Source organism: Coraliomargarita sinensis (assembly GCF_003185655.1).
GTDB lineage: Bacteria > Verrucomicrobiota > Verrucomicrobiia > Opitutales > Coraliomargaritaceae > Coraliomargarita_B > Coraliomargarita_B sinensis.
In genome coordinates this window covers 57672-173014 of the sequence record NZ_QHJQ01000009.1, presented here as the reverse complement: position 1 = coordinate 173014, position 115343 = coordinate 57672, and the positions used below count along the sequence as shown (strand labels likewise).

Below are 115343 nucleotides of genomic sequence, written 5' to 3'. Positions count from 1 at the left end.
ATCATTGACAGCCGGGAGAACGATGTGCCCTTCACCGCGACTTACAACGTAGTAGGCACGGAAAACTATGAGGGCGACGATGCCATTAAGGTTGTTGCCAGCAGCGAGGACCATCCGTCGGTCGACCCCTGGGAGCAGACCTTATACATCCTCAACGACTTCTCTGCGGGGCTCTACCAACTGGGTGGCGTGAATCCGGAATCAGGTGCCGAAACGAATTACACTGCCGGCCCTTTTCAAATAACCAGTGCCGCAAAGTGGCCCTTGCTCTTAAATAATTTCACGCCCGGCGTGGCTGTCGATGCCGATTACACCCATAGTTTTTACGGTGCGGTCGACAACACGATTACTCACAGGATCAGTTCCTTTACCTTGCCCGGAGATAGCGAGCCGAGCACGGCGATCGAGGTGACTTCAGTTTTCACTGCGACGGTATCCGTTAGGGTGGTTTTCTTTACCTATAATTACAACGTCACCTCGACGACGGTGGACAAGTATGTCGATGGGGTGGGCTTGGTCTCGAAAGTATCCGACGTGATCATCGAAGGTGTAGGAGGCGCGCAGGAAGTCGATCCCATTAGCGTGAGTGTTACGTTGACTGCTTATTCGCAACCTTAGTCAATTCGCCCACCCAGCGGCGATGTGGTCCCGATAAGGTGATGTTTTCCAGATCATTGAATCTGATCCAAAAGTGATCGTCCGGCAGCGCCTTCGGTGCGCTGACGACAAAGATGGGTTCCTTGATGCGGCGATGCGTGATGGAACGCGTCTTTATGGCAAGTGGTTTGGTTTTGGGCGTGGGCAGGTGTAAATCCTTCAGTTTCGGCAGTTCATATTGCCCGGCAAGCTGCCCCGCACTTTCCGGGATGCGATGGAGGAGGATCGCGTTGCCTTCCAGGGCCCAGGCGCGCTCGACTGTGATGCGTTTCGTGGCTTTGCGCTGAATTTTCGGTATCTGATCGAGTTCCGCACTGGTGCGTCCCAGGCAAAAACCGGCCACTGGGCAGATGGTGCAGAGCGGCTTGCGCTTCAGGCAAATTGTCGCGCCGAGTTCCATCATGGCCTGGTTGTGGTCGCCGGGATTCTCCTCTGCCACCACATCCTCCGCGAGCGCGGTGAAAGCTTTGACTGCCTCGCCATTGCTTTTGAACGTTCGGGTGTCACAGGTCAGACGGGCGAGGATGCGCACAACATTACCATCGACCACTGCCACCGGTTCATGGAAGGCGATCGAGGCAATGGCGGCCGAAGTGTAGGGGCCGATGCCGGGGAGCGCCTGCCAGGCTTCACGGGCTCTGGGCTTCGGGCTGGCAGCGACGTATGCCTTGGCCAGCTTGTGCAGGTTGCGGGCGCGACTGTAGTAGCCGAGCCCTTCCCAATGCTTGAGCACATCTTCTTCGGAGGCTGCGGCCAGAGTTTTGAAGTCCGGGAAGCGATGCATCCACCGATCAAAGTAAGGCAGCATAGTTTTGATCTGCGTTTGCTGGGCCATCAGCTCGGAAACCACCGTGCGGTACACGGAAGGCTTTTTCCGCCAGGGCAGGGGGCGTTGGGCCTGAGCATACCACTCGGCAAGTGAGCTTTGAAATTCCTTCTGTTGCTGGATGAGCGACATCGTGTGGAAACTAGCGCGGCGTCGCGGGAATTCACGATTATTCTTCAGATTCCGAACCGATTACACCATGGGCACGAAGCGCACGGGTAAATCATCCTGCTGTTCGATTTTGCCTTTGGATTTTCTTAAAATCACAAGGTGCTGCCGATATCCGCCGACTGGTAAAATCATACGTCCGCCTTCCCGAAGTTGTCCGGTAAGTGCTTCCGGCACAGTCGCCGGAGCGCAGGTAACGAGTATGACGTCGTAGGGCGCGTGCTCCGCCCATCCTTGATTGCCGTTGCCGTGCCGTACTTTGACTGAGTGGTATCCTTCTTCCTTCAAGACGGCTGAGGCGTGTTCGGCGAGTCCCCGAATCGTTTCCACGGAATAGACCTGAGCCCCAAGCTCCGCGAGGATCGCGGCCTGGTAGCCGGAACCGGTTCCGATCTCGAGGATTTTTTCACCGGGCCGGACATTCATTTTTTCGGTCATATAGGCCACGATGTAGGGCTGCGAGATGGTTTGGTCATAACCGATGGGCAAGGGATGGTTCCCGTAGCTGTCCCCGCGCCGAAACTTATCCGGGATGAACAAATGACGCCTGACGCGCCCCATCGCTTTCAAAACCCGTCTATCGCGAATGCCCATCGCGCGCACCTGTTCGACCATCGACTGGCGATCACTTTCCGGCATTTGTATTTGTGGCAGGGATTTTGCCTATTCGGAAATCCGGACGAATTCGGAGATGCAGTCCTTGAAGGTCTGCATGCGTATAGGCTTGGCAATAAAGGCGGCCATGCCCGTCTTCAGGCATTCTTCTTTTGCATCGGGGCTGACGTGAGCGGTGAGCCCGATAATTGGGGTTTCACGGTTTTCGGAATCCGACTCGCGGATTGCCTGTGTGGCATCGAATCCGTTCATTACGGGCATACTCAAATCCATCAGAATTAAGTCGTATTTCTCTTTCCGGGACATTTCGACAGCGGCTTCGCCGTGCTCGGCGAGGTCGACCTTGAGTCTCCATCGCGTCAACATGGTTTGAGCGACAAGAGCATTGCTGGAGCTGTCTTCAACGAGAAGAACTTTCCCGGTCGAGGGGGCTTCGGCTTGCTGCGTTCCGGGCGTCTTCTCTCCGGAATTTGCTGCGGGTTCAACTTTCTGCAACGGGCAGCGGAAACGAAAGCAGGAACCGACGCCGGGCTGACTTTCCGCGGTGAGCGAACCGCCCGAGATGTCCGCGATCTTGCGGCAAATTGCCAGCCCCAAACCAATGCCTTCATAGCGGCGGGTATGCGATGAGTCCACTTGGGTGAAAGCGTCGAAAAGCTTTTCCAGGACAGCTTCTTCGATTCCGATGCCGCTGTCTTCGACTTCGAAAAGTGCCTCGATTGTTCCGTCACCCAGATCACGCTGGCCGATGCGGAGGTGGATGCTTCCCTCGTGCGTGTATTTACAGGCATTGGTCAACAATTCACCGACGATTCGCCGAATGTGGTCGCAGTCGCCGGCGACCATGGTTCCGGCCGGAATGGCGTCGTAACCATCTGTCCCGTTTTCAAATTCAATCGTCTGCTTCGGGCACTGCTTCCGGCTTCTTTTTAATGCCAATTGGCTGCACTCCAGAAGATCAAAAGGCAGGGTCTGGTATGTTTTTGAGCCGTCCTGTAACTGGGAAAAGAAGAGGATGTCTTCGATGAGGGCGAGTAACTGCTCGCTGGAGCGATTGATTTGCTGGAGCGAATCGAGGCTTTCCGGGTCGTCGATCTGCTCCTGCAGCAGACTTGTGTGGCCCATGATCGGATTGAGCGGGGTGCGTAACTCATGGCTCATGACGGAGAGGAATTCGTCTTTGGCCCGGTTGGCATTCTCCGCGGCACGTTTGGCAATGAGCAGATCCTCGGTGGCACGTTTACGCTCGGTCTCGGCACGAATGCTGTGCAGGGCGAAACGCAGGTCCTCGGCCACTTCCCGGAAAAGATCGATTTCCTCTTCGTCCTGGATCGCCGCCTGACTGGTCATGAGTGCGATGTATCCAAAATGATTGGCGTAGCTGAACTCCACGCCGAGCAGTGCGCAGTCTTCCAGTCCCTCCATAACGGGAAAATCGGGGCACTGTTCGATGGGCTTAGCGGCGAGAATGAGCCCGTCTTTTGTCTTTGTGTTTTCAATACACTTTGGGAGCTGTCCCGCTTGCAGGAAAGCTTTCAATTTCCCGGCGTCCTTCAGTTCGGGTGCATCGTGGTAGTGTGTGGGTTTGCCATTCTCGTCGAGCAAGGCGATCCAGGCATGCTCGAACTCGCGGTCCTCGATCAGGATCTCGCAAATCTTACGGATGAGTTGATCGATATCCGGCGTGCCGACGATTGCTTTGTTGATTCGTCGTATCGCCCGCAGCATGGCATTCAGCATGAGCAGTTTATGCTCGTTCTGTTTCCGGTCGGTGATGTCTCGGGAAAAGCAGATCGCCCGGTCTTCCATATGACGTACCCCGTCGACGCGAATGATTTTTTTGGAACCATCTTTGCAACGGATCACGCGGTCACGAGTGGCATAATTATCGGTAAAGATTTCTCCGAAAACCGCGGCGGTGCCTTCCTTGCTGTCGGTCGCATCGATCTCGAAAATGCTCATCTTTTGCAATTCTTCGAAAGAGTAACCGGTGAGCTTTTCCGTCGCCTCATTGACCTCAAGGTACTTGCCCTTTCGATCAATGACCGCAATTGAGATCGGCGAGTTTTTGACGTAGAGTTCATACTGCGTCTGACTGCGCTCGTATTTCGACAAGGCCTCGGCGACTTGGTATGACCAGGATCGGCAGAGCAGCCAAAGCAACGCGGTCGTGACCACGATATAGGCCAGCCCCTTTAGCGCCTCGATTGCAATAATTGTACTGGATTCCGCTACTTCCTGCGACAACCAAAGGGTTGATAGTATGATCCAGGCCGATCCCACCACGAAGTAGATGAATACGATTCGATTCGCCGTGAGTTTGGTTTTCAATATTTCGGAAATCCGGCGTGGCATGTTGTGAGGGCGGACAATTGGGATGGGCTATCTCGTCGGTACGGCCTGAGGTGAAAGGTGAATGGAAGCCTATGCGTTGTTAACCGCATAGCTCTCGACAAACTATTCAAGAGGCAGTTTGTGGCAAGGGTAAAGCCGCTTGGATACAATGCAATTGCATTCACATTACATCGCAGAAGGGGCTCTTGGACGCTGGCTGGATTGCGGTGTGGTGTGCGATTGTGCTTCAATTGCAGGAGCGGCTGTGCTAGCCGTTTTCACACATGCCGAAAAAGCGACAGAAAAAGGCCGAAGACGAAGGTCCCAAAGCCAAGACCATGTACACCATCAAGCTCGAGGAAGAGCAGATGGATAAGCTGGCGGACTACTTGGAGGAGGGGTATCAAGGGCCCTGGTTCCACTATGACGTGGCCTACTCGCTTTTTGCCTTCAAGGGGGAGAAGGTGAACGTTGTCGGCTACCAGAGTGGTAAGCTGGTCGTCTCCGGGAAAAAGACCGAAGAATTCGTGCAGAACATTCTGGAGCCCGAGATTACCGGCGACCCGCGGCTCGGCTATGACGAGGTGCACCATCCGGAATGGTTCGAGCTTCATGCCGGTTGTGATGAGAGCGGTAAGGGCGATCTCTTCGGCCCGCTGATTACGGCCTGCGTCATCGCTGATGGCGACATGGTCCGGCAATGGATCGAGCTCGGCGTCGCCGATAGTAAAAAACTGTCCGACAGCAGCATCCTGAAATTGGACAAGGAAATTCGCAAGACAAAGGGCGTCGTGATTAAGACGGCCTTCGCCCGGATGCCGAAATACAACGAGCTCTACTACAAGTTTGATAAGAATCTGAACAAGCTGTTGGCCTGGTATCACAGCAAATCCCTGATTGGGGCTCTTAATGAGCGCCCGGCTCCCTGGGGGCTGCTCGACCAGTTTACCAAGCAAAAGCTGGTCGACGCCTATGTGAAGGACCGGAAGGACTTTAAACTGATCAGCCGGACGAAGGCTGAATCCGACCCGGTTGTCGCGGCTGCCTCAATCGTGGCCCGGGCCGTTTATGTACGTGAGATGAAACGGCTTTCGGATGAGGCGGGTGAAGTGCTCATCAAAGGTGCCAGTGGTAAGGTGCTTGAACAGGCGAAGAAGATCGTGGAAGAAAAAGGTGCGGATGCGCTGAAGAATTTTGCCAAGATGCACTTTAAGACGGCCTACGAAGCGCAGGGCCTGGAGCCTCCGGCGAAGCCCAGTTGGTATAAGTATTGATCGATATTTTCTGCTGGTTTTGAGGGGTCGATCAAATTATCCTGACAGGGTAGCATGAAGGAAGTCGTATTAACCAAGCCGCCTTATATGAATGCGTCCGAGCAACGGATTGCGGACATGCATACGGTGCTTAACATCATCAATATCCTGATCGGTGAGTTGTCGCTGACCGAAACGGAGGTTCCGGAACTTTCCGAGCGCTCGAAGGAGCTTGATGCCGAACTGCATGCTATCGCCCGGGCTATCAAGGAGGGAGGCGAACTGGCCAGGATTATGCCGCGCATCCGGGATTCGGAGGCGGCTGTGCTAGCTCATTTGCGTGAGGCTTTGGAACAGGAAGAGAGTGCGTCGTCGAGGGCCGAAATCAAAGCTTCGATCAGCAACCTTGAGTCCATCTTTGCCATCTTCAAAAAACGCCTCAATGAACTCGAATTTCGGATGGATGACCCCGACGTCTGGGGGCAAATTGCTCCCGATGTTTTCCGTCAACAGTTTGAAGATGTCTTCGCCGCGATTGCTAAAAATTCCAAAGGAGACTATGGGATCCACTTCAACCTGAATCAGAAAGGGCAGGGCGATTATTATATCGACCTGAAAGTGGAGGCCCAGCTCGATGGCGGGCAGCTCTGGATGCCACTACGTTTGATTGATGTCCTCCGCGATTTAACGGCCAACGCCCGTAAATACACGGAACCCGGTGGTCAAGTTGCCTTGGTGGTCAATCAGGATGAAAGCGGAATCCGGGCTGTGGTCGAAGACAGCGGCTGTGGCATTCCGGATGACGAAATCGAGAAGGTAACCGAGTTCGGCTATCGAGCGAGTAATGTACGCAAACGCCCGACCCTGGGGGGAGGTTTCGGGCTGACCAAGGCCGCCTGGCTGGTGACGACTTGGGGCGGGCGCCTGACCATACGATCCGAAGTGGATCAGGGCACGACCATCAAATTGTTCATTCCCAATAAGCCAATGCCATCGAATCCGCCGGTTTTTAAGCTGTAATGGAATTGAATGACCTGCAGCAACATGATGCCGAACAGCTTACCGAGCGAGAGTGGCTCATCGGCATCGACGAAGCGGGTCGGGGGGCCTTGGCCGGCCCGGTGGTGGCGGGGGCCTGTGTGCTGGGGCAATCCTTTTTCCGTTCAGCCGAGGCGGTTGCGCTTTCGGCTGAGGTGAATGACTCGAAGCAGTTGAGCGCCGGGGCCCGTGAAAGCTATTTTGGGCAAATCAAAGCCCTGCAGCGGGCCGGCCTGCTCGATTTTACGGTGGCCTCGGCTTCGGTTGCAGAGATCGCCGAGCGGAACATTCTAGGTGCGACCCGGCTGGCCATGCAGCGGGCGGTGGAGGCCCTGGTCGGCAGGACCAGCTCATGGAAGCTCCCGGAAGCCGCTGCGGATGGTCCGCTCTTTGCCGGCGAGGCCACGGTACAGCTCATTGTGGACGGGCGCCCGCTCAAGCCATTTCCTTATGCCCATCGCGGGATTGTTAAGGGCGACGGCAAATCGCTTAGCATCGCCATGGCCAGTATTGCCGCCAAGGTCAGCCGGGACCGCGAGCTGGTGCGTCTGGCCACGGACTATCCGGACTACGGTTTTGACGGGCACAAGGGCTATGCCACCCGGAGTCATCGCCAAGCAATTTTGACACACGGCGCGAGTCCTGTTCATCGTGAACTTTTCCTGCGAAAAATCCTGATGCCCAAGGCCTCTGCTTGACAGCGGTCGTCAGCTCCCGGCATAGCGGCTGCGGCGGCCTTTGGGGCCCGCTGCATTTTTTGTAAATAAGTGTTGACTGACTATGGCACGAGGCGCACTTTCGCGGGCTTTCTATTTTTCAACCGCTCACCTGCGTTTGATTACGCGCTCTTTACATCTCCTTTTCAATTGTGCGAAATGCCCTTGTAGCTCAGTGGTAGAGCGCATCCTTGGTAAGGATGAGGTCGGCGGTTCAATCCCGCTCGAGGGCTCCATTTTACATCACAAATAACAAACAAATAACCAATCTCTCAATAACAACTAACATCCATCATGGCTAAGGAAACATTCGAAAGAACAAAGCCGCACGTTAACGTCGGCACCATCGGTCACATTGACCACGGTAAGACAACTACAACTACTGCGATCCTCAAGGTTCAAGCGGACAAAGGTCTCGCTGAATTCAAGTCCTACGCGGACATCGCTAAGGGCGGCACGGTTCGTGACGAAACCAAGACTGTAACGATTGCAGTCGCACACGTCGAATACGAGACCGAGAACCGTCACTACGCACACGTTGACTGCCCGGGCCACGCCGACTTCGTCAAGAACATGATCACCGGTGCCGCTCAAATGGACGGCGCGATTCTGGTTGTTTCCGCTGCTGACGGCCCCATGCCGCAGACCCGTGAGCACATCCTTCTTGCCCGTCAGGTTGGTGTTCCCACCATCGTTGTCTGGCTGAACAAGGTTGACCTGCTCGACGACGAAGAGCTCCTCGAGCTCGTTGAGATGGAAGTTCGTGACCTCCTTTCCAAGTACGAGTATCCCGGCGATGACATCACAATCGTTCGTGGTTCCGCAACCGCTGCCCTCGAAGGCAAGCCGGAAGGTGTTGAAGCGATCGGCAAGCTGATGGATGCGATCGACAAGGACATTGCCGAGCCGGAGCGCGACATCGACAAGCCGCTTCTCATGTCTGTTGAAGACGTCTTCTCCATTACCGGACGTGGTACCGTTGCGACCGGTCGTATTGAGCGTGGTATTGTCAAGGTTGGCGAAGAAATCGAAATCGTCGGTATGAAGGACACTCAGAAGACCACCGTTACCGGTGTTGAGATGTTCCGTAAGCAACTCGATCAGGGTATGGCCGGTGACAACGTCGGTCTTCTCCTTCGTGGTATCGAGCGTGAAGCCATCGAGCGCGGTCAAGTGATTGCCAAGCCCGGCTCCATCACACCGCACACTTCCGCCAAAGCCGAGCTTTACGTCCTGTCCAAGGAAGAAGGCGGCCGCCACACTCCATTCTTCGACGGTTACCGTCCGCAGTTCTTCTTCGGCACCGCCGACGTGACTGGCATCATCAAGTGCCCGGAAGGCGTCGAGATGGTTATGCCCGGCGACAACCTTACCGTCGACATCGAGCTTGGTAAGAACGTCGCGATGGAAGCTGGTCAACGTTTCGCGATCCGCGAAGGTGGCCGCACCATCGGTGCCGGTCGTATCACCGAGGTGACCAAGTAATCCCGGTCAGACCGTTTCCCTCCAGTTTTGCCGAGGGCTCTGAAATGGAGCCCTCGGCTTCGCTGTCTTAATAGTTACTATACATAATTTCTTAGGAGAGTAGTTCAATTGGTAGAGCAACGGTCTCCAAAACCGTAAGTTGTGGGTTCGAGTCCCTCCTCTCCTGCCATTTTATAAATTTCATGAAAAACCCGTTCACCAGCATTCGTCTCTTCTACAAGGAGATGATGGCCGAGCTCAAAAAGGCGTCCTGGCCTTCCAAGACCGAATTACGCGATTCCACGTTCGTAGTGTTGATCGCGACTGCGATTCTCGGCTCTTTTATCGCGCTCACTGACTTTTCGCTGATGAACGGCGTCGAACTATTGACTTCCTGGGTCCGATAGCGCGCATCGCGGCCTGTCGTCCTTTCACGTTTTAACGATCCCTAAACAAAAATGTCGGAAACTTCCACCATCACCGGTCCGCGCTGGTATGCTGTTCAAACGCTCTCCAACCAAGAGCAAAAGGCTAAGAAATACCTCGATAAATTCATCGCCATCGAGGAGATGGAAGATTTTGTTTTCGACGTTCTCATGCCCACCGAGACCGTGACCGAGGTCAAGAACGGCAAGAAAACGACCAAAACCCGCAAATTTTATCCCGGCTACGTTTTCGTCAACATGCGTCTTTATGATGATGACGGCAAGCTGCTGCAGAAGCCCTGGTATTTTGTGCGTGAAGCACAGGGCGTGATTAACTTTGTTGGCGGTGACCGGCCGACACCCCTCAAAAAGAGCGAAATCGACCGCATTATCAACCAGGTCGAGGAAGCTGAGGGTAAAGAAAAGCCGAAAATCGAATACGAGGTCGGCGAAATGGTCAAAGTCAACGACGGGCCTTTTGCCAATCTTGTGGGCAAGATCGAGGAGATCGACCCCGATCGCGGCAAGCTCAAGGTTTCCGTCTCTATTTTCGGGCGTTACACGCCTGTTGAACTTGAATACTGGCAAGTCCAGAGAACTGAAGAAAGCTAATCCGTCATGTCTAAGAAAGTAACAGGAGAAATCCGTTTGCAACTCCCTGCAGGCGCGGCCAATCCGGCTCCCCCCGTGGGTCCGGCACTGGGTGCGCAAGGTGTTAACATCATGGGCTTCTGTAAGGAGTTCAATGCCAAGACCAAGGACCAGGCCGGTATGATTCTGCCGACTGTCATCACAGTCTATGCAGACCGTTCCTTCACCTTTATCCTGAAGTCGCCGCCCGCCGCCATTCTTTTGAAGAAGGCTGCCGGTATCGCCAAGGGATCCGGCGTGCCGAACAAGGAAAAAGTCGGCACTGTCACTCGCAAGCAGGTACTCGAAATCTGCGAAACCAAGAAAAACGACCTCAATGCCAAGGACGAGGATGCCGCGTTCAACATAATCGCCGGCACCGCACGCTCCATGGGCCTCGAAGTCGTCGACTAATCTTTCGGAGCGCCATTCGGGGCTCCAAACGAACAACTAGAGATTAATATTATGGCCACCCAGCAAATCAAGGGAAGCAAACGCTACCGTTCGGCCGTCGAAATGACGGACCTGACGAAGACTTACTCGGTCGAAGAAGCGTCTGCGTTACTGAACAAACTACCGAAGGCGAAGTTCGACGAAACCGTCGAAATCTACGCCCACCTCACGGTCGATCCTCGTAAGAGCGACCAGATGGTCCGCGGGACCCTCTCGCTTCCGAATGGCAGCGGTAAGACGGTTCGCGTTATTGTCTTCACTGAAAATCCGGACGAAGCCAAAGAGGCAGGTGCCGACGAAGCCGGTCTCGACGACCTGATTGAAAAGGTCTCCGGCGGATGGACTGACTTTGATGTCGCCATCGCCACCACCAGTGCGATGAAGAGCGTTCGTAAGGTCGCTCGCGTGCTTGGTCCCCGTGGTTTGATGCCGAATCCGAAGTCCGGCACCGTCACCGATGACATCCCGGCAGGGATCAAGGAAGTCAAGGGCGGACGCGTCGAGTTCAAGATGGATAAGACGGCCAATGTCGCCATCGTTGTCGGTAAGCGCTCCTTCACTCCCGAGCAAATCACCGAAAACGCTGAAGCGGCGATCAAGGCCCTGACCGACGCCAAGCCTCAGTCCACAACCGGCAAGTTCCTCAAGAGCTTGACCCTCAGTGCCACCATGAGCCCCGGCATCTCAGTCGATGCGGCTCCGTATAACAAGAGCTAAGGAGGGACATACGACATGAGACCAGAAAAGAAATATCTCGTTGATGAGGTCAGCACGCACCTCGCAAAATCCGATTACGTTTATCTTGCGAACTACGAACGCATCACTGTCGATGAGACAGCCGAGCTCCGTGCCTCGCTGGCCGAGCACGACGCCGAGTTCCACGTGGTGAAGAATACTATCTTCGGCATCGCTGCCGGCGAGAAGGAGTACCCAGACGTAAGCGAGCACCTGAGCGGACCGACTGCGATCATCGTGGGCGGGAACAATCCCTCCGGTGTTGCCAAGGTTCTGAACAAGTTCTTCAAGGATAAAGAAAAGGTCGATCTCAAGGTCGGCATCTTTAACGACAAGACCCTGGACAAGCAGCAAATCGAAGCGCTTGCCAAGCTTCCGGGCCTCGAGTCGCTTCGCGCGCAGCTCCTTGGCCTGCTCACTCAGCCTGGCACCGGCCTCGTTCGCGTCCTCAACGCGGTTCCGCAAAACGTCGTCAATGTTCTGCAAGCCAAAGTGCGTGCGGAAAACGGCGAGTAATCGAAATCATCACATCACAACTTTTAGCCGTCGCCTGATCGCGGTGGCCGAAAAACCAAAAACCATAAAATACGGTTAGGAGGAATTCGCCTCTTAAATGTCCCCGACGCGGGGATGCTAACCCATTGAAAGGTATAACATCATGGCAGATATCACAAAAGACCAAGTCGTCGAGTGGCTCAGCGCACAATCCGTGCTCGAAGTCGCCGATCTCGTTAAAGAACTCGAAGAGAAGTGGGGCGTAAGCGCTGCTGCTCCTGTTGCTGTCGCTGCTGGCGGCGCACCTGCTGCTGGCGGTGGCGAAGAAGCTGCCGAGGAGAAGGACGAGTTTGACGTTATCCTCAAGGCTGCTGGCTCCAACAAGATTGGTGCCATTAAGGAAGTTCGCGCCATCACCGGCCTCGGACTCAAGGAAGCCAAGGAACTCGTCGAAGGCGCACCGAAGCCTGTTAAGGAAGGTGCCTCCAAGGACGAAGCTGAAGAGATCAAGAAGAAGCTCGAAGCTGCCGGCGCTGAAGTCGAATTGAAGTAATCACGGAACAACTCCGAATTATACTCAATCATACTACATTTACACAGTTAGGTGAGCTTGCCCAGCAACGGGCAAGCCTCGCCTAGCTGTTTTTGCTTTTCCGCCGTCTTCCGCGGCACACCAACTGAATTTACCATCATCATCACCGTTCAACGGACATAGCATCATGTCAAAACGCACAAATTTCGGTCAACTTAAGGAAGTTATCCAGCCACCCAACCTGATTGAGAATCAGGTGGACTCCTACAAGGAGTTCCTCCAGATGGACACCCCGACCAACCAGCGGAAAGCAGTTGGCCTGGAGGCGGTATTCTCTGAGGTCTTCCCGATCGAAAGTTACGACAGCCGTTGCCACCTCGAGTATGTCAACTACCGCGTTGAGCCACCACGTGAGACCGAGATCGAAGCGATCCGCGACGGTGTGACCTACTCCGTTTCCCTCTACGTGAAGCTTCGCCTCCGTGAGGAAGACCACATCAAGGACGAGGAAATTTACATGGGCGAGCTCCCGATGGTTTCCGAACGCGGTTCCTTTATCATCAACGGTGCTGAGCGTGTGATCGTCAGTCAGCTGCACCGTTCGCCCGGTATCGCGTTTGAAGAAAGCACGCATACCAGTGGCAAGATCCTCCACGCCTTCCGTATTATACCGGACCGCGGTACCTGGCTCGAAGTTCAGTTCGACCAGAACGACCTTCTCTATGTCTATCTCGACCGTCGTCGTCGCCGCCGCAAGTTCCTGCTGACCACTTTGCTCCGTGCCATGGGCTACGGCTCCGATGCGGAAATCCTCAACCTTTTCTACGATCTCGATGAGATCTCGGTGGCGGACGCCCTCAAGCGTGACTCCGTCTCCAACCTTGTTCTGACCGAAGACATCGTTGATGCCGACAAGGGTGTCGTGCTGGCACGTGCGTTCGAGCCATTGACCAAGACCATCGTTCGCAGCTTCGAAAAAGCCGGCCTCAAGAAGGTCGTCGCGATCGACACCACGGTGGATGACGGTGCGATTATCCGCTGCCTGAAAAAGGACCCGACTCAAAACGAAGAAGAGGCGCTCAAAGATATCTACAAGCGCCTCCGTCCCGGTGAGCCGCCCACAACAGCCAACGCCAAGGCTCTCCTCAAGCGTCTCTTCCAGGATCCGCGCCGCTACGACCTCGGTCGCGTCGGTCGCTATAAGCTGAACCAGAAGCTGAAGATGGAGACGGACCTCGACTTCCGCGTGGTCAACGCAGAGGACGTCGTCGAAGCCACCAAATATCTGTCCCGCCTCAAGCGCGGCGAGGGCACCTTGGATGATATCGACCACCTTGGCAGCCGCCGCGTTCGTACCGTCGGTGAGCTTCTTGCCAACCAGTGCCGCGTGGGCCTCGCCCGCACCGAGCGTCTGGTCAAAGAACGCATGACGCTCTACGATCAAAGTGTCGACTCGATCACGCCGCAGAAGCTGATCAACCCGAAGGCGCTGAGCACGGTAATCCGCGATTTCTTCGCCCGCAGTCAGCTCTCCCAGTTCATGGACCAAATCAATCCATTGGCGGAGCTGACCCACAAGCGTCGTCTCTCGGCTCTCGGGCCGGGTGGTTTGAATCGTGAGCGTGCCGGTTTCGAGGTGCGTGACGTGCACCCGTCCCACTACGGTCGTATCTGCCCGATTGAAACTCCGGAAGGTCCGAATATCGGTCTGATCAACTCGCTTTCGCTCTACTCGCGGATCAATGAGTTCGGCTTTATCGAAACACCGTACCGCAAGGTGACGGATGGTAAGGTTTCGGATGAGGTGGAATACCTCAACGCCGACCAGGAAGAGCCCTTCATGATCGCGCAGGCCAACTCCGAGATCGACAAGAACGGCAAGCTGAAAGGCCCACGCGTAACTTGCCGGAATCAGGATGAGGTGCTCGAGCTTTCCCCCAAGGAAGTCGATTACATGGACGTTTCGCCGAAGCAACTGGTTTCGGTGGCCGCAGGACTTATTCCGTTCCTCGAGCACGACGACGCCAACCGCGCGCTCATGGGCTCGAACATGCAACGCCAGGGTGTGCCGCTGCTTCAATCCGAAGCGCCTTTCGTCGGCACAGGTATTGAAGAGCGTGTCGCAATCGACTCCAAGACGGTCGAAATCGCCGACATCGACGGTATCATCGCCGAGGTTGACGCACGCCACATCGTGCTGACCAAGGACGGCGAAATGCCCGCCCGCACCAAGGGAGAACTCAAGACCGACCCGAAGAAGGACCTTTACGTATATCCGCTCCGCAAGTTCATGCGCTCGAATGCCGGTACTTGCTTCAACCAGAAGCCCATCGTCGCGAAGGGCCAACCGGTGAAGAAGGGCGATATTATTGCAGATGGCGCATCGACCGACGACGGCGATCTCGCTATCGGACGTAACATTCTCGTCGCCTTTATGCCGTGGAACGGCTACAACTTCGAGGACGCGATTTTGATCTCCGAGAAAATCGTCAAGGACGACATCTTTACTTCCATCCACATCGACGAGTTCGAAGTCACCGCGCGTGACACCAAGCTCGGGCCGGAAGAGATTACCCGTGACATTCCGAATGTCGGTGAAGAAGCCCTCAAGGATCTGAACCACGACGGTGTCATCCGCGTAGGTGCCGAGGTCAAGCCCGGCGATATCCTCGTCGGTAAGATCACTCCGAAGTCGGAAACCGAACTCGCGCCGGAAGAAAAACTTCTCCGTGCAATTTTCGGTGAGAAGGCCGCCGATGTTAAGGATACGTCCCTCGTGGTGCCCTCCGGTGTTCATGGTATTATCATGGATGTGAAGGTGTCCGCCCGCGTGGACGGTGAGCCGGAGCAAATGTCCGCATCCGACCGCCGTCGTCAGATCAAAAAGATCAACGAAGAATACCGCTCTCAGAGTGACAAACTTCGTGAAGACCTGACCGAGGCGCTCTCCAATATTCTACTGGGTGAGAAGATTCCGCTCGACGTGAAGAACGGCGAGACGGACGAAGTCATCATCCCGGCGAACCGCAAGATCACCAAGACCTTGCTTCGTCGCCTCGCTGCTGTCTCCAAGGATATCGAGATCGATCCGTCTCCGGTGAAGATCAAGATCATGGAGATCGTGAACAACTATCAGGGCAAGTTCGACGAGCTTGACTACGACCGCGAACGCAAGATCGAAGGTGTCGAGTCCGGCGAAGATGCGGATCAGGGTGTTGTCAAGAGCGTGAAGGTCTACATCGCCAAGAAGCGCAAGATGCAGGTGGGTGACAAGATGGCCGGCCGCCACGGTAATAAGGGTGTGGTCGCCAAGATTGTTCCGGAAGAGGACATGCCTCACCTGCCCGATGGCACACCGGTTGAAATCTGCCTCAACCCGCTCGGCGTTCCGTCCCGAATGAACGTCGGTCAGGTCCTTGAGACTCACCTCGGCTGGGCTTGTAAGAAGCTTGGTCTGAAAGTCGCGACTCCGGTCTTCGACGGTATCAGCGAGGCACGTGTCCGTGAATACCTTGAAGAAGCCGGACTGCCGTCCACAGGTAAGAGCGTTCTTTACGATGGCCGCACCGGCGAACAACTCCACCAGGAGGTCGTGGTCGGTTACATGTACATGCTGAAGCTCAACCACCTCGTGGCATCCAAGATCCATGCCCGTGCGGTGGGTCCATACTCGCTCATCACCCAGCAACCGCTCGGTGGTAAGGCACAGTATGGTGGCCAGCGCTTCGGTGAGATGGAGGTTTGGGCGCTCGAAGCTTATGGCGCCGCCTACACCCTGCAGGAACTCCTTACCGTCAAGTCCGACGACGTGGCGGGCCGGACCCGTATCTACGAGTCGCTGGTCAAGGGGGACAACAGCCTGCAGGCGGGTACGCCTCAGTCGTTCAACGTTTTGATGAAGGAAATCCAAAGCCTCTGTCTCGACGTTCGCCTTGGCACCGAAGGAAAGTTCGACCTCGACACTGCGATCGACGTTTAAGGCCCGCACATCCGCAACATTTCAAAAAAGGTTTACTCAATGAGCAACGAAGTAGCACGCGACGTCCTTGGCTATGAAGCCACCAAATCATTTGACCGTGTCGGTATTACCGTCGCCGCACCGGAGGCCATCCGCGAATGGTCCCGTGGTGAGGTGAAGAATCCGGAAACGATCAACTACCGTACATTCAAGCCGGAGCCGGGCGGTCTTTTCTGCCAACGCATCTTCGGCCCGGTGCGCGACTACGAATGCGCCTGTGGTAAATACAAGCGCATCAAATACAAGGGCGTGATCTGCGACCGCTGTGGTGTCGAAGTCACTGTCTCCCGCGTTCGCCGCGACCGTATGGGCCACATCGAGCTGGCTGTTCCGGTTTCCCACATCTGGTTCCTCAAGAGCATGCCGTCCCGTCTCGGGCTGCTGCTCGATATCACCGCACGTAATCTGGAGCGCGTCATTTACTACGAGAACTATCTGGTGATCGATCCGGGGAAGACGCCTCTGGAAGAGCGCCAGCTGCTCACCGAGCAGGAGTATCTACAGGCGCAGGACGAGTATGGTGAAGATTCCTTTGTCGCCCGCATGGGTGCCGAGGCGGTGCGCGATGCCCTCGCTCTGGTTGATCTCGAGTCCACCGTGGCCGAGCTCCACGAGCAAATGCACGCCACTCGCTCGAAGCAGATCAAGAAGAAGATTTCCAAGCGCTTGAAGACGATTCAGGGCTTCATGGAGTCCGGCACCCGTCCCGAGTGGATGGTGCTCGAAGTGCTTCCGGTTATTCCGCCGGATCTTCGTCCGCTGGTTCCGCTCGAAGGGGGCCGTTTCGCCACTTCCGACCTGAACGACCTCTATCGTCGCGTCATCAACCGGAACAACCGTCTGAAGAATCTTCTCTCCCTGAAGACTCCGGACGTCATTATTCACAATGAGAAGCGCATGCTTCAGGAAGCTGTGGACGCGCTCTTCGACAACGGCCGCCACGGCCGTGCTGTCACCGGCGCCGGCAATCGCCCGCTCAAGTCCCTCTCCGACATGCTCAAGGGCAAGCAGGGTCGTTTCCGTCAAAATCTTCTCGGTAAGCGGGTCGACTACTCCGGTCGTTCCGTCATCGTGACCGGTCCGGAGCTCAAGCTGCACCAGTGTGGCTTGCCCAAGAAGATGGCCCTCGTTCTCTTCGAGCCGTTCATCATCCGCCGCCTCAAGGAACTGGGCTTCGTCCACACTGTACGGGGAGCGCGTAAGATGATCGAGAAGCAGTCTCCGGAAGTCTGGGACATTCTTGAAGAAGTCACCAAGGGGCACCCGGTTCTGCTGAACCGCGCGCCGACGCTTCACCGTCTTTCCATCCAGGCTTTCGAGCCGGTTCTGATCGAAGGGGATGCCATCCGTGTCCACCCGCTGGTTTGCACCGCTTACAATGCGGACTTTGACGGCGACCAAATGGCGGTGCACGTACCGCTCTCGCTGGAAGCGGTCATGGAGGCCAAGACCCTCATGATGGCGACGCACAACATCTTCTCGCCTTCATCCGGCAAGCCGATTCTGACGCCTTCGCAGGACATCGTCCTCGGCTCCTACTTCCTCACGCTCGACCCGCCGGTCAAGCCCGAGGAAGGCAAGCGCTTGCCGCTGGTCGTCGATGCCGACGAACTCGACACCGCTGTGGCTGACGGCGCGCTTAACGTCCATGACCACATCAACTTCATCAATCCGGACTTCGGCAAGGAAGGCACGGTCTATGGTAAGTCGGACAAGAAAGTGATCCGCACCACGGTCGGTCGCGTGATTTTCAATACGATTTGGCCCAAGGAGCTTGGCTTCATCAACTTCCCTGTGCCGAAGGGCAAACTGGGGAATATCATTCTCGATACTTACAAGACTGTCGGTAAGGAACGCACTGTTCACACGCTCGACCGTCTCAAGGAGACCGGCTTCAAAATCGCCACCAAGGCGGGTGTCTCGATCGGTATTGACGACATGATCATCCCCGAGTCGAAGCCGGCGATTGTAAAGAATTCCCGTAAACGCATCGACGAAGTCGAAGGTCAATACAAGAAGGGTATCATCACCGAAGGTGAGCGTTACAATAAGATCATCGACATTTGGACCGGTTGCACCGACGACATCGCCAAGGCGGTGTTCGAAGAGTTGAAGAACAATGGCGGCAAACCAAGCGTCAACCCGGTCTATCTTATGATGGACTCCGGTGCCCGTGGTAATAAGCAGCAAGTTCGTCAGCTCTGTGGTACCCGTGGTCTCATGGCTAAGCCGTCCGGTGAAATTATCGAACGTCCGATTCTCTCCTCTTTCCGTGAGGGGCTTTCCGTTCTCGAATACTTCATCTCCACACACGGTGCCCGTAAGGGTCTGGCCGATACCGCGCTGAAGACAGCTGACGCCGGTTACCTGACCCGTAAGCTCTGTGACGTGGCCATGGACTGCATCGTTGAGCAAACCGACGACGGCAACCGCGACGGTGTCTGGAAATACGCTATCTACGAAGGTGACGACGAGATCGTTTCCCTCTACGACCGTATTGTGGGCCGCTGCTCGTCCAACGACATTAAGAATCCGCTCGATCCGGATGAGATTCTGGTCAAGAACGGTCAACTGATCACCGAGGAGATTGCCGCCAAGATCGAGGAAGTCGGTGTTGAGCGCGTCAAGGTGCTCTCCGCACTGACCACCCGCAACAAGGTCGGCATTACCGCACTTGAATACGGTATCAATCCGGCAACCAGCAGCATGGTGGAGCGCGGCTCCTCCGTTGGTATCATCGCGGCTCAGTCGATTGGTGAGCCCGGCACGCAGCTCACCATGCGTACTTTCCACATTGGTGGTATCGCATCCGGTGTTCTCAAGAATCCGGAAATTAAAGTCCGCACCGGTGGTAAGGTTGTCTACAAGGGCCTCCGCATCGTGCAGACGGCTGATGGTGCCAACATCGTTCTGAATAAGACCGGTTCCGTACAGATCCTGGACGATGACGATCGCGAGATCGAAACCTACAAGATCGTGGTTGGTTCCGTGCTCACACAGCCGGACGGTGGTTCCATCAAGAAGGGCGAAATCCTCGCCATGTGGGACCCGCACAATATTCCGATTCTCTCCGAGAAGGCCGGTAAGATTAAGTTCTCCGACATGATTCACGGGGTGACGATCAAGCGCGAGCTTGACGAGTCCACCGGCCGTATCGCTACGGTCGTGATCGAGCACAAGGAAGACCTCAACCCGCAAGTCGAGATTGTCGGCGAAAAGGGCAAGGTCATTGCCACTTATGCGATCCCGACCGGTGCCCAGGTCGCCGTCAACGAAGACGACGAGATCGCCCCCGGTACTATGCTCGCGAAAACTCCACGTCAGGCATCCAAGACACAGGACATTACCGGTGGTCTGCCACGTGTGGCCGAGCTTTTCGAAGCGCGCCGTCCGAAGGACGCCGCGGAAATGGCCAAAATCGACGGTGTGGTTTCGCTCGACGGTACGGTTCGCGGCAAGAAGAAGCTCCTTGTCACCGACCCTGAGACCGGCGATGAAGAAGCGCATCTCATCCCGCACGGCAAGCACCTCGTTGTACAAGTCGGTGACCTCGTGCACAAGGGGCAGAACCTCACCGAAGGTGGCGCCGATCCGCACGAAATTCTCGAAATTCTCGGGCCGCAGGCTGTTCAGGACTACCTCATTTCCGAGATTCAGAAGGTTTACCGTCTCCAGGGCGTTGAAATTAACGACAAGCACATCGAGGTCATCATCTCGCAAATGCTCAAGAAGATCCGCATCACCGATCCGGGTGACTCCGAGTTCTTCTGGGGTGAGCAGGTGGACCGCTATGCCTTCATGACTGCCAACGAGCACATCGAAGACGCTGGTGGTATGCCCGCCGAAGGTGAACCCGTGCTTCTCGGTATCACCAAGGCTTCCCTCGAGACCGAATCCTTCATCTCCGCCGCTTCCTTCCAGGAAACGACCCGCGTCCTGACCGACGCTTCGACCCTGGGCAAGGTAGACGAGCTCAAGGGCTTCAAGGAGAACGTCATCATGGGGCACCTCATTCCTGCGGGTACCGGTCTTCCGGCCTACCGCAAGCTCCGTATCGATACACTCGGTGCGGAAATGGAAAAGGTTTCCCTCGAAGAAGCGGCCGAGCGTGTCGAAGGCGTGGCCTTGCCACAGGCCGAGCTCAGCACCGAGGCTGAAGGTGCCGTGCCAAAGGCCGACGGTGTTGAAGGTGAAACCGAAAAGTCCGCCGAAAAGGCTGCCTCCGACGAGGAGGAAGCCGGATAAACCGACCCAACGTTTTATGCAAAAGCCCGCTCATTCGAGCGGGCTTTTTTATTTCGTAGGGGCTCTCGCTTGCGAAGCCCGCGATGGCGGGTAGAATCCCGAATCTTCGGAAACCACACCACGCTCGCGCCCCGAGGTGCACCCCTACGAAAATTTCCGTATTCCTATCGCCCGATTTGGAACGGGTCTTGGACGATTAAGCTTCCAAATGGCCGCCCGTCCTGGAAGTCTTCGGAATATAAACGAGTCGCACCCGATTCAATCGCAGCGGCCAGTATGAGAGAATCATAGTAGCGGTATTGTGTGTGCGCATGTAGGTCGCAGGCGTTTTGATAGAGCGACTGCGAGGGCATGACTTGACACTTTGGCCAGAGAACCAGTTCGATGAAATTCTTAAGGAAATGCGGGCTTACCGGTTTGGCAAAACGATGCAGCGCAACAGAGCTGAATTCCTGTAATACGTGCCAACTGATCGACCAGTTATGCTCTATTTCGATAAGTTCACGGGCACGTGCTTGTTTTTCGGGTGCAGTCTGGTCGAAGGCATAGACCAGTACGTTCGTATCCAGAAAATAATCAGCGCTCATTCATCTCCTCTCGTGTGAATTTTCCGCCTGCATTGTATTGTGACATCTCTTCAAAGACGGCATCGACGCGTTTTCGACGTGCATCCCGTTGGGCGAGATCATCGAGCCACTCCCGGAAAAGCGCGTTTAGTGTGGTCTTTCGTGAGCGCGCTTCTTCACGTGCCAGTTCGATCACACGTTCATCGGCACTGAATGTGACGTTTTTCATAACACGAATATCGTGTACACGAAAACCGTGGTCAAGTGGATTAGGCATCAATTTTACAAAGTCGCATCATGGACGGGCGGTCTTGCCATGACCGCCGTTCGCCAGACGGGATATAAAGACTGTCGAACGAAGAGGTGCTCTTAGCTGCGTGATATATCGCCGAACCTCAGTATCCGAGCGCCACAGCGCAAATTTGGCATTGAGGGCTAAATACCTCGCGAGCCTACACCAAGTGTACAGGAAAACGACAGGCTACCTTCGCCGCCCGCAGCACCGTTTGTGCGTGTAGCCAACCGGTCATGCCGGGTTCGCGGTGATAGCCTCCGCCGTAAACGACGACTGTCGGTGCCGCATACTCCTCGCATAGGCTGAGGACGAAATCGTCACGGGCCGTCATCTCTTCGTTGCTCAGGCGCATTTGACCGAAGCGATCCTCCGCATGACAGTCGGCTCCGCTGATCCAGAAGATCAGGTCGGGCTCGGTCTGGGCAAAGGCGGACGGGAGGGTGCCTCTTAAGGCTTCAAGATAATCTCTACCGTCGACCCAGCGGGGTAGAGGTACGTCTTGATCGCCAGGCTCTTTGGCTGCGGGATAATTTTTGCCTACGTGTATCGAATAAGTGAATACGACGGGATCGTTTCGGAAATAGGCATGGTTGGCGTTGCCCTGATGGGCGTCGGTGTCGACGATCAGAATCTGGTCGGGCTTGCGGCCGAGTGCGCGGAGGTGCTCGATCGCTATTGCGACATCATTGAGCACGCAAAAGCCCAAGCCGCGTCCGGGAAAGGCATGATGCGTGCCGCCGGCCAGGTTGGCGGCCATGCCGTCTTCCATAGCGGCCAGTGTCGCCGCCACGGTTCCGGCCGTCTCAAGCATCGAGCGCTCCAGCAGGCGCGGGCAAGCGGGCAGGCCCAAGCGGTTGCGGTCGTAGCGGAGCAGGCCGTGTGGCTGACCGCGTTCGTCGTCCTGGCTGACCGCATCGAGGTAAGCCGCATCATGCGCTCGTTCGATTACGGTGCGTTCCAGCCGCGGGATGGGGCAGACCTCGACGACATCCTTGACCAGAGCGTGCGCATCCGGGAACTTCTCCATAGGGAAGGGATGCCCCACGGGAAGCGGGAGAAAGTAGTCCGGATCGTAATAGCAGCGCACGAGAGTAGCATGCCGAAATCGTGGGACGATTCAAGCAGGCGGAGCATCTACGATCACAGTTAATGAATTAAGGATAAGGTTCCTATTAAACGACTGAGGATACTGTTAAAGTAGTCGGGGTGATTTATCCCCCGACCGAGCGTACTCGCGACTTCGAATCGACTTGCGAACGGAGCGTTCCTGTGCGCTCGGGCCTTTCTAGGTAGTCTGACAACACACTTGCATTCGGGTCGGGGGATGAATCACCCCGACTACGTTTCCTTCAGCAGCTTCTTCAAATACGGGTTCGGATAGCGCCGCTGGACGGTTACCGCGTAGAAGGTTTCGTGGATGTCGGGGATCTGGTAGAGCTCGACCAACTCGCCGGACTTGAGCTCGTCCTGGACCACCACCGGGGGCACCAGTGCGATCACGTCGGTTTCGCGGGCGATCAGACGGAGCATGGCCATGTCGTCGGCTTCGGCCGCGATCAATGGGGCGATGCCCGCCTTTTCCATGATCAGATCGAAGCGGGTGCGGATACTGCTTTCCTTGCTCGGGAGCACCATGGGTGTGTCGCGTAAATCTTCGGGGAAGCGAAAGGCCCGGCGTTTTTTATGGTGCCGGTGTCCGATCAAACTCACGGCCTGGTCATCCACCAGTTGGCTGCGCAGGAGGCGCTCGTTGTCGCGGGGCACCGGGCTATTGGAGAGGACGAGGTCCAGCGTATGCGCCCGCAGTTGACCATACAGCTCGCGGGTGCTTGATGAGTGGATGATCACTTCCAGTTCGTTGTCATCGAGTGCCTCTCGCAGGAAACTCATCTGGAAGTTTTTCGACAGGGTGGAAACTGCACCCACCCGGAGCACGTTGCGATAGCGGCCGCTGCGATTCTGTAAGGTGGCCAGCATTTCCTCGCCGGTCTTGAAGATCGTCTCTGCGTAGTTCAGCACCATGCGACCTTCCTCGGTCAGGCTCAGGGTTTTGTGCTGCCGGTCGAACAGCGCGCATTCCAAACTCTCTTCCAACTTCTTCAATTGGATGCTGAGTGCGGATTGTGAGACATTCAGCCTTTCCGCAGCCCGGGTGAGTGTGCCCTCACGCACGATGGCGTGGAAGTATCGAAGGTGATGGTAATTGAGTTGATGCATATATAAAATAGAACAAAAGTATAGAATACTTATATTGGATAAACTCAAGTCATTCTGCTAGTCTAGGGACATGGAAACATTCATCAGCAGTCTTGTCCTTTGGATCGCACCGGTCTCACTTCTGTGGGTGTTGCTTTCTTCCAGCTGGCTCAATGTTCGGCCGCGTGCTGCCGGACGTATTGCCGAGGTGATCGCATGGGCGGGCTTTGGCTGTGCTACCATGGCCACTTCGCTTTGGGCGCTTTTCGGCAAGGGGCCGGTGGTGGCGACGCTGACCGATGCCAGTTGGTTCGGTATTCGCTTCGACGCACTTTCGGCTACGATTCTGCTGCTTGTCTGTTTTCTCGGCGCAGTTATTTTACGCTTTTCCAAAAACTATCTGGCAGGCGACAAGAAGCAGGGCCACTTTTTTAAATGGATGTCGGTCACTCTAGGCGCGGTCATGGCACTGGTGGTCGCGCCGGGCTTGGTACAGTTTGGCCTGGCCTGGGTCGCCACCAGTATGGGGCTGCACAAGTTGCTGATTTATTTTCCCGATCGTCTGGGCACGCTGCTCTCGGCCCGCAAAAAATCCATCGTCAGCCGGGTGGGGGACCTCTGTCTGATTGGGGCCTTCTCGGGGATTTACGCCATTTATGGCGTACAGGATTTCGGGCAGTTGTTTGCCGCTACCCAGCTTGAGGGGGGCTCGCTGGGTAATTATTCATGGATCGGTTGGCTCATCATTTTAGGAGCGCTGCTTAAGTCGGCGCAGTTTCCGTTTCATACCTGGTTGCCGGATACCATGGGTGCGCCGACCCCGGTTTCTGCCCTGATGCATGCCGGTATCATTAACGGCGGAGGCTATCTGGTGGTCCGAATGAGCCCGGTTCTCGTGCACACCCCAGCCGCCCTGCAAATGCTGGCCATCTGTGGTGCGCTCACCGCGATCTACGGTTCCATGGTCATGCTCTCCCAGACCAGCGTGAAGCGCGCACTGGCCTATTCGACCATCGCGCAAATGGGCTTCATGCTTCTACAGTGCGGTCTCGGTGCCTTCCATCTTGCGGTGCTGCACCTGGTGGCTCACTCGCTCTACAAGGGGCATGCCTTTCTTTCCTCCGGTTCTGCGGTGGAAACAGCCAAGAAGCTCAATGCCAAGCCGCACTACAGTCGCCTCAATCCGAGCCGCATCTGGCCGGCAGTTGGGGTGTCGATGGCCATTGTGATTGGTCTGAGCTTCGCTTTCGATGTCAGTCCATCGGAAAAGCCGGGCATGCTGGTCTTGAGTATGGTCGTGGTCATGGCCCTCACGCAGCTGCTATGGACCGCCATGCGCCGCGGCCAGGTCGGGATTGCCTTTGCCGGGACCGCAGGTGTGGCGGGCAGTATTGCCGCGCTCTATTACCTGCTGGCGATGTTTTCGGAGCAGATCCTCGCCTCGTCCTTGCCCGAGAAAATCCCCAGCGCCTTTCTGTTCGAGTCGATCCTCGCCGTGCTCATGCTGGGCTTCCTGATCACTTCGATTCGCTTTCAGGACGGTGAACCCGGCTTTCTTACCGTGGCCTACAAGCGCCGCCTCTACGTGCACGCGCTCAATGGTTTCTATATGAATACGATAGCCAATCGCTTTGCCCGGGCCATCGGACTCGTCCCCGACGATCGCTAACCCTCGAACCCGATCACACTATGGAAAATTCCAAGCCACACTTTTTAGCCGCGGAAATCAACGCCGCCTGTGCGAAAATCGCTCCGCTCTGGCCGTTATCGCACTTCGTGGCCGTCAATCCCTTCCTCGGATTTGCGGACCAGAAGTTTGCCGCAGCGGCTGATGCGCACAAACGTATCCAGGGTTCGGATACGGTCCTGCCGAAGGAATGGTTCAAGCAGAAGTTTGAAGCTGGTGATATCGGTCTGGAAGATTTACGCGGGGCGGTGGCGGCAGCCACGCCCGAGATAGCCGATTGTTTTGCTGCTTTCGATCAGCCGCTGACCGCGGATCAGTTGGTCGAGTTGCTTTCGGAGCCCGAAGAAGAGGAAACGCCGGTCTACCAGACTTGCTCCTTCAGTGCATATCTCGATGCCCGCGAGGGAACGCACTGGCAGCGCATCATCCGCGAAGAGGTCGCCAAATGGTGTGCCGCTTACGACGATGAAGGCCAGTCGTCCTGGAAGTTTCCCTGGAAGGATCTGAGCCTGTATGCGGGATGGAAAGAGGCGGCGCAAATCGACCGCAATCCTGAGCTGCACGGTCTTGCGGGCTTCCGGCAATTTGTCGCCGGGCTGCCCGAGGATCCTCACGCCGTGATTGAGCAGGCGATCGAGACTCTGCAAATGCCGGAGGCCCGCATCGGGTCCTTGCTCTATCGCATTCTCCTGACCCTGCCCGGATGGGCGGGACACTTACGCTACAAGGACCGTGAGCTGGAAATTCGCGGCGAATCCGGAGACTCCCTGCTGCAATTGCTTGCTATTCTGCTCAGTTATGATCTGGCGCTCTACAGCATGCATGCCGACGACAAGAACTGTATCCTGGGCTGGCAGCGTAATCTGGAGGAAGATCATGCCGACGATGGTTCTTCCGTCATTCCGCTTGGGCTGGCACAACGCCTGGTTTGGCAGTCCGCCATGGAGCATGCTTTCGAGCAGAAGCTGCGTCTGGGGATCAACCCGAGCGAAGAGTCGGCAGGAGAGCGGCCGGATGTGCAGGCGATTTTCTGTATTGATGTACGTTCGGAAGTGTACCGCCGAGCACTGGAGTCGACCGGTCTGCATGTCCAGACCATCGGCTTCGCCGGATTCTTCGGCTTGCCCATTGACCACAAGGTTCCCGGCCTGGGGGGCTCACAGGCGCGCTGCCCGGTGCTGCTGGCACCGCCGGTGCCGACCAGCGATTGCAAGTCGGGTATCGAGGTTTCGGAATTTGACCAGCTCCTCTTTCAGCGGGTCGATGCCCGTGAAAGTAAGCGCACTTGGAAGCGCTTCAAGGAAGCGGCTTCGTCCTGCTTCACTTTTGTGGAAACCATCGGTCTGAGCTACGGCCTGGAGTTGTTCAAAGATGCGTTCGGTATTTCCGGGAAGACGGGTAGCGATAAAGGGGCACCCGATTTCCTCGTCGATATGGCGACAAAGGATCGGGCCGACCTGGCCGAGGGGATTCTCAAAGGTCTTGGCCTTCTGGAAAACTTCGGACGGATCGTCCTCTTCTGTGGTCATGGCAGCGCGACGAAGAACAATCCTTACGCCTCTGGCTTGGATTGTGGGGCTTGTGGTGGCCACGCCGGTGACGCCAATGCCCGCCTTGCAGCCGCCTTGCTCAACCAGGCCGACGTTCGGGCCGAGTTGGCCGAACGGAAGATTAACATCCCGGCAGATACCGTCTTTGTCGGTGGACTCCATAACACCACCACGGATGAGGTCACACTCTTCGACTACGAGGGTGCCGATTCCACGCTCGTAGGTCAGCTCAGGGCTTCACTGGATCAAGCGGGCATCCTCTGCGCGATCGAGCGTTCCGCCCGACTAGGTGATGCCGGGGAGCAGGATGATGTGGTGGCCGCTGTCCGTGCCCGGAGCCGGGACTGGTCGGAGGTGCGCCCGGAATGGGCACTCGCGGGAAATGCCGCCTTTATTGTGGCGCCGCGTCAATGGACGGCCAAGGCCAACTTGCAGAGCCGCGCCTTTCTGCACGAGTATTCGGCCGAAACCGATCCGGAGGGTGCCGTCCTGGAAAACATTATCGGAGGGCCGCTGGTGGTCGGAAGCTGGATCAATCTTCAATACTACGGATCCGCCACCGACAACGCGCACTTCGGCAGCGGCCATAAGTCGATCCACAACGTTGTGGGTGGCGTGGGCGTCGCCCTCGGTAACGAAAACGATCTCCGCCATGGCCTGCCGCTGCAATCCGTGCACGACGGTGAGAAGCTGATTCACGAGCCACTGCGCCTCCACGCCTGTATCGCCGCTGATACGAAAGTGCTCGATGGCATTCTCGAGCGGCAGGAACACGTGCGCCACCTTGTGGAAAATGGTTGGGTGCACCTGATCGCCCTCGGAGCCGATGGAAAGCTCTGGGCCCGCCGTCAGCCGGACGGCTCCTGGAAGCAGTCCGTTCCGCGTGAACGGGAGGTCGTCGCGTAGGCAAGGTAGTCCTTGAAGCTCAAAGTTCGAATTGAGAGTGAATGCGCACTGCATTCTGATGGCTGGGGGCCTAGCTTGATATGCCTGGGATGTAGCCGACCAGCATGTCACGGCGTAATTTTATGAAGACGGGTCCTCTTACTCCGATAGACAGCTTACTTTTCCTCACTCGCAATTGGGTGCGATGTGCCTACATTTCAAAACATGCAGGTAGAAAAACTTAAATACACCATCTGGGCGGCGGATGCCGAACGCGCGGCCCATTTTTATCAAACCGTGTTCGGGGCCGAGGTGGTTCGTAAAAACCCGCATATCATTGAGCTCTCGGTGGCCGGTGGCCTCATCGCTATCCACGGAGGCGGCGAGGGCAAAACCACTTGGACCGGTTTGAGCTTTCAAGTCGCCGATGTGGTGGCGGCTGCCGCCGAGGTCATCGCGGACGGAGGGAAGTGTGAACGGGAACCACAGCCGGAGGACGGGGAGCCACCGCACCTCGCCATGTGCGAGGATACCGACGGCAATCAGATCATGCTGACTCGGGCCCGCAGCTAGGGTATTGGGATTTAACGGAGTCAGGACATTCTTGTCCTGTCGTGCGCACTGATTTTGAGATACCTGTTTGTTGAAAGCGGACAGGTCTCGAGCGACACGTCCGCCGAAGCCTTGGCGTAGGTGCAAGCGATAAGACCACGCATGTCCGTTCTCCGTTTTGCGTCTGCGTGGGCCAAGGTGAAGCTCTCGCTTGAATAAGTCCGCTCAGTGCCGTAAGATGAAATATTGCTATGTACCGTATCCTACTCATTCCGCTTCTGGTCACGATCCTTCTCCTGTTATTGTTGCTAGTGGCCGCGCTCGTGGGCAAGCGGCGCACCCGGTCGCGGGATAAGGAGCTCAACGGCGACTACATCTACCGTAAAGAACCACATGCCGACCAAGTCACCGAGCATCCCAATCGTCTCGAGGACAACGATATCACCCGAGGCTGAAGCAGCCGGGCCACTTTCGACTCTGAATGGGGGGCGTCTTCGCTTGCGAATGGCTCAATCGACGTTCAGGCGATGGCATCGTTCTTGCCTTCAACCCCGTCGGTCGTCTTAGCTCAGTGACATGAAAGTAGGCATTATTGGAACGGGCTGGGTCACGGAAAAACATCTCGCTGCCCTGAAAAAGATTGAAGCGGCCGAGGTGGTGGCGATTGCGGGTCGCAATCAGGACCGGGCGCAAGAGTTGGCTGCGCCTTTTGGGGCGAAGGCCTACGAAAACTATCTACCCATGCTGGAGCGTGAATCGCTGGACGCTGTTTTCATCCTCCTGCCACCTCACCTACACGGTGATTTGGAGCGCGCCTGCGCCGAACACGTGGGTGCGGTACTGATCGAAAAACCCATCACGACATCGATGGAGCAGGCGCAGGCGATCCACGAGACTTTCAAGCGCGCCGGGACTCTTGTCTCCGTTGGCTATCAAAACCGCTACCGCGAATCCGTCCAACGCGCGCGGGCCTGCTTTACAGAGAGCAGCCCGGGCATCATGGCCAACGGTTGGTGGATCGAGCAAATGCCGCCGCCGTCCTGGTGGCGGCGCATGGACCAATCCGGCGGGCAGTTTGTCGAGCAGTGCACCCACCTCGTCGACTTGAGCCGTTACCTCATGGGCGAGATTACCGAAGTCAGCGCCTACCGCACCAACGGTTTTATGACCGAAGTGCCGGACCTCAGCGTCGACGACGGGATGGTCGTCAATGTCCGCTACGCCTCCGGGGCACTCGGCTCCTTCTGCACCGGCTGTTTCCCGCTCGCCGGGCACGCGCTCAACGGCATCAGCCTCAACCTTTCCACGCGCAAAGACCGCGTGGTTTTTGAAACCTGGGACTTCGCCGGAACCATCCATTCCGGTGAAGGGGAGATTACCGAGCTACCCGGCACAGAGGACGCCTTTCTTGTGCAGAACCGGGCCTTCCTTGAGGCCGTCGCCCAGAAAGACGGCGGCAAAATTCTTTCCGACTACGAGGATGCCATGCGCACGCTCGCGGTCACTCTGGCGGCCAATGAATCCGCCCGGGAGCAGAACGGCGCGCCGGTCAAAGTGGTAAACTTTAATAATAGCTAACCGATCAAGCACTTCTTCTCGATGAACTCTCGCGATAAACCTCAGCCTGTCCTCAAGGTCTGCGTCATACTTCTCTGCACTGTCGGCTTACTCGGCAGTGGTCCATCCTGTCGCGCGCAGGTTCCGGATACAAAGGTGCCGAATAAACCGGCCGCATTCACGATACTGGATCTTGAGGTTATGAGCTTCAATATTCGTAACGGCCGGGCCAAAGACGGGGAGAATCGCTGGGAGAATCGCAAGGGCTTCGTCCGCGACGTGATTCGTGCGGAATCGCCCGACGTGGTCGCGATTCAGGAGGCCTATCACTTCCAGTTGGAATATCTGCTTGCAGAACTGGAGCAATACGCGGTCGCCGGAACCGGACGGGATGGTGGGACCAAGGGCGAGTATTCCTGCATCCTCTACCTGAAGGATCGATTCGAATTGATGGAGACCAACACCTTCTGGCTCTCGGAAACGCCGGAGAAACCCTCGGTCTCCTGGGGCAACCGCTACCGGCGCATCTGCACTTGGGCCGAACTGCGTGAACGGACGACGCAGCGCGAGCTTACCATCTATAACACCCACATGGACCACCAATCCGTCAATGCCCGTGAAAAGGGCGCGCAGTTGATCATGATGCGTATCGCGGCCCGCCAGAACGAAAACCCTTTCGTTCTCTGCGGCGACCTGAATGCCGATGAAGACAGCAAAGTGATTCGATATCTCAAGGGGCAGGAGGCTCTCGACGCACCCAATCCCATCCCGCTGGTCGATACCTGGCGCGTGCTACATCCGGATGATAAATTTGGCGGAACGATCAGCGATTTCAACGGCTGGACGGACAACGTGAAGATCGACCACATTCTCGCAGCACCGGATGTGGATGTGCTGTCCGCCGAAATCATACGCACCCACCGGGAAGGCCGCTACCCCTCGGATCATTATCCGGTAACGGCCCGTTTGAGATTTGATTAGGCTGTCATGGCGTCCGAACGATGTGTACTGAGCCATACTGCCATGGCTACATAGATGCGCTGTAGCTAAGCCAGTCTTCTGGCTTCTTCAGTTCGGGCAGAAAGCAATGTAGCCAAGCCAGCATGCTACGGCGTAGTAGAACGTAGACGGATCCTCTGGCTCTCCTCGCCAGCAAAACTACGCCCCGTCCTTCGGCGTAAAGGGCACCAGCACGGTCAGATTATTAATCTTCAATTCATGGTGGGAGCGATCCCTCGGCACAAACCACTGGCCGTCCTTTCGTTGGACGAGGGCGCCGTGCGAGAACTCGCCCCAGTTGGCGATCGTAATCATGCCGCCCTTATCTCCGCGGATGCAAAGCACGGCGTGATTGCCCAGAAGCGCCCCGGTCTGCCTGTCCTTCGGCCGCACCGATAAAATACCGGCCCGGTAGTTGCGGCTCAGTTCATTGAAATCTTTCAATGAAAGCGGCGGCTTTTTGATTTCAAAGTGCAGTCGGGTGGGCCCCTTGCTGTATTGCTGCACCAATTCGTCCATCGCTACAATGGAGGCTACTGTGTTGGTCCCGCCGTAGTCCGTACGCGACTGCTTTTGAATCTCCCGAATTTTGCGATCGATCTGTTGAAACTTCAGCTGCTTGTAGCGCTGCTGGTCTGAGTGTTGGATTGATTCGTCCAAGAGTCCGAACTTGGAATACCAGACATACAGGTTGAGCAGAGCGGTCGGCCCGCAGCCACTTTCCGGTTCGGGATAGTCGCCCTGATTCTCGGAGATGAAATAGCGTCGCGCCTCCCCTCGCATTGGCACCTCCGCGCCCTGCATGCCCCGACGATAGAAGTCGTAACGTTGGGTTTTGCTGTTCCACTTTTTTTCAGCCACATAAAAGGGAAAGTCTTTTTCCGTCTGCCGGAACCGCGTGCCCTGATAGTTGATGATAGGCGCCGATTTTGAGGCGCGCAGCTGCTTGAGGATGATATCGCCAACAGCGCTTTGGTTGGACTGCTCCCTGATAACCTGAAAAGCGGAGGCGGCCGGCACGGCATCACCAGCATCGCTGTAGCTGATCTCAACGGGGGGTGGCTCTTTTTCTCCATAGATCCCCTGAAATTTATCCTCCTCTGTCACCAGCAGGTAGAGCACTACCCCCATGACCACCAGCATCAGCGCCAGCGCGATGACTTCACCCGCCCGCTCCTGCCCACGCTTGCAAGCGGGGCAGCGCTGCTTTGCTTTCTCCAGTGTATGGTTGCAGTATCGGCAATGATTCTGCGTCGGGCGTGGGTTCTGTTTTGCGGACCGGGTGGACATGCTGTCTCAAGTTTTTTTCCGGGGCCTGGGGCGGATGATTGTTTCCGATAGGGATTTTCTCCCTTCCCGTAGCGTTGGTATTCGTTGGATTTAGAGAGGACGTTGAGCTTTGTCAGCGGAAAACCCGATAGGTTTCGTATCACAAGCTGGAATTCGTGGCGTCTGCGCTCGCGCATGGCTCCGCGCCGTTGAGGCGCGGCACGTCTGGTAAAATTGAAAGAGTCGGGCATGGGACTGTAGTCGGAGTGAGCTTTCCATCGCTATGGCTGCACGGCGAATGCAGTTTTCTGAACGGCACCGATTGAAAACAGGGTATCAAGCGGTCCGTGTGTTGAAAACACACTTGCCTGTCTGGCTCGAGTATTTGGGATGGGGCGTATGCGAAAAAATCTGTCACTGAAATTACTCTCTGCCTTCACGCTCACCCTGGCCGGTTTGGCTTTGCCGTTGACCTCGACAGCTTTGGCCGACGATACCTATTCCATGACTGATACACCGAGCGATGTAAGTGCCGTGCCTGAAAACGCCGAGCGGACCGATTCCGGTCTGGCTTCCCGTGTCCTGGAGGAGGGCAGCGGTAGCGATTCACCCGCTGCGGCAGATACGGTCACCGTGCACTACAGTGGTTGGACCACCGACGGCAAAATGTTCGACAGCTCGGTGAAGCGCGGTCAGCCCGCCAGCTTCCCGCTGAATCGTGTCATTCCAGGCTGGACCGAAGGTCTGCAGCTCATGGTGGTCGGTGAGACCCGCCGCTTCTGGATTCCGGCCGAGCTGGGCTATGGCGAAAACCCCGGCGGTGGACGCCCCGGCGGTATGCTTGTTTTTGATGTCGAACTTCTGGAAATTCAAAAGGCTCCCGAGCCCCCCAAGGTGCCGGAAGACGTCGCGGCTATTCCCGATAACGCCGAAGTTCACGAGAGTGGGCTTGCCTCGCGCGTGATCACTGCAGGCAGTGGTGAAGCCAATCCCAAGGCCTCCGACAATGTCACCGTGCACTACAGTGGTTGGACCACCGACGGCCAGATGTTCGACAGCTCGGTCATGCGCGGCCAGCCGGCTACTTTCCCGCTCAACCGTGTCATCCCCGGTTGGACGGAAGGCGTGCAACTCATGGTCGAAGGCGAGACCCGCCGCTTCTGGATTCCCGCCAAGCTCGCCTACGGCGAAAAACCACCCGCGGGCGCCCCGGCCGGTATGCTGGTCTTCGACGTCGAGCTGTTGAAGATCGGCCGGTAGGGGAATGCGTGATTCCGCCTTCGCTTTTCAAGGCTACGGCGTGACAGGACGGGTTGCGTGATCCGTGATCCTCGATGAGATTGTCTTGGTGAAGCCGTTTACACGGCGGGATAGGGGATTTTGCGTCCCGTCGTAATCCAACTTGTCGCCGTTCCGAGCGGAGCGACAAAACCGGCTGCTGTGCAGACAGGAACACGCCTTCGCGTTTGGTCAGACTTGACGAAGTGGGCCGTCCAAAGCCTAAGGGCTTCGGCTACGTTGATCCTCAGATTCTAACTAAGGTCGGCTGCTGTACAGACCAGAATACGCCTATGCGTTTAGCTTGAAAACTCTAAAATTCCATGCATGATATCATGCATGGCAATTAAGACAATCAGTCTGGAGCTGGATGCTTACGAGCGTCTGAAACGGGCGAAGCGGGGCAAAGAATCCTTTTCGTCGGTGGTTCGGCGCGCGCGCTTTGATGCGCCCAAATCCACGGGTGCGGCGATCCTTGAGGAAACTCAGGCTCTGTACCGCGCGAAAAAGGGTGCCCCGAAAAAGACGCTGGATTACTGGGCCGGGGTGGAAGCGGAAGAATCGGCTTCACCGCGAATCTCGGCTAGCGAATGGGCTAACGAGGAATGATTCTCGATACTTGTTTTCTCATCGACCTTCAGCGCGAGGCGCGGAAGAGCGAGCGTGGGCGTGCGACGGATTTTTTGCAAATGCACGCCGATGCGGCCTTTTCCATTTCGGTGATTTCGGTGACGGAATTTTTAGAGGGCTTTGCCGAACCGGGCGAGGGCGAGCGGCTTCTTCGTGCCTACACACGTATTAATCTGGATTCAAAAGTGGCGGGGCAGGCGGCCCGGATCCGTCGGGACTTGCGACTCGAAGGCGATTTGATCGGTGACTTTGATATTCTCATCGCAGCCACTGCGCTCAGTGAGAGCTTGCCTTTGGTGACTCGGAACGTTTCCGAGTTCAGCCGTATCAAGGGGCTCGAATTGATCGCTTATTGACGCGCATCAATCGGCTTACTCCCTTAGAACAGGCTCCCGCCTGTTTCCTATATCTAGACGACGCGTAGCCATCCGTATCTTCCCGAAGCGCGTCCCGAAACAGGCGGGACGGCTGTGCTACAAAAAAATCTTCGCGTCCTTTCGCGGACCATTACTCCGTGTCCCGGGGCAGCTCCTTCACAATGGCTTCAATCCGGGCAATCATCTCGTCGACGGAGGCGTCCTCCGGGAGAGGTTCGGCCTCACTCAAGGCGCCGCCGATTTGTTCGATCATTCCCTGGAGGAATTGCTTCTTTTCGCGCAGCTTCTCCAAGTCCTCGGTCTCCCAGTACTCGCCTTCGTCGCTGACCTTTAGGTTGCTGAGGTAGCGCTTCTTCAAATAGCGCAACAGACCGATGATCCAGACATGTGTCTCGATTTCGGCGAACTGTGTCTTCGTGGACGTGGCTAGGGAATACCTCGTTGGCTCGACCTGTTCGTTGAGCAGATCCATCAGCGGGCGTAGCCGTCCTTCCCGATCAAAAATAAAGCAGAGCGGTTCGCAATCGCCCTTCGGATTGACGATGATCCCGCGAAAATTCGGGTCGCTCTCGTCCTCGTTGATTGGCTGCACCATCCAGTCCATGGAGTCGGCGATGTCGGACAGCTCTTCCACGAATTTTGGAATGGCTTCGGTGCGGTCGATCGTGCCGGAGTAGTGAATGCTTAGGCCCATATTGGATGGTCGTTGATCCGCCTTCGCCCTTCGGGGCTCCGGCGTGACTTGGTGGTGGTTGAGTTGTGAGTGGTTTGTGGGGATCAAAGAAGTTTAGGATAGACGAATTGGCACTTCGCCGCGCAAGCTTCGCCGATCTCGCTCCAAGTGTCTATCCCGAGCTCCATTTGCGCGACGCCGCAGGTCGGAAATTTCTCACCGTCGCCCTCAAAGTCGGGATCCAGGGCATAGGCCAGTTGCTCGAAACCCGGATTGTGCCCGACAAGCACCACATGCATGTTCGCCTCATTCAGGCCTTGCACCAAGGTGAAGAGCGCCGCCAGCGAAGCCGCATAAATCTCTCGCTCCAGGACGATGGAGTCGTTTGGCACGTCCAGCGCAGCCGCGATCAATTCAGCGGTCGTGCGCGCCCGCAGCGCGGGACTGCTCACGATCCGGTCCACCGGAGGCAGCTTGGCTTTCTTCAGATAAGCGCCCATCCTCGGCGCGTCCCGCAAGCCGCGCGCATTGAGCGGGCGGTCGAAGTCGCCCCGCGAGACATCCGACCAGCTCGATTTGGCATGTCGTATCAGGGTGAGATGCTTCATTGTGAATACGCTTATGGAAAATGCGCCCAACGGAAAGGGAAATGTCCACGCGCTCGGACAGCCCATACGGGAATCCGCTGGAGAAAAGGCGTTCCGCCCGTTTATATATCCGTCTTGGGATTTCCACCGTCGATTTCGGCCTCCATTCATTTGGGGGAACAGTCGGACAGGAGGCGGGTGGGGCGCTCTTGACCGAACAAGCCCCCGTTTTGTAAGCTACGGGATGGTTATCGAACTTAACTCCCTCCTCGCGCTGGCCGCAGGCATCTGCATCCTGGTTTTTCCGAAAATCCTGAATTACATTGTCGCCGCCTACTTCATCATCATCGGCCTGACGGGGATTTTTAATATCCAGATTACATAGTCAGGCTCCGAGGTCTTTTCCGCTCATCTATCCTGCGTAGAACAGGTGTCTCGCCTGTTTTCTGGTCGGGGGGGCGCTCAAATAGGATCGAACTCGAATCGCACAAGCTTAGGGGAATTTTACCAAATGAACCTAACTGCCGGCCGTATCTATAGTTCTACGATCCTGTTGTAGGACGCGCCTCTTCAGAGCGCGTGCTCAGTATCGTCAGGCACGGGCTCTAAAGAAGCCCGTCCTGAAGTGGGTTGGATAGATATAATACCGCTTTGCAAAAGTTTTGAGATGATACGCGTTCACGAACGGATTCGTTATTACTGATCCGCCGCGGCCTCGGCGTACACTTCCTCCCCGTCCAAATAAAAATAAATCACCATTGGTCGGCAGCAAATCTCGCAGTCGTAGTCCCATTGGGTGGGAACTTCATTTTCCGCCGGTCCGGGGACGCTGAAGGTCTCGAAACAGGTTGGGCAGGTGACGTCGCAATGCATTGTCTTAATGATGAACTGCTAATGACGAATGGCTAATGAATAATGACGGATTTGACGCGGATCGAACTGCGGCGGGTGCGTTTTTAAAACCGGTAACGGACGAACCGGGCAACCAATCTTGAGCGAACACAGCGGTGTCTTCGCTCAAGGCCGGATGAGGCGGCCTTCCAGCGGGGCCTCTTTGACACGTGAGGAGATGACGAGGCAACTGAGTACAACGGCCGCGCCGATAACGAGACCGGGGCGAAGGTTTTCGCCCGGGATGAAGAGGGTGGATTCGAGGATACCCATCAGGGGGATGAGGAACCGGAAGGAAGCCAGCACATTAATACTGTAGTGTTCGATTAAACGGTTCCAGAGCGTGAAGGCGGTGGCGGAAACAAAGGCGAGGTAGAGGGTGACGAGCAGGGTGGTGAGATTGAAGCTCGCGATATATTGGGTCCAGAAGGGCGCGGCCGTCAGCAGGAGAAGGAGTCCGCCGGTGGAGAGGGAGAAGGCAGTGGGGGTCCGGCTGCCGGAAACGGGGGCGACCTTTTTCATGAAGGTGGCGGCCATGGCCCCGGAGAAGGAGGCGGCCAGAAACGCGGCGGCACCGAGGCCCGCGTTTTGAAGGTCGCTGCCCGGTTGGTAAACCGCGCAGGCGATGCCAAGCGAGCAACAGGCAAGCAGCACCCAGTGGACCGGCCGGGGTGGCGCGGTTTTGAGGATGAGAGGGGCGAGCAGCATCCACCAAAAACTGCCGGCCCCCACCAGCAGTGCGGCCAGGGTGCCGGTGGAGACATTGAGCCCGTAATAAAAGAAGACGTACTGGAAATAGGTCTGTCCCAGCACGATGGCGATGAGCGGGCCGCGGGGGGCCTGCTTCAACTTTGGGAGGACCTTGCCCCGGCAGAATGGCAGGACGAACAGGCCGGCTAGAAAGAAACGGCTCCCGGCAAAGATGAGCTGCTCGCCATAGTGGTTGAGGCTCAGTTCGGCGTAGCTGTTTTTAATCACCGGAAACGCACTGCCCCAGAGCGCCGCACAGATCACGACCTGGAGGTAAAAGCTGACGGGCAGGCGTAAATGTAGTGGGGCCGTGTTGGGCATGGAGGTGGTGAGTCGTTGAGTGGTGGGTGGTTGAGTTGTTGAATGGTGAGTGGTTCTACATTCGCCCTTTCGGGTCTTCCGTCTTCACTGGGTTGCGCCGGACAAGACGGCGTGGCTTGTGTTTGGTGTGGGGGAGTGATGCGGGATGGAAACGCATAGGCGAAGCCTTTTACGCGGCGGGATGCGCTTACTGAATCGCGACTCGATACACCGTCTCCAATGAATCCGTTGCGGCTTCAGCGATGGCCTTGAAATCCTCGGAGATGTCGGGGTGAGCGCTGACTTCTTTCCAGAAGTCGTGGGCATGCGGATACATTTCCAGCCATGCTGTTTGGTCCTCCGGCTTGGGAAGCTTTGGGTCGAATCTTGTTTGCCTGACCTCGCCGGTGCTACTTGGACGAAAACGCATGGGGAGCATGTCGTAAACCGGTGCGAGCGGGTAGGGGCTTTGCCCGGGGAAGAAGAAACTCAGGTTGCCCCAGTGCATATCTGTATTGGCAATCAGTTCGCCAAAACAGTGGAGTTGGGCGATGCGTTCATAGTCTTCCCCGCGAATCCACTTTTTTTCGACAAGCTTCCGGGCGCAATCGGCCCAAGTGCCAATGCCAAGTCCCAAATATGCGGCATCAAGGGAGCGAAGCGTAACCAACCCCCTTCGGCCGGTTGGCACGATGCGGTCGAAGCGCTCGGACTCAAGGTAAGTTCGCCTGTCGATTTGGAAAATCCGGGTTTTTGCGGTGGCGAAACCGGCTTTCGTCAGGATTTGATTGGCAAGGTGTTCGGCATGCAGGAGGTCGGACCAGCGCTGGCCGAGCGGCGATTCCAAATGAGGACTGAATTTAACGATGACCGATCGCGGTGTCTCGCCTGGGGCATCGCTAACCATGGTGGTGAATTTTGGCTGATCGCCTCCGGCCGATGATCCGAAATCCTCGTTCTCGTCCATGGCGTGCTTTGCCAGTTCCGGGTAGATTTGAGGAAGGTTGTTTCGGTAATACCCTTTGGCAATCTTGAGCTTTTCTTCCTGAAAGTCATTCAAGGCCATGCCATCCCCAAGAATAAAGTTGCCCGGTAAATTCGAGCCGAAGCGAGTGAGCGTCATGAGCAGTTCCCGGCCATTCCAATTCTCGGGGTTTGTATCGATTGAGAAGAGTTTTGCCATGCGTTTGCCAAAAGCACGTCCAAGGAAGCCGGAGGGGCGAAGGTCTTCCAGAAACCATGGCCAATCCGGATAGAGGCCATTTTTGAACTCACCTTCAAAGCAGGCCGCCGGACTCTCCTCAGGACGGAGTAGCCATTGGGTGCGTTCCCCGTCTTGAAGGGGGATGAGATGTCCGGCTAACTGAAGCTGGGCATTCTCGAGAACTTGATAAAGAGGCGTATCCGTTCTTAGGTCCCGGCGGGCGGCCAGTAGCGTGGCACGCGCTTTGCCCAAGGTGACAACTCGATCGCCCAGTTCCCGGACCCGCCGCATGAGTGTGGCTCGGCTGATTCCGAACTGTTTCACGACATCACCGGACGCGCTCGGCCCATTTCGTTGCAGGTAGGTCAGCAGCTCCTGAGTTTTTGTATTTAATTTCATGAAACGATACGAAAATTTACAAACATCTGATCTAAAGATTATTATATAAAAGTAAAATATTTTATGAAACGATACTGATACAATATAGTAAAGTATGGGAAGGTGATTCGCTGCCTTGATCATCGACCTTCCCTGCTTCGTTAAAACGACGCAGGATAAATACGGATCGATGCGACGGGAAAGGACTGAAAAACGGGCAACTGACCTGGGGCTTACGACGAGCTGAGGTTGATTCCCGCTTTCCGTTAGGCTAACCTTTCCGGCATGCAATTTTGGAAAAAGGCTTTGATCTGTGTGTTGGGGGTGGAGCTGCTGGGGAATGCCAGCGGGCTGGTGACCTTTCTCTCGGTGGACGGCTGGTATGACGCCCTGCAGCGTCCGCCGGGGACACCGCCGAACTGGCTTTTCGGTCCGGTTTGGACGACGCTGTATGCCATGGTGGGGCTGGCCCTAGCGCTGATCTGGCACCGTCCGGTTGTACTGCTGTTGAAGCGCCGCGCGTTCAAGTGGTTCGGTACGCAGTTGGGCCTCAACCTTCTCTGGACGCCGGCCTTTTTCGGGCTGCAGCGGATCGATCTGGCCTTGGTCGTGATCGTGCCCCTGTTGCTTGCGATCGGCTGGACGATTCGGACGGCTTATCCGGTCAGCCGGCCGGCCGCGGCTTTATTGCTCCCGTATTTTCTTTGGGTCGGCTATGCGACTTATCTGAATGTCGGGTTTCTGCTGTTGAACGGGTAGGACGGAGCGGCTTTGGCCGCAGTTATTCAGTTTTTGGTTATCCTGTTTCCAGCTTCTCACTAACGGTATCGTAATTGACAGCCGAATCCCCTCCGCGTTTGAGGCGGGGAGTTTTTTTTCGAGACGTGCGCGTCTCAGGTGATGGCGAGGACGGCGGCCTTGAGCGCCTTGACACGCGCATTGAAGTCCTGCGAGGAAGGGGTTTCCACGGTGTAGTTGAGGCCGCCGTAGCGCTTTTGCAGGTAGATCGCTTCGGGGTCGCCTTCCTCGAGGTCCGGGAGGCGGTCAGGTCGAATGATGCCCTGGTGGGCGATACGTCCGTCGATGATTTCGTCCAGATCGATGGGCAGGTGTGCTTGTACGGCTTGTATGATTTGGGGGCTGAACCCGGGTTGCTGGGTGAAATTGAGTTCGTAGAGGTAGAAGCCCCGGCTCTCCCAATCTTCATGGAGATGCATGGCGATGGTTATCGCGCTAACGTTTTGTTCGATCCAGGCGGCGTGTGTGCTGATTTCGCGGGAGACGAGGTGACGGTAGTCGCGGTTGAGGTCGATCCCTGCTCCGTTCTCGCGCGTACCTTGCCCCAGCCCGATAGGGTTCAAGAGCGGGCAGATGGCGTAGCTGTGTTGGTCGGGCAGGGCATCCTCGTTGAGTAATTCCAGCAGGGCCTGCGGCCCGGCCGGTTCGTCGCCGTGAATGCCGGCGGAAAGGTAAATGTGCCGCTCGCTCGTATCCGGCTCCGAGGCGGCGCGCGTCAGGCCAAGTAGCGGACAGCCCTCGCTTTGCCCGAAGGTATCGACGGTGTAGCCGGATGCATCGCCCGCCTCGGCGAGCCGGGCGATGGTGGCCTGTATGTTTTCAGATGCGTGCATGGAAGCGGTGCGGAACTATCCGGATCGCTTGCCCGGCTCGACAGTGATATGCACCTACAGTGTCATGTAGAACAGCCTGCATGATGGCGCGGTCTTTTCAAGTCATTGAATATGAGCGGTTATCGACCTTCCATGCTTTGTTTGAATCACTATGGATCGCTACTGCGTCGGCATTGCTGCAGTCTATTCGTAAGTAAATCCGCGACGGATGCAGGAAGTGGAGGTTATAGGATCAATCAGATTTCTTTGATTGCCGTTCCTGATTCTGAGTTTCGCTTGTGAGTCACGATCATGTTGATAGTTTGTCGGCTAGCATTTTCTGTGCGGAATCGTTTTTGATGAGCGCACGGAGCGGCGCTCTTATGCTCAAGAAAAGTTTAGTTCTATCGAAGCTGAAAACCGTTTTTCGCCCCAAGGTAAAAGGAGCGAAACTGATCGAGGTCTATGCGCTGGTGGGCAAAGCGGGCACAGGTAAGAGCTTTCGGGCACGCTTGGTGGCGGACACGCACAACATTCCGGCGATCATCGACGACGGCTTGCTCATTCGTGAAGGGAAGATTGTGGCCGGACGATCGGCGAAAGAAAAAGAGCATTACATCGCGGCGGTGAAGACCGCCATGTTCAACGAAGCTGAGCACCGTGAAGCAATGATAAGGGCTCTTTCGGAGGCACAGTATCCAAAGATTTTGCTGCTGGGAACCAGCGACCGGATGATCCTGCGGAACTGCCTGACGCTCGGTCTGCCCGAGCCGAAGCAAATCATACGGATCGAGGAGATCGCCTCGCGGGAGAAAATCGAAGAGGCCATACGCTCGCGCAAGACCAAGGGGCAGCACGTCATCCCCTTGCCGGTTGTCGAGGTGAAGCAAGCCTACCCGAAGTTGATTGCGCACGCGATCAAGGTCTGGTTCGAGCACATGGTGCATGGTCGTCACTACGACAAGACGGTGGTTCGGCCCGGTTACCAGCAAAGAGGAGACGTGACCATTTCGGAAAGCGCATTGACGCAAATGATCCTCCACTGTGTGCGCGAACGGGTGCCGTCTGCGAAAATTCAACGTGTGCGGATCAAGCATAAGATCGACGGCTACGATATTAAAATGAATCTATCGCTCGCTTACGGAGAGCAGGTTGCGCACAGCTGTGGAGAGTTGCGCGACTACACCATCCGTAAGATCGAGGACTTTTGTGGGATCACGATCTGTAAACTGCAGCTGCACATCGAGTCGGTCCGAGTGGACAATGATCGATGTCCGCGGTCGTCCCAATGAGAGCACAGGATTTTTGGCATGCACTGCGAATTATCAGTTAAAGTCGTTCCGGGTGCCTCACAGGAAGGGGTTGCCGGTTGGTTGGGGAATGCACTCAAGGTAAAGGTGAGTGCACTGCCGGAAAAGGGAAAAGCCAATGCGGCGGTCTGTGCCTTGTTAGCGGCGCGCCTTGGCTTACCGAAAGGCTCCGTGGAAGTGCTGCGTGGGCATGGCAGCCCGAGGAAACAGTTGCGTATTGAAGGGCTGGATGAGCGAGAATTACAGGCGCGCCTGGCCTTAAAATTCGATTGAGCTATGGTAGATTTTTCGGTCTGGTGTTGGTAGCGGTCGGTGTCCCCGCCGACCATGAATCTGCAAACGGCAGGGGATGCGCAAAACGGCCGCATCATGACCAAACGGCCTCGGATTTCTTTTTTGGCTTTTTGGGGATGAATGGTTTTTCGTAGAATCCCGGGCGCAGGAGGAATCCTGCGTTGGCGTGGACGCCCGCCCCGACCAGGGCCATGGTTTTTGATTCGATGCTTGCGCTCAGGGGAAGACCTACCAGCCTCGGCGACTTTTTTGTCAGTGCACCTACCTTCCTGACCGGTCTTCTGATTCATGGCTTCTCATTTTCGAGAGGGCAATGGGGAGACGGGATACTATCCAGAGCTATGTTTCAGTCCAAATACTTCCAAGAGTGGTTTTCCAACCCGCGCAAGGACTTGATTGCCGGTGCGGTCGTCGCGCTCGCGCTTATTCCCGAGGCGATTGCCTTCTCCATCATCGCCGGGGTCGATCCGGCGGTCGGGCTTTACGCCTCATTTTGTATCGCGGTGGTAATTGCCTTTCTCGGCGGGCGCCCCGGGATGATCTCGGCGGCGACCGGGGCGATGGCGGTGCTGATGGTCAGTCTCGTCCGCGACCACGGGCTTGAGTACCTTCTTCCCGTCACGGTGCTGACAGGGTTGTTACAGATTCTGGCGGGCACCTTCAAGTTGGGTAGTCTGATGCGCTTTGTTTCGCGCTCGGTGGTGACCGGTTTTGTCAACGCGCTCGCGATTATCATTTTCATGGCGCAGCTACCTGAGTTCGAGGGACAGGGTATTTTGATGTATGGCATGGTAGCGGCAGGTCTCGTCATTATCTACGGGTTGCCACTTCTGACCACGGCGGTGCCTTCGCCGCTGGTTTGCATCATTATTCTGACGATTGTTTCGGTCAGCCTCGGATTGGAGGATTCCCTGCGCACGGTTGGTGACATGGGACAACTGCCGGCGAGCCTGCCGGTCTTTCTTCTGCCGGATGTGCCGCTCAATTTCGAGACGCTCGGGATTATTCTGCCGTACGCGATCTCGCTCGCCATCGTTGGTCTGCTGGAATCGCTCATGACCGCGACCATCGTGGATGATTTCACCGATACCCCGAGTAACAAGAACCGTGAATGCACGGGGCAGGGGATTTCCAATATCGTCTCCGGCTTCTTCGGGGGCATGGCGGGCTGTGCGATGATCGGGCAGTCGGTGATCAACGTGAAATCCGGCGGGCGCGGGCGCCTGTCCGCTTTTGCGGCCGGGATAATTCTGCTCATTCTTATTCTCGTTCTGGATGACGTAGTGCGTCGCATCCCCATGGCCGCACTGGTAGCGGTCATGATCATGGTCTCGATCGGTACCTTCAGTTGGCAGTCGATCGGAAATCTCAAGAAACACCACAGGACCTCCAGCATGGTGATGTTGACCACCGTCCTCGTGACCGTGTTCTCGCACAATCTGGCGCTCGGGGTCGGGGCCGGTGTTCTACTCAGTGCCTTGTTCTTCGCCTACAAGGTGTCTCGCCTGCTCGAAATCGACTCGGCGCTTCAAGTCTCCCGCCGCGAGCGGGTTTACACCGTACGGGGCCAGTTGTTTTTCGTTTCGGCCAGCAGCTTCGCCGAGGCCTTCGATTTTCAGGAGGTCCTCGACAAGGTGCGCATTGACGTCACCCACGCGCATTTTTGGGACCTGTCGGCGATCCATGCCCTCGACCGTGTTGTCTTGAAGTTCCGTCGTGAAGGCACTGAAGTGGAACTCTTCGGAATGAATGAAGCCAGCAAGACCCTGGTTCTGCAAATTGCAGAACACGACAAACCGGGCGCGGGCGAGCAGCTCGACGCCCACTAACGAATACAGAAATCCTTTCGATTAAACATCATGGCCACACCCAACATTCTCGCCTGCACCGATGGTTCCATCTACGCCCCCAGTGTGTACCAGCACGCCGCCTGGGCGTCTGAACGTCTGGAGGCTGCCGTCCACGTGCTGCACATGCTCAACCCGCACCACGAGGATCCGGTCAAGAGCGACCTGAGCGGAAGTATCGGTTTCAACGCCCGGAAGCACCTGCTGGAGGAAATAGTCGAGTTGGAAGCGGCGCAGGCAAAGCTGGCGGCCAAACGCGGTCAGGCCATCCTTGATGATGCCAAGACCCAGTTGGAGGCGGCCGGTGTGGGCGAAGTGCTGGCCGATCAGAAACACGGCAAGCTCAGCGATTCCATCGCCAACTACGAAAAGGACGCGGAACTGGTCGTGATCGGGAAGCGAGGCAACAACGCCGACTTCGAGAAGGGCCACCTCGGCACCAACCTGGAACGGGTGATCCGGAGCTGTCAGCATCCGGTGCTCGTCGCTGCGAGGGAGTTCAAGCCCATGCGCAACTTCATCATTGCTTTTGACGGGGGTAAGAGCGCCATGAAGGCAGTGGAGTATGCGGCGAAGTCGCCACTCCTGAAGGGGATGCACGCCTATCTCCTCTATGTCGGTTCCGGGAATGCTAAAGTCGAGGCGGCTCTGGCCGAAGCGGCGGATAAGCTGAGGGACGCCGGTTACGAAGTGACAATCGAGCAGCGTACCGGCGAACCGGAAGAAGTAATCGAGAGCGTGGTGGCACAGGATCATATCGATCTTTTGGTCATGGGGGCCTACGGGCATTCACCCATCCGGCAGTTCATCGTCGGCAGTACGACCACGGCCATGATCCGCTCCGTCAAGCTGCCGGTGTTGCTCTTTAGGTAGTCAGCTGTTCCAAAGTCGCTTTCTTCAAGGGAGTGCGGACATTTCTGTCCGCCGGTTTGGCAGGACGGGACAGGAATGTCCCGGCTCCGTGATCAAAGAATTTAATTAACGGGTCGCTCGGTATTGATCGGGTGATTCGGATTAAGATTAAGAGGTGCTCGCCCTCACTTTCAGCCTGCGGTTCGTCAGGGTTGACATTCTTCGAAGCAGCGCTACATCCATAAGTCCCAGATGGGCACTGGTCTCAGTTTTCGAGTTCTAGTTTTAAACCGGCTCTGGCAGCCTGTTAATATTGTCGGCACTCAGCGGGCCTTTAGTTTGCTCCTTCAGGACCATGCCCAGGTCATTTATACGGGAGATTCCAGCTTCCGCATGATGGACGCCGCGGCCTGGCTCGCGCTTTCGGAAGAGGAAGTACCCGGGGACAATGAAGCCTACGTCAATACCGTCCGCCTGCGCATTCGCGTGCCCAAAGTACTCCTTCTTCGTGAATACGCCCAGCTCCCGGTGCAGGAAGTGAAGTTTACCCGGGAGAACCTTTTCGAGCGCGACAACTACCGCTGCCAATACTGCGGCAACGGATTTGAAGCCTCCCAGTTGAATATGGATCACGTCATTCCCCGCGACCGGGGCGGCCGGACCTCCTGGGAGAATATCGTGACCAGCTGCATCAAGTGCAACTCCCGCAAGGCCAACCGCCTGCCGCATCAGGCCAATATGCATTTGATCCGCAAGCCCGAGCGCCCGCGCTGGCGGCCCTTCGTCAGCTCGCTGATCGATCAGGATTATGATTCGGATTGGGATCATTTTATCAACCTCAAGCAGGTGGGGTGATTTAGTTGGTGGTTCCGCCTTCCCCCTTTCGGCTCTTCCACCTTCGCCCTTCGGGACTACGGCGTGACAAGACGGCGTGACTTGTGAGTGGTTGCCTGACCTCCATGCTTGGGAAGCGATGGAGGCAGTGGTTGGCATTGTCGCATCCGTCCTTAAGGCGGATGACTCACGTCTCCTCCTACTTTTAATCAAAATCTTACTCTTACTCCCAAAAACCGCGGGATTAAGATTAAGATTAAGAGTAAGATAAAGATTACGATTAAGGCTCATTGAGTGGGGTCAGTTGATCTTCGATCGTCGAGAATACACTTGTCTGTGAGGCCCGATCCTATACCAACAGCACATCATGAAAATATGCTGCATTGGAGCCGGATATGTGGGTGGGCCGACCATGGCTATGATTGCGCACAAGTGCGAGGATCACACTGTTACCGTCGTTGATATCAATGAGGCTCGAATCGATGCTTGGAATTCAGTCGAGCTGCCGGTTTACGAGCCGGGCCTCGATGAGATCGTGCAGGCTAATCGTGGCAAAAATCTCTTTTTCTCCACGGATGTGGACTCGGCGATCCGTGAGGCGGACATGATCTTCATGTCGGTCAACACCCCGACCAAAACCTATGGGGTGGGCGCTGGCCGCGCGGCGGACCTTCGCTATATCGAAAAATGCGCGCGTAAGATCGCCGAGGTCTGCGAAGGAGATAAGATTGTGGTGGAAAAATCGACGCTCCCGGTGCGTACGGCTGAGTCGATCAAACGTATCCTCGAATCTAACGCAGAAGGGCGTAAGTTCCAGATACTTTCCAATCCCGAGTTCCTCGCCGAGGGAACCGCCATTCAGGATTTGCAGAATCCGGACCGTGTCCTGATCGGTGGGGACCAGACGCCCGAGGGCAAGGCGGCGATTCAGATACTCGTCGATGTCTATGCCGCCTGGGTGCCGGAGGAGCGCATTCTTACCACCAATCTTTGGTCTTCCGAACTCTCCAAACTTACGGCCAATGCCTTCCTGGCGCAGCGGATCTCTTCGATCAACGCCATCTCCGCGCTCTGCGAAGCCACCGAAGCCAATGTCGACGAGGTGGCCCACGCCATTGGCACGGATAGCCGGATCGGCCCGAAATTCCTTAAGTCCTCGGTCGGCTTCGGGGGCTCCTGTTTTCAAAAGGATATCCTCAATCTGGTTTATCTCTGTGAGCACTTCGGTCTGCCGGATGTGGCCGCCTACTGGAACAGCGTGATCGAGATGAACGATTACCAGAAGCACCGATTCGCACGCAAGGTTGTCTCGACGCTCTTCAATACCGTATCCGACAAGAAGATCGCGGTGCTCGGCTTCGCCTTCAAGAAGGATACCAACGATACCCGCGAGTCGGCTGCCATCTACATTTGCAAGGACCTGCTCGAGGAGCAGGCAAACCTGAGTATCTACGACCCTAAGGTGCCGGAAGCGCAGATGCTCCGGGACCTCGAGCTCGGCGAGAAGGACGATTCTATCACGGTTTGCGGCGATGCCTACGAGGCGACCAAGGACGCACACGCCGTGCTGGTTCTGACCGAGTGGGACGAATTCAAGGAACTCGACTACAAGAAGATCTACGATGCCATGCACCTGCCGGCCTTCCTCTTCGACGGGCGGAATGTCCTTGATTTGGAAGCGCTCCGCGAGATTGGCTTCGAAGCCAGCGGCATTGGGAAGGGGTAGGTTGTTTGTTGAGTGGTGCTTATTGCTTGATTAGGCGCACGACCTAAAGGTCGTCGCGGGGGATGAATCGCTCCGACCCGATCCTGAGGTTAGGGGCCGCCGGACAAAAGTAGCTAGAGTTAATCTTACTCTTCATCTTAATCCGTGGGTTTTAAGATTAAGAGTAAGATTATGATTAAGAGTAGGAGGAGTCATCGTGAGTCATCCGCCTTACGGACGGATGCTACGAGCTATGGGGGATAGGCGACCACCCACCACTCAACAAACCACTTAACGACGACCAACTTCCCGGGAATTCGTTCAACATGGTTTCGTTGCTGAACGGCTCAGTTGAAACTAAACTCTGGCTACTTGTCCTCGCTGACCATCAATGATTCCGCAGGTAACACGTGTTCTGTGATCTTTTTCGCCTCCTTGCGCAGGGTGCGGAAGTCGCACTCAACTTGTATGCCGTGCCAAAAATCTTCTGATTGCCCGAAAAAGACTCCGAAGCGCATCGACATTTGTGGGGTTATTGAGCGCTTCGCATGGACGATCTCATTGATGGCCCGTGGTGCGACACCGATTGCCCGCGCCATGGCATTTTGAGAGATCCCCATCGGCTTGAGGTATTCTTCTAGCAAAATTTCTCCAGGTGTGATCGGTGTATCCATATTTATAACGTGTAACGTTATAGGGGTGTTGTCAATGGTAGTCGCATATTTTGACTTCGGTGGGACCTTGATTGGTCCACCTGAAAACAATACGCCATTGCTGATTGATGCGGATGGAGTGCAAACCTTTCATATTCCCTTTCAGCGCTTCCAGTCTATTGCCGGGTGGTATTTTCAAGTCATCTAGTTGCCCTGCCCGGTTCATTTGAATCAATTTCCGTAACGCGATACGTCCAACTGCGGCGAATCGTCGATTCTTCTCCTCATGGAAGAGTTGCCGAGTGTCGTCGTCGGAGAAGGATTGAATCATAGTTTTATCGTAGTTAGCCGGGGACATACCTTAAACCATAAAATAGAATGTTGAGTCGTTCCGCCTTCGCCCTTTTGGGTCTTCCGTCTTCACCGGGTTAAGCCGGACAAGACGGCGTGACTTGTGAGTGGTTCCTCCTTCGCCAAGGCGACGGCGGACAGGTGAGTTGTGGGTGGCGGCAATCGCTCGATCAGGCAAGCACCTGCCTAACGGTAGTCGCGGGGGATGAATCGCCCCGACCCGATCCTCAGTTTTGGGGCCGCCGGACAAAAGTAGCTTACGTCGTCTTACTCTCTAAACCCGGAGATTAAGAGTAAGATTACGATTAAGAGTAGGAGGAGTCATCGTAAGTCATACGCCTTACGGACGGATGCAACAGAACCGATGCTACGAGCTATGGGGGATAGGCGAGCACCCAACCACCCACCAAGATTACCTCCAACTTCCCGGTTGCCAGTTCGTCGGACGGGCCTTTCTATCTGAGGAAATCACCAACTCTCAGATCTATTTTACATTATGATTATCAAGCCCAAGATTCGTGGATTCGTTTGCATCACCTCACATCCGAAAGGTTGTGACGCGCGGGTGCAGCAGGAAATTGAAGTCGCCAAAGCCGCCAAAAAGGAAGGCGGTCCCAAGAAGGTTTTGGTGATTGGCGCCTCCACCGGTTACGGACTTTCGACCCGGATCGCTTCAGCCTTCAGTCACGATGCGGCCACCTTGGGCGTGTTCTTTGAGCGTCCCTCCATGAAGGGCAAGCCGGCGAGCGCGGGTTGGTACAATTCGGTTGCTTTTGAAAAAGCGGCCCACGAAGCCGGGCTTTATGCCAAGAGCATCAACGGCGATGCATTCTCCAACGAGATCAAGCAGCAGGCGATCGAAACCATCAAAGAGGATCTCGGCCAAGTGGACCTGGTGGTTTACAGCCTGGCTTCGCCCCGCCGCACCGATCCGGAAACCGGGGAAACCTACAAGTCCTGCCTCAAACCGATCGGCGAAACCTTTACCAATCGCACGCTGGATACCGACAAGGGCGAAGTTTCCGAAGTCTCCATTGAACCGGCGACCGAAGAGGACATCGCCAACACCGTTAAGGTCATGGGGGGCGAGGATTGGGAGCTCTGGATGAAGGCCCTCAACGAGGCCGGTGTGCTGGCACCCGAGGCCAAGAGTGTGGCCTATTCCTACATTGGGCCAGAGATCACCTGGCCGGTCTACACCAACGGCACGATCGGTGCCGCCAAGAAGGATGTCGAGCGCGCGGCCCAAGCCATTACCGAAGCCTACGATTGCGAAGCCTATGTGGCGGTGAACAAGGCGGTGGTCACCCAGGCCAGCTCCGCGATTCCCGTGGTGCCCCTGTATATTTCCATCCTTTTCAAAGTGATGAAGGAAAAGGGCACCCACGAGGATACCATCGAGCAAATGGTACGCCTGTTGAACGACCGCCTCTATGGCGACGATCTGGAACTGGATGACGAAGGCCGTATCCGGGTCGACGACTGGGAAATGGAACCGGACGTGCAGGCGGCAGTGGCCAAGGTCTGGCCGGAAATTACCACGGAGACGCTTAATGTCATGGCCGACTACTCCGGCTATCAAAACAACTTTCTTGCACTCTTCGGATTTGGCTTACCCGGTGTCGATTACGAGGAGGACGTCGAAGTCGAACTCGACCTGCCGAGCGCTTAATCCACTCGCCGTAGCCGAAGCCCTTCGGCTTTGGTCGGTAGGGCAGGTCGGTTGCGCATGGCGTGCGGACCAAACGCTAAGGCGTTCGGCTACAGGACGGACCAAACACAAAGGTATTCAACTACTTCCCATCTCCCGGCTTCGGGTAGATGCGGGTGCGCCAGGCGTGCCAAGTCCAGAGTTCCTCCAGAGCGGCTGCTTTTTCCGGATGCTCCGCCACGAGGTTGTTCATTTCGCTTCGGTCCTTCTCCAGACCGTAGAGTTCCCATGGCTTGTTGACGCCGAGGCGGACCAGTTTCCAATTGCCGTCACGAATGGCGGCCCGGCCATAGTGTTCAAAAAGGAGTATCCGGTCCGGATCCTCGTCCTTTGAGAAACTCGCTTTCAGGCTCTGGCCTTCAAATGGCTGGATCCGGTGTTTCGCATAGATTTCAGGATATTCAGCGCCGGAAAGGTCGAGGCAGGTCGCCATGAGGTCAATCAAGTGACCGGGCCGATGACGCAACTCATTCTTTGCGGCAATACCTTTGGGCCAATGGGCAATCAGGGGAGTCGCGATGCCGCCCTCATGGTTTTTTGATTTATACTCACGGAAGGGGGTGTTGGAGACATTGGCCCAGTTGCGGCGATAGGACATGTATGTGGTCGCTGGTCCGGGCATGGCATCCTTGCCGTAAACGATTGGTTGGCCCTTCCGTGTATGGGTGGGAAACATTTCCGTCTGGAGTTCATCGGGGCTCATCGGCGCGCGTGGTGGTCGACCTTTTTCGCGCTTCACCCAACCGATCGTTTCATCGCAGCCGCCATTGTCGTGCAGGAAGAGGATTAGGGTGTTCTCGAATTCGCCCTCATTTTCCAGTGCATCGACGATCCGTCCGATCCCCTGGTCCATCGAGTCGATCATGGCAGCATACACTTCCATTGCGCGCGCTTCCCAGGCTCTCTGCTCTTCGGGGAGATCACTCCATGAGCCGGGAGCCGGGCTCAGCGCCCAATCCTCCTGGATCACGCCGAGTTGCTTCATGCGTTCGTAACGCGCTTTGCGAATCGCTTCGTAGCCGTCGTCATAACGGCCTTTGTATTTTTCAATGTCTTTTTCAAGCGCATGCAGCGGCCAGTGGGGAGCCGTGTAAGCGACGTACATAAAGAACGGTTCCTCCGAATCATGCTCATTGATAAAGCGGGCGGCGTTGTCGCTGATCGCGTCGGTGTAATAAAACGTTTCCGGTTGATACTCCGGATCATCTTCCGGGGTGATGGCTTTGTTGCCGCGGGTCAGGGTCCAGGGGTCGTAAAAGCTGCCGGCACCGATAATGGTCCCGTAGAAGCGGTCGAAGCCACGTTGAAGTGGCCAGTTGAATTTGTCTCCGTCCGGCTTGAGTTGCTTGGCGAGGTGCCACTTGCCCGACATGTAGGTGCGGTAACCTGCCGGTTTCAGTGCTTCGGCGATGGTCACGGCATTGCGGCTCAAGTCACCCCGGTAGCCGGGTGCGCCCCGGTCGCTCGTCATCTCACCGATGCCGGCCTGGTGGGCGTAAAGTCCGGTCAGGAGTGAAGCGCGGGTGGGACAGCAACGGGAGGTATTGTAGAACTGGGTGTAGCGCAACCCATTCGCGGCCAGCTCGTCGAGTTGTGGCGTTTCAATCTCACTCCCGTAGCAACCCAAGTCCGAGTAGCCCATGTCGTCCGACATGATGATAATGATGTTCGGCTTGGGCGCGGCACCAAGCAAGGTGCTCAATCCCAGAAGAAGAAAACAAGCAAGCCGGGGGAATGGAGTCATGATAGCTGTGGGTTAAAACTTCCAGCTGGGTTCATCCAGTTCCCGGACGCAGGCGGTGAGAAGCTCGATGCAGGCCTCGAGATCCTTTTTGTTGGACGACTCGATGGTCTGATGGATGTGCCGGGTCGGGACAGAGATGGCCCCGGCGATCGAGCCACCCGCCGACATGCGCTGAAGGCTGGCCGTATCGGTGCCGCCGCCGGCGAGGATTTCCGGCTGCCACTTGATCTTATGTTTTTTGGCCGTCGCTTTCATGAACTCGATCATCCGGTAATCACAGATCACCGAGGAATCCATCAACTTGATTGCGGCACCGTCGCCGAGGCTGGTGCAGCGTTCCTCCGGCTTGGAGCCGGGGGTGTCGAAAGCGATGGTCGTATCGAGTCCAAAGCTGAAGTCCGGGGCGACTTGAATGGCGGAGGCCTGGGCGCCACGCAAGCCGACTTCCTCCTGGACGGTGAAGACGGCATAGAAATCGTAGGCCGGTTTGGCGCGGCTCTTCTTCAGTTTGCGCAGGGTTTCGATGAGGACGAAGACCGAAGCGCGGTTGTCGAGCGACTTTACATTCACGCACTCGCCCAGTTCCATGAGCGGCGAGTAGCGGGTGATGAAGTCGCCTACGGCCACCAGCTTTTCCAGCGATTTTTTACTGCGGCCCGTGTCGACGAAGTAGTCTTTGATTTTTACCGCATTCTTTCGTTCCTCCGGCGACATGATGTGGATGGGTTTTGAGCCCATCACACCGTAAACGTCTTCGCGCCCGTGAATGATGACACGCTGCGAGGTCAGCGTTTTCGGATCAAAGCCGCCCACCGGGTTGAAGCGCACGAAGCCGTTGTCGTCGATGTGGGTGACGATAAAGCCGATCTCGTCCATGTGGGCGGCGGCCATGGCTTTCTTCTTGGAGGAGCGTCCCTTCTTCAGGGCGATCACATTGCCCATGTTGTCGGTGCGCACCTCGTCGGCCAGTCCGTCGAGTTCCTTGAGCACCAGTTCGCGGATCAGTTTTTCGTAGCCCGGCGCGCCCGGGGCTTCACAAATGCGGGAGAGGAGATTGATGTCGATAGCCATGATTCAAAACTCACTTATTTTTATCGGCTAGGCGAGTGACAAATCCTGCGGATGACAAGGACTGCTTTGAATCTTGTAGAGATGTTATACTGTACGCTCTCACCGTGCGCGTGAATGGATCGAAGCAGACCAGCCCGGGCACTCAGGATTAGGATCGTTGCGACTAGCGATATTTGCCCTTACCGCAGAGATGCCTCACTCTCGACAAACTTCGCTTTGACCGGACTCTGCCGAAAATCTCGCCTCCCTCTGGCCACATTGTTGGCCCAGCGCACGACACGCCGCATGACCGCTGCAGGCTTCCAGTAGAAGTAGGACACTTCCGGACGGCACCATTTGAAACAGGGATGATAATCGGTGCAGATGCAGACCACCCGGCGGTAGTCGTCACCTTTGTGCCGGGATAGGAAGTTTTGAACGGCGTAACTAAGCTGCCAGTCATCGACCAGGATCGCTGTCGGCGGGTTTTCCTTAAACAGAGCAACCAGACATTGATGGAGGCCTTCCGGCGTGCTGTCCCATACAGGTAAGCAAGACTCACCGCCTGGCAGGTCCCGCGTCGCCAATTCTTCCAGAAAGACACGCTGCACTTTGTTCAGTCTGCGATCATTGTAAATCGATTGCGCCAACATGACAATGCGGCTGTGTCCGTTTTTGTGGAGGGAATCGATCGCCTCGCGCATGGCCGGTATTTTGTCCGGGCCTGTGCCAGCTAGCGGCAAATTTGAGATGGAACCAAACAAGGCAAACCCCGGTCGAGGCATTTGGGCCAACATTTCCAGAACCGGTCTGGGCCCGGCGATGACGATCCAAGCCTCCGAAGGGTGCGCCTCAATCATCTTTCGAACCCGTTCGGGATGGTGCTTCAACTGGGTTAACGAGCGCGGGGCAAATGCCGTTTCATGTCCTGCCGCATGCAGACAACGACACAACTCCATGACCAGGTAGTGGCTCGTATCCTCCGGTTCGTAGAGAACGATGAGGATGCGCTTACTGCGCTTGCCCGACTGATTCAGTGTAATCAGTCGCCGCCTGCCCACGCCCTGCGACTCCAGCAGGCCGTCCCGCTCCAACTGCCCCAGCGCCCGCTCGATCGTGCTGCCATCCACACCCAGCTCCCGGGCCAGACGATCACGCCCCGGCATGCTCCCGACCCAGCGTCCTCGCTGTAGCTCATTCCTCAGGTGAGCAGCCACTTGCTCCGCCGCTGTTTTGACCGTAAACATTCAAAAAAACCTGTGCGGAAATCAACGGGTTGTAAAGATAAATGATCAGTTAACAGCAGAAAAATATTTTCCACGAATTATTTTAGTTACTAATAATCAAAACTTTAAGTGTTATGAAATAGTTTGAAAATGCTGACTTAATTTGAGACAGGTAGGTCTAAATAAAAATCTTTCAAGCGAATTCATTTCAGCTAGCTTATTAGTAAGTTTCGACGCTAGAAGGCGCTCTGAATCACAAACCCTAAAAATCAAAAAAACCGATATGAAAAATAAACAATTCTTAACGGCGTTAACCGCCTTGGCTGCCTCTGCGGTATTCGCAGCGACAGCGGATGCCCAAGACGTTATCAGCGTTAATTTTGACGACGGTAACAATACGATCTCAGGTTCAACCGGTGCGGTAAATGCGGGAAATTGGAATGCTCTTAACTTTGGTGCTTCGGGCGCGCCTAACACCTTATCGGATCTTGTCTTCGATGACGGCACAGCATCGACAGCGGATCTAAGTCTTCAAAATGAATCTGCTGGTACTTCAGGAGGTTTCGCGCAGGGCGGAGATAGTATGGATTCAACATCCACTGGAGACGCGAATAACTTATTTTCCATGCGTAACCGCAACGGTGGAGCCCTCTTCACTCTATCCGAAATCCCTTACGCGCAGTATGATGTTTATATTTACTGTGGCCTTATAGATATAACCTTAGAATTGAATCCTCCGAGTGATCCAGTAGGAAGCAACGCGCTTAGTTTTTTAGGCAATAATGACGGCTCCTCTTTCGTAGAGGCTACCAGTACCGTAGCTGGTAATTATGCTGTATTCAGAGGCTTGTCTGGTAGCTCATTTACAATGGAATCAGGTAGTGGCGGCGATAATGGTTTCATCTATGGCATGCAAGTCGTCGCCGTGCCCGAGCCTTCCACCTTCGCCCTCATCGCAGGTGCACTCGGCCTGACTTCGGTCATGCTGCGTCGCCGCCGGTAGACAATACGCGCATCTGCGCGAAACCACCTTTTATCACTTTCAGCCCCACACCCGTGCGCGGGGTGGGGCTTTTTCATGCCCATTTTCTCTACATCACATGCAAAAAAACGCCCCCATTTGTCTTGCCCTTGCGGTATGTTATCTCACTTGGCTCGCGCCACTTCGGGCCGCCGATATTACTTTTGTCGGCCACCAGGATGCCGTCGAGGCCGATGCCGACACACCGACCTCCGGCTGGCGCAATGCGACGCCGAGCAAGACACTCGATATCGATGTGGACAACGTCCTTGGCACGGACGGCTACCAGGTGGCGGCAAAGAGCGCGAACCCGAGCTACGGTTGGATCATTAGAAGATCGCCGGGCTACAACCATGCGAGCAGTTGGGGGCTCTGGGATGATCCCGACAACGCCTCCGGCAGCGATAACCTGAGTGCCGGGGTTTTCTACGACCCGAATGCGAACGGTCAGGTTGATGTTTTCGAACTTGTGATTGAAGGCGATGAACTGGTCGGGAAGACACTGCGTGTCGGCATACTCTACGGCGTGATGGTCAACGGCACCAGCACCTTTACCGTGACGCAGACGGTCGGCGGCAACCAAATGGTGACGACACCCTCGCTCACCCACGACGCAACATCGCTCAATGCCGCATTTTTCAATATCACCGGTGCCGTGGAGGGCGACACCTTCCGGATCAGCACTGAGATTCTGACCGGAAGCGGAGTTGAGCAGGTGGGCGGCATCTTTCTGGACAGCGCGCCGACAAACCCCGGGACGCAGCTACCCGAAGTGGATGGCACAGTCCGGGGCACCTACGTCGCGCCGCTCGAAGTCGCTGGCATTTTCTCGGACAACGGCGTCATCCAGCGCGGCATGGTCGTGCCGGTCTGGGGCTGGGATGACCCCGGCACGGTGGTCACGGTCGATTTCGCGGGCCAGAGCGTCAACGGCACTGCGGATGCCAACGGCCGATGGGAGGCCGAGTTGCTGTCGCTGACAGCCAACACCACACCGCAGACCATGACCATCTCGGCCGGTGCGGATACGGTCACGATTTCGAACCTCCTCGTGGGCGACGTGTGGCTCTGCAGCGGCCAGTCCAACATGGAGATGGATTTTAACGGCAGCCAATATGCCGCCGACATGCCGGCCTTCATCGACCCGGACAACTTCCCCACCATCCGCCACATCGACATCAGCAATGCGCAAGCGGAGTTCCGCCAGAAGCGACTCCCCAACGGCAATGCAGGCTGGACGGTCTGCGACAGCACCACGGTTCAGGATTACACCGCAGCCGGGTTCTTCTTCGCCACTACTATTTCCCAGGAAACGGGCGTGCCGATCGGGCTCATCAACAGCACCTTCGGCAACTCGCGGATCGGTGAGTTTGTCACGCCCGACAGCATCGGCCTGGTGACCGATCAGATCCCGGCTTCATCATTCCGCGGTGTGTTCACCCCGGATCCCTGCAAGAAGTTCTTCGCGATGGTCGCACCCATAACCGGCTACGCAATGACGGGGGCGCTTTGGTATCAGGGTGAGGCCAACGCCAATGACGGCGAAGACTACTTTTGGAAACTCGCGGCGCTCTTCCAGGGCTGGCGCGACGAGTGGCAGCAGGGTGACTTTCCCTTCTACTATGCGCAATTGCCCAGCTTCGATGGTTCGGTCTCATGGCCCATCATCCGCGAATCACAGCGCCGTGCCTTGACGCTGACCAACACCGGTATGGCCACGCTGGTCGATGTCGGCGGGGTCGGCCTGCCCTGGCCGGAGAATCTGCACCCGCCCAATAAATACGATGTCGGCCGCAGGCTGGCCCAGTGGGCGCTGCTCAATGAATACGGCCAGTCCAGCGTCGTGCCCTCCGGTCCGCTTTTCAGCTCCGCCGTATTCGATGGAGCCAACGTCACCATTTCCTTCGACTATGTCGGCAGTGGCCTGGTCGCAGCAGCAAAGCCGAGCCCACAGAGCACCGACGCCCCGTCGCCGGTCGCAGATGTGCTCGGCTTTGAACTCGCGGGCTCGGACGAGGTCTGGCACGCAGCCAACGCTTCGATTGCGGGCTCGACGGTTGTGCTCAGCTCCGCCTCGGTGCCCAACCCGGAGGCGGCCCGCTACCTCTACGCCACAAATACGGATGGAGGCACCCTTTACAATCTGGAGGACTTGCCGGCAGCACCCTTCCTGACCACCGCAGCCGACAATCCCAACCCGCCAAGCACACCCACAGGCCTCAACGCCACTTCCGGCGACGGCCGGGTGGACCTAGCCTGGGATGCCGCCACCGGGGCCGACAGCTACAACGTCAAGCGCAGCACCACGACAGGCGGCCCTTATGCCAGCATCGGCAGCCCCAGCGGCACCAGCTACGCCGACACGACGGCGGCCAATGGCACCACCTACTACTACGTGGTCGCAGCGGTGAACACCATCGGCTCGAGCGCCGACTCTACCGAGGTTAGCGCAACTCCGGTGGAAGCGACTAACCCGCCTGACGCACCCACCGGCCTGAGTGCCACGCCCGGAGACAATCGCGTGGACCTAAGCTGGAGCGCGAGCAGCGGTGCGGACAGCTACAACGTCAAGCGCAGCACCACCATGGGCGGACCCTATTCAGGCATCGGCACCACTCCGGGTATCAGCTACACCGATCTCAGCGCCACAAACGGCACGACCTACTACTACGTGGTTTCGGCCAGCAATACCTACGGCAATAGCGCCGATTCCGCCGAGGCCAGCGCGACGCCACAGGAACCCGCTGCCGGCGCCGTTATCACTTATGTCGGCCATCAGGACAATGTGGACGCCAAGACCGATGACCCGACCTCCGGCTGGCGTAACACGACGCCTGCCAAAACCCACGACATCGATGGGGACAACATTCTGGGAACGGACGGTTATGCCATGTTCAGGAACAACAGCGCATTTTCAGTCGTCTCCCTTCCGAGCTACATCAGTGCCGTCACTCATGTCTCGACGCATTCCAATGCAAACGCATCGTTCGGCGTGATGGATAACCCCAGCGATCCATCCGGCTCGGATGACATCAATTACGGGCTCTGGTATCTAACAACCACCGGCGGCACAACCGATGTGTTCACCTTTACCATCACCGGGACCGATTTGGACGGTAAGACCCTGCGGGTCGGGCTGGCTTACGACGGCTACAATGGCTCTGGTAACCAGCAGCTCACTATCACCCAGACCGCCGGCGGCGCTGCAGCGGATAACAGCGGCACCGTCAGCTGGGGCAACGACGGCCTTGACTTCGTATTCTTCGACATCACGGAGGTCAACGACGGCGATGTCTTTACCGTCAATGCGAGTGCAGGCGCAGGCCTGCCCCACGTCAGTGGCGTTACCTTTGATGTTATCACTGATATTGCTACGCCGCCAGGCACACCGACTGGTCTGGCTGCTACCCCCGGTGATGGCCAAGTGGACCTGACCTGGAACGTCTCCAGCGGTGCCGCCAGCTACAATGTGAAGCGCGGCACCGCCGAGGGCGGGCCCTACTCGACTGTAGCGAGCCCGACCACCAATAGCTTTTCCGACAGCACGGTGAGCAACGGAACCACTTACTATTACGTGGTTTCAGCTGTGAATGCGGAAGGGGAAAGTCCCGATTCCGGCGAAGCCAGCGCCACACCCCAAGCTCTGCCTCCCGACGCGCCGACCGGCCTGGTTGCCACCCCCGGCGACGGGCAGGTCGACCTCAGTTGGGACGCCTCGTCCGGTGCCGACAGCTACAATGTGAAGCGCGGGACCTCGATGGGCGGCCCTTACTCGACCGTAGCCAGCCCGAACAACAATAGTTTGACCGATGCCACCGTATCGAACGGTACCACCTACTACTACGTCGTCTCGGCCGTGAACACGAACGGCGAAAGCGGGAACTCCGGCGAGGTCAGTGCCACGCCGCAGGCAGCACCGACTGGAGCGACGATTTCTTATGTCGGCAATCAGACAAATGTCGAAACGGAGGCCAGCGATGCAGGAATCGGGTGGCGGAATACGACGCCTGACAAGCCACTCGATATCGACGGCGATAACATTCTCGGCACCGACGGCTACCGGATTTTTAATGACGGATCGACCGTCTCACTACCTTCCTACATCGATAACATCACCAAAATAGCTCCTAATGCTGCTAAAAGTGGCGGTTGGGGCGTCATTGACGATCCATCGGATCCGAGCGGCACCGATGATATTATACATGGTTTCTGGTATGACAGTGGCAACGCACAAGGTTCAGTGGACATCCTATCGTTCCAGATCACAGGCACTGCTCTGGACGGCCAGACACTGCGTATAGGCATCATCTACGATACGCACTGGGGCACAGGGGACATTGCTTTCACCCTGACTCAAAATGGAACGAGTGGTTCGGTTACCGCAACCAGTGGTCTCGTAACAGCGGGAAGCGATGGTATCGATGTCGTCTTTTTCGATCTTACCAATGTAAGTTCCGGCGATGTCTTCACGCTCAACGCGGATGCGGATGATCACAATTTTTCCCACGCAGGTGGCATCACCTTTGATACGAGCGTCATTTCAGGAGGCGATACGCTGGCCGACTGGCTCGCTTCGCCGGAATTCGGACTGGACCCAGCCGACCAGGACTTTGGCGACGACCCCGATGGCGACGGCCATGCGAACGGGATCGAAAACTATTTCGGCACCCATCCCGGCGAGTTCTCGCAGGGGCTCGTCTCCGGCACCGTCAGCGGCGATTCGATGACTTTCACCCATCCTTTAAGCGATTCGCCAGCCGCAGACATCAGCGCGGTTTACCGCTGGTCCAAGGATCTCGACAGTTTTCATGTCGACGGCGACAGCTTTGACAACACCACGGTGACCTTCAGTCAGGGCACACCGGCTGACGGTATGGTCGAGGTCACCGCCGCCATTACCGGCGATCCCCTCGACAAGCTTTTCGTCGATATCGAAGTGACTCAGCCCTAGCTGTAATACCGGGCCGCCTATTTTAGATCTCATGTCAGCCTTTTACACCAAAAGGACGAGTCAATTTCGTGAATCTATTAAAGCCCTCATATAAATAACAAAATATAGAATAGACAAGAAGCATGTTAGTCCGCAGCTTGTCCGAACCATTCGCTAATCTGTTGATATTTTTATGTCGGTTAGAATACTTTCACCATCCGAGCAACTGGCGCGACATCTTCGTGAAGAGATGCTTAAAGGGCGTTGGATTGAGGAACTCCCGGGGACACCGTCACTCGCGTCGGAAATGCAGGTTGACCGCAAGACGATTACGGCGGCGCTCGAAATTCTGGAGGACGAGGGACTGACCGAACCGCAGGGCTTGGGGCGGAGCCGGCGCATAACCCTGTCCTCCAGGCATACAAGGCGGCTGAATATACAAATCCTGCTGAACGGGGATAACGACCAGCCCATTTTTTTAATCTATGAGATCATGCAACGGCTGCGTCAGGCGGGCCACAACGTGACGATCGCTCAAAGGTCCTTGTTGGATATGGGCATGGACGTCAGCCGGTTGCAGCGATTTGTTCATAGAAATGCGGCCGACGCGTGGATCGTGCTGGCCGCGCCGCACTCGATTTTGGAGTGGTTTGCCAGTCAGGATCAATCGGCCTTCGCCGTTTTCGGCCGACGTCACCGAATATCGATCCCCAGCGTGGGCCCGGATAAGGAACAGGCGATACGGCGTGCGGTCCGACGACTGACTGAGCTCGGGCATCGCCGGATTGTCTATCTCAGCCGAGACGAACGGCGCGAGTCCGGCCTCGGTCATATTGAGCGCTCTTATCTTGAAGAATTGAGGCGTTGCGGGATCAGCGTGAGCCCTGAATGTCACTTGCCGGATTGGCAGGATGATCGGGACGGTTTCGAAGCGTGCTTAAGATCCCTTCTCAAAGACAATCGGGCTGCCCCGACCGCTATCATCGTAGATGAACGCGAGTTCTTCTTCGCTGCACTGCTGTACCTTACTCAGGCCAATGTCGCGGTTCCAAATGACATTTCGCTTGTCTGTAGTGACGCGCAGGCGCTGTTTGACTGGTGTCATCCGCGTGTTGCTCATATCCGTTGGGACAAGAGTGCGGTGGTCGATCGCGTGCTCCAATGGATCAGACAATTGGCCCGTCGCAGGACCGTCCACAATAAAGCCTACTACACAGCGGCAGAATTTATCGAAGGGGGCACCATCGGGCCGGTAGTGGAGAATTCCCAATAGAGCCGAAAAAGGCGAACCCCGAGCTTGATATCTGACCCAGAATCTCCAGCACCGCTCCGGGTCGGGCGCTGCCGAGACAGGTCTCCGGCGGGTGCGCCTCAACCAACTTCCAGGCTCGCTCACTGATGCTGCCATCTAAACCCCATTTGCTGGGTCAAGCGCTTGGGCTTCGGCACATCAGACGGCAGACTCCATTACATCGGCACCGGCAGTAAGAGTAGTACCGAGGAGGCGATTGCGTTAATCAAGAATCACTGGTTTCAGAGCTTTGAAAGTAGAAGCGACACTCATGTCGCTTTTGCGAGGCGACTATGCCAAAGTGGGGAACCGTCCATCACCTACACTTGAAAGACATGCAGGAAGAAGACGATGCCTGGTCTCAAATCGATTTCGATGCCGAGCAGATCACGGTCTACCGGGCCGAAAATCTTGAGGAACCGGTCTATGAATTGGAACTATCATGGCTTGGACGCGGTGATTGAGACTGCACTTATTTTTAGATGTCCCCGTATCACAAGACAGTCATATCTTAAATGCTGTCTAGTGTGGTGATTTCAAACGACGCGGCATAAGTGGCACGCGGTCGCTTCCTCCTGCGCCAAGGCTCCGGAGGACAGGACGGGAAGCACCTCCCACAACTTACACCACAGTGTAGGGCGGGCTTCTTCAGAGCCCGCAATTTTCTTAAAGCGTAATTATTTACGGCAGACGCTTCCAACTCACCACAATGGAGCATTTCCGGGGAGGGAGTCGCTTGGTGAACTGATACTGTGCCGCCGACGGGCTTCGCCGACACTCAGCCCTTCACTGTCGCTCAGGATAGGATAACAGGCTCGAACGTCTTCTGATTCCTTTCAGTCAGTTTCCCCGGCTCCGCCGGATCATTCTGTCATTCGCGCTGAATCTCATCCGCAAGACCTAAAAAAGACAATTTGGCTGTTCTAAACCCTACGGGTTTCGAAAATTCATGCATCTTATCTTAATTAAAATATGGAATTATTATTTCACAAATAACTATCATTCAACGAACAATGACATATCGACTAGCTCACATACTAGTATTAATTTGAGACAAGTAGTGTATTTTTAATTTCTTGAGAGAAAACGATGCAAGTCACATAAAGTGATCTAGTCTCATACAAAAACCAAACCATTCATACGCTCACAAAGAACAGTAAAAGCTTTACATTATGAAAAACAACCCCCCGCCCCTAAAGAAACTCATCAGCGCGGTCGCCCTCTTTGGCCTGGCCGGGCTTTTTAACAGCGCAAATGCCACAACCATCGCCTCTTGGGACGTGTGGACTGACATAGGTACCTCCGATATTGGCCCAGATACGCTGTTGAGTGGCTTCTCAGTAAGCGGCAGTCACAATGGGGCCGGTGGTCGTAATACTACCTCCAGCGACGGGACCTTCGGAACGGCCTTTTCAGGTGCTTCAACAACTGAAACTTTTTCGCTAGGCTTAAACAGTACTGATGCCATGGCGTGGACCTTCACAAACAATTCTGGTACCGATTACGTATTCGACTCGGTTCATTTTGACTACGAAAGACGAGATGGATCAAATGATGGCATACGTCTTGAAATCACCAAAGGTGGAACAACTACCGCAGTAGCCAGTTTTACCAACATTGCTTATAATGGCTATACTTCTGAAGCTTCATACGATATGGGTGACTTCGACATCACAGACCTTAGTGCCGCTCCCGACGTCACAATTGCCAACGGAGAGTCCGTCACCTTTGGGTTCATCGTGTTCGACTCTGGTGTAAATACCTCTAAAAATAATACCAACCCATTCGATAATCTTATGATTACAGGTTCAGTCGTTCCAGAGCCTTCCTCCTTCGCGCTGATTGCCGGTTGCTTCGGCCTGACTTGTGTCATGCTTCGCCGCCGTAAATAAGCAACAGGTTATAAGTTTTTCAAAATCCCCGCGCTCGAGAGCACGGGGATTTTTTGTAGTTTTAACGTTTTCACCATGCCTAAATTACCCGCGCTCTTTCTACTTTCTTTAGTCCTCTCCGGCGCCCTCTCCGCCGCAGAAAAGCATCTATTCATCCTCTCCGGCCAATCCAACATGGCCGCCCTGAAGCCCGAGCTGAGCTTCACACCTGCCGTGGAAGCTGAATTCGGCGCAGAAAACGTTACGGTCGTCAAAGACGCTCAGAATGGCGCAGCCATTCGCAGTTGGTATGAGGGGACTACGAATACCCGGACAAGCGGGAGATCAAGGGAAAGCTGGCCGCTAGCTTGGGCTACAAATACAGGGATCTAATGGCCGCGGTGAAAAGCGCGACCGAAGGCAAACGCTACGATTCCGTCACCTTCATCTGGATGCAGGGTGAACGCGATGCCCGGGAGGGCCTTTCCGAAGTCTACGCTGAGAGTTTCCGTGGCATTCTGGATCAGCTGAAAAAGGATCTGGATCGCTCCGAAATCAATTTCGTCCTCGGGCGGATCAGCGATTTTCATATGGAGAATACCAAATATCCGCACTGGACGAAGATCCGCGAGATCCAGATGGCGATTGCCGAGTCGGATCCGCGGGGCGCCTGGGTCGACACTGATGAAATGAATGGCGGTGGCCCCGGCACATCCGGTGGCGGCCTCCATTACAACGGAGCCGGCTACAAGGCGCTCGGCCAGCGCTTCGCCGAGGAAGCCATTGCGTTGATCAAGCGGCACAGATCCTAACCGCAGAGGGCAGCCGAGTGGCGCGGAGCTTTAAAGGTAGAAGCGACACGCCTCTCGCTTTTCTAGGGTGACTACCTCAAAGTTGGGAATCGCAGCCAAAAAGCTTCGGCCAACTTCCGTGTTTGTCTCACGCCGGGCGATGCTGGTTTGTGTAATACTCCCGGCACAGACTTAAGCTGATTTAAATTGAGACAGGTTAAAATCTTTTTTTTAATTTGCGAAACACAATAATTCGCCAAATGATGACCCCTATCATTGAGCAATTAGGATACAACAACCCCTCCCTAACATCTCATTCTTCAACAGGAGAATCATTATGAAAAAACAAACCTCACTAGCCTTGGTTTTATCTGGATTTGGGCTTTTTGCAGCAATTGGTAATGCTAATGCGCAAGCAAGCATTACCTACAGTGGCGAGCAGGAAAACGTAGATCCGAAAACAGAATCTTTGCCCACAGAACCGGATTCTTTCGGCTGGCGTAATCCAACGCCGGTTAAGACCTTCGATGTGGATGGTGACAACATCATAGGCACTGATGGTTACGATGGTCGTGCTGGAACCAGTCTTCCAGCTTACATTACCAACTATAATAAATCTGGTGGCGGCAATCCATTCGGCTATGTTGATGACCCGACAGACCCCACCGGGATCGATGACGCACGTTCCGGCTTTTACGGCGGCACTGACGATCGTGACCTGTTTTGGTTTCAGATTGATGGATCTGCGCTTGATGGCCAGACCCTCGGTGTATCCATCATGTTTGATACTTTCGGATCCGGAACCCAGACCTATTTTCTTGAACAGAGGGATGGAGGAACTGGCGGTGCCGTGCTTACCGCTGCAAACTCCGGACTTCTGACCCATGACGACGATGGTTATGACTGGGCATTCTTTGAAATCGATGGTGCTGTTGCTGGAGATTGGTTCGTTTTGAAATCGGTAAGAGGTACTGCAGGCCGCTCCACTTTTAGCCAAGTTGCCTTTGACACGGCTGCCGTTCCTGAGCCTTCGACCTTTGCTCTGCTCGCCGGTCTCCTCGGCTTGGCTTCAGTCATGCTTCGCCGTCGATAATAAGCAACAGGTTATAAGATTTTCAAAATCCCCGCGCTCGAGAGCACGGGGATTTTTTGTAGTTTTAAAATTACCGTCCAACGTCTTCACCATGCCTAAATTATCCCCGCTCGTTCTTCTCTCTTTAGTCCTCGTCGGCTCCGTCTCGGCTAAAGAAAAGCACCTCTTCATCCTCTCCGGTCAATCGAACATGGCGGCTCTGAAGCCGGAGCTGACTTTCACGCCTGCGGTGGAAAAAGCCTTCGGCGCGGAAAATGTTACCGTGGTCAAGGATGCTCAGAAAGGCGCACCGATCCGCAAATGGTATTACGATTACAAATACCCGGACAAGCGGGAGATCAAGGGGAGGGACTTGGAGACCCTTGGTAAAAAATATACGGACCTGATGGAGGCGGTTAAAAACGCGACCGAGGGGAAAAGCTACGACACGGTCACTTTCATCTGGATGCAAGGGGAACGGGATGCCCGGGAAGGCCTTTCCGAAGTCTACGCCAAGAGTTTCCGGGGCATCCTGGATCAGCTGAAGAAGGATCTGGATCGCTCCGAAATCAATTTCGTCCTCGGACGGATCAGCGATTTTGATATGGAGAATGCCAAATATCCGCATTGGACGAAGATCCGCGAGATCCAGATGGCGATTGCGGAGTCGGATCCGCGGGGCGCCTGGGTCGACACCGATGAAATGAATGGCGGTGGCCCCGGCACATCCGGCGGCGGCCTCCATTACAACGGGGCCGGCTACAAGGCACTCGGCCAGCGCTTTGCCGAGGAAGCAATCGCGTTGATCAAGAAGCACTGATCTCGACCGCAGAGAGCGGAGAGTCAGCGCAGAGCTACGCGGAGCGTCAAAAGTAGAAGCGACACTCTTGTCGCTTTCTCCATAGAGGGGCGCCTAACAAATTTAGGGGTGAATTCAGGCAGTTGCGGGAGCCGCATGAGCGACAAGCCAAGCGGGTTCCCTCCAAATTGACGGGACCCTTTGGACCAATATCTTTTCTGTCTCCGCTGTTAACGCAGAGATAATAGAAGAAAGTCCAAGCAATGAAACAGACACCTTGTCCAAGGAGGAGAGTATTGAAAGTCGTGTTTTTACGGATGCTTCTACCCGATCAAAGAAGGCCTGTTGTTATCGACGAGTTAGCGCGTGGCCTCGACGGAGTTCTTACGGAGATGGCGTAGCAAACTCTGTTTCGGGGTCGTTGCGGATCGCCCCGGTTCTCAGAACCGAGGCCACGATAATTCAGTTGATTAACCGAAGCCTTTCAAAATTCGTACTACCCAGAAAACGGCATTTTATCGATGTGGAAAACGACATGCCTGTTCAAATCGGAGCGGCTTTTCCTAATTTTTGAATCGAAGAGGTCGTATTTTCCACCGGAACCATCCTCGCCTCGTGCAGAGTCACCGGCCCCCAGTGTTTGCAGGTGGCGAAGGTGCTGCGCTTGGACAGATCGTTTCAGATTTCATCGTTATTCAAGACCATGGCCTGTAACCCGCCAAGGAAAGAATAACGCCATGAAAACATATGGCACGATGCGACGAAGGCCACCAGGATTGAGATACTGTTCGTCAGAATAAAAAAATCCAGCGTAGCTGGAGACCGCTTATGATCCCTTATCAACGCTTATTGAAAAAGCGTTGACGAAAATCCTTCATCTCACTTTGGGATATATTCTTTTAGCATGTAACGTTTCCACTCCAACTTATCCAGCGGGCCGAAGTTTACCAAATAGCCGACCGCTTTGCGAGTGATGCGCATGTAATTCAAAAGCTGCCGCTCATGCTCGGGATTTAGCGCTTTGACTGCTTTCAATTCGGTGATGATCTCACCGGATACGAGCAGGTCGGGATAATATTTCTTTTCCAGCAAATGTCCCTTGTAGTATAGTTGTAGTTCACCTTTCGGAATGAACTCGATCGACCGGAACCCCAATTCGAGTTCAAAGCTCTCTTGGTAAATTTCCTCGCTCATACCTCCTCCCAGCTCGCGGTGAACTTCAAATGCAGCACCAATCATGGCGTAGCCTTCTGGCCCAAAGTATTCTGAATTTTCTACGCTCATCGCTGAAGTCTGAGTTTGAACCCTGGCCGAGTGCAAAAGAGCAAAATATAAGCGTCTGTAAGTTAAAATAAGCGGTCTCCAGCTAAGCTGGATTCACTTTAAACAGTAATGCTTAGCGGTGTCCCAATGTTGAAACCGGGAAGCTTTGATTCACATTCCAGGAAATCGATTCGCTATTTTCGGACCTCAACCATCCTTGCCTCGCGCAGCTTCACCGGGCCGACGAGCCCGGACGGGCGCAAGGCATCGTCCGGACCCCAGTGCTTCCAGGTGGCGAAGGTGCTGCGCTCGGAGGGGCGCTCGGACGGGTGGCGCAACCAGTCCGGCCAGCGCTTGAGCGACTTGTCGCTCCACTCGACATCCTCCTCGAATTTGGCATCCCCGATCAGGCGGTTGATCCAGAGGTTGCTGACCGAGACTTCAAGTGTGTTATTTCCGTCGCGGAGCGCATCGGTGACTTCGACCCGATAGGGGGGATGCCAGAGGGTGCGAAGCGCTTGACCATTCAATGTCACCTCAGCGATGACGTGGACCTCGCCCAGATCGAGCCAGACCTCCTTGTCCGGTTCATTCGCCGATCCGTCATATTGAAATTTTGTGCGGTAGTGCCCGGTTCCCGAGAAGTAACGGATCGCCGGGTCATCATGTTCTTCCCAAGCGAAGAGTTGATCCATTTCGGTGGCCGCCGGTGTCTTTGCCCCGCTTTGAAAATGAACCTTCCAGGGCCCTCTGATCGTCTGACCGGGGCCGATCGCATCCACCCGCATCTCTGTGGTCTCTCCTTTGGCGCCATACAAGGTGTAGGTTCCTTTATCCCAGAAACGAATCGTCCCGGTCTGGCCCGTGTGGTAGTCGGATCCTCTCGCCGTTCCGGCCGGTCCTTCGATCTTGGTAATATCCGTTTCCGGAGGGCTCCCTTCTTGTTCGAAGACGACAAAGACGGATTTCCCCGGGGCGAGTTTCAGAGGCAAATAAGTCCTGCCCCTTCGCTCGCGCCATGAGATGGGCACATGCTGGGCACCCGATTCCGCGTCCCAGAGCTCCGGGACGCGTCCATTGACACGGAAGTCGACTTCGCCCGAAATCATTTGCTCCGACTGATTGCTGATAAAGAAAATTTCCGTCGATTCGGTGCGGCGATGGGTCCAGGTCAGCCCCTCAGGCAAACCGACCTGTGGCTCGACATTCATGGCTTGCAGGGCTTCCACCAGCGGGAAGCCATCATAGACGTATCCCTTGCCGTAGTTGTTGAGCACGCCGAAGCCCGATCCCGCATCACCCCAGAGCGTCTTGCCGATGGTGGCGACTTCCTTCTCCGAGTCGGGGAAGTTTTTCAGGCTCGGGCTGTGACTGGGGCGCGGCCCGTAAACCCGGGCACCGGCTGCGACGAGGTCGCGCAGCTTGCGGGCGAACTCCGGAGTATGGAAACCATCCTGCCGGAGGAATAGCAACTTGTAGCGCGCGCCACTCGGCAGCACCAGTTCGCCGTTCTCCACCTCCAGCGAAAGGAAGGCCTCCGTGCTGCAGGAATCGTAGCCGTAGCCGGCGGCATCCAGGTCGCGCCGGTAGACGGAATTGTTCGGAGCGGCATTGCCGGCAAAGCAAAGGACGTCTTTCACCGCGTGTCCCGACTGGAGCAAAAATTGGGCGCGCTGGATGTAAGCCAGCCATTCGTGCCCCGGTTTCCACCAGGTATTCGTGCGCCCGAAGTGGCTGCCATATTGGCCCATGGTCATCCCTGGCACCAGATCGAGCCAGGGTTGGTGAACCCAGCCGTGGAGGATGTATCGATTGATGCCCAGGGTCCAGGCAAGGTCGCCGACTTGTTTTAGGCTGGCGGGATGGTTTTGCCAGCGTCCGATCTCCGGACTTGCGGTGAAGGCCTCGGCCCCCGCAATCTTTTTGCCGGTCGTATTGGCGATCGAGGCCGCCATGCGAAGCGAGAAGAGGTAGCTCCCATTTACCCAGAACTCGCCCATGGGCACATCCGCACGACTCCCCACCTGCATGCCCTCGAAGGTCGAGGTGTAGGGCTCGGCGGCAAATTGAAGGCCGCGGGCATGACAGAGCTCCGCCATGTAGCCGTAGTAGTTTTCGTTAAAGAGGTCGGCGACGGTGCGCCGAAAATCCCAGTAGAAGCGCCCCGTATGTCCGCCGCTCTCAATAGCCCGCCCCGTCAGTGCCAACAGGTAGGGCCCCGGGTCGTAACCACGCCGCTGCTCAAACTCGTCCCGCATCTTCGGTGTCCAGTGGTGCAGGCCCGCTTCATAGCTATCGATGAGAATCTCATTAAAGACGGGGCCTGCTTTCTTGCCCAAGCGATCCAGGATCGGCTGGATGCCCTGATTCCAATGCAGGTCCACCGCGTCGCGGCGAAGCTTGTCGATTTCAAGCCCGGTTCCCGCCGCCGGTGCCGGGCGATTGGTCATTCCGGTGGGCGTGTGTCCCATACGGATCAGTTTCCACTTCCCGGCGGGTGCCTCCCAGGTGAGCCGGCCTTCTGCGTTTAACTGACTCGTCAGTTCGATGATCGCATTGTAAGGGATAGAGGCACCTTCCGGAATCGGGCTCAGGTCGGGTTGACGGTTGGAACGAGTAGCCCGCTGTGCTGCCTTGGCCTGCCATTTTGGCAGGCGGTAATCGGAATCCGCATCGGCCGGGATGGCGAAGAGCGCCACGTCTCGGTAGAAATTGAGTGTGACCGGGGGGCGTGGCAGCTGAATCTCGAGCTTTTGTCCACCTTCGACCAATCGCTCGGAACTGACGAGCTGTTGCATACCCAGTTCCGGCGTGACCCATGGCCCGCCGGTGGTGGACCAACCCGCGCAATTGTGCATGCCCAAAGTCAAACCCAGTCGCTCGGCCTCGTTGGCGGCGTGCTCGATCCTGTCAAGCCAGACCGGACCCAGGTAGTCCGCCTCGCCTTGGGGGATGTGACTATTGTGATGTGGCCCCGCGATATTGAAGATAGTCGCGCCACCCAGATGGCCCGCCGCCATCGCCTCGAGATCGGCCGTGATGCCTTCACGTGTGACGTTCCCATTCATCCAGTGCCACCAGGTGTGGGCCCGGGCCGATTCCGGCGGATTTTGAAATGATGCCCTCAGGGATTCGGATGCTTCGGCTGTGGACAGACCAAGCAACAAGGCAAAAAGAAATAGGATGGAGGCTTTCATAAAATAGTGTCGTTTGATTTGAGCGGTGAAGTATCACGGGCGGGTCCATTCACTTTTGTGTGCGGTCTGCTAGAACTCAAAGCTTGAACCACTCCCGGTCGCCCCGCTCCCAGTTCTCCTCAAGGGTGAGCTGTAAATGACGGCCGAAGTGGCTGGCTTTGCTTTTATCCTCGAGCGCGTCGCTGACGACGTAGACCGCCCGCTTGGCACGGGTCAGGGCGACATAGGCGCTGCAGAGTTCGTTCGTTTTGGCCTCGGCGGTGATGCGTTCGTTTAACGCGCGCAGCAGTGGATCCTGTTCGGCGATGTCCTTGCGTGGCATCAGCAGGCCCCAGTGCGGATTTTCCTTCCCGGGGCCGAGCACAAGCTCGTCAGCAGTGCCGCTGCGTCCGCTTCGGTCGAGCCCGCCGACCACAACCATGTCGAAACCAAGGCCTTTGGCCTGGTGAACGGTCATGATACGAATCGCGCCGGTGCTTTCGGCTTCCTGAATCTCCAGGCTTTCGATGTGGGCGATGAAGGCGTCGATGCCCTCGCGGTTGGCATTGCCGATATCAAAGGCCTCGGCGGCGGAGACCAGAGTTTCCCCGCGTTCGCGAAGGAAGGGTTCGTTTGAGATCTGGGATCTGGGATGTGGGATACGGGATTCGGGAGACGAGGTCGCATGCTCAAGGGCGAGCTCGATCCACTTTTGAATCGTTGGTGCAAAGCCGTCCTCGGCGATCGATTGCAGGCTCTGTTCGCGAAATGTATCCAGGTTATCGATACCCCAGGACTTGGCGCAGGGCAGGCCACGCGCGACAGCTGCGGCCAGGGTGTCGCCCGGATGGGCCACGGTCCGCAGGGCGGCCAGCACGGCGCTGCCGAGCAAATTATCGGTGCAGGGGTTGGACTTGCCCTCGACGGCAACGGGGAGCCCCTTCGACTGAAGATAGGCCGCGAGTGCGGCGACGTCGTCGTTTTTGCGCAGCAGGACGGCGCATTCGATGCCGCGTTCGAGCGGGTCGACCTCTTCAAGAATTCTGAGAACTTCCTCGTGCTGGGGCGGATACTCGCTTTCGGGGTCGTCCTCGACGGCATGCCAGGCGCCGTAGCCGACCCGTTCACGGATGGGTTCGGCCACATGGTGTTCGTTCCAGCCGAGCTGCCATTTGGCGACGGTGGCCTGCGGGAGCTTCAGTTCTGACGCCACTGTGTCGACCTCGGCAAAGACCTGATTGACCATCTCAATGACCGGTTGCGTGGAGCGCCAGGAGTCGGTCAGGGGCGGGGCTTCCGTGATCGAATCGTAGTAGTCGGAGATCTCGCGGAAGAGCTCGGCTTCACCGCCGCGCCAGCCGTAGATGGCTTGTTTGGTATCACCCACATAGAAGAACGAGCGGCGGGCCGCGTCGTCCATGAGGACTTCCTCGATAAAGGCTTTGAGGATGGCCCATTGGGTGCGGCTGGTATCCTGGAATTCGTCGAGCAGCCAGTGATCGAAGCGCTGGTCGATCCGGTAGGCGACCTGGGTGCGCCAATCGAGTGCGTCGAGGGTGTCGGCATCGCCGGCGCGCTCGGCCAGTACGGTGGTGATATCGGCGAAGCTGATCAGGCCGGCGTTGCGCACCAGCTCCGCGTAGACCGATTCGTACTGCTCTACGAAGTGATAAAGTCCGCGCGCCCGTTCGAGGCTCTGCTCAAGGGCATCGGCATAGAGGGAATCCAGGAGCACCTTGCGTGCGCTGCGGACCGCGTCAGTCAGTTCCAGCCAGCCCGTCTTTTTGCGGGTGAGGCGGAGTTGGTTGGTCTTCGGCTCACTGCTGATTTTTTGCTCGATGAATTTCTGCGTGTCCTTGCTCCAGGCCTGTCCCGGTTCAATCGCGCGCAGTGCGTCGAGGTTATCCTTCAGGATGGCAACGGCTTCCTCGGAGAGCTCGGGATTTTCCGCCAAAGCGGTGCGCTCGAAATCCTCGATTGCCGAAGGCAAGTCAGTCGCCTGCGGGAAGGGCGGCTTCGACCAGATGGCTCGGCCGTCGCCCCAGATGCAGCCGTGCGGGGTTTCCAGATAGCGCTGGTGAAGCGACTCGATCTGACGGAGCAGGGTGCCGAAAACATTACGCTCTCCCTGGCGACGGGTGATCTGTCGGCACTGGTCGATCATGGCGGTCAGCCCCTCGCTACCGCTGGCACCGCGGGTGAAGCTGGTGGCGAGGGCCCGGTCGCGCGCGCTGGCGAGGCTGGCGTTGTCGGCGATGGCGAACTCTTCCGGTAGGCCCGATTCGAGGGGAAACTGGCGGGCGATGCGTGCGAAAAAGCTGTCGATGGTACCGAGTCCGAGGCGGCCAAAGTGCTCGATGATATGCCGCAGTAAACGACTGCAGTCTTCGGGAGTCAGTGCCGGCTGTTCGGTGGCTCGGGCCAGCGCCTTGAGTTTCGCCTCGCTCGTGGCGGCCTCGGCCAGTCGGATCAGCAGTTCGTCCAGGAACTCGCCGGCTGATTTGCGGGTAAAGGTAAGTGCCGCGATCCGGTCAATGGCAACGTCGGCCAAAAGCAGGCGGATAATGCGCGTGGTCAAGGCATAGGTCTTGCCGCTCCCCGCATTGGCGACGAGCATCTCGTGTTGAAACTGTCGCTCGTTGCTCATGAGGCGGGAAACCGAAGCCGAAGGGCTTCGGCTACGAAAGAAAGGTTAGCCGAAGCCCTTCGGCTTCGGACAGGAGGGCATGTTGGGGACGTTGGGTCTACCAACCAAACGCGAAGGCGTTTGGCTACAAAGATAAGATGAACGGCCGACCTCACCGAACCCCTCCCTTCAGTTGTACGATCGTATCCGGATGAATCGAGTCCTCGGGCGTGCCGTTAACAAAGAGCGGGGCAAGCGGATCGTCCCAGTTGTTTCGGAAAGGCTGGGGCGGCCAGAAGATCCCCTCGGCGATGGCTTGGCTGACAGCTTCCGCGCAGTCCAGGGCCGAGGTGTAGGCACCGGGGTTCAAGTTTTCGCTGAGTTCCTCGAAGGGGTAGATGCCGGTTTCGTTCGGATCGGAAGGGAGCACGAAGTAAGCGGTTTCCGGGGGCGCTGATTGGGTGGCTTCAGGGTACCAATGCTCGAGAATTTTCCGGTAGAGAGGAAGCTGCAGGTTTGTCCAAGTCTTCGGGCTGTGTCGCCGGCCGACGGTGAGTTCGACCTGGGCGGCGGGCAACCAGTTGTGGGAGGCGGGGCCTAGGTGGGTCTGCGCCGGTTTCTTCAGCGAGCTGAAAGTCTTGTAGTCCATTATGCGCAATGCGCCGGTTTCCGCGTGTTGCTCGATCCGGTCGATCATGCCGGAGAGTTTGAGCGGCCCGACCTGTAAGGGATTGTCGTCATCGGCGGACAAGCGCCGCTCCACATCGAGGATCAGCCAGCCTTCGGCAAAGCAGCTCGCCTGCACGCGGGCGAAGGCGTTGAGGCGCGTGGCGGCGTTGGCCAATTGTACCTGGACGGCGGGCGCCGGCTGCGGGCCGAATTGCTCCAGCGCCGCCTCCTGTAGAAGTTGCTGCACCCGTTCGCGAATCTCTTGCTCCGTGAAGCTCAACATGCGCTGCCCCGCGCGAATCGCTTCGAGGCCGAAATTTTCCAGCGCCCTATGTATCAGGTTTCCAAATACGGCAGCATCCATCTCGCGGGCCGATTCCGGCGCGCGTTCGTAGCGCAGGACTTTTTCCATACAAAACCGGAAGGGGCAGGCCAGGTAGGATTCGAACTGGGTGGGGCTGATCTTCTTGACGGCGGGCAGGGCTTCGGGGAGCTGCCAGCGCCACTCCGTCCGGCGCTTGGGGCGTGCTGTCGTGGCGGCAGTCGGCTGCGTCAAATGCAGGGTGCGCTTTGGGAGCTGTTCGGCGCCGGTGCGGAAAAGCAGACGAGAGGGGCGGTTCGGATCGCCATCGGAATTGTATTTACTGAAGGAGAGGTGGACTTCTTCCGGCTGCTTCGATGCGAGAAGACTGCTGAGCAGGTAGGCATCCCGGGCGAGGCGTTGCGTGTTATGGTTGAGCCCGAGTTCCGGGCGGACCGAGTCCGGAAGAAAGGGGTCGCCGTCGAGGGACTGCGGCAGGCGACCTTCGATCAGCCCGCAAAGGACGAGTCCGCTTTCGCCCAACCAGGGGGCCTCCAGCCAGCCGTTCAGGGTGACCGTGTCGGCCTCAGCCGGAGACTGAAGTGATTCGGCCCGAATCGCCATGGCAAAGATCTGGGCCGACCAGGCGTCTTGTCGCTTTTCCTTCGAGGTCTGGCGAACGGCCGGCGAGCTCTCCAACTCACGTCCGATCTGCAGGACGCGCTTGGCGCTTTCGGGGCGCTCATCCTCCCCGGGATAAGCCCGTTCCAGGACTTCCAATGCCGGATGGGCCAGCAGTGCGCGGACCGTGCCGAGCAAGCGACGGACCCCGGCACGGATTTTCTGGTCGCGGGGTGGTGCGTGCTCGGGCAAGGCGGGCGAGGCCGCCCAGGCCGCATCGAGGTGGCCGGCGATGGTCTCGCCCAGCAGGTGATCCATGGCGCGAAGTGCGTCGGCCGGGGTGATCGGATTCTCCGGATCCAGAGCCCGGCAAAAAGCGGGTAGTTCCAGAAGGCGGCGAAGGCGGCGCAAGTCCTTGCTCTGAACGAATTCCGTCCACTCCAGAGCTATCTTGGCGGCTTCGCAGCGGATGAGCGGTTTTCCTTCCGGAAGGTAGGGCTGCCGGCCGAGCGCGCGCAGTTCACTGGCGAGAAGCGCCTGCTGTTTCGGGTCGGCGACGACAAGGGAGGCTGTCCCGGCAATCGTCTGGCGGGCACTGCGGCGGGCTTCGTCTCGAGCCGAAGCGGCGACGTGGATCTGTTGGTCTTGGATTGCGATGGCCCGTTCGTTCCAGGTCTTTTCGACGGGGCGCCCCCAGCGGTCGAAGTCCCTTTCGTCCGCTTTCGTCGGATTCCAGACGAGTAAATCGACCGGGATCGACCTGGACTCGAGTTGGTTGACGAAGGTCTCGAAGGCTTTGGGCAGGTCCGGCACGCAGGCGATGACGAGGTGGTGAAATGAGGTTTCAGGGAGTTGGATCTGCTGGAGGCGCAGGGCGTTCGGATCCTGTAATTTCCATGTCTCGAGTTGCCCGAGGTAATCCCGGTAGAGAGAGGCGATCGCGGCCCAACGCTCCTGTTCGAAGCCACCTTCGAGTGGGGCGGGTAGTCGCAGGGTGTCGAGCGCGTAGCCGCCCTCGGCAAGAAGATCGCCGAGCTTGTTGAAGTTGCGCGCCGCCTTGAGTAACTCCGCGGTGGTTTGGGGTGTCTTTTTCCAGAATAAGGCCTGCCGGACGCTTTCGCCGGCATTTTCCAGAGCGGCGCTCCAGGCAAGACAGCGTTCGACGGGTGAGGCGATGTCGTCGCGGCCGGGTAACAGCGCTTGCATGGGCTGGGCACTGGCCGGCGCCTTGTGTCCGGCGGCTTTGAGTCGGCGGTTCACTTGCCGGGTAGCTCCGGCGGTGGGGGTGATCAGAAGGGTGTGGGCCAAGTCGAGGCGTCCCGCATCAACGCCCCCGAGGAGAAAGTCGGCCACTTGCTGGCTTAAACTTTCCGGGGCGGTAAAGAAGTGGGATTCAGGCATGGTCTGTAGGGGCGTCGCTTGCGGCACCCGCGCTTTGTCGACTCAGGATCGTAGGGCTGTCGCGGGTCGCAGCCCTCGGATGAGCTAGGCTTTCAGTGCCTGGTCCAGGTCGGCCAGCAGGTCGTCGATGTCCTCGAGGCCGATGGACAGGCGCACGAAGTCCGGTGAGACCCCGGCGGCGATTTGCTCCTCCGGTTCGAGTTGGGAGTGGGTGGTGGTGGCCGGATGGATGGCCAGCGACTTGGCATCGCCGATGTTGGCGAGGTGACTGAAGAGCTTGAGGCTGTCGATGAACTTGCTGCCCGCTTCCGCGCCGCCTTTCACCCCGAAGCCGACGAGGGCACCGTGGTGCTTCGGGTCGAAATATTTTTTGGCGGCGGCGTGGTAGCGATTGTCCGGCAGGCCGGGGTAATTGACCCAGTCGACGGCGTCGTGGCCTTCCAAAAATTCGGCGACCTTCAAGGCGTTGCTGCAGTGGCGCTCCATGCGGAGGTGGAGTGTTTCAATGCCTTGCAGCAGCTGGTGGGCGTTGAAGGGGGAGAGGCAGTTGCCGGTATCACGCAGAAGCTGCAGGCGCATCTTCATGATGTAGGCGATATTTGCTCCGCCGGCCGGTTCGAAGGCCTTGAAGGCGTCCCAGTGCACCAGACCGTGGTAACTCGGGTCCGGCTCGGTGAACTCGGCAAAACGGCCGCTGCCCCAGTCAAAATTGCCCCCGTCGACGACGATGCCGCCGACCGTGGTGCCGTGCCCGCCGAGGAACTTGGTTACGCTGTGGATGACGACGTTGGCTCCGTGTTCCAGTGGACGGCAGCAGGCGGGGGACGCCACCGTGCTGTCGACGATCAGCGGGAGCTTGTGCTTTTTGCAGACCGCGGAGACCTCTTCGAAAGGGAAGACATTCATCTTCGGGTTGCCGACGGTATCCCCATAGACCGCACGGGTCTTGTCATCGATCAGCGGTTCAAAGGTTTCGGGGTTTTCCGCATCGGCGAAACGGACTTCGATGCCGAGCTTTGGCAGGGTATATTTAAAGAGGGTGTAGGTGCCGCCGTAGAGCTGGGAGGCGGAGACAATGTTCTCTCCGGCCCGCGCGATGTTCAGGATGGAGCTGGTAATGGCCGCCTGGCCACTGGCATGCGCGAGGGCGCCGGAGCCGCCTTCGAGGGCGGCCATGCGTTGCTCCAGTACATCGACAGTGGGATTCATGATCCTCGTGTAAATGTTGCCCAACTCTTCCAGTCCGAAGAGGCGGGCGGCATGGGCCGTGTCGTTAAAGACGTAGCTGGTCGTTTGATAAATGGGCACCGCTCTGGAGCCGGTGGCGCTGTCCGGGCTGTGTCCTGCATGAAGTGCCAGAGTGCCGAGGCCGGGGGTCTTTTTCTTAGTCATTGTTAAAACGTTTTAGGTTATTCTGCAGAGCTTTTTGAGTGGGTGATGCGCTCGCGGGTGTTATTAGCCTCCCAGCTCAGGTTGAGACTGTCAAAAAAATCAGCGGCTTCTTCCAAAAATGCGTTATCCGGATCGGTATCTCGCAGGATGCGCTTATATTCGCGCAGGGCATTCGTGTTCTGTCCCGCCTCGCGATATGTGCGTGCCAAAAGGATACGCTCTCCGTGGCGATCGGGGTTGGTCTCAAGGATTTCTTCCAGCGTGCGGATTATTTCCGACTGGCTCAACAGATCGCTCTCTGAGGAACGGACGGATTCCACCAGCGCGGCTTTGGGAAGCCAGGAATTGTCCCACTGTTCGGCCATGCTTTGCCACATGCGGTTTTTATCGCTCACAGCAAAACTATAGGAGGCGGTCAGTGTGATTTGAACGAGTAGGAATAAACCGAAAAAGCCTGACCAGAGGATTCTGCCAAAAGTGTGCTTGCTTTCAAAGAAGCCGGCCAGACTGCAGAAAGTAATCGCTATCGCCGCGGGCAGGGCGACGTAGAGCGCGTATTCTTCTTTAGCCAGGCTGCCATCGATGAAGCGTCCGGTCTGCGCGATTCCGTAGAGGAGAAGCAGGATGTAGCTGCTCAGCCCAAGAAACAGGCCCCGCGCCCAGCGCTTGCGATGGTTGAAGGCAATGAGTACGTAGAAGGGCACGAAAAATAAAAATGCCAGTAGGTTGTTGGCGGCGCCGACGTTGTAGCTCTGCCTCTCAGAGAAGACATGAAAGAGTTGTCGATCGACCGGTAGGAATGACTGCCGGAGATAGAAATAAAGATTCTGTCCGGCTTTGGTCAGGGCGCTCAGTTCCTCGGATGCGGGTGCTCCCGCCTGCCCAGCATGCGTCCAGACGCCAGTAAAGAGGGCCACGCAGAAAAAGGGCAGGACCCTGTTGTAATGGTGAAGATGGACGAACTTATTTTGATAGAAGATGCACAGCGCCAGAAGCAGAGGGAGTACGAGTGCGGCGGAATGTAAGAGGGAACTGATAATTGCCAACGCCAGCGCGAGAATGAAGTCCTTCAAATCGCGGTTTCGAATGCCGAAGAAGAGGCTGGCCAGGATGAAGACAAGGCCGACAAGTTCATGACGGTAGCCGGGCCAGAAGAGTGTTTGCAGGGCAGCCGGGTGGAGAGCGAAAACCAGCGCAGCGGCATACGCTCCCCGCAATTTGAGGCTTTCGAGGAGTTTCAGTAAGAGCAGTGCTGCCAGAAGATGCAGGATGAGGTTGATCAGTCGGTGCGCTGTCGCCGCTGGCAGAGGAAGATGTGATTCGATAAAATAACTCGAAAGCGTGATAGGATCGTGGCGTCGGATCGATTCGGCAGACCATGCCTCCGACCAATCTTCCAATGATTGGTAAGGCGTCCGCTCGACAGTGTCATATTCGGACCACAGTAGCCCGGTCTGCAAGGTCGGGGCGTAGACTAGCAGTGTCAGTATTATCAGTGCGGCATAAGCCCAGATGCCGATCCGTTTCGGAGCTTTATTTTCGCCGACGGGTTTTCGTTTCGCCGAGTCGCGCGTGACCATTGTCGGGGGGATGATGAGGTCGCTTTGGGGCCTTTGCGGGCTCTCCGGCGTTGCACTTTTTTTCGCCATCAGTCCTCGATTGCGTATTGAGTCGGTGCGAAGCCGCGCTTCGTGATCGCGGCCTTCAAGGCCTCCACGTCAAGTTGCGCGCCTGGTTTGACGCCGTTTTTGGCATACCAGCCGCGGTTGGTTTCGATGGCGATCAGAATTTGTCGGCTGCGGGAGGCGACGGGAGTTTCGTCGAAGGGAAACAATGGGTGTACTTCGATGAGACGGCCGCTTGGGTCAAGGTAGCCGATATCAAGCGGGAGGCTGGTGTTCTTCATCCAGAAACCCTGCTGTCTCGGACGTTCAAAGATGAAGAGCATGCCGTGATCTTCCGGAAGTTCACGACGAAACATCAGTCCCTTCTGGTGTTCGGCCGGAGTCAGTGCAAGCTGTAGCTGTAATGTGCTTTCGCCGATGGTGATCGGGAAGTAGGTGTCCGCTCTGACGGGCTCGCTGGCAGTAGTCGCCTCGTCCGGCTGGCAACCGCCGAGTATCAGGGCGCTCATCACAGCGAGCAGGGCACTCAACTCGATGCGTTGCACCGCCGGTCGGATTGTTTCGTAACAGGTAGACATATTCTCCTAACAGTCATAGTGCTGTGACCGACAATGAAAAGTAAATCCTCAACCATTCGCTTCCTCTACGCTTCTTCCGACGATTCCGCGGATGTTCTTTACCTGGGCGGTGTCTTCGTTCCGGACCCTTACTTATCCATACTCACGGCTAAAAAATCATACGCCGTAGTCAACCGGTTGGAATATTCCCGGGTCAAAGCCAAGTCGAACTACGACGAAGTGATGCTGTTGGAGGAAATCAAGCCGAAGGCGGCCGAGCTTTTGGGGTTGGCCAAAGCGGATGTCGGGCCGGGTGAACTCATGTGCTACTTTGCCCAACGCTTCGCCGTGAAAAAGGTCGAAGTGCCAGCGGATTTTCCCGCGATCTACTATGCCGTGCTGCATGAGGCGGGCTATTCTTTAAAAGTGAAGCGCGGCCCGTTCTTTCCAAAGCGGCAAAAGAAGACCGATGCGGAAGCCCGGGCCGTTCGGCAGGGTAATGCCGCCTCGGCGGCGGGCATTCGCGCGGCCGAAGCGGTGCTTCGCGAATCCGTAATCGACGGGAAACGCCTCGTCTACAAGGGGCGTGTCCTCACTTCGGAACGCCTGCGTACGATTATCGATCAGGTCTGTTTGGAAAAAGGAGCCGTGGCGAAAAATACCATCGTCGCCGGTGGCCGTCAGGCCTGCGATCCCCACGAAGCCGGCCACGGACCGCTTCGTCCGAATGAATTGATTATTATCGACGTCTTCCCGCGTGTGCAGAAGACCGGCTATCATGGCGACATGACACGGACATTCCTGAAAGGGCGGGCGACACCTGAGCAGCGTAAACTCGTGGCGGCGGTGCGGGGAGCCCAGGCCGCGGCTCTGGCGGCAGTTCAGGCCGGTGCTAAAGCGCATGCCGTACATGCCGCAGCGGAAAACCACTTTGCGGAGGCCGGCTACAAGACCGAGCGAAGCGGGAACCGCTTTACCGGATTTATTCACTCCACGGGCCACGGTCTCGGTCTGCAAGTGCACGAGCCGCCGTCCGTTTCAACAAAGAAAGAAAAGCTCAAGGCGGACCATGTCATTACCATTGAGCCGGGTCTCTACTACCCAAAAATCGGAGGTTGCCGGATCGAGGATGTCGTCCGGGTGACCGAAGGGGGTTACGAGAGGCTTTCCCGTATGCACTACCGTTGGGAGATCCGGTGAGCCAGGACGCTGTCCCTCAGCTTTTTTTCACTTCCTTTGCTTCTGCCCCCTGCAGCACCTGTTCCAGCTCCAGTCCGGTCATGCGCTTGATCCCGCCGAGTAGTTTGTAGAGTGCTACGATCATGATCGCCATGCTCGGTACGGCGATGATGGGCCAGCTCCAGGCCATCATCTTGCTGACTTCGGCATTAAAGGCGTCGGTGCCGCTGGGGCTGACCACAATCCAGCGGGCGAGAATGAAGTTAAGCACGGCGCTCAGCAAGAAGGAGCCGGCCAGCAGCCAGGTGCAAAAGGTGAGGAGCTTTTCAAATTCTGCTTCTGCATCGTGCTCGCGAAGTGCCTCATGCACGCGATCCACATGCATGATTTCCGGATTGAAGAGGAGAGTGCGTACCAGCGGGTAGGGAGTTTTCAGGGAGATCATGACTGCAAGTCCCAAAATCAAGGGGATGGCAGCTTCCTTCACGGCAAACCACTCAGTCGGAATGTTGAGTATGCCGATGCCGCCGGTCAGCAGAACACTGATCAGGCCGATGATGGAAAAAATGTTGTACTTCTTTCGTTTGAAATAGTCGTAGACGAAATATACGACGGGGAAGGCCAGTGCGATCAGCAGTACGCCAACGGCGACGTTTTCAAAGTAGGGCTCAAGTTGACCGCCGAACCATTCTTTCCCCTTGTTTAGAAGAAGGATGGGCAAGACGAGGTTAAACCCGAGATTGAGGAAGGTGTTTTCCTTTTTTACCGGTTCGGAATTTTGCTGCTTGCTGGGTTGCTGTTCAGGCATGAGATGGCCTAAGGTTCATCCGCTTATGTCGAACGCAAGCTCTATTCGCTGTCTTATCACCGCCGGGCCGACCCGCGAGTTTCTCGATCCGGTCCGCTTTATCAGTAATCCCTCCACCGGGAAGATGGGCTTTGCCCTGGCCGAGGCCGCCGTTGATGCCGGTTGGACCGTCGACCTGGTCTCAGGTCCGGTCGCTTTCGAGGAGCCGGACGGTGCCATTCTCTATCCCGTGGTCACGGCCGAGGAAATGTATCATCAGGTGGACGCGCTCTTTGACGCCTGTGATATCTTGATCATGACCGCGGCAGTGAGCGACTTTCGCCCCAAGGAACAGCTCTCGCAGAAAGCGAAGAAGGAGGTGGCTGATATGACGGTTGAGTTCGAACGGACGATTGATATTCTGAAAACCGTAACCGAAAGAAAAGCACATCAAACCGTGGTGGGCTTCGCTGCCGAGACTCATGATGTGGAGGCCTATGCCCGCAAGAAATTGGAGTCGAAGCGCCTCGACTGGATCGTGGCCAACGAAGTCGGGCAGGCTGGCGCCGGGTTTGCCGCGGATACCAATGAAGTGCTCCTGATTGGGGCAGACGGTTCGTTTAGAAAGATTGGCCCAACGACCAAAAGCGCTATCGCGATCGAATTGATACAGGTGCTGGGTGAGGCACGTGCAATTGTCTCTTACTCTTAATCCCCACAATCTCCCCTATGTCCCCCAAATTCGACCACGAGAAATTAAAAGTATATCAGAGATCACTCGGGAAATTTACAGCTCCGGATCGTTGTCGTTTCTTTGATATTGCGAGAGGGCCTGCCTTGGAGTGTGCTGCCGCACTCGACGTGCTACAGCGAAAGAGTTTAGCAACGGATGGACAGGTGCATGAAGGCAAGGAATGTTTGCTGGAGATTGTTTCTATGCTGGTTGGCCTGGTGAAAAATCGAATTCCTCGGACCGGGTTTATGAGGAGCAGGCCGCTTATGGTGGGAACTTGGATTAGGATTAAGATTAAGAGTTGGAGTAGGAACACAATTAAGAGTTTCGCATGAAAAACACCGGACTGGATAAAATTCTCGGGCGGCTGGAAGACCTGGACTCGGTCAATCTGGGGATTCTGGTGCAGCGCCTGGCGCGGGAGCGGAAGCTGCAGGAGACGGTTTTTAATACTATTCAGGACGGTATCCTCGTGATCGATTCCGACGGGATTGTTCAATACGCCAACGATGCCGGGCTTTCCATGATCGGCTTAAAGGAAAATGACATCGGTGTCACCCGTCTCTGGAAAATGGTGCCGGATCTGGCCAAGTCTTTGGAGAAACAGACAGGCCCGGGAAAGAAGTCGTCGCCGGTCTACTCGCGTGAGTTGGAGCTGAACTATCCGGAGCGGCGCATCGTCCGGCTCTACATGGTGCCGATCGACGCCCAGATCGGCCAAGATGACAGTGGCGGCTATGTCATCACCATTTCCGATGTAACGGAGGACAAAGTATCGATGGAAGAGCTGATCGAGAACGAGCGGACCTCATCGATCGTGCGGCTCGCAGCCGGAGTGGCGCATGAGCTGGGCAACCCGCTCAATTCCCTGACCATTCATTTGCAATTGATTGAGAGGAAGCTCAAAAAGCTGGCTCAGGATAAAGAGAGTGCTCAACTGGCGGAGTCCGTTCAGGTTTGCCAGGGGGAGGTCCAGCGCCTGGACGGAATTATTACCCACTTCCTCGAAGCGGTCCGTCCGCAAAAGCCCGAATTAAATGAACTCGAGCTAGTGCAACTCGTGGAAGAGGTCCTGCACGTTCAAGAGGCTGAGCTGAGTAATCGTGATATCGAGGTCAATATTGAGGTGAACGATGAGATCCCTTCGGTGCTGGGGGACCGTGGTCAAATCAAGCAGGTTTTCTTTAATCTGGTGAAGAATGCCATGGAGGCGATGCAGCCGGGTGGGCGCTTGAGTATTCTGGCGAAAAAGGACGATGACTTTGTATATCTGCAGTTCTCCGATACCGGGTCGGGGATCTCGGAGGAGGAACTTTCAAAAGTCTTTCAGGCTTATTACACAACCAAGTCCGAAGGGCATGGCCTGGGCATGATGATTGTGCAACGAATCATGCGCGAGCACGGCGGACAGATTACCATCGAATCGCGCAAAGATGTCGGCACCGCGATCACCCTGCAATTTCCACAGCCGCACCGCCGCGTGAAAATGCTCGAGGGCGGTAATTCCTAGCGTCCGTATGGTGTAAAATAAGGCGGTGGAGGCGGAGCAAAAAATGCTGAAAACACCGCTTGACATGCATTCGCCCAATTCTACTGTCTGCGTCTTTCCCAATTTCTGGGGTAGTAGCTCAGTTGGTTAGAGCGCCTGCCTGTCACGCAGGAGGCCGCGGGTTCAAGTCCCGTCTATCCCGCCATTTAACCCGTAGGTTTTTCAAGCCTGCGGGTTTTTTTGTGCCCTCGTATTTTGCTTAGCTATCAAAAAGAATGGTATTTGGAAGTAGACGCGATGACGGGTCTCTCTAATTTCTCTGCGTCATGAAGTATCTGCTGAGTAGTATTTGCCTGATTTTTGTTTTGTTTAACCTCCAGGCCAACCCGGGTCTCGATTTAAAAGATCGCAGTAACGATCCCGTGCGGGTCGAGCAATTCATGGATTGGGGCATGGGCATGTTCATCCACTGGGGATTGGATGCCGAGCTCGGCAGTGTCATCTCCCACAGTATGGTCGGGGCCTCGGAGGATTATCTGGAGCGCTACATCAACGAGTTGCCGAAGTATTTCGATCCTGATGACTACGATCCGGAGGAGTGGGTGCGCTTGGCCAAACTGGCCGGCTTCAAGTACATGGTGCTCACGACCAAGCATCACAGCGGCTTCTGCCTCTGGCCGACCAAGACAACCGATTTCTCGGTCGCGAATACGCCCTACAAGAAAGACATCGTCAAAGCCTACGTGAAGGCCTGCCGCAAGTATGACATGAAGGTGGGCTTCTACTTCTCGCCGGAGGACTTTTGGTTTCTGCATCAACAGGGGCATGTCATCCGGCGCAAAGGTGCTGATTATGTCGGTATCTCCAATAACCCTGAGCTGCTGGCCTACAACAAGCGTCAGGTAAAGGAGCTCTTTACCAAATACGGGCCCATCGATGTGGCCTTCCTCGACGCTTTCGACAATACTGCGATTCGCGATTACATCCATCAGCTCCAGCCCCAGTGCATCGTCACCCGCGGGGAAATGGAAACACCCGAACAGAACATCCCCAACCAGCCCCTGGCGGGCCCCTGGGAATCCTGTTTCACGCTTGGCTCCCAATGGCAGTTCAAGCCGACCAACGAAAATTACAAGTCCGGCGAGCAGTTGATCGAAATGCTCATCGATATCCGCGCCAAGGGCGGCAACCTTTTGATCAATATGGGGCCGGAGCCTTCGGGCCGGATCCCCTTTGAGCAGGAGCGGCGCTTCCGGGAGCTGGGCCTCTGGATGTTCGTCAACGGCGAGGCGATACACAATATTCGTCCCTGTCCGGTGATTGGTGAGGGCGAGCTTTACTTCACCCGTCCCAAAGACGAGCCCGATACGGTCTACATCATCATTCCCCAAGGGGAGGAGCGCTGGCGGCGGGGGCAGCGCCGTGAGTATACTCTCCAGTCACTCGCGCCCCACGGAGAGATGAAGATCTCCGTGCTCGGGCAGAATGATCAGGTGGTGGAGTACCGCCCGAACCTGAAGCCTGAGTCCCGCGTCGAAATGATTGAAGAAGGGCTCAGCATCTCGGTGGTCCGGGCTCAGCGCCTTTACAACAACTACGGCTGGCCCAACCCGGTGGTGGTGAAGCTTGAGGGCGTAAAGTTCCTCGAGAACGAATAGTGTTCTAAGATTACCAGGGCCGGAAAATTTGTCGTGAATTTCAACGCCGTAACGACTAGCCGGCTAGACGGGCTGGTCCTGTTTGAAGCTTAACGGAGTCAGGAAATTTCTTCCTGTCGTCTCCAATTCCTCCCGGATTCGTGTTTTCAGAAAGCGGACAGAGATGTCCGCACTCCTGCGGAGTGCCGCGGCTATCCGTCGATATCGGTCTTGTCTTTGGCGGGTTCTTTCAAGCTTACCCCGGGCACCTCGGTGATCGTCGGGATCCTTTTCGTGATGGGGTTCTTTTCCAATAGTGTCGCGGTTTCTCGAAGTATCTCCCATGCTTCGTCCTGGACGACGCCGTTTCCATCAGGGCCGACATTCAGGAGCAGGACGCCGCCTTTTTCATTTATATCCTTCAGCTTGTTATAAACCGTCTCCGGAGACTTCCAGTTGTCGTCGTTCTTTTTGTAGCCCCAGGACTTATTCATGGTGTAGCAACCTTCCCAATGTTTGGCGAAAGCTTTGTCGAAGTGCTTTTGTTCCTGGGTGACGTAGTCGAGTTCGAATTTGCCGCGCTTTGCGACCCGGTTATTGACGATAACGTCCGCATCCGCCTCACGGATCTGGTTGTAAAGGGAGATGCCGTCTTCGAGCGTCCACCAGTCCGCCCAGTCGCCGTCGAACCAGAGCACGACCGGATCGTACTTTTCGACCAGTTCAAGGACCTGATTACGCTGGTAATCGACATACTCCTGCTTGCGCTCGTCGACAATAACCGTCTTGCCGGACCAGCCTTCTTTACCGACTTCAAAGGGGCGTGCTTGGCTGGGGTGATGCCAGTCAATGATACTGTAGTAGAGTCCGAAGCGGATGCCGTATTTGGCGCAGGCATCCTTGAGCTCCTGTAGGATGTCGCGGTCACCGGTCGGCGTACTGGCGATGTCGTACTCGGTGTAAGCGCTGTCCCAAAGGCAAAATCCCTCGTGGTGTTTCGCCGTGATCACCAGGTAGGTCATGCCAGCGTCCCGGGCGTTGTTGACGATCAGATCCGCGTCGAATTGTTCCGGGTTAAATTGCAGGGCGATTTCGGCATACTCGTCGCGATCGATTTTCGCCCGGCCCTGAATCCATTCAGAATAACCTCCCGCCTCTTCGCCCTTCCAAATGCCTCCCAGTTGAGAGTATCCTCCCATGTGGATGAAAAGGCCGTACTGGGAATCGGCGAACCACTGCATCCGCTCGTTGTAGTCTTCCAGTGACTCTTTTTTGATCTCAAGTGTCTGACCAAGGATGGAGCTGATCCCGACAAGCGGATAAATCATGAAGCTGCGGCCGAGAAGCCGGGCGAGGGAGAGTGGGCGAATCTTGATCATGGGTGTGGGGATTTGGAAAAACGTGAACGAAGGGGCCTTGCGACGGCGGCCGGGTGCGGTTGTTTATTAGTAGAAGACTTTGCGGGTGCTTGCTCAAACGCAAATAACGATTCGTACGAACGAAATTTCGTGTTTTACGTTTCTATAAAATGCGGACAGCCTTTTGTCATGAGCAATGAGAATACGCCCAGCTGGAATTTTCTGACCAATCACTCCCACGTCTTGATTTGCCTGGCGCGCAATGCGGAACAGCCCCTGCGTGAAGTGGCCCTTTCAGTCGGTATCACCGAGCGCGCGGTACAGCGGATCGTCGCGGAGTTGGAAGAGGCGGGCTATTTGGAGCGCATGCGGGTGGGTCGCCAGAATTGCTATCTCATCCACACGGAAGGTCGCCTGAGGCATCCGCTGGAGGCGCACCGGACAATCGGCGCCCTTCTGGATGTGGTGGTGCCGCGACCCACCAAGCGGATTGATTTGGGCGGGCATGGCTCGGAAATATAAAACATATCAAATTATCCTGATATATTGATGAAAGGCTTGATTTTTGTGCGAGGCTGGCGATACTCCGCGCCTTCATGAGCAAAAATTTCATCTTTTCATCCGAGTCGGTCGGCGAAGGTCACCCCGACAAAGTATCCGATTATATTTCGGATAGTATCCTGGATGCCTGCCTCGAGCAGGATCCCAAGAGCCGCGTTGCCTGCGAAACGCTGGTCAAGAGCAACTGTGTGGTGTTGGCCGGTGAGATCACCACCGACGCGAAGCTTAATTACGAGGAGATCGTCCGCCAGGCAATTCGTGATATCGGCTACGTCCACGACGACGATGTGTTTCACGCCGACAAGGTATTTATTTCCAACATCCTGACGGCCCAGTCTTCGGACATCGCCCAAGGGGTGAATGCCGCTGCTGCGGAAGGCAAAGAGACGGAAGAGCAGGGGGCCGGCGACCAGGGTATCATGTTCGGCTATGCCTGTAAGCAAACCACAGAGCTGATGCCGGCACCGGTCATGTTCGCGCACCGCCTCCTCCGGGAAATGGCTCATCAGCGCAAGGAAATTAAAGTGCCCTGGTTGCGTCCGGACGTGAAGAGTCAGGTCGCGTTGGAATACATCGACGGCCAGCCGGTCAGCATCAAGAATGTCGTCATCTCGACCCAACATGCCGAGGATGTGACGCACTCCGAGATTCGCGAGTTCTGCATCGAGGAGGTCATCCGCAAGGTGCTGCCGGCGGAGCTGCTCAAGGATGAAACGGAATTTCTCATCAACCCGACCGGTAAGTTTGTTATCGGTGGCCCGCAGGGCGATGCTGGTCTGACCGGCCGGAAGATTATCGTCGATACTTATGGCGGCTGGGCCCGTCACGGTGGTGGCGCCTTCTCGGGCAAGGACCCTTCCAAGGTCGACCGCTCCGCCGCTTACTTCACCCGCTGGGTGGCCAAGAACATCGTCGCGGCCGGCCTGGCCGAGGCCTGTGAGCTGGAAGTGGCCTACGCCATCGGGCACCCGTACCCGACCAGTATCCACGTCGATACCTTCGGCACTGGAACGGTGGACGACGGTAAGATCGCCGCCGCCGCGCAGAAGGTATTCAGCTTCAAGCCGGCCGACATTGTCAGCCAGCTTGACCTGCTTCGGCCGATCTATCGCGAGTCCACCCACTACGGCCACTTCGCCAAGGAAGGCTTGCCCTGGGAATCGACCGCCAAGGCCGAGGAGCTCAAGGCGGAACTGTAAAGATTAAGACCAAGATTAAGAATAAGAGAAAGATTTAACCATGAGCACAGACACACTGACAGAAACCAAGACCGATTATAAGGTGAAGGATATCAACCTCGCCGACTTCGGTCAGAAAGAAATTGAGATCGCCCAGCACGAGATGCCGGGTTTGATGGCCACCCGCGAGAAGTATGCGGGCGAGCAGCCGCTAAAGGGTGTCCGTGTGATGGGCTCGTTGCACATGACGGTGCAAACCGCGGTGCTCATTGAGACGCTTCAGGCACTTGGTGCCGATGTGCGCTGGTGCTCCTGCAATATCTTTTCCACCCAGGACCATGCCGCGGCCTACGTCGCCAAGAATCTCGGGGTGCCGGTCTTCGCCTGGAAGGGCGAGACGCTGGAAGAATACTGGTGGTGCACGGAGCAGGCGCTGACCTGGCCCGACGGCTCTGGCCCACAGCTGATTGTTGACGACGGCGGTGACGCCACCCTCCTCATCCACAAGGGCTACGAGCTTGAGAATGGAAGCGACTGGGTGGAGAGCGAATCCGGGAGCATGGAGGAGCAGGTAATCAAATCACTTCTCAAAAAGATTCACGCCGAGAAACCGGATCACTGGCACAACGTGGTCAAAGAATGGAAGGGCGTTTCCGAGGAGACGACGACCGGTGTGCACCGACTCTACGAAATGCACAAAGCGGGCAAGTTGCTTGTGCCGGCGATCAACGTCAACGACTCGGTCACCAAGTCCAAGTTCGACAATCTTTACGGCTGCCGCGAGTCGCTCATCGACGGTATCAAGCGTGCGACTGACGTCATGATCTCCGGTAAGGTCGGGGTCGTCTGTGGTTACGGCGATGTCGGTAAGGGCTGTGCGGCCGCCCTCAAGGGCATGGGCGCCCAAGTCGTGGTCACCGAGGTCGATCCGATTTGTGCTCTGCAAGCGGCCATGGAAGGCTATCGTGTTCTCACGGTGGAAGACACGCTCGGCTGGGGCGATATCTATGTCACCACGACCGGGAATTACGGCATTATCACCGCGGACCATATGTCGAAGATGAAAGACCAGGCGATTGTCTGTAACATCGGTCACTTCGACAACGAGATCGAGGTCGATAAGCTCAACGACATGCCCGGTGTCGACGTGGATTCAATCAAGCCCGACAACGAGGGCGCGGTAGACAAATACACCTTCTCCGACGGGCGGAGCATCTACCTGCTCGCGAAAGGCCGGCTGGTCAACCTCGGTTGCGCGACCGGGCACCCGTCGTTCGTGATGTCGAACAGCTTCACCAATCAGGCACTGGCCCAGATCGAGCTCTGGAAGCAGGTCGAGAAATACACGCCGGGTGTTTACATCCTGCCCAAGCACATCGACGAGGAAGTCGCCCGCCTCCACCTCGAGAAGATCGGCTGCAAGCTGACCAAGCTGAGCAAGGAGCAGGCCGCCTACATCGGCGTCGAGCCCGGCGGACCCTACAAGTCGGATCACTACCGCTACTAACACCTGGCGGAACGGATTTCCAAAAGCGCGTCCTCCGGGGCGCGCTTTTTTATGTCAGCAACTGCCGGATCATACTCTCCGCCTGTCCGGCATAGCCCCCGCCGAAGAGATTGGCGTGATTGAGCACGTGGTAGAGGTTATAGAGGATTTTTCTCCTCTCGTAACCGGGAGGCAGCGGCCACTCTTCTTCATAGGCGCGGTAAAAGTCCGGAGAGAAGCCGCCAAAGAATTCGCTGAAGGCGAGGTCGGTCTCGCGGTCGCCATAATAGGTCGCCGGATCATAGATGACGGGGGAGCCATCCTCCAGGAAACCCGCATTGCCCGACCAGAGGTCGCCGTGGAGGAGGGAGGGGGCTGGACGATGGCCTTCAAGGAGCGAGTCGACGCGGTCGAGGAGTTGATCCGCGCGGGCATAGTGGTCGCCCTTTTGCCGTGCCAGCTCGAGTTGGGGACGCAGTCGCTGCTCTCGAAAGAAATCGGCCCATCGCTCGGTCCAGGGATTATATTGCGGGGTCGAGCCGATCACATTGTCACGGTGCCAGCCAAATCGATCGGCGGTCGTTCGATGGAGTTGGGCGAGCTTTTGGCCCATGGCCTGCCAGCTTCCGTCTTTCGGGGAACCCATGGGGAGCGCTTCGAGGACCAGGAAACTCCGTTTTGAGGCGGTACCGTGGGCGACCGGCCGGGGCACTGGGATAGTTAGGCTGGCGCCAATTTCCCCGAGAGCCTCGGATTCCGCTTCGAACATGAACAGTTTGTCGCTCGTGTTCAGTTTGACGAAATAGCTGTTTTCCCCGTCGCCGACGATCCAGGCTTCGTTGATGCAGCCGCCGCCCTGCGGGCGGGCCGATGAAACATGGAATTCTGTCCCGCGGGCCTCGGAAATGGCGTCGCCGAGCTTCTGCTTGAGTGCGGGGTCCACGGCTAAAGGATGCCCTTTTGCTGCATTTCCCGCAGCTTGTTGGCGTTGACTACATCGGGGGCCCGTTTGTCTTTACCGGCGGTCTTATGGTATTTCCCGCTTACTTTGTCTTTCTCGTAGCGGGTAAAGCCGTGTTTTTCGACGTTTTCGTTGGTCAGTTTGCTCTTTGTCGCGGCTTCAGTGTATTTTGTCGGCAGATTCGGGGCGACGAAAACCTTGCGCACAGGGTTTCCCGTCTGTGGATGCGTTTTGAGAGGCGCATCCGACATCCTTTGGATGACCTCAAAGCATTCCCCGTCGTCACCGTTGGGCAGAATTTCCTGATATAAATAAGTGGGCATAATCTATTAAGGCTAAATCCATTCTTTGATCCGACAGATTATTTGCTAACTTGGTTGATGCAATGCCGATCCTTCACAGGATATCCGTACGTTGCTTTTTTCCAATTGTAGCTTGCATGGGGAAAGGCGGCTCATAAGTTCTCGCCCCTTCGGTAAAATACCTGCAAACACATCAGACAAAAAGATGGACCAAAAAACAGTAGCTTATGACAGCAAAGTTGAAGGTGAAGTGATTGTCACCCAAGCAGATGCTGTCATCAACTGGATCCGCAAGAATTCAGTCTGGCCCATGCCCATGGGTCTAGCCTGCTGCGCGATCGAGCTGATGGCTGCCGGCGGTTCGCGTTTTGATATGGCCCGTTTCGGCATGGAGGTGATGCGCTTTTCGCCCCGTCAGGCCGATTGCATGATCGTTGCCGGGACCGTGACCTACAAGATGGCCGAAGTCGTGCGCCGTATCTATGAGCAGATGGCCGAGCCCAAGTGGGTCGTGGCCATGGGTGCCTGCGCCAGCACCGGCGGCATGTATCGCTCCTACGCCACCATGCAGGGGGTGGACCGAATCGTCCCTGTCGATGTCTATGTCAGTGGTTGCCCGCCGCGCCCTGAAGCCCTTCTCGATGCAATGATTAAACTGCAGGACAAGATTGGCCGCGAATCCGCGGTCAAAAACTTGACTGCCCGAAAGGCCAACGGAGCTACCCCAGCCCCGGAAATGGCCGGAGTTGGAAAGGACAGCTGAAAATGGCTGAGAGCGATTTGGCTCTATTGCAGGAGCGGTTTGACTATCTCACCGAGCGGGAGTCTGCCGACCACCTCGCGGTGAATTGCCCGGCCGACAAGCTGATCGAGTTCTGCACCGCACTGCGCGATGAGTTCGGCTATGACATGCTCATGGATGTGACCGCAGTGGACTGGGATGCACAAAGCCCCCGTTTCACCGGAATCTACCACTTTCTTTCGACGACGAAGCACGTTTACCTGCGGGTGGCCTCGGATTGTCCGGACGATATCAATCCGACCTTGCCATCGCTTTGCGATCTTTACGCCGCAGCCAACTGGCACGAGCGCGAGACCTTTGACTTGATGGGCATTCGCTACGAGGGGCACCCCAACTTGCGCCGCATTCTTATGTGGGACGAGTATCCTTACCACCCGCTGCGTAAAGAATTCCCGCTCGCCGGGATCGATGTGCCGCTTCCTGCGGCCGATGTGGCCGAGCAAACCAAGGCTTCCGTCATTCCCGCGCCCATGATGGGCGGCCCGTTCGTCTCTTCCGGCGACGGCCCGATGAGTCAGACCGAGCCCCGCGCCCGCGACGAGAGCTGGACGGAAAAGAAGGAGAAACCAACCGACTAATCTCATGGCCACGACGACTAAGGAATTTACCATCGCTGACGCCAGCAGCCGCGCTTCCGAGATCGAAGGAGATGTGCCCGGCGAAACCATGGCCATCAATGTCGGGCCGTCGCACCCCACCACACACGGTGTGCTCCGCCTCATGATGGAGCTTGACGGCGACGTGATCAAAAAGTGCGAACCTGTGCTCGGCTACCTGCACCGGGGCGACGAAAAAATCGCCGAGAACATGACTTACAACCAGTTCGTGCCCTACACGGACCGGCTGGATTACCTTGCTCCGCTGGCCAACAACGTGGCTTATGCCATGGCTGTCGAGAAGCTGGCCAACCTCGAAGTGCCGGAGCGCTGCGAAGCGATTCGTGTGCTTTGCTGCGAACTGGCCCGCATTTCATCCCACCTGCTCGGGATTGGGGTTTACGGGATGGATGCCGGTGCCTGGACGGTATTCATGTATACCTTTACCGAGCGTGAGAAGCTCTACACGCTTTTTGAGGAGTTGACCGGTGCCCGCTTCACCACCAGCTACACTCGCATTGGCGGCGTGGCCCGTGACATTCCGGAAGGTTGGCTCGGTCGCGTACTGGAGTTCTGTAACGGCGTACTTCCGGTCATCGACCAGGTGGATAAGTTGCTGACCCGTAACCGTATCTTCATGGATCGCACCGAAGGTGTCGGGGTGATCTCAAAGGAGGACGCGATCGCCTACGGTATTACCGGTCCAAACCTGCGCGCTTCAGGCGTCGATCTCGACCTGCGCAAGGACAAGCCCTATCTTGGCTACGATAAATATGATTTTGAAGTGCCGGTAGGCACAACCGGGGACTGCTACGACCGCTATTTGATGCGTGCCGAAGAAGTGCGCCAGAGCGTGTCCATTGTTCGTCAGGTGATCGATAAGTTCCCCGAGGGGCCGCACTATGCTGAGGAAGCGAAGAAGATCTTCGCACCACCCAAGGCCAAGATTCTCTCCAGCATGGAGGAACTGATCCAGAACTTCATGATTGTGACCGAAGGGCCGCAAATTCCGGCCGGTGAAGTTTATTTTGAAGCCGAAAATCCCAAGGGCGCGCTCGGCTTCTACATTGTATCCAAGGGTGGGGGCGTGCCTTATCGCCTGAAGATTCGCGGCCCGTCTTTCTGTAACCTCAGTATTCTCGATAAACTGATCCCCGGCCACTACCTGACCGATATCACCGTGATCCTTGGCTCGCTCGACTTTGTCATGGGGGAGTGCGACCGGTAAACGTGGAAAGCCGAAACTGACAGAGATGAATTTAAAACCCGAAACCACCGAGAAAATCGACAAGCTCGTGCCGCGCTATCCCACGAAGCGCAGCGCTGCGCTGCCGCTTTGTCACCTCGTGCAGGAGGATCAGGGTTATCTGTCGAACGAAGCGATTGAGTGGATCGCCCAGCGTCTGGAGCTTGAGCCGATTAACATTCAAGAGATTGTCACCTTCTACCCGATGCTTCGGACCGAGCCCACCGGGAAATACCACGTGCGGGTCTGCCGCACCTTGCCCTGTGCCCTGGCCGGTGCCTATCAGACCTGCCACCGGCTGGAAAAGGAGTTGAACGTCGAGGTGGGGCATACCAGCGAAGACGGCTTGGTGACGCTTGAGTATGTCGAGTGTCATGCCGACTGTGGCCGCGCGCCTGTCGTTATGGTGGGCGAAGAAGAATATACCGATATCGATCCCGACAAGGCCGGCGAGCTAGCCGCCAAGATGAAGTCCGGCGAGCTCTCCGACGGCATGCCCGATTAGTTATTATTCATTAGTTATCAGCAATTTTACCACCATGGCACACGAAGAAACACGGCTCATTATGAAGTATGCGGATGAGCCCGGCTATACCAACGATATCGATTGCTACCTGAAACACGGTGGCTACGAAGAGTTGAAGAAGGCCGTGACCATGAAGCCGGAAGACATTTGCGCGGAAGTGATGGATTCCGGTGTCCGTGGCCGTGGCGGTGCGGGCTTTCCGGCCGGGATGAAGTGGAAGTTTCTTGACCGCAAGTCCGGCAAGCCGATCTACCTGGTGTGCAACGCGGACGAGTCCGAGCCGGGTACCTTCAAGGATCGCCAGATTATTCACAAGGACCCCCACCAGTTGATCGAGGGTATGATGATCGCGGCCTATGCTATCCAGGCAAAGCTCGCTTTTATCTACATCCGCGGTGAATTCTTCCAAGGCTATCGCATTCTGGAGAAAGCGATCGAAGAGGCCCGCGAAAAGAACTTCCTCGGCGACAACATACTCGATTCCGGTTACTCCTGCGACATCATCGTGCATCGTGGTGCCGGCGCTTATATTTGTGGTGAGGAAACCGGCCTGATCGAATCACTCGAAGGCTTTCGTGCCAACCCGCGCATCAAACCGCCGTATTTCCCCGCTGCGCTGGGGCTTTACCAGTGTCCGACCATCGTCAACAACGTCGAGACGCTTTGCGACGTGAAGCATGTGGTCGCCATGGGCGGCAAGGAATTTGCCAAGATCGGCACGCCCGGGAATACCGGCACCCGGACCTGGTGTGTCTCCGGTCATGTGATGAAGCCCGGCTACTATGAGTTTGCCTGTGCGGACATTACGCTCGGTGAGTTGATCTACGATGTCTGCGGTGGACTCAAGCCCGGCCGCAAGTTGAAAGCCGTCATCCCCGGCGGATCCTCATCCAAGATCCTGCGTGCGGACGAGCGCTTTACCGGCAAGCTGAAGGACGGTACTGAATACGATTGGGGCATCGAAGATATCCCCATGGATTTTGACAGCCTGATGGCAGTCGGCTCCATGTCGGGCTCCGGCGGCGTGATCGTGATGGACGACAGCACCGACATGGTCGAGGCCCTGGCCAATATCAACTATTTCTATGCTCACGAGAGCTGCGGCCAGTGCACCCCCTGCCGCGAAGGTGTGCCCTGGATGCGCAAGATCACCCAACGTATGGTCGATGGCGAGGCCCGTGAAGAGGATGCCGACCTGTTGAATTCGATTGCCGACCAGATCGCCGGCCGCACGATCTGTGCCTTCGGCGAAGCAGCCTCCTGGCCGGTGCAAAGCTTTATTGCCAAATTCAAGGACGAGTTCGTAGAAAAGGCCCGTGAACAAGCCGCTCGCCGTAAAGAGGGCGAAAAAACGGCCAAGGAGACGACACTGATTTAAACGATGAGCCAGAACGGAACAGTCGAGAACGTGACGATCAACATCGATGGTCAGGACGTAAGCGTCCCTCAAGGCACGAATATCATCGAGGCGGTTAAGATGGTGGGTAAGGGCAAAGAAGTCCCGCACTACTGCTATCACCCGAAGCTTTCTGTGGCCGGTAACTGCCGGATGTGCCTTGTCGAAATGGGCATGCCGATGAAGGATCGTGCCACCGGCGAGGCGATTCTCGACGAGGACGGGAACCAGAAGATCGGCTGGATGCCCAAGCCGACAATCGGCTGTGCCACCAACGCCGCGCCGGGGATGCACATCAAGACCAACTCGCCCATGGTCAAAGAGTCGCGCAACGGGGTGACGGAATTTCTTTTAATCAATCACCCGCTGGACTGCCCGATTTGCGATCAGGCGGGGGAGTGCCGCCTGCAGGAATTTTCCGCGGAACACGGTCGTGGCTACAGCCGTTTTATCGAGGATAAAAACGTCAAACCCAAGCGCACCCGCCTCGGGCCGAGAGTAACGCTCGACGACGAGCGCTGTATCCTTTGCTCCCGCTGCGTGCGTTTTAGCAAGGAAATTGTTGATGATGACGTGCTCGGCTTTGTCGACCGCGGCACCTATTCCACGTTGACCTGCTATCCCGGTAAGGAGCTGGAGAACAACTATTCCTTGAACACGGTCGATATTTGTCCGGTCGGTGCGCTGACAAGTACGGACTTCCGCTTCAAAATGCGGGTCTGGTTCCTCAAACGTACGAACAGCATCTGTACCGAAAGCAGCGTCGGGGCAAACACCGAGATTTGGAGCCGTGAGGGCAAAATCTATCGCATCACACCGCGTCGTAATGACGCGGTGAATGATACCTGGATGACGGATTCCGGGCGTGCGCTTTATAAAGCCGTCGAGTCCGAAGACCGCTTGACGCACTACACCATCGGCGGCGTGCACAAGACCCCGGAGGATGTGGCCTCGGCGGCCGTCGACCTACTCAAGGGCGGCGATGTAGCTATGGTGGCTTCCGCGCACAGCTCGGTCGAAGAACAATTTTACTACAAGGCGATCGCCGAGCGCAGCAGAGCTAAAGTCTCGCTTGTCAGCCACTACGGCGAGGGTGACGGGCTGCTACAGTCTGAGGACCGCACGCCGAACCTCCGTGGTGCCCTGTTGACCGGCTTGATTGATCAACTGCCGGAAGCCGAACTGAGCCCACTGGCACGGGGCATTAATTCCGGTGCGGTTAAGACGCTTCTGGTTGTGAATGAGGATGTGACTGCCCTCGGTATTTCGCCTGACCTGCTAAGCAAGGTCAAAGTGATTTACGTCGGCACGCACACCAACGATACCGCCAAAGATGCCGATATTGTCATCCCCTCGTTGATGGTTTTTGAAAAGGACGGAACGTTTATCAACCAGACCTTCCGTTTGCAGAAATTCAAGACCGCAGTCCCGGGGCCGTCAGGCATCCGGCCCGATTTTATGGTGCTGGAGAAAATTGCCGCACCGCTTGCGGATGAGAAGCCTGCCGCAGTGACCCTGGATGAGGTTTGGCAGCGGATCGCCGCCAAACTCGAATCCATTCAAGATTCGCTGACCTGGCGCGGTATTCCCGATGAGGGGATCGCACTTGAGCCCGGTGCGCTCGTCGAACTGCCATTTGCCGAGACCAAGAATCTGAAATACGATCCTGTCGCGTTTAAGGAGGCGCAATCGGCACCGGCGGGTGCCTAAATCTTGGTCGTCATGGATTTTATCACCGCATCGCTCCCTATCGTCCTGCCGATCGCCTATGCGCTCGTTATGATTTCCGTCTTTATGACGCTCTGCGGCTACTCCGTTCTGGCCGAACGGAAAGTTTCCAGCTGGATTCAGGGGCGTGTCGGGCCAAACCGCGCACGTGTGGCGTTTCTCGGACACATTCCGATCATCGGAAACCTGATGACGAGTCTCGGCCTCTTCCAGCCTGCAGCCGATGGCCTGAAGTTCCTTTTCAAAGAAGAGATTACTCCCGGCCATGTGAAGGTCGGTTACTATTATCTCGCCCCGATCATCGCATTGGCGCCAGCACTGACGACCATGGTGGTGCTGCCCTTCGGTCGTTATGTGGATGCCGATGGGATCACCCAGCCACTCGTGCTGGCCAATATTGATCTCGGTATGCTCTTCATTCTGGCGATCTCCTCGCTGGGGGTATACGGCATTGTGCTCGCGGGGTGGGCTTCCAATTCCAAGTATCCCTTCCTCGGCGGAATTCGAGCGTCCGCGCAAATGATTTCCTACGAACTGGCCATGGGGCTTTCCTTGCTGCCGGTGTTCATGTGGGCCGCAGCACCGGGCTCGGATTACGGCATGAGCCTCTTCGGCGTGGTTCAGGCCCAGCAAAGCGCCTGGTTGGTTATTATACAGCCACTCTCCGCGCTCATTTTCCTGGTTGCGCTCTTCGCCGAGACCAACCGTCTGCCCTTTGATATGGCTGAGTCCGAGACGGATCTCGTGGGCGGCTTCCATACGGAATACGGCTGCTTTAAGTTTGGCATCTTCTTCGTGGCGGAATACGCCCACATCATTATGGGCTCGGCCGTCTTCGTGCTCCTCTTCCTGGGCGGCTGGAACTTCCTGCCCTGGTTTGCGGATCCCTGGTCCGATGGTCTGCTGGGAACGCTGCTGTCCGTGGGCTGGTTCATGGCCAAAGTCTTTTTCATGATTTTCTTCTTCATCTGGATTCGTTGGACGCTCCCGCGCTTCCGCTACGACCAGGTGATGTCTCTCGGATGGAAGATTCTGCTTCCACTGGCTGTTGGGAACCTCGTGCTCAACACCCTGATTATCGCACTCTACGACACCTTCACCCGCTAAGTTATGGCCAAGACGAAAGTAATGGAACGTAAGCCGCTGACTCTCGCGGAGAAGACCTTTATCCCGCAGATTCTGGGTGGCTTGAAAACAACCTTCAGCACCATGCTGCAAAAGCCTGTGACGCTGCAGTATCCGGACGAACGTCCGAATATCCCGGATAACTACCGGGGCGTGCCCACTTTGGTCAAGGACCCGAACGGCCGCGAAAAATGTGTCTCCTGTCAGCTCTGCGAATTCGTCTGTCCGCCCAAGGCGATTCGCATCACGCCCGGTGAAATCTCCGAAGAGGAAGAACCGGATCGCGCGCACGTGGAGAAGGCGCCCAAGGAGTTCGACATCAATATGCTCCGCTGCATCTACTGCGGTCTCTGTCAGGAGGTCTGCCCGGAAGAGGCCATCTTCCTGCAGGATATCTTTTCATCCTCGGGTTACACCCGCGAGGAAATGATTAACAATAAAGAAAAGCTCTACGAGCTTGGCGGCACCCTTCCGGACCAACACTACAAGTGGGACAAGAAGAAGGCAGCCGAGGAGAAGGGGAACCCGCACCACTAGTTCCGATGCTTGATATCCTGTTCTATGTTTTTGCAGCGATTACGCTGATCTCGGCACTCCTAATGGTGTTGAGTCCGAACGCCGTGAACGGTGCGATCTGTATGATCGTTTCCTTTGTCGGTACGGCCGCCCTGTTCGTGCTGTTGGAGGCTTACTTTCTGGCGATCCTCCAAGTGCTCGTGTACGCGGGTGCGGTCATGGTGCTTTTCCTTTTCATCATCATGTTGCTTGATGTGGACAAAGAGACCAATCACTACCTCAAGGACAAGATGACGCTCGCCGGCTCCATCATGGGCTTTGCCCTGCTGACGATCTTGATCTTTTCCACCTTTGTCGGTGACCAGCACCTGCCGGAAGCGGCGCTTCCCACTGTTGCCGAAAATCCAACAGGGGAGGGGCTTGGTATCCCGTTTACGACTTCCGCTAAATCCTTCGGCTACAGCCTGTTCACAAAATACATGCTGCCGTTCCAGGTGACCGGATTTCTATTACTCGCCGCGATGGTTGGCGTGATCGTGGTATCGAAAAAAGAGGAGGATGCCAAATGACCGTCGGACTCAATGCATTCATCCTGATTGCGTCGTTGCTTTTTGCCATCGGTATGCTGGGTGTGCTGTTGCGTAAAAATACGCTTGTCATTTACATGTCGCTGGAACTCATGCTCAACGCCGTCAATCTCGCGTTGGTCGCTTTCTCGCGCTACAACGGCACGATGGATGGCAACCTGTTCGTTTTCTTTATTATTACTGTGGCCGCCGCCGAAGTAGCGGTCGGTCTCGCGATCATTGTCGCCCTTTTCCGGAGGCGGCAAACGGTCATGGTCGATCAACTGAACGCCTTAAGCCGATGACTGCCACGCAATCACTTCTTGTCGTTCTTCTCGCACCGCTGGCCTCAGCCGCGGTCATCGCATTTTTCTGCCGTCGTTTCGGTAAGCTCGCCTCGTATATCTCGGTTGCGACTGCCGCTCTGATTTTTGCAGCGACCATTGCGGCGCTGCGCACGGCGGGTGGTGAGGCCGTGACCATGTCTTGGAACTGGTTGAGTTTCGGCGACTTTAATGTGGCGATGGGTTTCCTCTTCGATGGTGTCGCCGCGACCATGCTGACCATGGTGGCCTTTGTCGGTTTTCTCATCCATGTCTTCAGTCTCGGGTACATGTCCGAGGATAAAGCCCGTGCCCGGTTCTTCGGCGGCTTGTCTATCTTCATGTTCTCAATGCTCGGCATCGTGCTGGCGGACAACCTGATCATGATCTTTGTTTTCTGGGAGCTGGTCGGGTTCAGTTCCTACATGCTGATCGGGCACTACCTGGAAACGGAAGAAGCCAAGGCGGCATCCAAAAAGGCCTTTATCGTCAACCGGATCGGTGACCTCGGCTTTTTGGTCGGTATCGTTTACGCCTACTGGCACTTTGGCACCACCAACCTGAGTGAAATGCAGGGGATCGTGGCGGCCAACAGCGAGCTCATCAGTGCGGGGATCGCCATGCTGCTTGCCTGCGGCTTTATTGGTAAGTCGGCCCAGTTTCCGCTGCATGTCTGGTTGCCGGACGCGATGGCCGGTCCCACGCCGGTTTCGGCCCTGATCCACGCTGCCACCATGGTCGCTGCCGGGGTCTATTTCCTGATCCGGATCACCTTCCTCTTCCCGGTTGATGTCCTCAATATGATCGCCGTGCTCGGCACCGCCGTCGCGGTTTATGCCGGCTTCTGTGCCTACGGGCAGAATGACATCAAGAAGATCCTCGCTTACTCCACGCTGTCCCAACTCGGCTACATGGCCGCGGCCTTTGGTTTGGGCTATCCCGGCGTGGCGCTCTTCCATCTGATCACACACGCCTTCTTTAAAGCGCTCCTTTTCCTCGGTGCCGGTTCCGTAATTCACGGCTGCCATCATGAGCAGGATATTTTCAAGATGGGCGGCCTGCTGAAGAAGATGCCGATCACGGCCATCACTTTCTTTATCGGGGTGCTCGCACTTTGTGGCGTCTATGGGCTTTCCGGGTTTTACTCAAAGGACGGTATCCTAATTGCCGCCGGCCTGGGCAATACGCCTCTGTTTGTTCTTTTGACAGCGGGCGCCTTTTTGACAGCCGGTTATATGGGCCGTCTTTTCTGGGTCGCTTTCCTGGGTGAAGCCAAGTCCGAGTCCGCTTCGCACGCGCATGAGAGTCCGCTGACCATGGTCGTGCCCTTGATTATTCTGGCGGTGCTTTCGGTGGCCGGGGGATGGACCGGTTTCTGGCCGGAGCAACTGGGTGAATTGATTCGCGCCGATCTCGATCACCTGCACCACGCCGAAGGCTACAAGGCGATGCATAAGAATGTTCTTATCTTCGGTAGCGCGGCCTGGCTCGTTGGTCTGCTGGCTTCCTTTTTCTTCTATGGCAAAGGTGCCAGGGAAGACAAACTCGATAAGGTCGCTCCTCCGGTATACGGCTTCCTCAAGGAACGCCTATGGTTCGACGAAATCTACAATTTCTATGTGGCCAAGATCCAGCAGCGGTTGGCGGATTTGCTCGGCTTCCTCGACGTCTTTCTGATCAAGGGAGTCGTTGTTCGCGGCAGTGCCGGTCTGGTCGGGCTTGTGGGCATGTGCTCACGCGCGCTCCACGTTGGTAACATACACGGTTACGTTTATTGGTTCCTTGCGGGATTGATTCTCCTCTGGGCTGTAGCAGTCGGTTTAATTGGCTAAGGCGGCAATATCAGCATGAACGATACGAACTCATATTTTCTACTAGCTGCGATTCTCGCGCCGATTTTGGCAGGTGTGATTTTGCTTTTCGGTGCCCGCTTTGATGCAACCACCCGGCGTGCGGTCGCGGCCTTTGGCTTCGGCTGGCCGCTGATCATTGGCCTCATGCTCTACTGTTTGTTCGAGCCGACGCTGGTGGGTGGATACAATTTCGAGCTGCGACTACCAACCGGGCTGGAAAGCATCGGAATTTATCTTCATCTCGGTCTGAACGGGATATCCATGCCACTCTTTATCCTGGCGGGCACGGTAGGCTTTGCCGCCGGGCTCTACGCGATGTATTCGAATGCCGAGCGTCCCCATATCTACCTTGCTTTGCTGCTCTTCATGCTGGGGGGGCTCATGGGGACTTTCGCCTCGGTCGACGTTTTCTTTTTCTACTTCTTCCACGAGTTCGCACTAATTCCCACCTTCATCATGATTGGTATCTGGGGTGGGGCCGGACGACGTGGGGCCGCGATCGAAATGACGATTTATCTGACCGTCGGAGCTTTGCTCTCGCTGCTCGGTCTGATTGCACTCTACGTCGAGAGCGGGGCGGACTCCTTCTCTCTGTTGGAGCTTCGTAACTACCTCACTTCGCAGCCGCTTGGAGACACGATCCAGAACAACATCTACGCCTTGCTCCTCTTTGGCTTCGGGATTCTGGTTTCGCTTTTTCCATTCCATAGTTGGGCTCCAAAAGGTTATGCGGTGGCCCCGACCGGAGCCGCCATGCTCCATGCCGGCGTGCTCAAGAAGTTCGGTCTCTATGGTCTGCTTCAGATCGCCGGACCACTACTGCCTGCTGGTGCGGCCCACTGGTTCCCCTGGATCGTCTGGCTCGCACTCGGCAATATCATCTTTATCGGTCTGGTGACTTTGGCTCAGAAAGACCTTAAGATGATGCTCGGTTACAGCTCGGTCATGCATATGGGTTATGCCTTTTTGGGGCTGGCCTGCTTCTCGGTGGCCGGTGCCGGCGGCGCGCTTCTCATGATGGTGGCACACGGATTTTCGGTGGCCCTGCTGTTCATGCTTTCCACCTGTATCTATCACCGCAGCCAAACTTTTGACATGTCCTCAATGGGCGGTCTCGCAACCAAGGCACCGGTATTGGCAGGATTCTTTGTTGCCGGTAGTATGGCGAGTATCGGCCTGCCGGGCTTCGGTAACTTCTGGGGGGAGTTCACGATTTTTGCCGCACTGGCAGAGTCCGACTTGACCCGCTGGATCGTGGCACCGGCGGCAATCGGGATCATCATATCGGCGATTTACGGACTGCGTGCCGTCGCAAATATTTTCTTCGGCCAGCCGAGCGATAGGTTCGCCGAGCGGCTCGGCAATGATTCGATTGAAGACCTCAAGGGGTACGAAAAATTGCCGGCTTCCATACTAATTGCCGGTCTCGTGCTGACGGGGATTTTTCCACGCTTCTTCTCAGACGACGCCGACCGCGAGCTAACGACGCTCTATTCGCAGGAGGAAAGCCACTTGCCTGTTCACGCACAAGCTGAACAGCCCAAGGTAACGATTCACGAGGAGGAATCCCGATAATGAACGAGCTTCTTGTAGAATTTCTCCGCGGCTATACCGCGAGCAACGAATGGACTGCAGTTATGCCTGAGATCCTGCTGGGGGTTTTGGCATTGGGTCTGTTGGTCGCGGAAATGTTCCTGCCCAGGGAGCGCCGCAGCTTGATTCCCCGTATTGCGATCTGGGGGCAGGTCCTGGTCGGCGTTTACGCCTTTACCTGTATCAGCGGCTGCCACCTCTACCGGGGCACGTATTTCAGTGGTATGATCCAGCATACCGACGTCACCCAGATCATGCGGGCTTTCTTTTTGTTGAGCTCGATCCTGGTCTGCTACCTTGGACAGATCTATCTTTCCAAGCAGTCGCTCGCCAAGACGGAGTTCTACCATCTGGTTATTCTGATTGCGGCAGCCATGATGCTGCTGGTTCAGAGTGCCAACTTCGTCATGCTCTTTGTCGCGCTGGAGACGGTGACCGTCGCATTTTACGTGTTGGTGGCCTACTGCCGGAACAGCGCTTTCTCACTGGAAGCGGGGTTGAAGTACCTCATCCTCGGCGCTCTCAGCTCGGCTATCCTGCTTTTCGGTATCGTGCTTCTTTACGGAGTGGCCGGAAACCCTGATCTGCCCGGCTACAGCAGGGATTCCCTGAGCTACGAGCAGCTTCAGGCCTTCATCGGACTCAACCAACTGAATGGTGGTAATTTGATCGTCAACATTGGCGCGCTGCTCGTGATTGCCGGGGTCTGTTTCAAGATTGGTGCCGTGCCTTTTCAAATCTGGGTCCCGGATGTGTATCAAGGTGCGCCAACCCCGGTCACGGCCTATCTGGCTATCGCATCGAAAGCGGCCGGATTCATGGTATTAATTACCTTGGTGTTGGGGCCGTTTGCCGCGCTGAATGAACTACTGGTGCCCGTGCTGTCTTACATCGCAGCTGCAACGATCCTTTTCGGCAATATCGCCGCCGTCACCCAGCGCAATGTGAAGCGTTTGATGGGTCTTTCCGGTATTGCCCACGCAGGCTATCTATTGCTCGGCGTTGTCGCAGCCATGCGAGGCGTAGAATGGGCGGTCTACGCCGTCATCTTCTATCTCGTCACGTACTTGTTGGCCTCTTTTGCCGTGTTTGGGGTCATGTCCCTCAATGCTGGCTCCGAGGATGCGGATCAGGAGCTCGACCACTACGTGAACTACTCGCGTAAGCGACCTTTCCTCAGTGGCGTGCTTGCTGTCGGACTCGGTTCTTTGGCCGGTATCCCGCCACTCGGCGGTTTCATCGGTAAACTCTTTCTCTTCGTCGCCGCGTATCAAGCAGGGCTTTACGGCCTCTTGGGAATTTCAATTCTGGGTGTCGCGATCTCGATCTACTACTACTTCGGCTGGATCCGGGAATGCTATTTCAGTGCGCCGACAAGCGAGATGGTGGATGATACCCACGGCCAAACTCTGGCCGGGGACCGTTTCCTCTTTGGTTGTCTCGTGGTGGCTACAGTGGTGCTGGGTGTGCTGCCTGCAGCGCTACCGGTGATTCCCTAGACACGGAGGGTCTGCGATGCATTCGGCTAGCCCAGTAGTTGCATCAGCTTTTCCAAAAGTTGATCGCTGAAGACAGGCTTGCTCAGGGTGGCGCAGAGGCCGTCCTGTTCCATCTCGCGCTCAAGTTCCTGATCAGCCAGACAGGTCACGAACAGGACGGGAAGGTCGTTCAGCTCCGGTTCGCTCCGTATCGTTGTATAAAATTCCCAGCCGTCCATTTCCGGCATCATGATGTCGAGGAGTAGGATGTCCGGCCGGTCAGTTCGCAAATGAGTCAAGGCCGGACCGGGTTGATTGAACGAGTGGGTTTGAAGGCCGAACTTTGCGAGGTTGGCTTCAAGAATCGCGATGGGAGCGCTTTCATCGTCGAGGATACACACGCGCTTTCCTTTGAGCAATGTCTTGGGGTCTTTCGCACTGCTCGTGCTGGCATTGGTAGGAATGGTCATGGCGGGGCAGGGGCTGGGTTTTACAGGGGTAAGGGAAGGCTGCAGCGACGCAGCTCTCTCATATTATTCTCCTTTCGGCCCGCGATTTTGGCAATCAGATAATACAGCGGTATCAGAAGCCCGAGAGTAGCTCCTGAAGCTCGGCTGCAGGTTCCTCATGATGCTGGGCAACCGCCAGGTCCAAAGCTTGTTTGAGCACCGGTTCGGCCGTCTCCCGCTGGCCGGATTCGATGAGCGCCTTGCCCAGCAGGATACGGGGCAGCATCCAGTCCGTGCGGGAGTCAGCGCATTTCTGCAGGTGCTCGATGCAGGCTCGGGTCTCGCCTTCCTCGTAGAGGGCTTGTCCGAGGCTGAAGCGAAACAGCATATTATCCGGGTTCGCTTCGACTTTGGGCAGAAAAATTTCTGATTTCTTCATCTAGTCGCAGTCGCTCAAAATTAAGGTGATAATGGTGATGTTGTCCGGTCCTGATTGTGCGTTGGCTGTCTCGGTCAGTCGCCTGGTAATCTCCTCGGGGTCGAGATCGGCACCAAGCGTTTGGGCGATCTCTGTTTCAGCCACCACTTTGTTCAAGCCATCCGTACAAAGAAGAATCCGGTCGCCGGACTGGAGTTGCACACTGGTTTGATCCACCCGGAGCTCATTTTCCTGGCCGATGCAGCGTGTCAGGGTATGCGGGTACTCCGGCGGCATATGCTGACGGGCTTTTTCGCCGTGCTCATTAATCAATTCCTGTTCCAGTGTATGGTCTACGGTCAGCTTTTGCAGCTTGCCGTCCCTAAGCAAGTAGGCGGCCGAGTCCCCGACATGGCCGATTTGTAGCTGGTTATCGGTAATTTGGCAAAGCGTGAGCGTACTGCCGGAGCCGGTCATGGGATGGCTTTCCATCGATTCGCTGGCGACGATTTGATTGATGCCGATAATGAACTCCGCGAGATCGACAGACGCTTCCTGAACCCGGAGTCTCTCCGAGCTCGCCTGGAGTAGTTCGACAATTCGCCGGCTTGCTTCTGCGCCCCCGGGTAGACCGCCCAATCCGTCGGCCACCGCATATACCTGGTTCACCTCATCCATGAAATAGGCGTCCTGGTTTTCGTGGCGGATCTGACCTTGGTCGGTCAGCGCATGGGCGTGAATTTGCATACTATCAATTCAACCGCTCGACGGGGATACTCAATGAAAAAGCATCTTTTGGCACGTTGTTGCAGCGAAGCATTATTATTGAATCGCTGCGAGCCCAACGCGGCGACATGAGGGCATTTCTTCCTACCATAGGAGGCTGATGCCGATCTCGATTCGCTCCAAAATCTATTTTGGCTAATAGTTTTCAAGTTGGCGACATTTCGGTCGCTGGCTTAACCGTCACACCCGGTACGAACCTGGCCTTTGTCGTCTTTTGCTTTCGGTCTCTCTTCCCCGTGGGGCAAATGGTGGGCCCCGCTTTTGATCCCGTGGCCTTCCAGTTCTTCAAGGAAGACACGCTCGACGGTTTCCATTTTTGGTTTGCAGCGCTCCTTGCGAACGAGGAAGACGGTGCGACCATGGTTGATTTTGACGAGGTGCTGTACGGTTTCCCGGATCGAAGGTGGTCTCCACTTGTTCAGGGGCGGAGAGAAGATTGAAGGAGGCGGAGGTATCGATAAAGCGGACATTTCCGGAAAGGCCAAGCACTCATCTTTGTCTGTAAAGTAATGTATTCGTCAGTGAGTCACATCTCCAAAAAAGGGAGAACCCGTAGAGGTTCTCCCTTTTGTAAATTCCGAGCTTTCGGTGGCAGGACAAGGTTCTATTTACGGATCCTGGCTGACATCAACAGTGACGAAGATTTGCTTCGTTTGCGTTCCCGTAATGTTGGCGGTCACGTTGACGACACCACCGGCAGGCGTTCCTTGATCAAATGTGACGGTCGTTCCGCTGTCATCTTCGACTCCGTCACTTAGGAATGCGTTACGGAGATCCGATGTCCACATGTAAGTCGCCGTCAAATCGTTGGCCGGGCTGTTGTTCATCGGATGCTGGAACTCGAAGGAGGCCTCGCTGCCGCTATTGAATTGCGCCGCGGACAGGCCGGCACTGTAGGTGCTCGGATCGGTGCCGAAATAGTTCTCGGCCGCATTGGAAAGCCCGTCTCCATCCGCATCCTGATCCGGACCATTTTGGTTGCCGACATTGTAGCCCGAAATCCACTCGGAGAAGTCGGGTGCGACCGTGCGGAAGCTCCAGGTGCTGTCATCACTGATCCCGGCAAAGGCGTTCCCGGAAGTATCCTCGATGGCGGTGCCTGCGATTTGGACGGCGTAGTCTTTCCCTTTCAAAAGGTTACTCGTCGGATTGATGGTGACGGTGGGCCCGGAGATCGAGATTTGGGTGCCGTCGATAATGTCGATCGTGCTTGCTGTGGAATCGGTCAGGTTCTTGAGCGTGATCAGGCCACTCGCTACCGCAACATCTTCATCGAAGGTTACGACAAGGTTGGCCCCGATGGGGACATTTGTTGCTCCGTCGGTTGGGCTCAGGGTCGAGGTCGTCGGTGGCGTGGTATCGCTATCGTTCGTTGTAATGGTGATCTCCACATTATCGATAATGGCATCATCCGTGTGTTTGAAGCGCAGGGCGATATCTTTGCCGAGTAAAGAAGTGTCCCAGGCCGTGGTTCCATCTCCTGTGCCAACGTCTCCATTATTATCATGGACAGGATCACCCACGGTGTAGCTGAAGCTGAAGTTGGCGTAGCTGGCTCCGGCTGTGTCGGTATATCTCTTTAGCGAACCGAAGGTTCCGTTCATGGCACTCTGAACTTGGTCGCGACGAGTGCTTTCATCCCCATCAAAAACAACGAGATAAGCATCGATGTCCGATCCGCCATTTTCTCCGTCGATGACGGCGTCAAAGGTCACGGTGATGGTTTGGCCCGTGGCGAGGGTTCCAATCTGTTGATAGGCGGTGGTGACCCCGGTGTTGGAGCTGTAACGTCCGGCCCAGGCTTGCTCGCCGGTTGGGTCGGTAAAGAACGCAGGCTCATTTTCAGCCTCATTCACAATACCGCTCCGGTCGCCGCCGTAGCCTTCACTGGACCGAACCCATTTCGTGCTATTTATTTGTTTGCTGGTATTGGCCGTGTTGTAGCCAGGAGCAACCGCGGGGGTTTCAAAATCATCAGAGAAAACCAAGCCGTCGGGGGGCGGATCCTCCGTGGTGAAATTCCATGTCGTGTCATCCGATATGCCTGCAAAGCTGTTATCGACCAGATCATCGATCACAGTCGCCGCAATCTGGATGGCGTAATCCTTACTTTGAAGTAGATTGGAAGTCGGATTGATTGTCAGTACGCTGCCGTTCAACGAAATCTGGGAGCCGTCCGCTACATCAATCGTGGATTGAGATCCATCGGTGAGGTTTTTGATGGTTATCAGCCCAGTGCCGATGGTGACTTCTTCGTCGAAGGTGATCACTAAATCGGAGTCAATCGGAATGCCGTTGGATCCATCTGACGGATCGAACGTATTAACAGTCGGCGCGGTCTCATCCGGTGCATCCGTCGTGGCCGAAGCGGCCTCGGAATTTGCGGTGGTATTTTGCGCGGGGCTTTTGTCCTGCGCGCGGACCCTGAAGGTGTACTCTGTGCCCGGAGTCAGGCCGGTGGCGACGTAGGTCGTATCATCCTGCCAGCCACTGCTGAATTCCGCTTCGTTGGTACATTCGAAGTAGTACTGTACCTGGCTGTCGTCCATGGCCGTCGTGGCGGTCATGGTGATGGAATTTTCGCCCAGCGCAGTTGGCTGGGAGGCGAAGCTCATCGGATCCGGGTCCGGCGGGGTCGTGTCCGGCGAGTCGGTGGTCGCCGATTCGGAACCGGAGGCAGCGGTCTCGTTCCCCTGGCTGTCGCGGGCTTTCACAGTGAAGGTGTACTGCGTGCTGTCGCTCAAGTTCGTGGGTGTGTAGGTCGCGCTCGTCTGCCATGAACTGCTCTGCCCAGCATCGTTGGTACACTCGAAGAAATACTCGACGGGTCCGTTGATATCCAAGGCGGTGGTTGCCGTCATGGTGATCGAGTTTTCTCCCAGGGTTGTGGGAAGTGTTTCGAAGCTCATCGGATCCGGATTCGGTGCAGCTTCGTCGATTTGGGCGGTGACTGCGACTGCGTCTGACCATTCACTCTCTAATCCGTTGCTAGTATCACGTGACTTGACCCGGTAGCTGTAGGTCAGTCCGCTAGTAAGGCCATAATCCGTATAACTCGTGCTGCTTTGCCAACCGCTGTCATTTCCCTCTGAGTTTCCGGAAGTTTCCTCAAAATAATACTCCACTTCGCCACTCAGTGTGGTCGCTTCGGCTGCGGTTGCCACCATGCCCACTGTGTTCGCATCGACCGCTGATGGCTCAATCTGAAAGGTCATCGGATTCGGGAAGGGTGGCGTATCGGTCTCGAGCAAATTAACCATTGCCCGACCCATCGCGTCGCCGACCAGCGTATAGGTCTCGGCATTGTTGTTGTAGTGGAAGCCCTGCGAGCCGGGAGACTCGTCGAGCCCGCGCCAGTAGGGTGTGGTGTCCACCGATGCAACGGTGCCGCTATACTCAGGATGCTGGTTTGGGTCACCGACGGCCATTTGGGCATTCCAGATGAGGTCGCCACTGCTGCCGGGGGCCCAACCGCCGCCACCAAAGCCCACAGTCGCAACGACGAACGGTGCGTTAGGGGCATTGAATTCGGCGCGTAGGGCGTCGATTAAGTCGCTCATGTTCTCCTCATACTTGGTTGCGTAAACTTCGGGGTTACTCGAATCCGTCCCCTTCTCGCCACCGTCCTTGTGACCCTGCCACCAGACGAAACCGGCTATTTCATAGCCTCGGTTACCCCAGATATGTTGATATTGGTTCTCAAAGTCGGCCAGTACGTCGTAGGCATTTTCGATTTCGAAAACCTCCCAGTTTGCTTGCCAGTTCTCGCCCACACCCGGTTCGGTGCTTGGGTCGGAGATATGCACGTCTTCCAATGTGCTGACATACATCTCACCATTATGTTTGAGAATGTAGCCACCCTTGTATCCAAGAAGTTCGCCCGCTTTGTTTCTATCCTCGATCGTGTAATCGAAGTTATCCTCCCAGGATTCCAGGCGTCCCATATCCGCTTCGTTTCGGAAGCATTCGTCGTACTGCTTGCCCGCATACCAGGTCTTTTGGGGATCCGGTGTAGCAACGTCCCAACTCTGTGGGGATTCACCGTAGCCTGCATATGTGGTGCCATCAATCGTGTATTGGGTGCTCCCCGGTGGGAGGAAATCCCAACCCAGACTGCGGTTACCTTGTGAGGCTTTGAGCAGTAACACGGGTTCGTCGTGATACTCTCCCATGATGTGGCCGAAGCCCAACTCGACACCCACACGGTTATTTTCTTGAATCCCTTCGGTGAGCGGCCCATCGCCGATGGAAGTTACGACACCCCGGTAGTAAACATCGTTTCGGACAGTATAGTTGTTGGAGGCGTCGACTAGGTTTGGAAAGCGGTGGGCAAACTTGGTGATATTGTCGAGCGAACCGGGCGCGTTAATTCCGTTCGTGTAGCCGATGCCCACCATATTGGACTGGCCGGCCATGATGTAGACCTTGACCGGCCCGTCGGAGATGGCATCGGAGGTGGCGTCCGGATCTGAGAGCGGATAGTTGAATATGGGGCGATCCGTGCTGTCGAAAGGGTTGGTGAAGCTGGCATTGACTTCGTAGTAGTCGCCGACCGAGTCGCCGTCGGTATCTGCAACATGTGGGTCAGTGCCGGTGTTGAAGCGGTCGACTAGGACTCCTGTGTTGGTCTCGCGGCCATCAATGATGCCGTCTTCGTCCGTGTCCGGTTTGGTCGGGTCGGTGCCGGTGTCCGAGGAGCTGCCCCAAGTCCCGCTATTGCTCTCCACTCCGTCACTTAGACCGTCATCGTCGGTATCGGCTTCGAGCGGATTTGTGGGCGGTCGATTACCAGCGGTTCCGTTGATTTCATCGCCATCAGTCAAGTTATCACCATCGGTATCCGCAACATTGGGATCAGTGTTGTACTGATACTCCTGCCAGTTGTCCAAGCCGTCACTATCCAGGTCATCTCCAGTATTTAGACCAGTGCCTGTGCCGGAATGTTCACTTTCATAGTCATCCGGAAAGCCGTCGCCGTCCGTGTCGGCGATGGTGAAGGAATATAATTTGCTGGAGACTGGCGTGCCTTCGGGGTCGCCATCCGGATATGAATCGATGCGCCAATAGTAAGTGCCGGCAGCGGGGGCGTTGACCACGGTGGAAGTACTGATTTCGCCGTCAACTTCCAGGGTCAGCGATCCCGGGTCGTCCGGGACGCTGCTGAACAGGATGTCGACGTAAGTCTCGGTGGCCGGAGCCTCAGGTGGGTTATTTGTCCAACTGAGCGTAACGTTCCCGCCGGCGTCGAGGTCCTCACCGTCAGCGGGACTGGGATCGTAATCGTGACCGACGATCAGGCGAATATTGTCATAGAGTACTTCACCGGTCGCTTTGACGAGTCGCAGGCCAATTTCCTTACTCAGTGAAGGGTGTTCGCCGTCGGGGGTGAATGTGATCGAAACTTCCTTCGACATATCGGTTGACGTTACAGTTCCGCTTGCGGTCGCGAGGACAGTGCCGACACCATTACCACTGTTGACCTTTTCACGTTCGGTATCGTCGTGTTCAGCGTCGAAGGCAACCAGTTCGAGTCGGTAAGTGTAATTGCCTGAAGTATCTCCCTCCACAACCGCTGCATTGAAAGTCACCGTGTAGCTTGTGTCTGCAGTAAGCACCTCGGAAATTGCACCTTGAGCCGTAGTCAGAGCCGAGTTTGTGTAATTCAAATAATAAGCTTGATCGCCGTAAGGTGTGGTGAAGGGCGGTGTGTTGGGCCATTCGACAGACTCGTTGTAGAGCCCGCGATTCGTGGAGCCGTGTCCATCGGTTGCGCCGACCCAGTTCCCGTTCCCAGGGACGGTTTTGTCGTCAAAGCCGTCGACCACCGGACTTTCGAAGCTTTCAGAGAATACGACTTCGGCGCTCAATGTAGATTGTGAGGCAAGCGCGAGGATCAAGCCGAGCTTGCAGGGGGTAAGAGCGCGTAGGCGCAGTTTATTTTTCATAGAAAACAGCATTAGATGTAATTACTGTGGAAGTTTGTACTATTAGAACTCTTTACAATACCTGTTTCATCGCATTTAGCTAGTAGCAATTATTTCAGGAGTTGTCCGAAAGTGTGCAGGTTTGTTTGGTTCGGTTTCAAATGTGCTGGACGGTTCGCACATTTTTTTTCGAGGTAGAAAAGTAAGCGTGAAGACCGGTTCTCTGGCGCAATGGCACCAGCTTTGAATGGAACGGATCCCGGGCGTTTGTGAGAAGGCGCTTTGCCCTCTAGCCGGACAACACTTCACTGCGATTGCCCCGGTCAAATCGCCGGTAGTTTTTGACCGGTAAAGCATCGAGAAAGCGGGGGCCGTAAGTCTTTTTTAAAATTCGCGAATCGAGAATCACGATGCGGCCTTTGTCTTCATGACGGCGGATGAGCCGACCGATCCCCTGGCGGAATTTGACCAAGGCGTCCGGCACCGTCATTTCGGCGAAGGGGTTGCCGCCCTGGGCGCGGATGTGTTCGCTGCGCGCCTCGCTGACGGGATGGCCGGGGTTTTCGAAGGGGAGCCGGGCGATAATGACCTGGGAAAGTGCGGGGCCGGGCACGTCGACTCCGGTCCAGAAGCTGTCGGTGCCGAAGAGGACACCGTTGCCGGCCTCCGCGAAGCGCCGGGTCAGCTCCGTACGGGCCTGCCCGGTCCCCTGGGCAAAGAGCGGCCTTTTGATTTTCCTCAGGAAACCCTCGCAGCGCTCGGAGACCTTGCGCAGGTCAAAGTAACTGGTAAAGAGCACAAGGCTGCCGCCGGGTTCGTCGCGCACGCACCAGCTGATCATATTGGCCAGGTAGTCGAGGTCGAGCCGACCCTGGCCGGGGTCCGGTTGCGGGGCGTCGGTCGAAATATAAATCTGGCAGTTGGCCTCGTAGTCGAAGGGGGAAGTCACCATTTTGGCGTCGGCGGCCTGGGCACCGGTCTTTTCCTGAAAGGCGTCCAGCCTTCGACCGTCGGAGAGGGTGGCGCTGGTCATGACCGCGGCGGTACCCCGGCTGAAAATGGCCTCGCGCAGGTAGGGGGCCACATCGAGCGGGGCGCTCCGAAGCGTGACGATTTGTCCTTTCTTGCCGCTGCGCTCCAACCACTGCACGTGGTCCTTCTCCGCAAATTCGACAAAGCCGTTGATTCCGTCCCGATACCCGAGGATGCGCCGTCGATGGTCGCGGAGTTCGTCTTGCATGCGCTCGTCGTCGATCTTCTGAGTGATGGCGCCGAGACGTTCCGCCACTTCCTTCAGCGGACCGGAAAGCAGGTTCTCCGTGAAGCCGCCCTCGTGGATGCGCTGCACGGATTTTTTGCTGAGAAAGCTGTCGCCCAGATAAGCGAAGAATTCCCCGGCGGCGGCGAGAGCATTATCGACCGCGTCGTGGTCCCACTTCTCACCCAGCTTGCGGAGGATGCCACGGTTGGTGCGCGGGTTGTAGATGCGTTTCAGTACACGGTCCATGGCATAGGAACTGATGTGCAGTCCGAAGTGGTCGGTCGCGATGGCGGGCACCCGATGAGCCTCGTCGAGCACGACAAAATCATCGGCCAGAAGGATTCCCCGCGCCTCGCCCTCCGGCCCCATGCCGGCGTTGATCAGGGAGAAGAGGAGGCTGTGATTGACGATGACGCAGTTGGCACTGAGCAGTTGCTTGCGGGCCCGCTGGTAGAAACAGACTCCCGAATCGCAATTCTTGCGGGAGCAAGTGGAGCTGTCCGCATTGATCGCATCCCAGACGTCGGGATGGGGGGAGGGGGCGAGTTCCTGAAGCAGGCCGCTTTTGCTGGTCGCCGACCAGGTGGCGATACGTGTGAGGTCGGCGCGCTCCTCCGCGGGAAACATTTCCGTCTGGGCTGACTTGGCTTCTTTCAGCGCGTTGCTCAGGCGTGTGGTGCAGCAGTAGTTGCCCTTGCCCAGCATCATTGCGGTGGTGAAGCTCGCGTAGCGCCGCAATTCGGGGACGGCCTCAAATAGTTGACGGCAAATTTTGAGATCTTTGTTCCGAATCTGCTCTTGAAGACTGATGGTATGGCTGGAAACGATGAAGGGGCGTTCACTGTTGACCGAGTGCATCAGGCCGGGAATCAGGTAGGCGAGGCTTTTTCCCACGCCGGTGCCGGCTTCAAAAAGCAGGGGATGATCCGTCTCCAGGGACCGGGCGACCGCCGTGGCCATCTGTGCCTGCTCGGGCCGGTGGTCGAGCCCGAGCTTGTCTTGCAGGTAGCCGCCTTTCTCAAAAATCGACTGAACGCAACGCTGCAAATAGCCGGTTTCCGGCGGTGTCCCCGCATGTTCAATCAGGCCAATCATGAGTCAAAATACTAGATGAACATGAATTCACCTAAAAGAAAAGCCCAAGAAAGAAAATTCCCACGACACAAACACTGAGGCCAAACTTGACCGCAAAGGCGATGGCCCCGCCCACGATGGTACCGATCCCGGCACGACTACCATCCTGCCAGGTGCGGCCGGCATAAATT

98 protein-coding genes and 3 tRNA genes (2 of these 101 cut by a window edge) are annotated in these 115343 nt (G+C 56.4%); 64 read left to right on the top strand and 37 right to left on the bottom strand.

Annotated features, from left to right (window positions below; genetic code table 11):
- On the top strand, positions 1-618 hold the 3' portion of the coding sequence (locus DDZ13_RS12395; RefSeq protein WP_146209360.1) for a hypothetical protein. The gene continues 324 nt to the left of window position 1, outside the view; 618 of the gene's 942 nt are visible here — the last part of the coding sequence; its start codon lies beyond the left edge, outside the window; it ends in the stop codon at positions 616-618.
- Here the strand turns inward: DDZ13_RS12395 and DDZ13_RS12390 are convergent.
- From DDZ13_RS12390 to DDZ13_RS12380, 3 genes are read right to left on the bottom strand one after another with little or no spacing between them, the layout of a single operon-like run.
- Positions 590-1615 carry an A/G-specific adenine glycosylase gene (locus DDZ13_RS12390; RefSeq protein ID WP_110131771.1) on the bottom strand — a complete coding sequence of 342 codons (1026 nt, stop codon included), beginning with the start codon at positions 1613-1615 and terminating at the stop codon, positions 590-592. The genes DDZ13_RS12395 and DDZ13_RS12390 overlap by 29 nt on opposite strands.
- A gap of 60 nt (positions 1616-1675) precedes the next feature.
- Positions 1676-2290, bottom strand: coding sequence for a protein-L-isoaspartate(D-aspartate) O-methyltransferase (locus DDZ13_RS12385; RefSeq protein ID WP_110131770.1), 615 nt, complete (start codon positions 2288-2290; stop codon positions 1676-1678).
- A 24-nt stretch (positions 2291-2314) separates the two neighbouring features.
- On the bottom strand, positions 2315-4597 hold the full coding sequence (locus DDZ13_RS12380; RefSeq protein ID WP_233246155.1) for an ATP-binding protein: 2283 nt from the start codon (positions 4595-4597) through the stop codon (positions 2315-2317).
- Positions 4598-4884: 287 nt separating this feature from the next.
- On the opposite strand from DDZ13_RS12380, the gene rnhC reads away from it, so the two are divergent.
- The 14 genes from rnhC (at position 4885) to rpoC (ending at position 20604) form a co-directional block, all read left to right on the top strand.
- The gene (rnhC, locus tag DDZ13_RS12375) at positions 4885-5874 is read left to right on the top strand and encodes a ribonuclease HIII (RefSeq protein WP_110131768.1); all 990 of its coding nucleotides are present in this window, start codon (positions 4885-4887) and stop codon (positions 5872-5874) included.
- A 54-nt stretch (positions 5875-5928) separates the two neighbouring features.
- Positions 5929-6873 carry an ATP-binding protein gene (locus DDZ13_RS12370; protein ID WP_110131767.1) on the top strand — a complete coding sequence of 315 codons (945 nt, stop codon included), beginning with the start codon at positions 5929-5931 and terminating at the stop codon, positions 6871-6873.
- Positions 6873-7589: a ribonuclease HII gene (locus DDZ13_RS12365; protein WP_110131766.1), complete on the top strand. Its 717-nt coding sequence runs from the start codon at positions 6873-6875 to the stop codon at positions 7587-7589. Before DDZ13_RS12370 ends, DDZ13_RS12365 begins: the two co-directional genes overlap by 1 nt.
- 179 nt (positions 7590-7768) lie before the next feature.
- Positions 7769-7843, top strand: a tRNA-Thr gene (locus tag DDZ13_RS12360).
- Between the two features lie 58 nt (positions 7844-7901).
- Positions 7902-9092, top strand: a complete 1191-nt coding sequence (gene tuf / locus DDZ13_RS12355; protein WP_110131765.1) for an elongation factor Tu — start codon at positions 7902-7904, stop codon at positions 9090-9092.
- A 93-nt stretch (positions 9093-9185) separates the two neighbouring features.
- Positions 9186-9261 (top strand) — tRNA-Trp (locus DDZ13_RS12350).
- Between the two features lie 13 nt (positions 9262-9274).
- A complete protein-coding gene (gene secE / locus DDZ13_RS12345) occupies positions 9275-9478 on the top strand; it encodes a preprotein translocase subunit SecE (protein WP_110131764.1) in 204 nt (67 codons plus the stop codon).
- Between the two features lie 51 nt (positions 9479-9529).
- A complete protein-coding gene (nusG, locus tag DDZ13_RS12340; RefSeq protein ID WP_110131763.1) occupies positions 9530-10108 on the top strand; it encodes a transcription termination/antitermination protein NusG in 579 nt (192 codons plus the stop codon).
- Between the two features lie 6 nt (positions 10109-10114).
- The gene (gene rplK / locus DDZ13_RS12335; RefSeq protein WP_110131762.1) at positions 10115-10540 is read left to right on the top strand and encodes a 50S ribosomal protein L11; all 426 of its coding nucleotides are present in this window, start codon (positions 10115-10117) and stop codon (positions 10538-10540) included.
- Positions 10541-10591: 51 nt separating this feature from the next.
- Positions 10592-11296, top strand: a complete 705-nt coding sequence (gene rplA / locus DDZ13_RS12330; protein WP_110131761.1) for a 50S ribosomal protein L1 — start codon at positions 10592-10594, stop codon at positions 11294-11296.
- Between the two features lie 15 nt (positions 11297-11311).
- Positions 11312-11830 (top strand): 50S ribosomal protein L10, encoded by a 519-nt coding sequence (gene rplJ / locus DDZ13_RS12325; RefSeq protein ID WP_110131760.1) that lies wholly within the window; start codon positions 11312-11314, stop codon positions 11828-11830.
- A 142-nt stretch (positions 11831-11972) separates the two neighbouring features.
- The gene (gene rplL / locus DDZ13_RS12320; protein WP_110131759.1) at positions 11973-12362 is read left to right on the top strand and encodes a 50S ribosomal protein L7/L12; all 390 of its coding nucleotides are present in this window, start codon (positions 11973-11975) and stop codon (positions 12360-12362) included.
- A 166-nt stretch (positions 12363-12528) separates the two neighbouring features.
- On the top strand, positions 12529-16320 hold the full coding sequence (gene rpoB, locus DDZ13_RS12315; protein WP_110131758.1) for a DNA-directed RNA polymerase subunit beta: 3792 nt from the start codon (positions 12529-12531) through the stop codon (positions 16318-16320).
- Between the two features lie 39 nt (positions 16321-16359).
- Positions 16360-20604, top strand: coding sequence for a DNA-directed RNA polymerase subunit beta' (rpoC, locus tag DDZ13_RS12310; RefSeq protein WP_233246154.1), 4245 nt, complete (start codon positions 16360-16362; stop codon positions 20602-20604).
- A 164-nt stretch (positions 20605-20768) separates the two neighbouring features.
- Here rpoC and DDZ13_RS12305 read toward each other — a convergent pair whose 3' ends face one another.
- The 4 genes from DDZ13_RS12305 to DDZ13_RS12290 form a co-directional block, all read right to left on the bottom strand.
- The gene (locus tag DDZ13_RS12305; protein WP_110131757.1) at positions 20769-21191 is read right to left on the bottom strand and encodes a PIN domain-containing protein; all 423 of its coding nucleotides are present in this window, start codon (positions 21189-21191) and stop codon (positions 20769-20771) included.
- Positions 21181-21399, bottom strand: a complete 219-nt coding sequence (locus DDZ13_RS12300; protein WP_110131756.1) for a hypothetical protein — start codon at positions 21397-21399, stop codon at positions 21181-21183. Before DDZ13_RS12300 ends, DDZ13_RS12305 begins: the two co-directional genes overlap by 11 nt.
- Before the next feature lie 223 nt (positions 21400-21622).
- Positions 21623-22552, bottom strand: a complete 930-nt coding sequence (locus DDZ13_RS12295) for a histone deacetylase family protein (RefSeq protein ID WP_146209359.1) — start codon at positions 22550-22552, stop codon at positions 21623-21625.
- Between the two features lie 251 nt (positions 22553-22803).
- Entirely contained in the window at positions 22804-23682 is an 879-nt protein-coding gene (locus DDZ13_RS12290) for a LysR family transcriptional regulator (RefSeq protein WP_110131754.1), read from the bottom strand.
- A gap of 70 nt (positions 23683-23752) precedes the next feature.
- Here DDZ13_RS12290 and DDZ13_RS12285 point away from each other — a divergent pair, with 70 nt between their 5' ends.
- From DDZ13_RS12285 to DDZ13_RS12260, 6 genes are all read left to right on the top strand, one after another.
- Complete coding sequence (locus tag DDZ13_RS12285) at positions 23753-25330, top strand: proton-conducting transporter transmembrane domain-containing protein (RefSeq protein WP_110131753.1); 1578 nt, start codon at positions 23753-23755, stop codon at positions 25328-25330.
- Positions 25331-25350: 20 nt separating this feature from the next.
- The gene (locus DDZ13_RS12280) at positions 25351-27804 is read left to right on the top strand and encodes a DUF2309 domain-containing protein (protein ID WP_110131752.1); all 2454 of its coding nucleotides are present in this window, start codon (positions 25351-25353) and stop codon (positions 27802-27804) included.
- Positions 27805-28008: 204 nt separating this feature from the next.
- A complete protein-coding gene (locus tag DDZ13_RS12275; RefSeq protein WP_110131751.1) occupies positions 28009-28356 on the top strand; it encodes a VOC family protein in 348 nt (115 codons plus the stop codon).
- 230 nt (positions 28357-28586) lie between these two features.
- Positions 28587-28790, top strand: a complete 204-nt coding sequence (locus DDZ13_RS12270) for a hypothetical protein (RefSeq protein WP_110131750.1) — start codon at positions 28587-28589, stop codon at positions 28788-28790.
- Between the two features lie 121 nt (positions 28791-28911).
- Complete coding sequence (locus DDZ13_RS12265; protein ID WP_110131749.1) at positions 28912-29913, top strand: Gfo/Idh/MocA family protein; 1002 nt, start codon at positions 28912-28914, stop codon at positions 29911-29913.
- A gap of 21 nt (positions 29914-29934) precedes the next feature.
- The gene (locus tag DDZ13_RS12260; RefSeq protein ID WP_110131748.1) at positions 29935-30873 is read left to right on the top strand and encodes an endonuclease/exonuclease/phosphatase family protein; all 939 of its coding nucleotides are present in this window, start codon (positions 29935-29937) and stop codon (positions 30871-30873) included.
- A 177-nt stretch (positions 30874-31050) separates the two neighbouring features.
- Here DDZ13_RS12260 and DDZ13_RS12255 read toward each other — a convergent pair whose 3' ends face one another.
- Positions 31051-32181 (bottom strand): hypothetical protein, encoded by a 1131-nt coding sequence (locus DDZ13_RS12255; RefSeq protein ID WP_110131747.1) that lies wholly within the window; start codon positions 32179-32181, stop codon positions 31051-31053.
- A gap of 378 nt (positions 32182-32559) precedes the next feature.
- Between DDZ13_RS12255 and DDZ13_RS12250 the strand changes: the two genes are divergently transcribed.
- From DDZ13_RS12250 to DDZ13_RS12240, 3 genes are all read left to right on the top strand, one after another.
- Entirely contained in the window at positions 32560-33420 is an 861-nt protein-coding gene (locus DDZ13_RS12250) for an FKBP-type peptidyl-prolyl cis-trans isomerase (RefSeq protein ID WP_233246153.1), read from the top strand.
- Positions 33421-33777: 357 nt separating this feature from the next.
- Positions 33778-34047 (top strand): antitoxin VapB family protein, encoded by a 270-nt coding sequence (locus DDZ13_RS12245; RefSeq protein ID WP_110131746.1) that lies wholly within the window; start codon positions 33778-33780, stop codon positions 34045-34047.
- Positions 34044-34424: a type II toxin-antitoxin system VapC family toxin gene (locus tag DDZ13_RS12240; protein ID WP_110131745.1), complete on the top strand. Its 381-nt coding sequence runs from the start codon at positions 34044-34046 to the stop codon at positions 34422-34424. The genes DDZ13_RS12245 and DDZ13_RS12240 overlap by 4 nt, the downstream gene beginning before the upstream one ends.
- 151 nt (positions 34425-34575) lie before the next feature.
- Here DDZ13_RS12240 and DDZ13_RS12235 read toward each other — a convergent pair whose 3' ends face one another.
- A complete protein-coding gene (locus DDZ13_RS12235; RefSeq protein WP_110131744.1) occupies positions 34576-35139 on the bottom strand; it encodes a hypothetical protein in 564 nt (187 codons plus the stop codon).
- Positions 35140-35222: 83 nt separating this feature from the next.
- Positions 35223-35726: a SixA phosphatase family protein gene (locus DDZ13_RS12230; RefSeq protein ID WP_110131743.1), complete on the bottom strand. Its 504-nt coding sequence runs from the start codon at positions 35724-35726 to the stop codon at positions 35223-35225.
- A gap of 223 nt (positions 35727-35949) precedes the next feature.
- Between DDZ13_RS12230 and DDZ13_RS12225 the strand changes: the two genes are divergently transcribed.
- The gene (locus DDZ13_RS12225) at positions 35950-36090 is read left to right on the top strand and encodes a DUF3096 domain-containing protein (protein ID WP_110131742.1); all 141 of its coding nucleotides are present in this window, start codon (positions 35950-35952) and stop codon (positions 36088-36090) included.
- A 311-nt stretch (positions 36091-36401) separates the two neighbouring features.
- Here DDZ13_RS12225 and DDZ13_RS12220 read toward each other — a convergent pair whose 3' ends face one another.
- From DDZ13_RS12220 to yjjJ, 3 genes are all read right to left on the bottom strand, one after another.
- Positions 36402-36578 (bottom strand): zinc ribbon domain-containing protein, encoded by a 177-nt coding sequence (locus DDZ13_RS12220; protein ID WP_110131741.1) that lies wholly within the window; start codon positions 36576-36578, stop codon positions 36402-36404.
- Between the two features lie 144 nt (positions 36579-36722).
- On the bottom strand, positions 36723-37667 hold the full coding sequence (locus DDZ13_RS12215) for a DMT family transporter (protein ID WP_110131740.1): 945 nt from the start codon (positions 37665-37667) through the stop codon (positions 36723-36725).
- Positions 37668-37854: 187 nt separating this feature from the next.
- Positions 37855-39249, bottom strand: a complete 1395-nt coding sequence (yjjJ, locus tag DDZ13_RS12210) for a type II toxin-antitoxin system HipA family toxin YjjJ (RefSeq protein WP_158279912.1) — start codon at positions 39247-39249, stop codon at positions 37855-37857.
- A 264-nt stretch (positions 39250-39513) separates the two neighbouring features.
- Between yjjJ and DDZ13_RS12205 the strand changes: the two genes are divergently transcribed.
- The gene (locus DDZ13_RS12205) at positions 39514-39987 is read left to right on the top strand and encodes a TspO/MBR family protein (RefSeq protein WP_110131738.1); all 474 of its coding nucleotides are present in this window, start codon (positions 39514-39516) and stop codon (positions 39985-39987) included.
- Positions 39988-40121: 134 nt separating this feature from the next.
- On the opposite strand, the gene DDZ13_RS12200 is transcribed toward DDZ13_RS12205, so the two are convergent.
- Entirely contained in the window at positions 40122-40859 is a 738-nt protein-coding gene (locus DDZ13_RS12200; RefSeq protein ID WP_110131737.1) for a M14 family metallopeptidase, read from the bottom strand.
- 362 nt (positions 40860-41221) lie between these two features.
- On the opposite strand from DDZ13_RS12200, the gene DDZ13_RS12195 reads away from it, so the two are divergent.
- The 6 genes from DDZ13_RS12195 to DDZ13_RS12170 all read left to right on the top strand — a co-directional run bounded on the left by DDZ13_RS12195 (position 41222) and on the right by DDZ13_RS12170 (position 47701).
- Complete coding sequence (locus DDZ13_RS12195; protein ID WP_110131736.1) at positions 41222-42130, top strand: hypothetical protein; 909 nt, start codon at positions 41222-41224, stop codon at positions 42128-42130.
- 18 nt (positions 42131-42148) lie between these two features.
- Complete coding sequence (locus DDZ13_RS12190; protein ID WP_110131735.1) at positions 42149-42421, top strand: DUF167 domain-containing protein; 273 nt, start codon at positions 42149-42151, stop codon at positions 42419-42421.
- A 362-nt stretch (positions 42422-42783) separates the two neighbouring features.
- Positions 42784-44271 carry a SulP family inorganic anion transporter gene (locus DDZ13_RS12185; protein WP_110131734.1) on the top strand — a complete coding sequence of 496 codons (1488 nt, stop codon included), beginning with the start codon at positions 42784-42786 and terminating at the stop codon, positions 44269-44271.
- Between the two features lie 30 nt (positions 44272-44301).
- Positions 44302-45162 carry a universal stress protein gene (locus tag DDZ13_RS12180; protein ID WP_110131733.1) on the top strand — a complete coding sequence of 287 codons (861 nt, stop codon included), beginning with the start codon at positions 44302-44304 and terminating at the stop codon, positions 45160-45162.
- Between the two features lie 231 nt (positions 45163-45393).
- On the top strand, positions 45394-45996 hold the full coding sequence (locus DDZ13_RS12175) for an HNH endonuclease (protein WP_110131732.1): 603 nt from the start codon (positions 45394-45396) through the stop codon (positions 45994-45996).
- Positions 45997-46342: 346 nt separating this feature from the next.
- Complete coding sequence (locus DDZ13_RS12170) at positions 46343-47701, top strand: UDP-glucose 6-dehydrogenase (RefSeq protein ID WP_110131731.1); 1359 nt, start codon at positions 46343-46345, stop codon at positions 47699-47701.
- Between the two features lie 347 nt (positions 47702-48048).
- Here the strand turns inward: DDZ13_RS12170 and DDZ13_RS12165 are convergent, their stop codons facing one another.
- Positions 48049-48354, bottom strand: a complete 306-nt coding sequence (locus tag DDZ13_RS12165) for a HigA family addiction module antitoxin (protein WP_110131730.1) — start codon at positions 48352-48354, stop codon at positions 48049-48051.
- Positions 48355-48385: 31 nt separating this feature from the next.
- Entirely contained in the window at positions 48386-48664 is a 279-nt protein-coding gene (locus DDZ13_RS12160; protein WP_110131783.1) for a type II toxin-antitoxin system RelE/ParE family toxin, read from the bottom strand.
- Between the two features lie 516 nt (positions 48665-49180).
- Between DDZ13_RS12160 and fabV the strand changes: the two genes are divergently transcribed.
- The gene (fabV, locus tag DDZ13_RS12155; protein ID WP_110131729.1) at positions 49181-50356 is read left to right on the top strand and encodes an enoyl-ACP reductase FabV; all 1176 of its coding nucleotides are present in this window, start codon (positions 49181-49183) and stop codon (positions 50354-50356) included.
- 121 nt (positions 50357-50477) lie between these two features.
- On the opposite strand, the gene DDZ13_RS12150 is transcribed toward fabV, so the two are convergent.
- The 3 genes from DDZ13_RS12150 to DDZ13_RS12140 all read right to left on the bottom strand — a co-directional run bounded on the left by DDZ13_RS12150 (position 50478) and on the right by DDZ13_RS12140 (position 54436).
- A complete protein-coding gene (locus tag DDZ13_RS12150) occupies positions 50478-52139 on the bottom strand; it encodes an arylsulfatase (RefSeq protein ID WP_110131728.1) in 1662 nt (553 codons plus the stop codon).
- A gap of 12 nt (positions 52140-52151) precedes the next feature.
- Positions 52152-53210 (bottom strand): M42 family metallopeptidase, encoded by a 1059-nt coding sequence (locus DDZ13_RS12145; RefSeq protein ID WP_110131727.1) that lies wholly within the window; start codon positions 53208-53210, stop codon positions 52152-52154.
- 179 nt (positions 53211-53389) lie between these two features.
- Positions 53390-54436 (bottom strand): GntR family transcriptional regulator, encoded by a 1047-nt coding sequence (locus DDZ13_RS12140; protein WP_110131726.1) that lies wholly within the window; start codon positions 54434-54436, stop codon positions 53390-53392.
- A gap of 262 nt (positions 54437-54698) precedes the next feature.
- Between DDZ13_RS12140 and DDZ13_RS12135 the strand changes: the two genes are divergently transcribed.
- From DDZ13_RS12135 to DDZ13_RS12100, 9 genes are all read left to right on the top strand, one after another.
- Positions 54699-55418 carry a PEP-CTERM sorting domain-containing protein gene (locus tag DDZ13_RS12135; protein WP_110131725.1) on the top strand — a complete coding sequence of 240 codons (720 nt, stop codon included), beginning with the start codon at positions 54699-54701 and terminating at the stop codon, positions 55416-55418.
- A gap of 97 nt (positions 55419-55515) precedes the next feature.
- Positions 55516-60387: a sialate O-acetylesterase gene (locus tag DDZ13_RS12130; protein WP_110131724.1), complete on the top strand. Its 4872-nt coding sequence runs from the start codon at positions 55516-55518 to the stop codon at positions 60385-60387.
- A 172-nt stretch (positions 60388-60559) separates the two neighbouring features.
- A complete protein-coding gene (locus DDZ13_RS12125; RefSeq protein WP_110131723.1) occupies positions 60560-61639 on the top strand; it encodes a substrate-binding domain-containing protein in 1080 nt (359 codons plus the stop codon).
- Between the two features lie 311 nt (positions 61640-61950).
- Positions 61951-62121, top strand: coding sequence for a hypothetical protein (locus DDZ13_RS15520; RefSeq protein ID WP_158279911.1), 171 nt, complete (start codon positions 61951-61953; stop codon positions 62119-62121).
- A 708-nt stretch (positions 62122-62829) separates the two neighbouring features.
- On the top strand, positions 62830-63549 hold the full coding sequence (locus DDZ13_RS12120; protein ID WP_110131722.1) for a PEP-CTERM sorting domain-containing protein: 720 nt from the start codon (positions 62830-62832) through the stop codon (positions 63547-63549).
- Positions 63550-63624: 75 nt separating this feature from the next.
- Complete coding sequence (locus tag DDZ13_RS12115) at positions 63625-63921, top strand: hypothetical protein (protein ID WP_110131721.1); 297 nt, start codon at positions 63625-63627, stop codon at positions 63919-63921.
- Positions 63921-64340: a sialate O-acetylesterase gene (locus DDZ13_RS12110; protein WP_110131720.1), complete on the top strand. Its 420-nt coding sequence runs from the start codon at positions 63921-63923 to the stop codon at positions 64338-64340. The genes DDZ13_RS12115 and DDZ13_RS12110 overlap by 1 nt, the downstream gene beginning before the upstream one ends.
- Positions 64341-64656: 316 nt before the next feature.
- Positions 64657-65412, top strand: coding sequence for a PEP-CTERM sorting domain-containing protein (locus DDZ13_RS12105; RefSeq protein ID WP_110131719.1), 756 nt, complete (start codon positions 64657-64659; stop codon positions 65410-65412).
- A 91-nt stretch (positions 65413-65503) separates the two neighbouring features.
- Complete coding sequence (locus DDZ13_RS12100; RefSeq protein ID WP_110131718.1) at positions 65504-66211, top strand: sialate O-acetylesterase; 708 nt, start codon at positions 65504-65506, stop codon at positions 66209-66211.
- An 858-nt stretch (positions 66212-67069) separates the two neighbouring features.
- On the opposite strand, the gene DDZ13_RS12095 is transcribed toward DDZ13_RS12100, so the two are convergent.
- From DDZ13_RS12095 to DDZ13_RS12065, 7 genes are all read right to left on the bottom strand, one after another.
- Positions 67070-67474: a GxxExxY protein gene (locus DDZ13_RS12095; RefSeq protein WP_110131717.1), complete on the bottom strand. Its 405-nt coding sequence runs from the start codon at positions 67472-67474 to the stop codon at positions 67070-67072.
- Positions 67475-67647: 173 nt separating this feature from the next.
- Positions 67648-70650 (bottom strand): glycosyl hydrolase, encoded by a 3003-nt coding sequence (locus tag DDZ13_RS12090; RefSeq protein WP_110131716.1) that lies wholly within the window; start codon positions 70648-70650, stop codon positions 67648-67650.
- 76 nt (positions 70651-70726) lie between these two features.
- Positions 70727-73276, bottom strand: coding sequence for a UvrD-helicase domain-containing protein (locus DDZ13_RS12085; protein ID WP_110131715.1), 2550 nt, complete (start codon positions 73274-73276; stop codon positions 70727-70729).
- A 151-nt stretch (positions 73277-73427) separates the two neighbouring features.
- On the bottom strand, positions 73428-76247 hold the full coding sequence (locus DDZ13_RS12080) for a PD-(D/E)XK nuclease family protein (RefSeq protein ID WP_110131714.1): 2820 nt from the start codon (positions 76245-76247) through the stop codon (positions 73428-73430).
- 84 nt (positions 76248-76331) lie between these two features.
- On the bottom strand, positions 76332-77639 hold the full coding sequence (locus DDZ13_RS12075; RefSeq protein ID WP_110131713.1) for an O-acetylhomoserine aminocarboxypropyltransferase/cysteine synthase family protein: 1308 nt from the start codon (positions 77637-77639) through the stop codon (positions 76332-76334).
- 17 nt (positions 77640-77656) lie between these two features.
- Entirely contained in the window at positions 77657-79288 is a 1632-nt protein-coding gene (locus DDZ13_RS12070) for a tetratricopeptide repeat protein (RefSeq protein ID WP_110131712.1), read from the bottom strand.
- The gene (locus DDZ13_RS12065) at positions 79288-79842 is read right to left on the bottom strand and encodes a DUF192 domain-containing protein (protein ID WP_110131711.1); all 555 of its coding nucleotides are present in this window, start codon (positions 79840-79842) and stop codon (positions 79288-79290) included. The genes DDZ13_RS12070 and DDZ13_RS12065 overlap by 1 nt, the downstream gene beginning before the upstream one ends.
- Before the next feature lie 33 nt (positions 79843-79875).
- On the opposite strand from DDZ13_RS12065, the gene DDZ13_RS12060 reads away from it, so the two are divergent.
- The gene (locus DDZ13_RS12060; RefSeq protein ID WP_110131710.1) at positions 79876-81021 is read left to right on the top strand and encodes a M24 family metallopeptidase; all 1146 of its coding nucleotides are present in this window, start codon (positions 79876-79878) and stop codon (positions 81019-81021) included.
- A 16-nt stretch (positions 81022-81037) separates the two neighbouring features.
- Here the strand turns inward: DDZ13_RS12060 and DDZ13_RS12055 are convergent, their stop codons facing one another.
- The gene (locus DDZ13_RS12055) at positions 81038-81808 is read right to left on the bottom strand and encodes a VC0807 family protein (RefSeq protein ID WP_110131709.1); all 771 of its coding nucleotides are present in this window, start codon (positions 81806-81808) and stop codon (positions 81038-81040) included.
- Positions 81809-81833: 25 nt separating this feature from the next.
- Between DDZ13_RS12055 and DDZ13_RS12050 the strand changes: the two genes are divergently transcribed.
- From DDZ13_RS12050 to DDZ13_RS12030, 5 genes are all read left to right on the top strand, one after another.
- A complete protein-coding gene (locus DDZ13_RS12050; protein WP_158279910.1) occupies positions 81834-82499 on the top strand; it encodes a phosphopantothenoylcysteine decarboxylase domain-containing protein in 666 nt (221 codons plus the stop codon).
- 17 nt (positions 82500-82516) lie between these two features.
- Positions 82517-82855 carry a four helix bundle protein gene (locus DDZ13_RS15950; protein ID WP_110131707.1) on the top strand — a complete coding sequence of 113 codons (339 nt, stop codon included), beginning with the start codon at positions 82517-82519 and terminating at the stop codon, positions 82853-82855.
- Positions 82852-84030 (top strand): sensor histidine kinase, encoded by a 1179-nt coding sequence (locus DDZ13_RS12040; protein WP_110131706.1) that lies wholly within the window; start codon positions 82852-82854, stop codon positions 84028-84030. The genes DDZ13_RS15950 and DDZ13_RS12040 overlap by 4 nt, the downstream gene beginning before the upstream one ends.
- A gap of 107 nt (positions 84031-84137) precedes the next feature.
- Positions 84138-84214, top strand: a tRNA-Asp gene (locus tag DDZ13_RS12035).
- Positions 84215-84335: 121 nt separating this feature from the next.
- Positions 84336-85667, top strand: a complete 1332-nt coding sequence (locus DDZ13_RS12030) for an alpha-L-fucosidase (RefSeq protein WP_110131705.1) — start codon at positions 84336-84338, stop codon at positions 85665-85667.
- A 191-nt stretch (positions 85668-85858) separates the two neighbouring features.
- On the opposite strand, the gene DDZ13_RS12025 is transcribed toward DDZ13_RS12030, so the two are convergent.
- A complete protein-coding gene (locus DDZ13_RS12025; RefSeq protein WP_110131704.1) occupies positions 85859-87025 on the bottom strand; it encodes an alpha-L-fucosidase in 1167 nt (388 codons plus the stop codon).
- Positions 87026-87193: 168 nt separating this feature from the next.
- Here DDZ13_RS12025 and DDZ13_RS12020 point away from each other — a divergent pair, with 168 nt between their 5' ends.
- From DDZ13_RS12020 to ahcY, 3 genes are all read left to right on the top strand, one after another.
- Positions 87194-87526 carry a helix-turn-helix transcriptional regulator gene (locus DDZ13_RS12020; protein WP_110131703.1) on the top strand — a complete coding sequence of 111 codons (333 nt, stop codon included), beginning with the start codon at positions 87194-87196 and terminating at the stop codon, positions 87524-87526.
- A gap of 74 nt (positions 87527-87600) precedes the next feature.
- Positions 87601-88764: a methionine adenosyltransferase gene (metK, locus tag DDZ13_RS12015; protein ID WP_110131702.1), complete on the top strand. Its 1164-nt coding sequence runs from the start codon at positions 87601-87603 to the stop codon at positions 88762-88764.
- A 40-nt stretch (positions 88765-88804) separates the two neighbouring features.
- Positions 88805-90250: an adenosylhomocysteinase gene (gene ahcY / locus DDZ13_RS12010; RefSeq protein WP_110131701.1), complete on the top strand. Its 1446-nt coding sequence runs from the start codon at positions 88805-88807 to the stop codon at positions 90248-90250.
- Between the two features lie 49 nt (positions 90251-90299).
- Here the strand turns inward: ahcY and DDZ13_RS12005 are convergent, their stop codons facing one another.
- Both DDZ13_RS12005 and DDZ13_RS12000 read right to left on the bottom strand, forming a co-directional pair.
- Positions 90300-91172: a fructosamine kinase family protein gene (locus DDZ13_RS12005; protein WP_199221117.1), complete on the bottom strand. Its 873-nt coding sequence runs from the start codon at positions 91170-91172 to the stop codon at positions 90300-90302.
- A 2-nt stretch (positions 91173-91174) separates the two neighbouring features.
- Entirely contained in the window at positions 91175-91513 is a 339-nt protein-coding gene (locus tag DDZ13_RS12000) for an FmdB family zinc ribbon protein (protein WP_110131700.1), read from the bottom strand.
- Between the two features lie 184 nt (positions 91514-91697).
- Here DDZ13_RS12000 and nuoB point away from each other — a divergent pair, with 184 nt between their 5' ends.
- Genes nuoB through DDZ13_RS11935 form a run of 13 tightly spaced genes read left to right on the top strand, consistent with a single transcriptional unit; the run spans position 91698 to position 105261 of the window.
- A complete protein-coding gene (nuoB, locus tag DDZ13_RS11995) occupies positions 91698-92255 on the top strand; it encodes an NADH-quinone oxidoreductase subunit NuoB (protein ID WP_110131699.1) in 558 nt (185 codons plus the stop codon).
- Positions 92256-92257: 2 nt separating this feature from the next.
- Entirely contained in the window at positions 92258-92872 is a 615-nt protein-coding gene (locus tag DDZ13_RS11990) for an NADH-quinone oxidoreductase subunit C (protein WP_110131698.1), read from the top strand.
- 4 nt (positions 92873-92876) lie between these two features.
- Positions 92877-94118, top strand: a complete 1242-nt coding sequence (nuoD, locus tag DDZ13_RS11985; protein WP_110131697.1) for an NADH dehydrogenase (quinone) subunit D — start codon at positions 92877-92879, stop codon at positions 94116-94118.
- 25 nt (positions 94119-94143) lie between these two features.
- Positions 94144-94641, top strand: coding sequence for an NADH-quinone oxidoreductase subunit NuoE family protein (locus tag DDZ13_RS11980; protein WP_110131696.1), 498 nt, complete (start codon positions 94144-94146; stop codon positions 94639-94641).
- Between the two features lie 34 nt (positions 94642-94675).
- Positions 94676-96040, top strand: coding sequence for an NADH-quinone oxidoreductase subunit NuoF (nuoF, locus tag DDZ13_RS11975; RefSeq protein ID WP_110131695.1), 1365 nt, complete (start codon positions 94676-94678; stop codon positions 96038-96040).
- Between the two features lie 3 nt (positions 96041-96043).
- Complete coding sequence (locus DDZ13_RS11970) at positions 96044-97768, top strand: NADH-quinone oxidoreductase subunit G (protein WP_110131694.1); 1725 nt, start codon at positions 96044-96046, stop codon at positions 97766-97768.
- Between the two features lie 12 nt (positions 97769-97780).
- Positions 97781-98893: a complex I subunit 1/NuoH family protein gene (locus DDZ13_RS11965; protein WP_110131693.1), complete on the top strand. Its 1113-nt coding sequence runs from the start codon at positions 97781-97783 to the stop codon at positions 98891-98893.
- A 3-nt stretch (positions 98894-98896) separates the two neighbouring features.
- The gene (locus DDZ13_RS11960) at positions 98897-99448 is read left to right on the top strand and encodes a NuoI/complex I 23 kDa subunit family protein (RefSeq protein WP_110131692.1); all 552 of its coding nucleotides are present in this window, start codon (positions 98897-98899) and stop codon (positions 99446-99448) included.
- Between the two features lie 5 nt (positions 99449-99453).
- Positions 99454-99996, top strand: coding sequence for an NADH-quinone oxidoreductase subunit J family protein (locus DDZ13_RS11955; RefSeq protein WP_199221116.1), 543 nt, complete (start codon positions 99454-99456; stop codon positions 99994-99996).
- Positions 99993-100298, top strand: coding sequence for an NADH-quinone oxidoreductase subunit NuoK (gene nuoK / locus DDZ13_RS11950; RefSeq protein ID WP_110131691.1), 306 nt, complete (start codon positions 99993-99995; stop codon positions 100296-100298). Before DDZ13_RS11955 ends, nuoK begins: the two co-directional genes overlap by 4 nt.
- Positions 100295-102148, top strand: coding sequence for an NADH-quinone oxidoreductase subunit L (gene nuoL / locus DDZ13_RS11945; RefSeq protein WP_110131690.1), 1854 nt, complete (start codon positions 100295-100297; stop codon positions 102146-102148). Before nuoK ends, nuoL begins: the two co-directional genes overlap by 4 nt.
- Before the next feature lie 15 nt (positions 102149-102163).
- Positions 102164-103744: a complex I subunit 4 family protein gene (locus tag DDZ13_RS11940; RefSeq protein ID WP_110131689.1), complete on the top strand. Its 1581-nt coding sequence runs from the start codon at positions 102164-102166 to the stop codon at positions 103742-103744.
- Positions 103744-105261: an NADH-quinone oxidoreductase subunit N gene (locus tag DDZ13_RS11935; protein WP_110131688.1), complete on the top strand. Its 1518-nt coding sequence runs from the start codon at positions 103744-103746 to the stop codon at positions 105259-105261. The genes DDZ13_RS11940 and DDZ13_RS11935 overlap by 1 nt, the downstream gene beginning before the upstream one ends.
- Before the next feature lie 26 nt (positions 105262-105287).
- On the opposite strand, the gene DDZ13_RS11930 is transcribed toward DDZ13_RS11935, so the two are convergent.
- The 7 genes from DDZ13_RS11930 to DDZ13_RS11900 form a co-directional block, all read right to left on the bottom strand.
- Positions 105288-105710: a response regulator gene (locus tag DDZ13_RS11930; protein ID WP_110131687.1), complete on the bottom strand. Its 423-nt coding sequence runs from the start codon at positions 105708-105710 to the stop codon at positions 105288-105290.
- A 112-nt stretch (positions 105711-105822) separates the two neighbouring features.
- Positions 105823-106128 carry a molecular chaperone DnaJ gene (locus DDZ13_RS11925; protein ID WP_110131686.1) on the bottom strand — a complete coding sequence of 102 codons (306 nt, stop codon included), beginning with the start codon at positions 106126-106128 and terminating at the stop codon, positions 105823-105825.
- Complete coding sequence (locus tag DDZ13_RS11920) at positions 106129-106854, bottom strand: PP2C family protein-serine/threonine phosphatase (protein WP_110131685.1); 726 nt, start codon at positions 106852-106854, stop codon at positions 106129-106131.
- 212 nt (positions 106855-107066) lie between these two features.
- On the bottom strand, positions 107067-107363 hold the full coding sequence (locus DDZ13_RS15355; RefSeq protein ID WP_146209358.1) for a hypothetical protein: 297 nt from the start codon (positions 107361-107363) through the stop codon (positions 107067-107069).
- Positions 107364-107501: 138 nt separating this feature from the next.
- Positions 107502-112838 carry an Ig-like domain-containing protein gene (locus DDZ13_RS11910; RefSeq protein ID WP_158279909.1) on the bottom strand — a complete coding sequence of 1779 codons (5337 nt, stop codon included), beginning with the start codon at positions 112836-112838 and terminating at the stop codon, positions 107502-107504.
- Between the two features lie 268 nt (positions 112839-113106).
- Complete coding sequence (locus DDZ13_RS11905) at positions 113107-115173, bottom strand: ATP-dependent DNA helicase (protein ID WP_110131682.1); 2067 nt, start codon at positions 115171-115173, stop codon at positions 113107-113109.
- A 31-nt stretch (positions 115174-115204) separates the two neighbouring features.
- Positions 115205-115343 carry the 3' portion of a DUF456 domain-containing protein gene (locus tag DDZ13_RS11900; protein WP_110131681.1) on the bottom strand. It continues 356 nt past the right edge of the window, so 139 of the gene's 495 nt are visible here — the last part of the coding sequence; the start codon falls outside the window, past its right edge; the stop codon is at positions 115205-115207.

Coding starts and splice junctions, on each gene's coding strand:
- DDZ13_RS12390 (WP_110131771.1), bottom strand. CDS start 1,615: ATGTCGCTCATCCAGCAACAGAAGGAATTTCAAAGCTCACTTGCCGAG.
- DDZ13_RS12385 (WP_110131770.1), bottom strand. CDS start 2,290: ATGCCGGAAAGTGATCGCCAGTCGATGGTCGAACAGGTGCGCGCGATG.
- rnhC (WP_110131768.1), top strand. CDS start 4,885: ATGCCGAAAAAGCGACAGAAAAAGGCCGAAGACGAAGGTCCCAAAGCC.
- DDZ13_RS12370 (WP_110131767.1), top strand. CDS start 5,929: ATGAAGGAAGTCGTATTAACCAAGCCGCCTTATATGAATGCGTCCGAG.
- DDZ13_RS12365 (WP_110131766.1), top strand. CDS start 6,873: ATGGAATTGAATGACCTGCAGCAACATGATGCCGAACAGCTTACCGAG.
- tuf (WP_110131765.1), top strand. CDS start 7,902: ATGGCTAAGGAAACATTCGAAAGAACAAAGCCGCACGTTAACGTCGGC.
- secE (WP_110131764.1), top strand. CDS start 9,275: ATGAAAAACCCGTTCACCAGCATTCGTCTCTTCTACAAGGAGATGATG.
- nusG (WP_110131763.1), top strand. CDS start 9,530: ATGTCGGAAACTTCCACCATCACCGGTCCGCGCTGGTATGCTGTTCAA.
- rplK (WP_110131762.1), top strand. CDS start 10,115: ATGTCTAAGAAAGTAACAGGAGAAATCCGTTTGCAACTCCCTGCAGGC.
- rplA (WP_110131761.1), top strand. CDS start 10,592: ATGGCCACCCAGCAAATCAAGGGAAGCAAACGCTACCGTTCGGCCGTC.
- rplJ (WP_110131760.1), top strand. CDS start 11,312: ATGAGACCAGAAAAGAAATATCTCGTTGATGAGGTCAGCACGCACCTC.
- rplL (WP_110131759.1), top strand. CDS start 11,973: ATGGCAGATATCACAAAAGACCAAGTCGTCGAGTGGCTCAGCGCACAA.
- rpoB (WP_110131758.1), top strand. CDS start 12,529: ATGTCAAAACGCACAAATTTCGGTCAACTTAAGGAAGTTATCCAGCCA.
- rpoC (WP_233246154.1), top strand. CDS start 16,360: ATGAGCAACGAAGTAGCACGCGACGTCCTTGGCTATGAAGCCACCAAA.
- DDZ13_RS12305 (WP_110131757.1), bottom strand. CDS start 21,191: ATGAGCGCTGATTATTTTCTGGATACGAACGTACTGGTCTATGCCTTC.
- DDZ13_RS12300 (WP_110131756.1), bottom strand. CDS start 21,399: ATGAAAAACGTCACATTCAGTGCCGATGAACGTGTGATCGAACTGGCA.
- DDZ13_RS12290 (WP_110131754.1), bottom strand. CDS start 23,682: ATGCATCAACTCAATTACCATCACCTTCGATACTTCCACGCCATCGTG.
- DDZ13_RS12285 (WP_110131753.1), top strand. CDS start 23,753: ATGGAAACATTCATCAGCAGTCTTGTCCTTTGGATCGCACCGGTCTCA.
- DDZ13_RS12280 (WP_110131752.1), top strand. CDS start 25,351: ATGGAAAATTCCAAGCCACACTTTTTAGCCGCGGAAATCAACGCCGCC.
- DDZ13_RS12275 (WP_110131751.1), top strand. CDS start 28,009: ATGCAGGTAGAAAAACTTAAATACACCATCTGGGCGGCGGATGCCGAA.
- DDZ13_RS12270 (WP_110131750.1), top strand. CDS start 28,587: ATGTACCGTATCCTACTCATTCCGCTTCTGGTCACGATCCTTCTCCTG.
- DDZ13_RS12265 (WP_110131749.1), top strand. CDS start 28,912: ATGAAAGTAGGCATTATTGGAACGGGCTGGGTCACGGAAAAACATCTC.
- DDZ13_RS12260 (WP_110131748.1), top strand. CDS start 29,935: ATGAACTCTCGCGATAAACCTCAGCCTGTCCTCAAGGTCTGCGTCATA.
- DDZ13_RS12255 (WP_110131747.1), bottom strand. CDS start 32,181: ATGTCCACCCGGTCCGCAAAACAGAACCCACGCCCGACGCAGAATCAT.
- DDZ13_RS12250 (WP_233246153.1), top strand. CDS start 32,560: ATGCGAAAAAATCTGTCACTGAAATTACTCTCTGCCTTCACGCTCACC.
- DDZ13_RS12245 (WP_110131746.1), top strand. CDS start 33,778: ATGGCAATTAAGACAATCAGTCTGGAGCTGGATGCTTACGAGCGTCTG.
- DDZ13_RS12240 (WP_110131745.1), top strand. CDS start 34,044: ATGATTCTCGATACTTGTTTTCTCATCGACCTTCAGCGCGAGGCGCGG.
- DDZ13_RS12235 (WP_110131744.1), bottom strand. CDS start 35,139: ATGGGCCTAAGCATTCACTACTCCGGCACGATCGACCGCACCGAAGCC.
- DDZ13_RS12230 (WP_110131743.1), bottom strand. CDS start 35,726: ATGAAGCATCTCACCCTGATACGACATGCCAAATCGAGCTGGTCGGAT.
- DDZ13_RS12225 (WP_110131742.1), top strand. CDS start 35,950: ATGGTTATCGAACTTAACTCCCTCCTCGCGCTGGCCGCAGGCATCTGC.
- DDZ13_RS12220 (WP_110131741.1), bottom strand. CDS start 36,578: ATGCATTGCGACGTCACCTGCCCAACCTGTTTCGAGACCTTCAGCGTC.
- DDZ13_RS12215 (WP_110131740.1), bottom strand. CDS start 37,667: ATGCCCAACACGGCCCCACTACATTTACGCCTGCCCGTCAGCTTTTAC.
- yjjJ (WP_158279912.1), bottom strand. CDS start 39,249: ATGAAATTAAATACAAAAACTCAGGAGCTGCTGACCTACCTGCAACGA.
- DDZ13_RS12205 (WP_110131738.1), top strand. CDS start 39,514: ATGCAATTTTGGAAAAAGGCTTTGATCTGTGTGTTGGGGGTGGAGCTG.
- DDZ13_RS12200 (WP_110131737.1), bottom strand. CDS start 40,859: ATGCACGCATCTGAAAACATACAGGCCACCATCGCCCGGCTCGCCGAG.
- DDZ13_RS12195 (WP_110131736.1), top strand. CDS start 41,222: ATGCTCAAGAAAAGTTTAGTTCTATCGAAGCTGAAAACCGTTTTTCGC.
- DDZ13_RS12190 (WP_110131735.1), top strand. CDS start 42,149: ATGCACTGCGAATTATCAGTTAAAGTCGTTCCGGGTGCCTCACAGGAA.
- DDZ13_RS12185 (WP_110131734.1), top strand. CDS start 42,784: ATGTTTCAGTCCAAATACTTCCAAGAGTGGTTTTCCAACCCGCGCAAG.
- DDZ13_RS12180 (WP_110131733.1), top strand. CDS start 44,302: ATGGCCACACCCAACATTCTCGCCTGCACCGATGGTTCCATCTACGCC.
- DDZ13_RS12175 (WP_110131732.1), top strand. CDS start 45,394: ATGGGCACTGGTCTCAGTTTTCGAGTTCTAGTTTTAAACCGGCTCTGG.
- DDZ13_RS12170 (WP_110131731.1), top strand. CDS start 46,343: ATGAAAATATGCTGCATTGGAGCCGGATATGTGGGTGGGCCGACCATG.
- DDZ13_RS12165 (WP_110131730.1), bottom strand. CDS start 48,354: ATGGATACACCGATCACACCTGGAGAAATTTTGCTAGAAGAATACCTC.
- DDZ13_RS12160 (WP_110131783.1), bottom strand. CDS start 48,664: ATGATTCAATCCTTCTCCGACGACGACACTCGGCAACTCTTCCATGAG.
- fabV (WP_110131729.1), top strand. CDS start 49,181: ATGATTATCAAGCCCAAGATTCGTGGATTCGTTTGCATCACCTCACAT.
- DDZ13_RS12150 (WP_110131728.1), bottom strand. CDS start 52,139: ATGACTCCATTCCCCCGGCTTGCTTGTTTTCTTCTTCTGGGATTGAGC.
- DDZ13_RS12145 (WP_110131727.1), bottom strand. CDS start 53,210: ATGGCTATCGACATCAATCTCCTCTCCCGCATTTGTGAAGCCCCGGGC.
- DDZ13_RS12140 (WP_110131726.1), bottom strand. CDS start 54,436: ATGTTTACGGTCAAAACAGCGGCGGAGCAAGTGGCTGCTCACCTGAGG.
- DDZ13_RS12135 (WP_110131725.1), top strand. CDS start 54,699: ATGAAAAATAAACAATTCTTAACGGCGTTAACCGCCTTGGCTGCCTCT.
- DDZ13_RS12130 (WP_110131724.1), top strand. CDS start 55,516: ATGCAAAAAAACGCCCCCATTTGTCTTGCCCTTGCGGTATGTTATCTC.
- DDZ13_RS12125 (WP_110131723.1), top strand. CDS start 60,560: ATGTCGGTTAGAATACTTTCACCATCCGAGCAACTGGCGCGACATCTT.
- DDZ13_RS15520 (WP_158279911.1), top strand. CDS start 61,951: ATGCCAAAGTGGGGAACCGTCCATCACCTACACTTGAAAGACATGCAG.
- DDZ13_RS12120 (WP_110131722.1), top strand. CDS start 62,830: ATGAAAAACAACCCCCCGCCCCTAAAGAAACTCATCAGCGCGGTCGCC.
- DDZ13_RS12115 (WP_110131721.1), top strand. CDS start 63,625: ATGCCTAAATTACCCGCGCTCTTTCTACTTTCTTTAGTCCTCTCCGGC.
- DDZ13_RS12110 (WP_110131720.1), top strand. CDS start 63,921: ATGGCCGCGGTGAAAAGCGCGACCGAAGGCAAACGCTACGATTCCGTC.
- DDZ13_RS12105 (WP_110131719.1), top strand. CDS start 64,657: ATGAAAAAACAAACCTCACTAGCCTTGGTTTTATCTGGATTTGGGCTT.
- DDZ13_RS12100 (WP_110131718.1), top strand. CDS start 65,504: ATGCCTAAATTATCCCCGCTCGTTCTTCTCTCTTTAGTCCTCGTCGGC.
- DDZ13_RS12095 (WP_110131717.1), bottom strand. CDS start 67,474: ATGAGCGTAGAAAATTCAGAATACTTTGGGCCAGAAGGCTACGCCATG.
- DDZ13_RS12090 (WP_110131716.1), bottom strand. CDS start 70,650: ATGAAAGCCTCCATCCTATTTCTTTTTGCCTTGTTGCTTGGTCTGTCC.
- DDZ13_RS12085 (WP_110131715.1), bottom strand. CDS start 73,276: ATGAGCAACGAGCGACAGTTTCAACACGAGATGCTCGTCGCCAATGCG.
- DDZ13_RS12080 (WP_110131714.1), bottom strand. CDS start 76,247: ATGCCTGAATCCCACTTCTTTACCGCCCCGGAAAGTTTAAGCCAGCAA.
- DDZ13_RS12075 (WP_110131713.1), bottom strand. CDS start 77,639: ATGACTAAGAAAAAGACCCCCGGCCTCGGCACTCTGGCACTTCATGCA.
- DDZ13_RS12070 (WP_110131712.1), bottom strand. CDS start 79,288: ATGGCGAAAAAAAGTGCAACGCCGGAGAGCCCGCAAAGGCCCCAAAGC.
- DDZ13_RS12065 (WP_110131711.1), bottom strand. CDS start 79,842: ATGTCTACCTGTTACGAAACAATCCGACCGGCGGTGCAACGCATCGAG.
- DDZ13_RS12060 (WP_110131710.1), top strand. CDS start 79,876: ATGAAAAGTAAATCCTCAACCATTCGCTTCCTCTACGCTTCTTCCGAC.
- DDZ13_RS12055 (WP_110131709.1), bottom strand. CDS start 81,808: ATGCCTGAACAGCAACCCAGCAAGCAGCAAAATTCCGAACCGGTAAAA.
- DDZ13_RS12050 (WP_158279910.1), top strand. CDS start 81,834: ATGTCGAACGCAAGCTCTATTCGCTGTCTTATCACCGCCGGGCCGACC.
- DDZ13_RS15950 (WP_110131707.1), top strand. CDS start 82,517: ATGTCCCCCAAATTCGACCACGAGAAATTAAAAGTATATCAGAGATCA.
- DDZ13_RS12040 (WP_110131706.1), top strand. CDS start 82,852: ATGAAAAACACCGGACTGGATAAAATTCTCGGGCGGCTGGAAGACCTG.
- DDZ13_RS12030 (WP_110131705.1), top strand. CDS start 84,336: ATGAAGTATCTGCTGAGTAGTATTTGCCTGATTTTTGTTTTGTTTAAC.
- DDZ13_RS12025 (WP_110131704.1), bottom strand. CDS start 87,025: ATGATCAAGATTCGCCCACTCTCCCTCGCCCGGCTTCTCGGCCGCAGC.
- DDZ13_RS12020 (WP_110131703.1), top strand. CDS start 87,194: ATGAGCAATGAGAATACGCCCAGCTGGAATTTTCTGACCAATCACTCC.
- metK (WP_110131702.1), top strand. CDS start 87,601: ATGAGCAAAAATTTCATCTTTTCATCCGAGTCGGTCGGCGAAGGTCAC.
- ahcY (WP_110131701.1), top strand. CDS start 88,805: ATGAGCACAGACACACTGACAGAAACCAAGACCGATTATAAGGTGAAG.
- DDZ13_RS12000 (WP_110131700.1), bottom strand. CDS start 91,513: ATGCCCACTTATTTATATCAGGAAATTCTGCCCAACGGTGACGACGGG.
- nuoB (WP_110131699.1), top strand. CDS start 91,698: ATGGACCAAAAAACAGTAGCTTATGACAGCAAAGTTGAAGGTGAAGTG.
- DDZ13_RS11990 (WP_110131698.1), top strand. CDS start 92,258: ATGGCTGAGAGCGATTTGGCTCTATTGCAGGAGCGGTTTGACTATCTC.
- nuoD (WP_110131697.1), top strand. CDS start 92,877: ATGGCCACGACGACTAAGGAATTTACCATCGCTGACGCCAGCAGCCGC.
- DDZ13_RS11980 (WP_110131696.1), top strand. CDS start 94,144: ATGAATTTAAAACCCGAAACCACCGAGAAAATCGACAAGCTCGTGCCG.
- nuoF (WP_110131695.1), top strand. CDS start 94,676: ATGGCACACGAAGAAACACGGCTCATTATGAAGTATGCGGATGAGCCC.
- DDZ13_RS11970 (WP_110131694.1), top strand. CDS start 96,044: ATGAGCCAGAACGGAACAGTCGAGAACGTGACGATCAACATCGATGGT.
- DDZ13_RS11965 (WP_110131693.1), top strand. CDS start 97,781: ATGGATTTTATCACCGCATCGCTCCCTATCGTCCTGCCGATCGCCTAT.
- DDZ13_RS11960 (WP_110131692.1), top strand. CDS start 98,897: ATGGCCAAGACGAAAGTAATGGAACGTAAGCCGCTGACTCTCGCGGAG.
- DDZ13_RS11955 (WP_199221116.1), top strand. CDS start 99,454: ATGCTTGATATCCTGTTCTATGTTTTTGCAGCGATTACGCTGATCTCG.
- nuoK (WP_110131691.1), top strand. CDS start 99,993: ATGACCGTCGGACTCAATGCATTCATCCTGATTGCGTCGTTGCTTTTT.
- nuoL (WP_110131690.1), top strand. CDS start 100,295: ATGACTGCCACGCAATCACTTCTTGTCGTTCTTCTCGCACCGCTGGCC.
- DDZ13_RS11940 (WP_110131689.1), top strand. CDS start 102,164: ATGAACGATACGAACTCATATTTTCTACTAGCTGCGATTCTCGCGCCG.
- DDZ13_RS11935 (WP_110131688.1), top strand. CDS start 103,744: ATGAACGAGCTTCTTGTAGAATTTCTCCGCGGCTATACCGCGAGCAAC.
- DDZ13_RS11930 (WP_110131687.1), bottom strand. CDS start 105,710: ATGACCATTCCTACCAATGCCAGCACGAGCAGTGCGAAAGACCCCAAG.
- DDZ13_RS11925 (WP_110131686.1), bottom strand. CDS start 106,128: ATGAAGAAATCAGAAATTTTTCTGCCCAAAGTCGAAGCGAACCCGGAT.
- DDZ13_RS11920 (WP_110131685.1), bottom strand. CDS start 106,854: ATGCAAATTCACGCCCATGCGCTGACCGACCAAGGTCAGATCCGCCAC.
- DDZ13_RS15355 (WP_146209358.1), bottom strand. CDS start 107,363: ATGTCCGCTTTATCGATACCTCCGCCTCCTTCAATCTTCTCTCCGCCC.
- DDZ13_RS11910 (WP_158279909.1), bottom strand. CDS start 112,838: ATGAAAAATAAACTGCGCCTACGCGCTCTTACCCCCTGCAAGCTCGGC.
- DDZ13_RS11905 (WP_110131682.1), bottom strand. CDS start 115,173: ATGATTGGCCTGATTGAACATGCGGGGACACCGCCGGAAACCGGCTAT.